Source organism: Humidesulfovibrio idahonensis (assembly GCF_054657715.1).
The window spans coordinates 1,030,950-1,143,179 of record NZ_BAAHYE010000003.1 but is presented as its reverse complement, the minus strand read 5'-3'; the positions used below and the strand labels follow the sequence as shown (position 1 = coordinate 1,143,179).

The following is a 112,230-nucleotide window of genomic DNA, read 5'->3' as shown; positions in this document are numbered from 1 at the left end:
GTCGGCCTTGCTGACGGAAAAGGTGAAGGTGGCCTCTGCGGCCAGGGCGGCCTGATAGCGCTGGTAGTCCTCCGCCGTGGCGGCCACGCCGGTGACCACGCCGCTGGCCGTGGCCATGGAGACGGAGGTGATGCGCACGCCCTCGGGCGCGCGGCGCGAGAGCGCGGCCAAGAGCTCCACCATGTCCAGCCGCTGGGAGGACTGGGCCTTGAGCTTGCCCAGCTCGAACTGCAGCCGCCCGTAGGGCGAGCGGCCAGGATCGCCCGCAAGGGCGCGGCGGTAGACCTCGTGCACGGCGTTCTCCAGCCGTCCGGTCTGCCTGTGCTCCTGCCACCAGCGCACGGCCTGCCCGGCCAGGAACAGCGCGCCCGCTATGGTTATGCCCAGCAGAATGCGGGCATAGCGGTGGTGTTCGGTTTCCGGCAGGCCCGGCGGCGGGCCATTGCTTTCTTGCGTCATCGGCATCCTTTTGGCGTCGCAGAGGCGCGCCGCGTTCAGATAGCATGGGCCGGGCCCGTGGTCCAGGCCGGGGCAAGCTGCGCAGAGCGGCGTGTCCCGACTACGCATTTTTGCCCGCGCCCTTGTGCCGAAAAATCAATGCTGCTACCTCTCGCCTGTGGGCCGCAGACCGGCCCGCGCGGGAGAGGCCATGAAGCCGCAGCTGCGCCAAAATCTCACGTTCCGGCTGACCTTCGTCGTGCTGCTGGCCCTTGTGCCCGCCGTGGTCGTGGCCATGCTGCAGCACAACGAGCTGCGCAAAAGCCTGCGCGCCGAGGCCGTGCAACAGCTGCACCTGCTCTCGGAGAACATGGCCGGCCAAGGCCGGGAGGACATCTCCGGCGCGCGCCAACTGCTCACCGGCCTGACCCGCCTGCCCCAGGTGCGCGGCATGGACGCGGCCGCGGCAATGCCCATCCTGCGCGACGTCATCCGCCAATCCCCCGTGTACACCGCCTGCACCCTGTATGACCTGGACGGCAACCCCGTGGCCTCGTCCTGGTCCGGCGGGGCGCACAGCAACGTGGCCGACAGGCTCTGGTTCCAGCAGACGCTGCAAAGCATGGCCTGCATCCAGGGCGAGCCGGTGGAAAGCCGTGTCACCAACGCCCCGGCCCTCATTCTGGCCTGTCCCGTCTTTGACGACACCGGCCGCGCCGTGGGCATCCTGGACCTCGCCTTCGACTACCGCTGGTTCGGCCAACTGGCCGGCGGTCCTTCCCTGCCGGCCGGAGCCGCGGCGGCCATCCTGGGCTCAGACGGCGTGGCGCAGGCCTGGTTTCCGGACACGGGCGAAAATAATGCAAAAGACATACCCGGCATCCGCGAGATTCTGCGCGGCGTGCTCCAGGGCCACGACGTCACCGAGGAGACCGGTCCGGACGGCGCCGTGGCCATCTGCTCCTACAGCGTGCTGACCCGCCAGCCTGGCCGTGAGCTGTTCGTCCGCGTCGGCATTCCCGTGGAGCAGGCCCTGGCCCCGGCGGAGAAAAACGTCCGGCGCAGCGTCGTCGGCCTGGCCGTGGCCGCGCTGCTTGGCCTGCTTGGGGCCATTCTTTCGGCCCGGGGCATCATCATCGGCCCGGCGCGCGAGATTCTGGAGGCCACCCGCCGCCTGGGCGCGGGCGACCTGTCCCACCGCATCAACAGCGACGCCTCCGGCGAACTGGCCGAGGTGGCGAAGGGCGTGGACCGCATGGCCGCCTCGCTGGAGACCTCCACCCTGGCCCTGCGCCAGGCGGAGCTCAAGGTGCGGCTCATTCTGGAGAACTCCCTCGAGGGCTACTTCGTGTCCTCCGCGGCGGGCCGCTTTCTGGAGGCCAACCCGGCCATGCTGCGCATGTTCGGGTACGAGAGCCTGGAGGAGCTGCAGGACGGGGTGACGGACATCGGCTCCCAGGTCTATGTGGACCCGGAGCTCCGGCCGCGCATCATGGCGCTTTTGCAGCGCGACGGGCGCGTGCGCAATGTGGAGATCGCCTCGCGCCGGCGCGACGGCTCCGTGTTTTGGTCCACGCTTTCCGCCTTGGCCCTGCGCGACGACGCGGGCCGGGTCGTGGGCCTGCAGGGCTTCGCCACGGACTTTACCGAGCGCAAGCGCGCGGAGCTGGAGCTGGCCCAGGCCAACGAGCGCTTTCTGCGCGTGCTGGACAACCAGACCGACGCCCTTGTGGTGACCGACGCGGAGACGGACCTCATTTTGTACGCCAACCGCGCCGCCCACGAACGCGCGGGCGAAGGGCTGGTGGGCAGCCGCTGCTGGGCCGCCATGCACGGGGGAGAGTCCCAGTGCCCGGGCTGCCCGCGCAGGCTGCTGCTGGACGAGAACGAGCACTCGGCCGGGGTCTTCACGCGGGAGGACCATGATCCGCGCACCAACACCTGGAGCCTGGTGCGCGTGCAGGCCCTGCGCTGGGTCGACGGCCACATGGCCCGTCTGGAGACCATCACCGACATCACGGACATCAAGCAGACCCAGGAGAAGCTGCGCGTCACCAGCGGACATTTGCAGAGCATTCTGGACAACGCCCCCCTGTTCATTTCCATCCGCGACCGGGACAGCCGCTTCGTGGTGGTCAGCAAGCGCATAGAGGAGCTGGGCGAGCGGCGCGGGGCCGCCGTGGGCCGGCTGGTTTCCGAGGTGTACGACAAGGACCTGGCCGCCACGGTGCTGCGCGAGGACCGGGAGATTCTGGAGTCCGGCGTGCCCCTCACCAAGATCGAGGACGCCGTGCTGCGCGACGGCCGCAAGGTGACGCTGCTCATCAGCAAATTCCCCCTGCGCGACGCAGAGGGCCGTCCGGACAAGATCTGCGCCATCGGCACGGACATAACCGAGCGCGTGCGCCTGGAGCGCGAGGTGCTGGCCGCCAAGGAGGCCGCGGAAAGCGCCAACCGCGCCAAAAGCGATTTTCTGGCCAAGATGAGCCATGAGATACGCACCCCGCTGAACGCCATCCTGGGCTTTTCCGAACTGGCGGAGATGGCCGACACGGCCGAGGAGCGCGGCCGCTGCCTGGCCTCGCTGCGGCAGTCGGGCCAGGGGCTTTTGAGCCTGTTGAACGACCTGCTCGATCTCTCTCGCGTGGAGGCCGGGCACCTGCGCCTGGAGCGAGAGCCCTTCAACCTGGGCGAACTGCTGCACGCCGTGCTGGAGCATCCGCAACTGGAGGCGGGCAGGCGCGGCCTGATGCTCGAGGCCCGCGTGAACCAGGGCGTGCCGCCGGTGCTGGTGGGCGACCCCGGCCGCCTGCGGCAGATTCTGGCCAACCTCGTGGCCAATGCGCTCAAGTTCACCCACGAGGGCGGCGTGGACATCTCCGTGGAGCTGGCGAACCTCGACGCCAAGGGCGGGGCCAAAACCGGGGCCAACGCCGGAGCGGACACCGGCCCCGGCGTGCGCCTGCTTTTCTCCGTGCGCGACACGGGCATCGGCATTCCCCTGGAGGTGCAGGGGCTGATGTTCGAGAACTTCACCCAGGCCGACAGCTCCACCTCGCGCAAGTACGGCGGCTCCGGGCTGGGGCTGGCCATTTGCCGCCAGCTGGCGCGGGGCATGGGCGGCGAGATATGGCTCGCCAGCACGCCGGGCCAGGGCAGCAGTTTTTATGTGAACCTGCCCTTTGCGCTGCCCGTGGAGGACGGCTCGGCCAGCTCGGCCAACCCGGCCAGCCCGGCCAGCTCGGCCAGTTCGGCCAACCCGGAGAGTCAGGAAGCGCCGCAGGGCGCGGAAGGCCCGGGCGTCTCGCCGGGGGCGGAGGACATTGATGCCCAGCCGGACGCGCGGCGCGTGACCGGCGCGGCCAGCGCCGCCTTGGCCGACAAAGCGCCTGGCGACTCATGGGGCGGCCCGTCAGGCAACGCGCCCGGCGACCCGTCCGGCAACGCGCCCGGCAACGCGCATGGCGACCTTTCCGGCGCTGCGGCGGGTGCTTCCCCTGGCGCTCCCGTACCTGGTATTCCCGCAACCGGCGCTTCTGCCGCGGGTGCGGGCGGTTCCGCCGGGGTGGACGCAACGCCGCCCCTGGCCGCCGCCGCGCCGCGCGCGCTGAAGGTGCTGCTGGCCGAGGACACCCCGGCCAACGTCATCATCGCCAAGAGCTTCCTCTCCCGGCTGGGGCACGAGGCGACCCACGCCGCCAACGGGCGCGAGGCCCTGGCCCTGTTGTCCCGGGAGCGTTTCGACCTGGTGCTGATGGATGTGGAGATGCCTGGCATGGACGGGCTGACGGCCACGCGGCTGCTGCGCGCGGGCGAGGCTGGCGAGCTGAACCGGGGCGTCACCGTTTTGGCCATGACCGCCCACGTATTGGAGAGCTTCCGCAAAGAGTGCGCCGAGGCGGGCATGAACGGCTTCTTGCCCAAGCCCGTCAGCTTCAAGACCATGGGCGAAACCCTGGCCGGGCTGGTTTTGCCCGTGGCGCAGGCCCCGGCCGCGCGGCAGGAGCCCGGCCCCGGTCTGGCGGACCTGGACAAGGCGGCGGAGATGCTGGGCGGCTATGAGGATTTGCTGGCCGAGGTGCTGGAGATGTTTTTGGCCGACCTGCCCGCCAAGCGCGCCGCCCTGGCCGAGGCCCTGGATCAGGGGGACATGCCGGGCCTGCGCATCGTGGCGCATTCCCTCAAGAGCACCTGCGCCAGCGTGGGCGCAACCGCCGCCAGCGAGGCCGCGCACGTGGTGGAGGACTTGGCCGCGGCCCGGCTGGACGCGGCGCGGTCGCCGGCAGCCAAGGGAGGGCGGCCTGCCGCTGCTTCCGCCGTTCCTTCCTCCGCACCTTTTGCCCCTGGCGCCCCTGGCGTTGCTGCTCCTGCCACCGCCGACCCGCCAGGCCGCCTGTCGGTCAGCCTGTCTCCGAGCACGGCCGACCGTTCCGCCGAGGAGCTGGCCCAGGCCGTGGCCAAGCTTTTCGCCGTGCTGGAGCAAAGCGAAAACGCCCTGCGCCAGGCCTGCACCCTGCGCTTCTGCTAGGCGCCGCGCGCGCAAGGATCCGTCCGTTTCGCGAAGCCGGTTCGCCCTCGTCTTGCCATAGTATCGTCCCATTCTCGCAATTGTGCCGAAGGACCGTCCGTTCCAAAGAGGGGAGGTCCGGCGGATTGCCGACAAAAAAAGGCCCCGCCGACGTCATGCGGACGCGGGCGGGGCCTTTGGCTTTCGCTTGTCTGGGCTTACGGCAGGGGCAGGTCCAGGGCGGGCACGTTCAGCTCGCCGGTGAAGGTCAGCTCCGCTGCGCCCTTCAGGAACACGCGGCCGCCCTCCAGGCTGGTGGTGAGCACCTCGCCGCCGGTGGTGGTGTTGGCCAGCTCGTCCTCGGCCAGACCCAGGGCGGAGAGCACCACCTGCACGGCGGAGACGCCGGTGCCGCAGGCGTAGGTCTCGGCCTCGACCCCGCGCTCGTAAGTGCGCACCTGGGTGCGGCGGCGGTCCAGCACCTGCACGAAGTTCACGTTGGTCCCGGCCGGGGCGAAATGCTCGTGGAAGCGCACGGCGCGGCCCACGCTGGCCACGTCCACATCGGCCGCCTTGTCCACCAAAATGACCGCGTGGGGCACGCCGGTGTTCACGAAATGCACCACGGTCTCCTTGCCCTGCACGCTCAGGTGCGCGTTCAGCGCCAAGCCCTTGGGCTCGGTGAGCTGCACCTTGACCAGCCCGGCCGCCGCGTCCACGGCGATGGCGATGGGACCGGCGTCGCTGCCGAGCACGTGGCGCTCGCCGCCAAGGCCCAGGGCATGGGCCAGGCGGCCCACGCAGCGGCTGGCGTTGCCGCACATCTCCGCGCGGGAGCCGTCGGCGTTGTAGAAGTGCCACACGTAGTCCGCGGCCACGCCAGGGGCGGGCAGCTCCAGAAAGAACAGGCCGTCGGCGCCGACGCCGAAGGCGCGCGGGCAGATCTTCTTGGCCCACTCGGCCATGAGTTCCTTGGGCAGGCGCAGCACGCGGTTGTCTATGGCCACAAAGTCGTTGCCGCAGCCTTGCAGCTTATAAAAGGGCACGCGTGCCCCGAACATGGTGCTCATTGATTTCGACTCCCTTTGGCGGATTTGGCAAGGCCCAATAGAAAGCATCGCAGGGTGGTTCGTCAAGGGCCAAGGGGGAGGGGAAGAGCGCGGAGGCCAGGGCCTTGGAGCTGGCCCGACACGAACGGGAGCGGAAATCTGGCCGGGCGGCGCGGCTTGCGCGCGGTCAACAATCAAGTTGCCGTGCAGTTTGGCTAGCGGGCGGGCAGGAATCAGAGGGCCGAGGAGACAACACGCGGCTTGCCGTCAGTGGCAGCGCGGACATGGCGGGCGCTCCACTGTCCGGCTGTCTGGCGCGCCCTGTGGCGTTGCCCCAGTCGGGCGCATCCGGAATGTCCGGTCCGGCGCAAGCCCCTCCGCAAGGGCGAGCCGTGCGGCCTGGCCATTGCGCTCCGGCGACGCCGAAAGCCTACGCCCCCGTCTCGAAGGCCGGGTGGTGGCCCACGTCGCCCTCGGGCTCCGCGCCGGCCAGCGGCATGCAGAGCACGAACTCCTGGGGCACGCCGGGGTAGCGCAAGGTCTTGGCCTGGCGGAAGCCCAGGCGCGTGTAGAAGGCCGGGTCGCCCACAAGGACGCAGCCCTGCGCCTCCAGCCCGCCCAGGGCGTCGAGCCCGGCCCGCACGAGCGCAGAGCCCACGCCGCGGCGCTGAAAGCCCGGCAGCACCGCCACCGGACCCAGCAAATACCAGCCTAGGTCCTGCCCGCCGATGCGCGCGCGGGAAAAAGCGATGTGCCCGACGATCTCGCCCGCGCCCTCGCACTCCGGCTCGCAGCCGGGGTCGCTGTCGGGCTCGGCCACCAGCGAAAGCGTCAGCGCCCCGTCCGCGCGCAGGGCGTCCACGATCAAGTGCTCGGTCTGGCGGCTGTACGGGTGGCCGGCAAAGGCGGCGATGTTGATGGCGCGGATGGCGGCGTAGTCGGCGGGCGTTTCGGGGCGGATCAGCATGGGGGGCTCCTTGCGTGATTTTCCCGCTAGCCGAGCCACTCGGCCAGGGTGGGAGGGTGCCGCAGCATGGTGGGCACGGGCGGCCACACCGGCGGTTTGGAAAGGTCCACGCCCTTCTGCATCACCGAAACCGGGCGGTCGCTGGAGACCACCACCACGATGAGCTCCGGGTGGGAGTGGGTGAAGCGCAGGGCGGAGTTGTAGCGCGCCCCGCGCGAGCGGTCCTCGCCGGGGAAGCTCGGGCCGTCCATGAGGCAGGCGAAGCCGCAGAGCTGATTGCGCGCGGCGGAAAGATGCAGGGCCCCGTCCACCTTGGCCAGGCCGGAGGCCAGGGAGAGCCGCTCCTCGGCGTCGAGGGGCATGGGCGTCTCTAGCCCGTGGCCGGAGAGGGTCAGAAGCGGCGTGTAGGGGTCGATGATGAGGGCGCAGCCGTATTTCTGCTCGCCCGCGGTGGCCACCAGGCGCGAGATGGTGGCGAAGAGCGTGCTGCGCTGGGCGCTGTCCAGGGGCCATTCCACCAGCGCCTCCTCCAGCGTCACCAGGTTCGGCCTGCGGTTGGAGGACTGGAACGCGCCGTCGGAAAAGCTGCACACCGGGCTGGCGTCGAGAAACAGCATGCCGTGGCGGCCGTTGAACAGCGCGCACAGGCTGCCCGCGGGCAGGTCGCCCTGGGCCATGCCGATGATGTGCTCGCCATCGGACACGAGCAGGCGCTGGGTGCGCTCCACGGCCTGCAGCATCTTGCGCACGTGTTTGCCGTTGTCCAGCCGGGGGCGCTCCGCCTTGGGCAGGCGGGCCAGATAGTGCAGCCGCGACAGGCGCGAGGGCTCCACAAAGGCCAGGTGCCCGCGGGCCCAGGCGCCTTCCTCCGGCGTTTTTGAAATTTGGATGATGGCCGAGAGGATGTTGTACACGCGCAGGCGGGTGTCCGGTCCCAGGGCGTGGGCGCGCTCGTCCACGATGCAGTCGTGCACGGCGTGGGGGGCCATTTCCTGCAGGGTGTTGGTCACGGTGTCCAGGGCCAGGATGTCCTCGCCGCCCAGGCAGGTGGCCAGCTGCCGCAGGGCCAGCTCCAGCCAGCGCCGCGTGGGCCCGGGCGAGCACAAATCCGGGTGCTGCTCGGTGAACCACATTTGATAGGCCACGCTGCGCGAGCGCCCGCCCAGGCTCACCAGCCCGGCCAGGCCCATGCGCCGCGCGTGGTGCTGGTCGAAAAAGGCCACCTGCTCCGGGTTCGGCAGCCCGGCCTTCCATTCGTCCGTGTCCTGGAAATATTCGCGCAGGCGCGGCTCGTGTCCGCGCAGCAGATTCTGCGGGTCCACCACGCGCAAGGGATCGTCCGGCGTTTTGGCATAGACCAGCGCCACGCGCGAGGGGCCGGAAAATTCGCACAGCCCCTGGCGCAACCCTTCCAGCACGGTGTGCAGGCTGAGCATGTGGTGACGGTCCAGGCTCATGTGCTCCTCGCGGCGGGGGCCGGTCTGATGTTATTCACCGGTAATGCTATACGTTGTGCCTGGGGAGCGCAATCAGAAACCCGGCGCGCGCGAAGCGGCGGGCAGGGGCCGGCGATGTTTCGCCGCGCGTGTTTCGTCCTTGGGCGCTGGGCGCGGGGGGGCGGGCCTGGTCTGTTCCGACGTGGCCTGTTCTGACGTGGTCTGTTTCGGCGCGGACGTTGGGCGCGGCGGTGGGTGTGGACTTGGCGGAATGCGGCGCCGGTTCAGCGCAAGAGCGGCCTGTCGCCCGGGCCGAAGCAGCGGCGGCGGATGATGAGCGTGAGGATGGTGCTGCCCAGGGCCGTGGCGCCCACGATCATGAGCATGACCACGATCTGGTAGCGGATGGCCTGGGTGGGGTCGTTGCCGCCCAGAATCTGGCCGGTCATCATGCCCGGCAGAGAGACGAGCCCCACGGCCATCATGGAGTTGAGGGAGGGGATCATGCCCGCGCGCACGGCCGTGCGCACCTCCTCCGCGCTGGCCTCGGCCGCGTCGGCCCCCAGGCAGAGCTTCATCTCCACCATGGCCGCGCGCGCCCGCAGGTCTGAAAAAAGCCTGTCCAGGGCCAGGGCGACCGAGTTCATGGAATTGCCCAGCACCATGCCGCCGATGGGCAGAAAATATTGCGGCTTCCACCAGGGCTCGGCGTGGATGATGGCCCCGGTGACCGTGACGGTGACCAGCAGGTATACCGCGGCCATGCTGAAATACATGGGCCAGGCGAAGGCCACGGCCGACTCCTTGACGCGGCCGCGCGCGGTGTGGGCGGCCGCCGCGGCCATGACGAGAAACAGCCCCAGCACCAGCCAGGGCGACTCCACGGCGAAGACCATGCCCAGCACCCAGCCCATGAGAAAGAGCTGGGCAAAGGTGCGCACGGTGCCGATGAGGATGTCGCGTCCGAGGCCCAGCTTGAGCGCCAGCGAGCAGCCCCCGGCCAGCAGGGCGAACACCAGCGCCAGCAACAGCCGCCAGGTTTCGATGTTGATTACGCCCCCATCCATGCGAGCCTCCCGCCTTCCAGCCGGTAGTGCGCGGGCGCAACCCGCGCCGGGACGAAATCCGCGTGGCTCACCAGGATCACCGTGCCGCCGCGCTCCAGGCAAAAGCTCTCGGCCGCGTCGAGCACGGCGCGGGCGCTCTCCTGGTCCAGGGCGCTCACGGGCTCGTCGAGGAGCAGGGCCTCGGGCCGGGTGAGCAGGGCGCGCGCCAGGCACAGGCGCTGCCGCTGCCCCACGGAAAGGGTCGCGGCCTCTTGCCCCAGGGGAACATCGCCCATGGCCAGGCTTTCCAGCAGGGCTTGCAGGGCCGCGTCGCCGGGCAGGGGCTCGCCTGCTGCGGCCTTGAAGGAAAAGGGCAGAAGCAGGTTGTCGCGCACGCTGCCCGCAACGACCGTGGGCGTCTGCTGCAGGTAGCTCACGCGGCGGCGCAGCACCGCGGGCGGCAGCTCCGCAACGGGACGGCCGTCCAGCAGCACTTGCCCGGCCTGGGGTTCCTCCAGACGGCAAAAGAGCCGGAGCAGCGTGCTCTTGCCCGCGCCGGAGGGTCCGGTGAGCAGCACGAAGGCGCCGCGCGGCACGGCAAGGTCCGCGTCGTCCAGGATGTTGCGGGGGGCGTCGGCCGGGGCGGACCCCGCCGCCGGGCGGGCATGGGCGAAGCGCACACGGGCCAGGGCTAGGTGCGGCGTTTGTGCGCTGGTTTGCCGGGGCACGGCGGGCCTACTTCTTGGAGTCCAGGAATTCGAGGAACTTCTTCACTTCCTCGTGGTCGGGGTTGAGGCGCAGGGCCTCGGCCAGATGCTCGCGGCATTTTTCGATGTCGCCCTTGTCGAAATAGGCGCGGGCCGCGTTGTAGTGCAGGTTCTCGTCCGTTGTGGAAAGGGTGAGGGCGCGTGTGTAGTATTCGATGGACTGGTCCACCATGCGGCTTTTGCGCAGGGAGATGCCGAACTCGTTGAACAGGTGCTTGTGCTCCGGGGCGAAGGCGGCCTCAAGCCCCACGATGCGCCCCAGGATGTCCTGGGCCTTGGTGGTTTCGCCGCGCTCCACGTAGGTGAGCCCCAGGCCGAAGTTGGCGCGCACGTTTTCCTCGTCCACGGCGAGGGCGCTTTCGTAGTCGAACTGCGCGCTGTAGAGCGCGCCGCGCTGGCGGCTTTCCTCCGCGCGGGAGACAGTGGCCGCAAGCTCCTGTATCTTCGGGTATACGGTCTTGAGGTACATTTCCGGCTCGGGGTTGTACCGGGCCAAAAAATCGTCGAGGGGGACCATGGTGGTGTTTCCCGCGGGCACCATGTTTTTGTTCAGGGCCTGCACGCCCACTTGGCCGTCGTCCTGCTGGGTGCAGAACCAGTACATCTTGCTGATGGTCTTGCGCTGGGTGGTGCCGGTGCCGACCTTCTCCACGGTCTGCGTGGAGAACAGTCCCTTGATTTTCTTGCCGCCGTCCGGCCGGTAGACCGGGGCGTGGGCGTCCTGGGCGTTGGTCTCTGTCATCAGTGCACCTGCTGCTATTGGCTCCGGGAATGGTTCATCGACCTCGAATCAGGCTACACGCTTCGAATCGGACTGGCAAGGGCCGGAGGAAAGCGCACCGGTCAAACCTGCGCGGAGTGTCGACAAATGCGCGCACTTGGGTTAGGGTCCAGGGCACTTTACAGGCAGTGCGCCGCAAGCCGTCGGGAGGCGTCATCCCGCCGGCGGGGCGGCCAGGGCCGCACCCGCGGCACGATCGTGAACGCGCAAGGAAGGACGGGAGCAGCATGGACAAGAAAGTGGGTGAGCGCATACGCGCTTTTCGGGAAAAGCAGAACTTGAGTCTTGCGGATTTGGCCGGGCGCACCGGTCTGGACGAGGGCTTCCTCGCCGCCGTGGAGACGAAAGACCTTTACCCCTCGCTTGGGCCGCTACTCAAAATCGCCCGCTCCCTTGGCGTGCGCCTGGGCACCTTCCTTGACGACCACGTGAGCCGCGACCCGCTTGTGGTGCGCCTCGGCGAGCGCAAGGAAGAATTCAGCATGCACCAGGACGGCGACAAACCCGCCAGCCACAATTATTATCCCCTGGGCAAGGGCAAGACCGACCGGCACATGGAGCCGTTCTTCATCGAGATGCACCCCGAGCCCGAGGAGGACAAGACCCTGTCCTTCCACGAGGGCGAGGAGTTCATCGTCGTGGTCTCCGGCTCGGTGCAGCTCATCTACGGACGCGAGACCACGGTCTACGGCCCCGGCGACAGCATCTACTACAACTCCGTGGTGCCCCACAACCTCTCCGCCGCGGGCGACGTCCCGGCCAGCATCTACGCGGTGCTCTACTTTCCGGAGTAAGCCTATGCCGCGAGAGAAAGCCATCCTCGAACGCACTCTGGGGCAGATTCTCGACGAAACCGTGGCCGCCTGGCCCGGCCGCGACGCCGTGGTCTACGTGGACCGCCACTTCCGCCTCACCTGGCGCGAGTTCTCCGACCTGGTGGACGAGGTGGCCATGGGCCTCATGGCCATGGGCGTGGAAAAGGGCGAGAAGGTCGGCATTTGGGCCAACAACGTGCCCTACTGGACCGTGCTCATGTTCGCCACGGCCAAGATAGGCGCCGTGCTTTTGACCGTGAACACCCACTACCGCAAGGCCGAGATAGAGTACCTGCTCAAGCAGTCGGACTGCGAGAACCTGGTCATTATCGACGGCTACCGCGACACCGACTACGTGGGCACCCTGTACGACATCGCCCCGGAGCTGAAGAACCAGGAGCGCGGGCATCTCAAGTGCGAGAAGTTCCCGTTCCTCAAGCGCATCATCTTCCTCGGCGCGGAAAAGCACCGCGGCATGTACTCCATGAGCGAGGTGCAGTCCCTTTCCGTCATGACCGCGCCCGAGGACTACGAGGCGCGCCAGAAAAACCTTTCCCCGCACGATGTTGTGAACATGCAGTACACCAGCGGCACCACGGGCTTTCCCAAGGGCGTGCAGCTCACCCACAACAACATCGGCAACAACGGCTACTGGATAGGCGAGCACCAGGGCTTCACCGAAAAGGACCGCCTGTGCCTGCCCGTGCCGCTGTTCCACTGCTTCGGCTGCGTGCTGGGCGTCATGGCCTGCGTCACCCACGGCACGGCCATGGTCCTCTTGGAGGACTTCGACCCCCTCATGGCCATGACGAGCATTGAGGAGGAGAAGTGCACGGCCATTTACGGCGTGCCCACCATGTTCATCGCCATGCTGGAGCACAAGCTCTTCAAGAAGTTCGACTTCACCAGCATGCGCACCGGCATCATGGCCGGGTCTCCTTGTCCCATCGAATTCATGAAGCGCGCCATAAACGAAATGTACATGCGCGAGATCACCATCTGCTACGGCCTGACCGAAGGCTCGCCGGTGATGACCCAGACCAGAAAGGGCGACAGCCTGCGGCAAATGACCGAGACCGTGGGCCGCGCCATGCCCGAGATCGAGGTGGTCATCCTCGACCCCGAGACCTACAAGGAAGCGCCGCGCGGCACGGTTGGCGAGATATGCTGCCGGGGCTACAACGTCATGAAGGGCTACTACAACAACCCCGAGGCCACGGCCAAAACCATCGACATGGACGGCTGGCTGCACTCCGGCGACCTGGGCACCATGGATGAGGACGGCTACGTCACCATCACCGGACGCCTGAAGGACATGATCATCCGCGGCGGCGAGAACGTCTACCCGCGCGAGATCGAGGAGTTCCTCTACCGCATGGACGGCATTCTGGACGTGCAGGTGGTGGGCGTGCCCAGCCGCAAGTACGGCGAGGAAGTGGGCGCCTTCGTCATTTTGAAGCCCGACGCTCAGCTGGAGCCCGAGGACGTGAAGGATTACTGCCGCGGGCAGATAGCCCGGTACAAGATTCCCAAGTACATCGCCTTTGTGGAGAGCTACCCCATGACGGCCAGCGGCAAGATTCAAAAATACAAGCTGCGCGAAATCGCCGCCAAGATGTTCCCCGAGGCCATGCAAGAGCCTCCCAAGGCCTAACAAGGAGCTTTGCCCATGCACATGGAACAGGCTTACAAAGAGATCGCCCCGCGCCTGCGCGGCCTGCGCGACGCCCTGGACATCACCATCGAGGACCTGGCCGCCCGGACCGGCGTTACCGCCGCGGACATCGCCACCTACGAATCCGGCGAGAGCGAGATTCCCGTCGGCTTCCTCATGAAGGTCGCCCAAACCTGCCACGTGGACCTGACCGTGCTCATCAGCGGCGTGGAGCCGCACCTGAAGGGCTTCTCCCTGGTGCGCCGGGGCGAGGGCCTTTCCGTCGAGCGCCGCAAGGACTACGACTACAAGTCCCTGGCCTACCGCTTCTCCGGCCGCAAGATGGAGCCCTTCCTCATCACCGTGCCGCCCAAGACCCCGGCGGAGATGACCCTTGTCTCCCACTCCGGCCAGGAGTTCATCCACGTGATGGAGGGCCGCCTGGAGCTGCGCCTGGGCGAGGAAGCCCTGGCCCTGGATCCCGGCGACAGCCTGTACTTCGACTCCCAAACCCCGCACGCGCTACGAGGCCTTGACGACAAGCACGCCATATTCCTCGATGTGATTTTGTAGCAGGGAGTGAGCCAGCACATGAAAACGACCACCTTCGATAAAATCCGGGTCAACCGCTACCGCGACTTCATGGCCCAGTTCAAGCTCGACGTGCCCGCCACGTTCAACTTCGCCTACGACTTCCTCGACGCCCGCGCGGCCGAGGACCCGGACCGCCTGGCGCTCATCCACGTGGACCAGGCCGGCCACCGGCGCGAGCTCAGCTACGGCTTCTTCCAAAAGGAGTCCATGAAGCTCGCCAACGCCTTGAGCGCCAAGGGCATCAAGAAGGGCGACCGCGTCATGCTCATCCTGTACCGCCGTATGGAGTACTGGGTGACCATGCTGGCGCTCTGCCGCATCGGCGCGCTGCCCATTCCCTCGCCCTCGCTGCTCACCTCGCACGACATCGAGTCGCGCGTGAACTACGCCCATGTCTCCTGCGTCATCTGCGAGGACTCCCTCACCGAGCGCGTGGAGGTGGCCCGGCCCAAGTGCCCGGGCCTGCATCTGCTCATCGACATCCCCTCCGAAAGCGGCCACCCCAAGGCCCCGGCCGGGTGGGAGAACTACGAGAACCTCGTGGCCTCCGGCGCGGCGGACTTTCCCCGCACGGCCGAGACCCCCGGCGGCGACGACCCCATGGTCATCTTCTTTTCCTCCGGCACCACGGGTATGCCCAAGATGGTGCTGCACTCCAACACCTATCCCCTGGGCCACGTGACCACCGGGGTGTACTGGCACGACCTGGAGCCCGGCGACATCCACCTCACCGTGTCCGACACGGGCTGGGGCAAGAGCGTGTGGGGCAAGTTCTACGGACAGTGGATAGCCGGGGCCGTGGTCTTCGTGTGGGACTTCCGCGGCAAGTTCGAGCCGCGCGAGCTGTTGCGCATCATGTCCGAGCACAAGATCACCACCTTCTGCGCGCCGCCCACCATCTACCGTTTCCTGGTGCGCGAGAACCTGCGCGAGTTCGACCTTTCGAGCATCCGCCACTGCACCACCGCGGGCGAGCTCTTGAACGACTCCGTGTTCCTGGCCTGGAAAAAGGCCCTTGGACTCGACATCTTCGAGGGCTACGGCCAGACCGAGACCGCCATGCAGCTGGGCACGCTGCCCTTCATGCCGCCCAAGCCCGGCTCCATCGGCAAGCCCATGCCCAACTGGGACATCGTGCTCTTGAACGATGAGGACCAGCCCTGCCCCCCGGGCGAGGAAGGCGAAATCTGCATCCGCCTCAAGGACGGCCACACCACCAAGGGCGTGCCCGGCCTGTTCTGCGGCTACCTGGACGAGCCCGAGCGCACCGCCAAGGTCGTGCGCGGCGGCTTCTACCACACGGGCGACAAGGCCTGGGTGGACGAGGACGGCTACTTCTGGTTCCTGGGCCGCACCGACGACCTCATCAAAAGCTCCGGCTACCGCATCGGACCCTTTGAGGTGGAGAGCGCGCTGGTTTCCCACCCGGCCGTGGTCGAGGCCGCGGTCACCGGCGTGCCCGACCCCGTGCGCGGCATGGCCGTCAAGGCCACCGTGGTGCTGGCCGCCGGCTATGACGCGGGCGACGAGCTGACCAAGGAGTTGCAGCGGCACGTGAAGGAGATCACCGCGCCCTACAAGTACCCGCGCATCATTGAGTACGTGGCCGAGCTGCCCAAAACCATCAGCGGCAAGATCAAGCGCGCCGAGATCCGCGCCCGCGACCAGGAGCGGATGGACATCTAGGCGCTTGGCGCGCACGGATTCGCCCTGGCGCGAACGGCGCTGGGAAGAAAGGGAAGAAAGAGAAGAGGGGGTTCGGGGGGAATGATTCCCCCCGAACCCCCTCATGGCACGCAAAAACGCCGGCCCGAACAGACGTTCGGACCGGCGTTTTTGCGTGCGGCGGCTGGGGCTCGGCGCGCTAGAGCGCGGAAAAGTGGGTCCACAGCGCGGAAATGGGCATGACCAGCACCAGGCTGGGCAACATGCTCAAGATGGGCACCTCAAGCAGGCTGCTTTGGCGCAGCCCGGCCCCGAGCATGATGATGCCGCCGCAGGCCGAGAAGTCGGCCAGCATTTCCGGTGTGGTCAGCGGCACCACGGCGCTGGCCGCCAGCAAAATGGCCGCTTGGACGAGGAATTGCGGCACGGCCAGCACCCCCACCACCGCGCCCACGCTGGAGGCGAAAAGCATGGCCGTGGGCAGGTCCAGCAGGGCCTTGATGAACAGCAGGGAGATGTCGCCGGTCATGCCCTCGCGCATGGCGCCCATGATGCCCAGGCCGCTGACGCAGAAGAGCACAGTGGCCACGGCGAACTGGTCGCGGAAGGCCTTGGCCGGCAAGTCCGAGGTTTGGGACTTGCGGCTGGGAAACAGCTCCGCCACCCAGCAGGAAAGGCGCATGACCCCGGTCTCGAAGCGCATGGCCTCGCCCAGCAGGGTGCCGAAAAGCAGGGAAATGATGACCGGGGGCAGGGCGTGGCCCTTGGCGGTCATGGAGACGCCGATGCCCAGGGTGATGCAGCTGAACACGTACATGAGCTTGTTGCGGAAGGCCGGAGTGATGGCCGAGCCGCTGAAGGTGCCGATGACCGAGCCGAGGATGATGCAGACGCTGTTGACGAGGGGTCCGAGCATTGATGTTCTCCGTTTGCTGAAGGCGGGGTAATACCCTTTTGCCCTTGCAACATCAATGCGGACCAGACAGGGCCAAGCGGGCCAGATAGGCCGGACAGGTCAGATCGGTTCAGACCGCTCAGATGGGCCAGATAGGCCAGATAGGTCAGATAGGTCAGATAGGCCAGATAGGTCAGATAGGTCAGATAGGCCAGACGGTTCAGGCAAGTCCGGCAGGCCATGCGGAGCCCAGCGGCGCAAGCGGTCGCAAGGGGCCAAGCGCGGGAGCGCAGCCGAGGAGAACGTCGTTGGCGTTTTTGTGAACGCCCGGCGCGGAGGCGTTACTGGCCCAGCAGGCGCACCTCGCGCTGGGGGAAGGGAATCTCGATGCCGCCTTTCTTGAAGGCGTCCCACACGGCGAGCAGCACGGCGCTGCGCACGTTGCCTATGCCCGCCTGCGGGTCGTCGATCCAGAAGCCCAGGGCGAGGTTGATGCTGGAGTCGGCGAACTCGGTCAGCTGCGCGCCCGGGGCCGGGTCGGCCAGCACGCGCGGCACGGTGAGGGCGGCCTGCTCCATGAGGCGCATGGCCTCGCGCGGGTCGCAGGCGTAAGACACGCCCACCTCGGCCCGCACCAGCAGGCGCGAGTTGTTGTAGCTTAAGTTGATGACCTCGTTGCCGATGAGGCTCTCGTTGGGAATGAGGTAGGCCTTGCCGTCCAGGGTCTCCACCGCGGCGTAGCGCGCGTTGATCTGGGCGATGCGCCCCTGCACCCCGCCGATTTCGATGACGTCGCCCGGCTTGAGGGACTTGTCCATGAGCAGGATGACGCCGGACACGAGGTTGGAGAAGATCTTTTGCAGGCCGAAGCCCACGCCCACGCCCACCGCGCCGCTGAACACCGTGAGGCTCGTCAGGTCTACGCCAACGGTGGAAAGGGTGATGGTGACGGCCACGGCATACAGCCCAAAGCGCGCGCCCTTGGCGAAAAGCACCCGCGCCGAGGGCGAAATGCCCTCCGCCGTGTGCAGATGGTCGTCCAAAATGCCGGAGAGCATGCGCGCGGCCTGGATGAGCACCACGAACAGCGCTATCCCCTTAAGCACCAGCAAGAGCGAGATGCGCGTGCGCCCCACGGACATGCTGAGGTCGTCCAAGAACTCAAGGGCCACGTCGAACACGCCCAGGGCGTGCAGCACCGCGAGCATCCACACCACAAAGGCCACCACGCGGCCCAGAAAGCGGCTCTTGATGAGCGCCCCGGCCACATGGGCCACCACCCAGGCCAGGGCCGCGGCGGTGGTGATGGAGAGCACCTGGTGCGGCAGGTGGAAATGCCGCGCCGTGGCGTCGGCGAAAAGCAGCAGCAGGCCGGAAACGCCGGCCCAGGCGCAGTGCCGCAGCTCGTTCAAAAGCGGCGCGATGAGCGCGTCGGCCTTCCAGCCCGTGTCCGGCTCAAGGTGCTTGCGCCCCAGGCCCAGGGCCCGGCACAGACCATAGGCCAAGAGGCAGAAGCCCAGGGCGATGAGCGCCTGCATGAGCGCGGCCCTGCTGGTCAGGTGGGTCTGCACCCAGTCCGCTATTCTGTCGGCCCACTCCGCCGGATCACCGGAAAAGACGATCTCCGCCATGGGTGCGCTCCTTGCGGCCTTGCCGCCGCCTCAACTCGCGGGCCAGGGCCCGTGTTTCGTCTGTGTGCCGCGCTGCCTTGCCAGGCCTGCGGGCCCCCTACCGGGTGAAGAACATCCAGGGCGAGCCGATGGCCAGGTCGGCCCAGGTGCCCAGGAACACGAAGGCGGCGATGACGCCGTTCAGGGTGAAGAAGGCCACGTTGATGCGCGAGAGGTCGTCCGCGCTGATGAGCTTGTGCTCCCACACGAGCACGCCGCCCACCAGCACCGAGACGCCCAGGGCCACGATGCCCTGTCCCGCGGCCAGTCCCACCATGGGAAAAATGAGCGCGGCGCAGGTGTGGGTCACGGCGGCGGTAAAAAGGGCCCGGGGCACGCCCTGGTACGCGGGCAGCGAGCTGAGCCCCTGGCTCTTGTCGAACTCCGCGTCCTGGCAGGCGTACAGGATGTCGAACCCGGCCACCCAGAGGGTGACGCCGCAGAACAGCAGCACCGCCGGGTAGCCCAGGTGCGAGGGCGAAACCGCCAGCCAGCCCGCCACGGGCGAAAGCCCCAGCACGCTGCCCAGCACAAAGTGGCACAAGGGGGTGAAGCGCTTGGTGTGGCTGTAGAACGCGCTCCACAACAGCGCCACGGGCGAAAGCAGCAGGCAGGTGCCGTTCATGGCCGCGCAGGCCGTGGTGAACACCAGGGCGCAGAAGAACAAAAAGCGTTTGGTGAAGTCCACCGAAAGCTCGCCCGTCACAAGCGGCCGGCCCTGGGTGCGCGGGTTCAGGCTGTCGATGTCCAGATCGGCCAGGCGGTTGTAAGCCATGGCGAAGGAGCGCACCGCGATCATGGCGATGGTCAGCGGCAGCAGGACGCGCCAGGAGGGGATGGACCAGCCCGGCCCCGGGCCCTGCGCCAAAAAGGCGCCGGTGAAGGCGAAGGGCAGGGCGAACACCGAGTGCTCGATCTTGATCATGCGGCACACGGCCACGGTGTCGCGGTACAAACTCATGGGACTTCCTTTAGTATTCGTTGACCAGCACGGCCCCGCCCAGGAGCAGGAGCACGCCCACCAGCCGCTGCCACGAGGCCTCGCGCACGGCGAAGCCGATGGCGCCGGTGTGGTCCAACAGCACGGAGGCGATGAGCTGCCCGGCGATGATCCAGGCCATGAGCCCGGTGGCTCCCAGCTTGAACGCCAGAATCACGGTCACCGCCACGAAAAACGCGCCCAGCGCGCCGCCGAACCAGCTCCACACCGGGGCGGAGCTCACCGCCGCCATGGTGGGCCAGGGCGTGCGCGTCACCAGGATGAAGGCGAGCAGGGCCACGGTGCCCACGCAAAAGCTCACCAGAGAGGCCATGATCGGGTCGCCCAGAAATTCGCGCAGCCGCGCGTTCACGCCCGCCTGAACCGGCATGAGCGCCCCGGCCACAAGGGCGGTGAGCATGATGAGTGGTCGCATGAAGACTCCTTGCGGGGCTTAGGGCCGGGCCGGGGCCTCGGCGGGTTTTTCGGCGGCCTTGCCTGCCGCGGGCTCCGGCTGGGCCTGCGCGGCGGCGGGCTGGGGGGCTTCGCCGCCAGCGTTTTGCGCGCCGTTCTGCGGACTGGCGGCGTCCTGGGGCTGCGCGCCCTGGTCCGCGGGCGGGGCCGCCTCGATGCCGGGCTCGTCCTTGGCCTCCATGACTTCCTTGAAGCCGTCGACGGCGACGCCGCGGCGCACCATGATGGAGTGGATGAGGCCCGAGCGGAAGGTGACGTAGCGTTGGTCGCCCACGGCGCTGAAGCGTATGGGGTTGGGCAGCACCGAGGCCAGGCGCGCGGCCTCCATGCTCGTAAGCGCGCTTGCGGGCTTGTGGAAATAGTGGCGCGAGGCCGCCTCGATGCCGAAGATGCCGTCGCCCCATTCGGCCACGTTGACGTAGAGTTCAAGAATGCGCCGCTTGGAGAGCGTGTGCTCCATGCGCCAGGTGAGGATGGCCTCCTTGACCTTGCGGGTGAGGCTTTTTTCCGGCGAGAGGAACAGGTTCTTGATGAGCTGCTGGCTGATGGTGCTGGCCCCGGCCGCGAAGTGCCCGGCCTTGAGGTTCTTTTCGAAGGCCTGCTCCATGGCCTCGTAGTCGAAGCCCTCATGGTGGTAGAACTTGTCGTCCTCGCCGATGAGTATGGCCTTGATGAGCAGGGGCGAAACCTGGCTTATGGGCACCCAGCGCTGGGTGATGGTCTTTTTGACGCCCTGTTCGGCCCACTGGGCCTCGCGCCATTCCATGAACGCCGTCTTGCCGGGGTTCTTTTTGGCCAGGGCGCCCACGTCCGGATACACGAAAAACGAGCCCATGTAGGCGATGAAGCCCAGGGTCGCAACGAGCAAGAGTTTCCAGATCAATCGGCGCACCGGTCCTCCACGGGATGGGTTTGGCTTCTGGGCCTCTTACGCCCAAACGCCCCCGGCGTCCATGCCCCGGAGCGCGGGGTTTTGCGGGCGCGCAGGCACAAAAATGCAGGCAAAACGCCCGGAACCTCCGTTGCGCTTTACATATTTGTGCACCGAGGCTAGAATCCCGCCAGTCTGAAACTCCGCCGGAGGCGCGGCCGCAAGCCGCCCGGCGCCAACACTTCCGTATCCCAGGAGGCAGCCCCATGGATACCCCGGTTTTTAATTGCCGCAACGCCGACGACGTGCTCAAGGCCGTCAAGGAATACGACATCAGCTTCGTGCAGTTCTGGTTCGTGGACATTCTGGGCACGCTGAAAAGCTTCCAGGTGACCCCCCGCGAGCTGGAGGCCGCCTTCGAGGAAGGCATGGGCTTCGACGGCTCGTCCATCTTGGGCTTCTGCCGCATCGACGAGTCCGACATGGTGGCCATGCCCGACCCCACCACCTTCCAGGTGGCCGCCTGGCGCCCCAGCGACCGCCCCGTGGCGCGCATGTTCTGCGACATCCACACCCCGGACGGCCAGCCCTACACCGCCGACTCCCGCTACTGCCTCAAGCGCGTGCTGCGCAAGTGCGCCGAGAAAGGCTACACCTATTACTGCGGCCCGGAGCTGGAGTTCTTTCTCTTCGCCAACGACCGCACCACCGAGCCCCTGGACCTGGGCGGCTACTTCGACGCGCCCCCGCTTGACCTCGGCAACAACATCCGCCGCGACATCATCTTCGCCCTGGAGAAGATGGGCATCGCCATCGAATACAGCCACCACGAGGTGGCCCCCAGCCAGCACGAAATCGACATGCGCTACGCCGAGGCCCTGAAAATGGCCGACATCACCATGACCTACCGCGTGGTGGTCAAGGAGGTCGCCCGCAAGCACGGCGCTTACGCCACCTTCATGCCCAAGCCCATCCACGGGCAGAACGGCTCGGGCATGCACGTGCACCAGTCGCTCTTCAAGAACGGCAAGAACCTCTTCTTCGACCCGGCCGACAAGTACCACCTGTCCCACGAGGGCAAGAGCTTCATCGCCGGCATTTTGAAGCACGCGCGCGAGTTCGCCTGCATCACCAACCAGTGGGTGAACAGCTACAAGCGTTTGGTGCCCGGCTACGAGGCCCCGGTCTACGTGGCCTGGGCGCGCAGAAACCGCTCCGCCCTGGTGCGCGTGCCCATGTACAAGCCCGGCAAGGAGGCCGCCACCCGCATGGAGCTGCGCTGCCCCGACCCGGCCGCCAACCCCTACCTCACCTTCGCCATCATGCTGGCCGCGGGCCTGAAGGGCATGGAGCACAGCTACCACCTGGCCGACCCGGTGGAAGCCGACATCTTCCACATGGACCAGCCCACCCTGGACAAGCACGGCATCACCTCCCTGCCCGGCAGCCTGTTCGAGGCCGCCGAGGAGATGAAGAAGAGCGAGCTTGTGCGCGAGACCCTGGGCGAACACATCTTCACCAAGCTCTACGAGAACAAGATCATGGAGTGGGACCGCTACCGCACCCAGGTCACGCAGTACGAGATCGACCGCTACCTGCCTGTGCTGTAGCGTATAGCGCAAGAGCAAAAGAACAGAGCGCCGCTGGCGACCGAGGGGGGCACCACGCCCCCCTTTTTTTGTCCCCGTGAGCGGTCTTTTGTCGCAAGCGCAACGCCTTAAAGAATCAGGGCGTTCCGCCCCGACGTCTCTTTCCACGCCACGACCAGTGGCTCCCCACTCCGCATACCCTGTCAACAGGGTGTTTTTGCCCTTTTACCGGCCAATCACGGGTGTATTTTGCTCACCGCATAAAGTCCGGGCTATAAGTCCATTGAAAGGCCAAAGCCGGTTGGCTATGGAAAGAAGCAGCGCGGACAGACGGATGCGGACCTGGGTGAGCGAGGACGGCAAACACGCCGCAGCCGGAATGGGCCTGGGGCCGCTGGGCACCAAGCCAGGCGGCGGCGAGGAACAGCCTTACGACGGGCATGGGAGATATCTCGGGAGCACAGGCTCAGGGGGCCTCTCGGGCGGCGGCGAAGTGCGCGGCAAGGTTTCGACGCCGCAAAAGCCGAAGTATCCGCCCCCGCCGCCAGCGCCGAGGCAGCCCCACCTGACGTACAGCCAGGCCACAGGGAAAATGACAAACGCTGAAGGGAAGTTGGCCGGGATGGGATACTCGGGCAAAGGGGAAGCGAAGAATCGGCCCGAGCGCGAGGACGAAAAAAATGTTGGCCCGATCCCGCAAGGGAACTTTAGGGTCGCGGAAATTGTCGATAATCCCAGTGATCCGCGTTGTCAGAAAATGGGGCCGCACATCCTGCGCCTGGAACCTGCCGACCCGGCCACGCGCGACAGGTTGGCCGCAATGGGCAGGGAAGGTTTCTACATTCATGGAGGTGGCGCGGATGCGTCCACAGGCTGCATCATCATGGGCCCGAAAGTCAGGGCGGGAATCGGCAAGGGCGAACTTCTGCAGGTTCTACGCTGACATGCTGTGCACGGCGTTTGGTGCTGCGGTCTTTGTGCTTGTCTTGTCGTTTAGCGCCGCGAGCCACGCGGAGATGTTTTCCTCGGCAGAGGAATTCCTTGCGCAGGACTGGAGGGGGGGCGATCGCTCCGGGCTGCACACTTCCGACCAAGCGGGGGACGCCACCTGGGCGTTGCAAATGGCGGTTGGCCCGCTGCCTGTCCCGGGGAAGTTTATGAAGGCCGAGACCACACCCTTTGCCCACATCCCACAAATCATGGGGCCTGGAAAGGAGTCGCCTCCGGCTTGGCCTCTGGCCGAAGGTTTTCCCGGCCGCTGCTATGTGTCCAGCCGGGGCGGCGACGCCACCGCGCTCTTGTTCATATGGGGCACGAACGACATGGCCCAGTGTCTTGCGGTGTTCAAGTCGAGGGAGATGCTTGCGCGGGGCGTGGACTGCGCTCCGAGTGATCATGTCCATGCGGGGCTTCGCACGCCGGAGGGATTGCGCCTGGGAATGACCCGCACCGAGGTTGAAGCCATGTTGGGCGCTCCCGACGGAGGCAATGCGGAACAGATCGGCTATGCGCGGCGCTTCAGGCTGCCGGCGACGAAACGCCTGCTGCGCGAATTGGGCAGAAAACACGAGCCGGGTGAGAATACCGTGCTGCGTTACCAACAGATCATGGTCTGGTTCCAGGGCGGGCGCGTCGCCGGGTTTGCTGTGGAACAGAACACACACTACAATTGACCATCGGACGAGTTGACGAAGGAAGGTGGATTCGTGTGGTCAGGTTGAGTGTCCGCAATCCTGGCGCTCTTTCTGTGCCTCGCCTCGCCCGGCTTCGCGCTGGCCGGGGACGCATCCTGCGACGTGGTTGATTTACGCGGTTTGAATTCCCCTCATAAAGGCGTGTCTCAGGGCCATCCTGAGATAAAAAAGGCCAGAACCAAGCAAGCGCTTGGCCCTGGCCCTTTTGCGTTGCGGGGCGTTTTTTTTGCGGCCTGGCCGCCTACACCGGCACGCCCCAGATTTCGCGGGCGTACTCGGCAATGGCCCGGTCGGACGAGAAGTAGCCCATGGCCGAGGTGTTCAGGATGGATTTTTCGAGCCAGAGCTCGCGGCTGCGGTAGAGCCGGGCGACCTCCTTCTGGGTGTTCACGTACGAGCGGAAGTCCGCCAGCACCATCCAGCGGTCGCCGTCGCGCAGCAGGCTGTCCACAATGGGTCGGAAGAGATCGGGCTGCAGCGGCGAGAAGTGCCCGGAGGCGATGAGGTCGAGCACGCGGTGCAGCGAGTCGTCCTTCTGGTAGAACTCCCAGGGATTGTAGCCGCGGGCCTTGAGCGCGCCCACTTCCGGCGTGGTCATGCCGAAGAGGAAGAAGTTTTCTTCGCCCACGCGCTGGCGTATCTCCACATTGGCCCCGTCCAGGGTGCCTATGGTCAGCGCGCCGTTGATGGCGAACTTCATGTTGCCCGTGCCGCTGGCCTCGGTGCCGGCAAGGGAGATCTGTTCGGAAAGCTCGGTGCCGGGGATGATCTTTTCCGCGTTGGAGACGCAGTAGTTGGGCAGAAAGGCCACGGTGAGCAGGCCCGCGCACTTGGACTCGCGGTCCACCGCCTCTGAAACAGCGTGGATGAGCCGGATGATGAGCTTGGCCATGCGGTAGCCGGGCGCGGCCTTGCCGCCGAAGATGACCGTGCGCGGCACGATGTCCCGTCCGATCTTGCCGGAGCGCAGGTCGTCGTACAGGCTCACCACATGAAGCACGTTCAGAAGCTGGCGCTTGTACTCGTGGATGCGCTTCACCTGCACGTCGAACATGCTGTCCGGGTCGAGTTTGACATCGACTTTATGCAGCACGTACTCGGCCAGGCGCTGCTTGTTCTTGTGCTTCACCCTGTCCCAGCGGGCGCGGAACTCGGAGTCGCCCGCAAAGGGCTTCAGCTCCGCAAGGCGCTCCAGCTTGGTGATGAAGCCCGCGCCGATGGCCTCGGCGATGAGCTCCGTGAGGCCGGGGTTGCACTGCCGCAGCCAGCGCCGCGGCGTGACGCCGTTGGTCTTGTTGTTGAAGCGCTCCGGGAACAGCTCGGCGAAGTCGCGGAAGGTGCTGGCCTTCAAAATCTCGGTGTGCAGGGCGGAAACGCCGTTCACCGAGTGCGAGCCCAAAACCGCGAGGTTGGCCATGCGCACGCGCTTGCCGAAGTCCTCGCCGATGAGCGAGAGCCGGGCCAGGCGGTCGTCGTCGCCGGGGTAGCGCTTGCGCACGTCCTCCAAAAAGCGGCGGTTGATCTCGAAGATGATCTGCATGTGCCGGGGCAGAATGCGCGTCATGAGGTCCACGGGCCAGTGCTCCAGGGCCTCTGGCATCACCGTGTGGTTGGTGTAGGCGAAGGTGCCCACGCAGATGGCCCAGGCCTTGTCCCAGGGCAGCAGGTGGTCGTCCAGCAGAATGCGCATGAGCTCCGGAATGGCGATGGCCGGATGCGTGTCGTTCAACTGCACGGCCACCAGGTCCGGCAGGTCCTCGAAGCCTTGGTGGTGCTTCAGGTGGCGGCGGGTGATGTCCTGGAAGGTGGCGGCCACGAAGAAGTACTGCTGCTTGAGCCGCAGCTCCTGGCCTTCCACGAAGTTGTCCGTGGGGTAGAGCACCTTGGAGATGTTCTCGCTCTTGGCCTTGTCCTCAATGGCGCGCAAGTAAGCGCCGGAGTTGAAGAACTCCAAGTCGAAGTCGCGGCTGCTCTTGGCGCTCCACAGGCGCATGTTGATGACGTTCTCGTTCTCGAAGCCGGGCACCATCATGTCATAGGCCATGGCCATGACTTTTTCGCCGCCGTCCCACACCGCGCGCAGGCGGTTCTGGTCGTCGGTGTAGGTGTGCACGCTGCCGCCGAACTGCACCGGGTACAGGTAGCCCGCGCGGTCGTATTCCCACGGGTTGCCGAACCGGAGCCAGTTGTCCGGCCGCTCCACCTGCCAGCCGTCCTGAATGCTTTGGTGGAAGATGCCGTACTCGTAGCGGATGCCGTAGCCGTAAGCCGGAATGTTCAGCGTGGCCAGGGAGTCCAGGTAGCAGGAGGCCAGGCGTCCCAGGCCGCCGTTGCCCAGGCCCGCGTCCCACTCCACCTCGGTGATCTCCTCATAGTCCTGGCCCATTTCGGAAAGGGCCGCGCGCACCTCATCCTCCATGCCGAGACAGAGGACGTTGTTCTTGAGCGAGCGCCCCACGAGGAATTCCAGGGAAAGATAATACACGCGCTTCACGCTGGCGTCGTAATAGCCGCGCTGGGTCTTGATCCAGTGCTCGGCCATGCGCTCGCGCACGGTGTAGGCCAGGGCCTTGTAATAGTCGTGCATGCCCGCGCGGGTGATGTCTTTGCCCAAAAAAGCGAACATGTGCTTGCGGATGTCCTCCTTCAGGTTCTCCACTGGCGAGCAGTGGGCGGGCGGCGCAATGGGCTGGCTTGCGTGGGTGGTTTGGTTCTGGGCCTGGCTGGCGGCCTTGGCCCGGGCGGCGGGCTTGCTCCCGGTCTTTTCCGAAGCGCGCTTTGGGGCGGCGGAGGTCTTCTTGGCGGGCATGAAATCCTCGGCTTTGTTGAAGGGCGGTCTTTTGAAGACGATACGTACTTTTTGCCCCGGTTCTTGAAAAATAGCAAGCGGGTAGGAATGAAGCGCAAGATTCCCGGCAGGGTGCTTGACGCGTGGCGGAAAGTGCGTATTTTTGTTGCATACCCCCCTAGGGTAATAACTGAGTCCGGAGGTATGAAATGAACGGCAAGCAACCCTCCCGCGCGTGGAACCCGTATTTGGCCGGAGCCCTGGCCGGGCTTCTGCTGGTGCTTTCGGTCTACGTCACGGGCAAGTATTTCGGCGCCTCCACAACCTACGTGCGCGCCGCGGGCTTCGTGGAGCGCGCGGTGGACGCGGACCGCGTGTCGCAGATGGCCTACTTCCTCAAGGAGGCGCCCGTCATCGACTGGCAGTGGATGTTCGTTGTGGGCATTGCCGTGGGCTCGCTGGCCGCGGCCCTTTTGAGCGGAACCTTCAGCATCCGGAGCGTGCCGGAGCGTTTTGCCGCGCGCTTCGGCCACAGGCCGGGGCTGCGGGCCGCGCTGGCCTTTGGCGGCGGCGCGGTGGCCATGTTCGGCGCGCGCCTGGCCGACGGCTGCCCCAGCGGGCACGGGCTTTCCGGGTCGCTGCAACTGGCGGCCAGCGGCCTTGTGGCGCTTGTCTGCTTCTTTGTGGGCGGGCTCATCATTGCGCGGCTGGTGTACGGCGCGCAGGGAGGAAAGTAGCCATGGAACTGCTGTTCGGCCTCATCACGGGCATAGGCTTCGGCGTTTTGTTGCAGCGGGCGGAGGTCATCCGCTTCGACCGCCAGATAGGCGCGCTGCTGTTCAAGGACATGACCATCGTGAAGTTCATGCTCACCACGATCCTCGTGGGCATGGTCGGCGTGTACGGGCTTGTGGACCTGGGGTTGGCCAAGCTCGCGCTCAAGCCGCTGGTGCTGGGCGGCAACGTGCTGGGCGGGCTTGTCTTCGGCGTGGGCTGGGCGCTTTTGGGCTACTGCCCGGGCACGGCCGGGGCCGCCCTGGGCGAGGGCCGCGTGGACGCCCTGGCGGGCATGGCGGGCATGCTGGTTGGCGCCGCGGCCTATGCCGAGGCCTACCCGGCCCTGAAGCAGAGCGTGCTGACCTGGGGCGACTACGGCAAGGTCACGCTGCCTGGCTTGCTGGGCCTGAACCACTGGCCGGTGATCCTCGTGTTCGCGGCGGCCGGCGTGCTGCTGCTGCGCTTCATCGAGCGCAAGGGGCTGTAGCTATTCGCCCAGCAGGCTCTGCACGCGGTTCACGTACTCGTGCAGAATGGCGGCGTTGTCCTCGCTGACCTCGACGAACTGGCCTCCGATGCTGATGCGCCCGTGCTGCTCGTCGATGCGGCGCAGCACCATCGGCGCCATGAAGGGCTTGCCGCAGCTGGCGCCCAGCTCGCAGCGCAGCAGAATGCGTTCGCCGGGCTTGGCCGTGCGCAGGGGGCTTTTGAGCGAGGAGCGGGTGGTGAAGCGGCAGCCCTCCGGGGCCAGGTCCACCACCATGACGTCGTGGTCGCCAAAGCTGCCGTGGATGTTGCCCGGCACCGAAACCTTGACGCGCTCGTTGCGGCGCAGCACCACGCGCTCCACCGTGTCGGGGTAGGAGAGGAACAGCAGCGGGGCCGGGTTGCTTATGCGGTTCAGCACCTCGGTGCGGAAGCCGAAAAGCGTGCCCCCGGCGTCGAGCTGGCCGATGGCGTTGGGGTTTTGCGTCAGTTTGGTCAGGGTGTCTTGCGGCAGCCGCGCCTGGACGATGAAATAGGTGTACGGGTCCAGGCCGACGATGCGGCCTTCGTAGCGCTGCTCCACGCAGAGCAGGCGCAAAAAGATGGGATTGCCCACCTTGAGTTTGAGATGGACGCCCGGCAAGCGCTCGATGTGGCGCTCTCCCCGGGACTCCTCAAGGGCGGCCTTGCCAATGCTTCTGGCCTGGCCGGCTTCCTGCTGTGCATCCATTTCCGGGGTCTCCTGCTGCGGCTGGTGTTCTTGGGCTGTATGGGAATCTGGCATGGCGTGCGCCTCCCCCTACGTAGTCATAGCCCAAGGCGTTGCCGCCATGCAAGAGAATGATAGCCGTTCCCCTAATTCGCCGCCAGGGCCGCCTTCATCTTGTCCAATAGCTCGCCGCGCACAAAAAGCCCGCCCCGGCCGCGGCCCAGGGCAACACCCGGCTTCACCGAGCCGTGGAAGTCCGAGCCGCCGCTCTCCAAAAGCCCCAGGCGTTGCGCCAGGCCGGAAACCAGCGCCGTGTATTTGTCCGAGTGCTCGGTGTAGTAGACCTCCACGCCGTCAAGCCCCTGCCCGGCCAGCTCCGCGAGCATGGCCTCTATCTGGCGCGGCTGCTGCGAGAGCAGGTACGGGTGGGCCAGCACGGCCAGCCCGCCGTCCGCGTGGATGGCCTCTATGGCCTCGGGAGGAGTGAGCTTGGCCTTGGGTACGTAGGCCAGCCCGCCGGCGCCCAGAAAGCGGCTGAAGGCCTCGTCGAAGCTGCGCACCACGCCCGCCTCAAGCATGGCCTGGGCCATGTGCGGTCGCCCCACCACGCCGGTGGCGTGCTTTTCCACGTCCTCGCGCCGCAGGTTTACGCCCACGCTGCGCAGCTTTTCCAGCATGGTCTCGTTGCGCTTGGCGCGCGCCTGCAAAACCCGCGTGAGCGCGCCGACAAGTTGTCCCGGCCGTTCGTCGATGAACAGGGCGAGCAGGTGCGTGGGCCGGCCGTTGTAGTCGAGGGAAAGCTCGCAGCCCGGCACCAGCTCCACGCCTTGTTTGGCCGCCTCGGCGCGGGCTTCGGGCAGGCCGTCGAAGGTGTCGTGGTCGGTGAGGGCGATGGCGGCCAGCCCGGCCTCCTTGGCCGCGCGCATAAGCTCCGCCGGGGTCAGGGTGCCGTCGGAAGCCGTGGAATGGGTGTGCAGGTCGATGCGCTGATGCATGCTGGGCCTCGTTCATGTATAGATGAAATGCGTATATTTCCGTCTTATCTATTAGCGCAACCAGTTGCCGCGTCAAGAGGAGAAGTGCGGCTTGTGCGCACGGGCGCGCTCGGGTATACAGGGGCCAGTTTTACGTTGATGGAGGTGGCGCATGGCCATGAACGAAGAATTGCTGAAGCTTTTGGCCTGTCCCCAGTGCCGCGGCTCCCTTGCGCTTTTGCCCGGCAAGGATGGACTTATGTGCCAGGCCTGCGCCGTTGTCTACCCCGTGCGCGAGGACATTCCGGTCATGCTTGTCGAAGAGGCCGTGGCCTTCGCCAAATGGAGCGGCAGCAAGCCGGAAGGGGCCTGATGCCCTTTGCCCTTGATAGGGCCGTGGATTTGCCGTAGGGAACCGCCAGTATTTCGGGGCGTAGCGCAGCTCGGTAGCGCGCCTGCTTTGGGAGCAGGATGTCGCATGTTCAAATCATGTCGCCCCGACCAGAAAGATTAGAGGCTTACGGATCGCACTCCGTGAGCCTTTTTCTTTGTCGGCCCCATGCGCTGGTGCGCGTGCATGCAGCAGAGGGTTCCCTTGCCGCCAGCCCGAGGGCAAAACTTTTCTTGACCTCATTGCCGTGGCGCGATAGGGGCTTGCGTCCGAACACGCAAGACGCCCATGTAGCTCAGTCGGTAGAGCACTTCCTTGGTAAGGAAGAGGTCAACGGTTCAATTCCGTTCATGGGCTCCAGCACTTCCTTCAATCCAAACCGCGCCCGCGGAGCCTTCCCGTCTTTCGGCGGTCCTCGTCGCCTTGCCTTTTCCCCTGCCGCTCAGTATATTCTCAGAAGTTGCGCCATCGCTTACCGTTGCCGCGCCGCGTTTTTTTGGCGCCGCCCCCACTCTCACCCGTGGCGCGCGCAGGACAACATGTCGTCATTTTCCAACAGTCTTCGCCGCCATGTTGAAGAATACCCGCTGCTGGCGTTCTGCCTGCTGTTTGCGCTGGCCCTGCCCGCGGCCGCGGCCCTGGCCGGCATCCAGGCCGCCCAATGGCGCGAGGAACATGCCCAGGCGGCCATAGCCGCCAAGGTGGCCGACCTTGGCGAGGGCACGCACGGCGTGGCGGAAAAGGTCTCCATGACCTTCCGCAACCTGCACGACCTCAGCAGCCTTATCGCCAGCGGCTCCAACCTGTCCGCGGCGCTGCGCGACCCTTCGCAGCGGCAGGCCGTGAACGCCCGCTTCCAAACCATCGCCCGCACCCTGCACCTGCACCGGGTTCTACTCATGGACAAAAGCGGCGTGTGCATCGCCTCCAACGAGTCGGACCCTTCGATAAATCTTCTCGGCGTCTCCCTTCTCGACAGGGAGTACGTGTACCGCGCCATGCAGGGCGAGAGCTTCGCCCAGCTCGTGGTGGGCAGGGTCTCCTCCGTGCCGGGCTTCCACTTTTCCACCCCGGTACTGCAGAGCGGCAGGGTGCTGGGCGTGCTGGCGCTGAAGATGAACCTGGAGACCTTGGGCCGGCAGGTGGCCATGTCCTCCGGCGTCATCGCCGACGCCATGGGCGTGGTGGTCATCGCCTCCAACCCCGACCGGCTGCTCATGGCCATGCCCGGGTCGCCGGTGCTGGCCTTTGACGAGGCCAAGAGCCTGCGGCGCTACAAGCGGCCCCGGCTGGCACCCCTGCGCATGGAGCGCGTGACGGTCTACGGGCAGGAGGCCTTTCGCCTCGACGGAGAGGAGACCCCCACCCTGGTGCGGGTGGAGCGCGTGCCGGACGAGAGCCTGACGGTTTACGGCTTTTCAAGCCTCAAGGCCGTGCTGGAAGAGACGGAGATGCTGTATACGCAGCGCCTGGGCTGGTATTTTCTGGCCACGTCGCTTTTTTTGGGCATTGTCGCCGGCGGCCTGGTGCACGTCATCCGCGACCGCAGCCAGCGCCGCGCCCTTGAGGCGCTGAACCAGGAGCTCGCCCGGCAGGCTCGGCGCGACCCGCTGACCCGCTGCTACAACCGGCGCTCCTTCGACGAGGTGCTGGAGCGCGAGGGACTGCGCTCCGCCCGCAGCGGCGAGCCCTTTGCCCTGGCCCTCATCGACCTGGACCGGTTCAAGGAGGTCAACGACACCTACGGCCACACCGTGGGCGATGCCGTGCTCGTCCAGGTGGCCGATGCGATCCGGGGGGAGCTGCGCCAAGTGGACAGCGTGGCCCGCATCGGCGGCGACGAGTTCGCCGCGCTTTTGCCCGGCGCCGACGCCCAGGCCGCCGCGGAGATCATGCGCCGCCTTGTGGAACGCTTTGAGGCCAGCCCCCTGCAAACGCCCATCGGCCCCTTCAGCCAAACCATCAGCGTGGGCATCAGCTCCTCCAAGGGCGACATGACCTCGCTGCAAATGACCGAGGCGGCCGACCGGGCCCTCTACGAATCCAAGCGCCTGGGCCGCAATCAGGTGGCCGTGCACCAGCCGTCCGAGGATTGAGGCGCGGAAAAGCCCGCAAGAGGCAAAAGCGCAGCAGGCAGGGCCCCAAAACGAAAGGCCGGCGGGGATCGCTCCCCGCCGGCCGTTTCTTGTCCGCGCCGCGCGGCTACTTCGGCGCCTGGGCCGGGTCTTCCGGCCGGGCGAAGGTGTAGTTGCCCTTGAAGAACTCGTCCACGTACCAGCCTATCTGCCCGTCGTCGGAGAGCATCATGTCCAGCAGGCGCACCGCGCCGAGCAGCCTGCCCACCATGTCGAGCTTCTGCTTCAGGTCGCTCTGCGTGTACTTCTTGATTTCGCCGCGCACCATGTCGCCCTTGATCTCGGTCTTGAAGCCCAGGCGCTTCAAGATCTGGGCGATGAGGTTGGCCCGCCGCGAGCGCCGGGCGATGTCGGCCGCGCCGCCCTTGAAGGAGAAGGCGATGTAGTTGTCGTTGATGGCCGGGCCGCAGAAGCTGTCCACCACGGCGAAGTGATAGCCCAGGCGCGTGTTGAAGTTGAGGTAATGGTCGCTCACCACGGCGTAGCTGGGGCCGCCCATGCTGCCGTCGGCGTTGGGGTCGGTCATCATGGACTCGGCCACGATGGTGGCGAAGCCCGTGAGGCTGACGCCCACACCGCCCAGCCAGCGCACGCCGGGGTCGGTCATGCCGTGGAGCAGGGCCTGGAAGGGCGCGCTCTTGATGTGCTCCAGCTCGACGACCTTCCTGGGCGCCGTGGGGGTGAGCCCGCCGCCCATGTCGACCACCAGGATGTTCAGCGGCAGGCCGGCGCGCAGGCGCACCGCGCCCTTGGCCTCCTCCATCTCGTCGCCGATGTCGAACATTTCGCGCATGCCCATCTCGTGGGCGAAGCGGATGACGTCGTGCAGGGAGCGGCAGCCCTCGGGGCTGAAGTTGAGCGCCTTGGGATCGGTCAGGGTCAGGGGGGCCATGCGCTTGAGGGCCTCTTGCGCGGCCTTGTACACCGGGCTGCCCTTCATGAGGTTCACGCAGGACTTCTCGTGGATGAGCTCCGGCACGATGCCGCGGTAGACCACGCGGCTGGTGGCGTCGAGGGTGATGTCCTCGCCCGGGGTGATGGCCGTGGTGGCGTTCTCCAGCCCCACCAGCGTGGGCACGCCGAACTCCCGCGCCACGGAGGCCATGTGCCCGGTGACGCTGCCCACCTCGGTGATGATGGCGCGGATGCGGTCCATGACCGGCACGTAGGTGGGCGAGGTTTGCCGGGCCACAAGGATGGCTCCCTGGGGCACGGCGGGCAGGTTGTGGTCGCTGGTGAGGATGTACGCCTGGCCCGCGGCGCTGCCGGGCGCGGCCATGTCGCCGCCGCGCAGAATGACCTCGTGCCCGGCCAGGGGCTCGGCCTCGGGTGTCAGGGTGCATTCGTTCTGGCCCGCGTGGGTTATGCCGAGGGGCCGGGCCTGCAAAATGAACAGCCGCCCGTGCTGGTCCTGGGCCCACTCGATGTCCAGGGGCTGGCCGTAGTGTTCCTCAAGCCGCACGCCATAGGCCGCCAGCTGGGTGATCTTGGCCTCGTCCAGGCAGGGGGCCTCTCGCTCGGCCGCGGGCACGTCCTCCTCGCAAATGCCGTCCTCGGCGCGCAGGCGCAGGCGCATGGGCTTCAGCGCCACCTCGTGCCGCAGAATGGCGGAGTCCTTGCGGCGCACGGAGTAGAAGTCCGTGTTGGCCGAGCCATCGACCACGCTGACGCCCAGGCCCCAGGCCGCGCTGATGAGGATGTCGTCGCTGTCCGGCGCGCTGCGCCCGCCCGCGCCGTGCGAGGCGCCGTTGGGGTCGCCCGTGTACATGACGCCGCTTGCGCGCGCGTCGATCATGGTCACGCACAACACGGCCATGACCACGTCGTCGTCGGAATAGCCCATGCTGCGGCGGTAATAGACCGCGCGCGGGCTGAAGGTGCTGGCCACCACTTCCTTCCAGGCCTTGCCCACGTTCTGGGCGCTCACGTTCAGCACGGTGGAGTGCTGCCCGGCGAAGGTGGCCTCGGAGTCCTCGCAGGTGGCGCTGGAGCGCACGGAGACGCGCACGTCCGGTCCGAAAAGCTGCGCCAGCTCGTCCATGAGCCGGGCCATGCCCTGGGAAAGCTCCTCGGGCAGCTCGGCGGCCATGATCATGGCCTGGATCTCCTCGCAGATGACCATGAGCTTTTCCGTGTCCTTCACGTCGATGCGCTTCATGCGCCGCTCGATGCGGTCGGCCAGGCCGCTGGTCTTGAGGAAATGCTGGCAGGCGTACGCGGAGACGGCAAAGCCCCGCGGCGTGGGCAGGCCCGCGCGGTTGGCCACCTCGCCCAGGTTCGCGGCCTTGCCGCCCACCTCGTCGGCCATCTCGGTGGAAAGGGCGCGCATGGGCAGAATGAGCTCGCCCTTCTTGATGCGCTTACGGTGCACCAGGTCCTTCAGCACCGTGACGCCGATGCGCTCCGTGGCGTCGAATAGGCCGGGATACTTGCCGTGGGAGAGGGCGTTCAGGTCCTCGGCCAGGTCGTACACCAGGCTGATGAGGTCCTCGGACAGGGCGAGCACTTCGTCCAGGGTGAAGGGCTTGTTCTCGTAGAGCAGGTGCTCGAACTCGGTCAGCAGCTCCAGGGAGCGGTTGTTCTTGATGAGCAGGCTTTTGAAATATTCGTACTTGCGCTTGACCGCGTCGTCGTCTCTGGATTGTCCCTCTTGCTTGCCGCTGCCGAGGAGCATGGACAGGAACTTGAGCATGTGTGTCGTCTCCTGTGCGTTGGGTCCTGTGCGTTTGGGGCCGTTGCATGGGCCTGTGCGTGCGGGCGAGCCCACACCGGCCATGGCCATGCGCACAGGGCGCTTGGCCGCGTCAAGGCGCCGGGCGAACAAGGGCCGCCGGGGAAATCCGCCAGCGTCACCGTACGAAAAGCGCGCCGTACTTGCAAGGCCGCGCCGCGGGCCGGCTGTGTTTTTCCGCCCCGCGCCGGGCCGGGCGGTCCCGGGGCGCGGCATTGCGGGCCGGGCCCAAACAGGCTATGGAACCGCCCAGCAAAGGAGACGATCCGGCCATGTACAAGAACAAGCGCATCCTGTGCACCATCAACGCCCGCGGCGGCAGCAAGGGCATCCCCGGCAAGAACATCCGCGACCTGGGCGGCCTGCCCCTCATCGCCTGGTCCATCCGCGAGGCCCGGCGCTCCGCCTACCTCGACCGGGTCATCGTCTCTTCCGACGACGAGGCCATCCTCGCCGTGGCCCGCTCCCACGGAGCCGAGACGCCCTTTGTGCGCCCGGCGGAGCTCGCGCGCGACACCACCCCCGGCGTGGACCCTGTGCTGCACGCGGTGGAGGCCCTGAAGCCGGAGCACTACGACTACATCGTGCTGCTCCAGCCCACCTCGCCCCTGCGCATGGTGGAGGACGTGGACGGCGCCATCGCCCGCTGCCTCGACAACGCCTGGCCCTGCCTCATCGGCGTCACCGAGGCCGCCACCAGCCCCTACTACACCTTCACCATGGGCGAAGACGGCCTCATGGCCCCGGTTCTGACGCAGGAGCGCTTCCACACCCGCAGGCAGGATCTGCCGCGCTGCCTGGAGCCCAACGGCGCGGTGTACGTGGCCGACTGCCAATGGCTGGCCAAGACCCGCAGCTACCTGACCCCGGAGACGCGCGGCTACGAGATGCCCCGCGAACGCTCCTGGGACATCGACGAACTGCTGGACTTTGAAATCTGCGAACTCATCCTCAAAAAGGCCGGACGCATTTAATGACCGAAGCGAGCAAGAACATCACCCCGGCGGCCGGGCTCAAGGCCGCCGTCATCGGACTGGGCGGCATGGGCCGGCGGCATGTGGCCGCACTGGACGCCCTGGGCATTCCCGTTGTCGGGCTGTGCGACGTGAACCGCAAGGCCGCGGAGGAGCTCGCCGCCGCGCGCCCGGGCCAGGCCGCCACGGTTTCCGACTGGCGCGACCTGCTCTCCCTGGGCGGGGTGGACCTGCTGTGCGTGGCCACCAACGGCCCCAGCCACCGCGACATCGTGCTGGCCGCGGCCGCGGCCAAGATTCCCTATGTGCTGTGCGAAAAGCCCATGAGCACCAGCGGCATAAGCGCGCGCGAGATGGCCGCCGCCTGCCAGACCTTCGGCACGCGCCTGGCCGTGAACCTGTGCCGCCGCTTTTTGACCCGTTGCCTGTATTTCCGCCAGGCCATGCAGGGCGGGCTGGTGGGTAGGCCCCGGCGCTTTTGGGCCATTGTGGGCGGCGGCGGCGTGGGCTGCGTGGGCCTGCACTATTTCGACTACGCTGGCTGGCTCTTCGACGCCCGGCCCGTTTGGGTCAGCGCGGAGCTGACGCAGAACCCGGCGCCCAACGTGCGCGGCCCGCAGTTCTTCGATCCGGGCGGACAGGTGAGCGTGGGCTTCGAGTGCGCCGACGGCTGGCGCTTCGTGGGCGACTTCGAACTTTCCGAGGACGTGCCCAGGGCCTCGCGCTGCATCGTGGTCGGCACCGAGGGCGTGGCCGAAACAGACGACTGCACCCCGCCGCCCGCGGGCGCGGCCAGCGCCACGGCCCGTCCGCAGGACCAGCGCCACGTGGTCAAGACGCGCCTGGTGCAGCCGGAGCCCGCTCCCCTGGACCACGGCCCGGCGCTCGACATCGTGCAGGCCACGGCCGACTGCCTGGCCGACCTGGTGGGCGCGCACGCGCACGACACGGTCCACGCGGGCATAGAGTCCGTGGACGTGGTCATGGCCGCGCACCTTTCGTCGCAGAACGGCGGCGCGCGGGTCTCCCTGCCCCTCACCGGTGCAGGTTTGCAGCTCGACGTGCCCATCACCTAGCCCGGCCGGAAGAGCGCCGCGAACACAGCAAAAGGAACGTCCGCATGACCGCATCCGCGACCGCCCAGGAAAAGCCCGTGCGCATCGGCCTCATCGGCGCCGGGAACATTGCCCGGCAGCACCTGCTCGCCATGGCCCGCCTGGCGGACGTGGAGGCCGTGGGGCTCACCTCGCGCACCCGCGCCAAGGCCCTGGCCCTGGCCGAGGAGTTCGCCGTGCCCCTGGTGGCCGGTTCCCCGCGCGAGCTGGTGGAGCAGGCCCGGCCGGACGCCCTCATGGTCCTTGTGCCGCCCCAGACCATGGCCGCCATGACCCTTTCCTGCCTGGACCTCGGGCTGCCGCTGTTTTTGGAAAAGCCCGTGGGCCTCAGCGTGGCCGAGGCCGAGGACGTGGCCCGCGCGGCGGCGGAAAAGGGCGCGCGCACCATGGTGGGCTTCAATCGCAGGCATTATTCCGTGTTCCGCCAGGGCGTGGAGAAGATCCGCGAGCGCGGGCGGCTCTTGGCCGTGCTGGTGGAGGGCAACGAGCGCATGAACGTGGTGCGCGGCGCCAACCGCTTTTCCGAGGACGTCATCCGGGCCTGGCTCTTCGCCAACGCCACGCACACCATCGACCTGTTGCGCCACTTCGGCGGCGAGCCCGCGCAGGTGCTCTCGCTGTGCTCCAGCCTGCGCGAGCCCCTGGGCGACCAGTTCGCGGCCTGCCTGCGCTTTGCGGGCGGTGCGCTGGGCTCGTACACGGCCAACTGGCATTCGCCGGGCGGCTGGGGCGTGGTGCTCAAGGGCGAGGGCGTCACCGTGGAGTTCAAGCCCCTGGAGACCGGGCGCGTGACCTATGCCGACGGCACCGCGCTGACCCTGGAGCCGGACGCCGCGGATCAGGGCGTGAAGCCGGGCTTTGTGGCCCAGCTTGCGGCTTTTGCCCGGCTGGTGCGCACGGGCCGTTTGGACGAGCCCTGCCAGGACCTCGCCGGAGCGCTGTTGACCATGCGCCTGGCCGCCCGCCTGGCCGAAGAACCAGTACCTCTGAAGTAACAGCTCGACTTTTCTGCGGATGTTCCCCCCGTGTCTGTTGACAGCCCTCCCTCTCAAGCCTATCTGTCAATATAGCGAGAAAGATCAGGTCCTTTGCTGACCGTGCAATCCGCCCGGCCGCGGGTTTTCCATGGGAGAGCCTCCATGTTCGAATCCAGCCGTCCACGTCCGCGCATTCTGGTGGCCGACGACGAATCCATCATCGCCATGCAGATTGGCGAACTGCTCGAATCCGAAGGCTTCGAACTGGCCGGGGTGGCCGGCACGGCCTGGCAGGCCGTGGACATGGCCCGCAGTCTCCGGCCGGACCTTGTGCTCATGGACATCGTCATGCCCGGCGGCGGCCCGCCCGCGGGCAACGACGGCAATGGCGGCGGGCACCATGACGGCCTGGACGACCCGGTGGACGGCATAGACGCCTGCGCCACCATCCAGCGCGACCTGCACATTCCCGTGGTGCTGCTCTCGGCCCACGGCGAGGAGCACGTGCTGCGCCGGGCCCGGCGCGCCCTGCCCAGCGCCTATCTGCTCAAGCCCTGCCAGAACACCCAGATCCGCGCGGCCATCGAGGTGGCCCTGGCCCTGCGCGCCCATTCGGACCCGGCCGCGCCCTTCCGCCTGCGCGAGGCGCACCACCGCATCAAGAACAGCTTTTCGCTGCTGCACAGCATGCTGCGCTTTCAGGAGATACAAACCACGGACCCCGCGGCGCGCCATTCCCTGGCCGACGCCGGCGCCCGCGTGCTGGCCCTCTCCAAGGCCCACGAGGCCATGGGCAGCGGCTCGCCGGAGGCGCCCGTGGACGCCAAGGCCCATGTGGAGCTGCTGGCGCGCACGTTGTTCGAGGCCCAGGCCCCGCCGCCGCCGCAGGCCGCCCTGGCCTTGGCGCTCAGCGTCGAGGCGCTGGGGCTTTTGCCCGCCCAGGTGGTGCCCTGCGCCATCTTCTTGGCCGAGGGCCTGACCAACGCCATCAAGCACGCCTTTCCGGACGGCCGCAAGGGCGTCATCACCGTGGCCCTGCGCGAGGAGGACGGCGTGGCCGAACTCAGCGTGGCCGACAACGGCGTGGGCTTCGGCGGCGACCCGCAGGAGCTGGGGCGCGGCTCCTTTGGCTTGCAGTGCTTGCAGGCCGCTGCGGAACAGCTGGAGGGGCAAGTGGGAATCGGCGAGGAAGAAGGCGGCGGCGCGCGCGTCTGGGTGCGCTTTCCCTTGATCGAAAGCTACCAGAGCCGGTCGGCGTAGACCGAGGGCAGCCCTTTTTCGATGATGTCCGCCGCGGTTTTGGCGATGTCGTAGGGCACGAAGCGCACTTCTATCTTGTCCGGCGTGCCCGGCTTTTCCGCAGTCCAGTCGGTTTGCGGCTCCCAAACGATGTATTTGGCCTTGTTGTTGCCGTCGCGCGGCTGGCCCACGGCCCCGGCGTTGATGATGTGGCGCGCCGAGCGGTCCAGGGCGAGCACGCCCTTGCCCAGGGCCTTGCGCTCTATCTTGGCGCGTTCGCCTTCGCCCCTGTCGATGAGGCTGATGCGCTCCAGTTCGTGGGTGTGCCCGGCGAAGCACAGGCGGTTCGGGTACAGGGCGAAGGCCTCGCGCAGGCCGTCGTCGTCCAGCTCGTAGAGGTACTTGGACACGAGGCCGGGCGGGCAGCCGTGCACAAAGAGCGCGCCCTCCGCCTCCAGGGTGCGGGGCAGGGTGCGGAAGTACATCAGGGCGTCGTCGGACAACAGCGCGCGCGTGCGGTCCAGGGCCTTGCGCGCCTGCGGGTTGAACCAGCCCCGCGCCTGGGCCTCCAGCAGGCCGTGCTCGTGGTTGCCCAAAACCGACTCCACGCCTCGCTCGCGCAGGAGCTTCACGCAGGCGTCGGGCTGGGGGCCGTAGCCCACCATGTCGCCCAGGTTCAGCACCCGCGTGATGTTCCGGGCGTCCAGGTCCGCCAGCACGGCGTTGAGGGCTTCCAGATTGCCGTGGACGTCGGAGAGGACGGCGATGGGGGCGGGCTGATTCATGGCCCAAGGCTACATCAGCCCGCGCGCATCCGCAAGCCAGCCTTGCGCCGGGGGATGTTTTGCGGCACAAGGACAAGTGAGGCCGAGGCCTCGCGCCCGCCGGCCGGCCCAGGGCGCAATGTTCGCGCCAACCGGAAAAAGCGCCCATGGCCAAGCTCAAAACCCTGCTGCTGCACCCGGACCCGCTGGTCCGCCGCGACCTGCGCCAGGCGCTCTCGGGCGCGGGGTTTCTTTCGGTGCTGGGCGAGGCCGTCACGGCCTTCGAGGCCATGGAGCTCATCGAGGCCATTCCCTACGGCGCGCTGTTTTTGGCCCTCGATCTGCCGGGCGGGGTCTCCGGCCTGGAGCTGGCGCAAATGCTCTCCGGCCGGAAGAACAAGCCCGCCCTCGTGTTCCTGGCCGCGGGCGAGGCGCAGGCCTATGCCGCCTTTGAGCTCGGCGCCACGGACTACCTGCTCTGGCCCGCCTCGGAAGACCGCATCCAAAAGACCCTGGCCAAGCTTTCGGAGTTCAAGTCGCGCTTCCGCGAGGTGCCCATGCCCGAGAAGTGGGACGAGACCCAGCCCCAGGCCGTGCCGGACTGGTCCGAGAACTGGGCCGACGGGGATGAGAAGACCGTTTCGCTGCCCCTTGAGGACGACGAGCAGGACCATTTCCTCTCCGCCCTCAAACAGGCCTGGGACACCAACCAGGCGCGCACCCCGGAGATAGAGAAGCTGGCCGTGAGCCAGGACGGCCGCATGTTCCTGGTGCCCTACGGCCAGATCGTGTTCGTGGAGGCCTACGAGGACTATTCGTATGTGCACACGGCGCAGCAAAAATACCTCACCAGCTACCGCGTGAAGTACCTGGAGGAGCGCCTGGCCCCGCACCGCTTCTTCCGCGTGCACCGCAAGTACCTGGTGAACCTGGACATGGTGACGGAGATCGCGTCGCTTCCCGGCAGCAACTTCATGCTGCGCACGGCCGGCCGCACGCGCATCGAGCTGCCCATCAGCCGCAGGCGCATAGCGAGCCTCAAGCAGGTGCTGGGCTTCTAGCCGGGGCGAGGGGCGTGCGCTGCGGCGCGGACATTGTCCGTTCACCGCCTCCCCGTCGCCGTCCGTCGAATGAAACAGCCCGCGAGGCGCGAGCCGGTGTTATAGCCGGGCCATGCGGGACCGGGGCGAGAAGCGGGGACATGGCCCCGCCGCCCGAGGAGGACAGATCATGGAACCAAGCGGAACCCTGGACAGCCTCGCGCAGGAGCTGCGCGTCTTCCGGCCCCTGCCCCAGCTGGTCATTGCGGCCAATGTGAACCCCCAGGAGCTGGAGGGCTTTCGCCGTCAGGCCGCGCACGACCCCCTGGGCTACTGGGAGGAGGCCGCCGACGAGCTGGACTGGTACAAGAAGTGGGACCAGGTGCTCGACGAGTCGAACGCGCCCTTCTACCGCTGGTTTCCGGGCGCGCGCTGCAACATCGTCTACAACTGCCTGGACCGCCACATCGAGACGGCCAACAAGAACAAGCTGGCCCTCATCTGGGAGGGCGAACCGGGCGACAGCCGCAAGTTCACCTATTATGAGCTGTACCGCGAGGTGAACCGCTTCGCCGGAGCCTTGCGCACCCTTGGCGTGCAAAAGGGCGACCGCGTTGTCATCTACATGCCGCCCCTGCCCGAGGCCGTCATCGCCATGCTCGCCACGGCGCGCATCGGCGCGGTGCACGCCCTGGTGTTCGCCGGGTTCTCGGCCAAGGCCCTGCGCGCGCGCATCAAGGACGTGAACGCCAAGCTCGTGGTCACGGCGGACGGCTTCTACCGCAACGGGCAGATCATCAAGCTCAAGCCCATTGTGGACGAGGCCCTTGTGGGTGCCTGCGCCGACTGTGTCGATTCCGTCGTGGTGGTGCACCGCGCCAAGGTGGACACCGACATGCAGGAAGGGCGCGACTTCTGGTTCGACGACGTGGTGCGGCGCGAAAGGCCGGACTCGCCCGCCGAGGTCATGGACGCCAATGATCCGCTCTTTTTGCTGCACACCAGCGGCACCACGGGCGCGCCCAAGGTCGTGTCCCACTGCCACGGCGGCTACATGGTCGGCGTGCACCGCACCTTGAACCACGTGTTCGACATCAAGCCCACGGATATTTTCTGGTGCACGGCGGACCTGGGATGGGTGACCGGCCACAGCGCCGTGGTCTACGGCCCGCTTTTGGCCGGCACCACCACGCTGATCTACGAGGGCCACCCGAACTACCCTCAGGCCGACCGCATGTGGCACATCGTCTCCAAATACGGCGTGACCATCTTCTACACCGCGCCCACGCTCATCCGCATGCTCATGCGCTTCGGTCCGCAGTACCCGCGCATGCACGACCTCTCCACCCTGCGCCTGCTGGGCACCGTGGGCGAGCCCATCGGCCCGGAGACCTGGCTGTGGTTCTACCGGCACATCGGCCGCGGGGAGTGCCCGCTGCTCGACACCTGGTGGCAGACCGAGACCGGCATGTTCATGATCTCGCCCCTGCCCATCTCGCTTCTCAAGCCCGGCAGCGTGACCAAGCCCCTGCCCGGCGTGGAGGTGGACGTGGTGGACCGCGAGGGCAAGCCCGTGCCCCAGGGCAAGGGCGGACTGCTCGTCGTCACCCGGCCCTGGCCGGCCATGATGACCGGCATCGACGGGCCGGACGGCGAGGAAAAGTACCGGCAGTCCTTTGCGCGCTTCCCCGGCAAGTATTTGGCCGGCGACGTGGCCAAGCGCGACGAGGACGGCTTTCTCTGGATTCAGGGCCGCGCCGACGACGTGCTGAATATCGCCGGGCACCGCCTGGGCACGGCGGAACTGGAGAACGCCTTCCGCGTGCACCCGGCCGTGGCCGAGGCCGCGGTCATCGGCGTGCCGGACAAGATCAAGGGCGAGGCCGCCAAGGCCTTCATCATTCTCAACGAGGGCTTCAGCGGCTCGGACGAGCTGATGGTGGAGCTGCAAAAGCACATGCGCAAGGAGCTTGGCCCGGTGGCGGCCATCAAGAGCGTGGAGTTCCGCGAGACCCTGCCACGCACCAAGAGCGGCAAGATTCTGCGCCGCCTGCTCAAGGCCGAGGAGACGGGCGAGGCCCCCGGCGACCTCTCCATGCTGGACGAAACGGAGTAGGGCGCGCAGGACCTTCCCCTGGCGCGGTTCCCGGGCTTGGCGCCAGGCGTGGCGTTCCGCCTGCCGTGCCGCCTTCTTTCTTTCGCCGCTATCCGAACAGGGCTGTTTGCAGACGCGCCCGTGCTTGCCGGACCCGGCCGTCTGCCAGCGAAAAGCCCCGGCCGAGCGTCTGCTCGACCGGGGCTTTTCGCCGTTGCGGGGGTCCGGGGGGGATCATCCCACCCGGCCAGGGGGGCGCGGGGGGACGGAGTCCCGCCGCATTGCTTTTTTACTTCTCCACCAGGGTGGTGCGGCCGTCCTCCACGTAGAAGAGCAGGTGGAACTTGTCCTTCAATGCGTTGACGAGGGTTTCCACCGTGTGGGCGCCCATGTCCACGATGCGCACGTAAGCGTTGCGGTAGGCGGGGTTGGTGTGGTCGTTGGCGGTGAACACGGAGCCGATGCGCACGCCCTCGGCGCGCAGGAAGTCGAGCAGGGCGGAGAGCGGGCCGGGCTTGGCCTCCAGGCGGCAGGCTATCTGCGGTCCGCCGCGCTGCACGCCGGCTGCGGTGCACAAGAAGCGCAGCACGTCGGCCACGGTGATGATGCCCACGATGCGCCCGGCCTCGTCGGCCACGGGCAGGCCGCCGAACTTGTGGCGCATGAGGATGTTGGCCACCATGTCCATGGGGGTGATGGGCGAGACTGTGGAGGGTTCGGGGGTCATGATGTCGGCCGCGCGCAGGCTGGCCAGGGTGCCGCCGGTGACGGAATCGCCGGGGAGGTACTTGGAGGGCATGGCGTCGCGGATGTCGCGGTCGGACACGATGCCGGCCAGCCTGCCCTGTTCATCGATGACGGGGAACTGGCGGACCTTCTTTGTGCGCATGATTTCCGCGGCGTCCACAACGGTGGTCTTGAGGCCCAGCGTGATGACATTGCTGGTCATCCAATCGCGTACGAGCATAGGCGGCAGCCTCCAGGGGGTTGATCTGTGTCTCTGGTGAATACCAGTATGGTCGGAAATGTCAAAGCCTTGCGCATGGGGAGGTTCAGCGCGGCGTTGCGGCCTCGGCGTCTTTCTGGTGCCAGGCCCAGGCCGTGGCGATGATCGCCTCGATGTCGGTGTAGCGCGGGGTCCAGCCCAGAACGGCGCGGGCGCGGGCGGCGTCTCCCACCAGGCGGGTGGAGTCTCCGGCGCGGCGCGGCACGACCTGCACCGGAATGGGCTGGCCTGTGACGGCGCGCGCGGCCTGGATGACCTCCAGCACGGAGTGGCCTTGGCCGCCGCCGAGGTTGAGGGCCCCGGAGGCCCCGCCGGACTTGAGGTGCGCCAGGGCCAGGATGTGCGCGTCGGCCAGGTCGAGGACGTGGACGTAGTCGCGTATGGCCGTGCCGTCGGGCGTGGGGTAGTCGTCGCCGAAGATTTCTATCTGCCCGCGCAGGCCGAGCGCCGTTTGCAGCACCAGGGGAATGAGGTGTGTCTCGGGCTGGTGCCGCTCGCCCACCTCGGCTTCGGGGTCGGCCCCGGCGGCGTTGAAATAGCGCAGGGCCATGTATTTGAGCCCGGTGGCGCGGGCCATGTCCTCCAGAATCTCCTCGATCATGCGCTTGGACCGGGCGTAGGGCGAAAGCGGTCCCAGGGGGTGGTCCTCGGTCAAGAGCCCCTCGAAGGGCGGGCCGTACACGGCGCAGGTGGAGGAGAAGACGAGGGAATTGACCATGTGGCGGCGCATGGAGGTGAGCAGGGACACGGCGCCGCTGACGTTGTTCTGGTAGTAGAAGAGCGGGTCGCGGACGCTTTCGCCCACCTGGCTGGCGGCGGCGAAGTGGACCACGGCGTCGATGGTGCGGCTGGAAAAGATGCTGTCGAGGATGACCGGGTCGCGCACGTCGCCCTGCACGAAGTCGCAGAAGCGGGCGAAGTCGCGGTGGCCGGTGGAGAGGTTGTCCAGCACGACGACCGCGTGCCCGGCCGCAACGAGGCGTTTGACCGTCTGCGCGCCAATGTACCCGGCACCGCCGGTAACGAGTATTTGTCCCATTGCGGAAAGATAGCAGGAAGCGCGCCGCCCGGCAAGGCGCCAGGAGCGCGGGCGAAAAAAAGGGGCGCCCCGAAGGACGCCCCGAATAAGCGGAACTTGAGCTGGTCGATTACATGCCGGCGCCGGAAGCGGCCTTCTGCATCTTGACTTCGACCTTCTCGGTGAGGCCGGCATAGTACTTGCGCAGGATGACCAGGCACTCCTCGCGACCGAAGTGATCGGGCACGTCGCCGCCCTCGGACAGCATCTTGCGGAGCTTGGTGCCGGAGAGGATGACGCGGTCTTCCTTGCCGTGAGGGCAGGTGCGCATGGAGGCCATGCCGTCGCACTTCACGCAGTAGAAGGTCCAGTCGATCTTCAGGGGCTTGGTCTGCAGGTCTTTGCCAGCGTTGCCGGAGCAAGGAATCTTCTCGAAGATTTCCTGAGCTTCGAACATGCCGTAGAAGTCGCCCACGCCAGCGTGGTCACGGCCGACGATGAGCTTGTTCATGCCGTAGTTCTGGCGGAACAGGGCGTGCAGCAGGGCCTCGCGGGGACCGGCGTAACGCATGTCGAGGGGGTAACCGGCCTGGATCACGTTCTTCTTCACGAAGTAGTGCTCGACCAGGGTGTTGATGGCGTCAACGCGGACTTCGGCCGGGATGTCGCCGGGCTTCAGAGCGCCAACCAGGGAGTGGATGACAACGCCGTCGCAGATTTCAACGGCGATTTTGCACAGGTACTCGTGAGAGCGGTGCATGGGGTTGCGCAGCTGCAGAGCGGCAACGTCGCCCCAGCCGCGCTCGTCCATCTCGGCGCGGAGCTGAGCGGGGCTCTTGTAAACGCCGGGGAACTTCTCGGGGAAGCCGCCCTCGGAGAGGACCTTCACCGGACCGGCGAGGCAGAACTGCTTGCGGGCGAGAACCATCTGGACGCCCGGGTGATCTTTAATGGCGGTGCCCATGAAGTCGGTCTGGCTGTCGGCGCCTTCGCCCTTGTAGACCTTCTCGCACTCCCAGGTGCGCTCGGCTTCGGAAAGCTCGAACTTCTCGGTGACCTTCATGGTGGCCATGACGGTGCCGTTGCGCTCCAGGGTGATTTCGTCGCCGGCCTTAACGGAGGCGTCTTCGGTGGCGAGCATGACCGGGATGGGCCAGAAGGTGCCGTCGGTCAGGGTCATCTTTTCGCAAACGCTCTTCCAGTCGGCCTTGCCCATGAAGCCGGTCAGCGGGCTGAAGCCGCCGATGCCCATCATGATCAGATCGCCCTTCTCCTGGGAGGAGATTTCGATCTTCTTCAGGCCAGCGGCCTTCTTGATTTCAGCGGCGAGCGCAGCGCCTTCGAGCAGCATGCAGACGAGGCCTTTACCGCCATGAGGGGGAACGAGTTTCGATGCCATCTCTGTTTCTCCTAAAAATAATACCGGGTTTATGTGCTACTACCTCTGCCGAAAACCATGGCTCCAGCGGGAAGCGCCTGTGCGCAGACCCGGAGCTCTAGGGGTCGCCGTCCCTGGTCAGACCCGTATTTGGGATGACCGCAGGGCAGAAAGCGGAATAACCGCAGCCCTTGGACAAATTGAGCAGACGTACTATGCGCTGATTGTGAAAGTTGTGTCAAGAGCATTTTCGTAAACCAGTGCATAAGCGGAGGACAAAGTGGCGGAATAGCATGTTTTCCTGTAACATGTGATAGTTGCGGAACCGCCGGAATCGGAAAAAGGGCTTGCGCAAACTGGATGACCTGGAGTATGCACCCGGAAGCTACGGCATAAAAAGACGGCTTGCGAAGCAATCGCGAAGAAGCCAGGTCCAGTTTCGCGGGAAAATCCCGGCGGCATCCGGATTTTTCGTTGAAATTGGTAGAACTTGTCTAGAGTGTTTGGGCAGGTGGAGGAGCGGGGCAAGAGCCTTGTTCAAAAATTCACTTTCGTCTTGACACCCTCGAAGAGGCTGGGTAATCGTGAGTTTTCACAAGTCCGTGCCTGTGTAAGAGCACGTAGTTGGCTGTGGATCGTGTCGGTAACTGCTTTAATTTAAACCTGTTAGGAGGAAGTGTTATGCCGACCTTTGTCAATCCGGAAAAATGCGACGGCTGCAAGGGTGGCGAGAAGACCGCCTGCATGTACATTTGCCCGAACGACCTCATGATCCTGGATCCCGAGGCTATGAAAGCCTACAACCAGGAGCCTGACGCTTGTTGGGAATGTTACTCTTGCGTGAAAATCTGCCCCCAGGGCGCCATCGAAGCCCGCCCCTACGCCGACTTCGCTCCGATGGGCGGCACGTCCATCCCCATGCGTTCGGCTGAAGACATCATGTGGACCGTCAAGTTCCGCAGCGGTGCCGTGAAGCGCTTCAAGTTCCCCATTCGCACCACTCCTGAAGGCTCCATCGATTGCTTCGGTGGCAAGCCCGAAGGCGCCAACCTCGACGACGAACTGCTGTTCACGGAGACCGGCGCTCTGGCCACCCCCGAGAACGCCATCATGAAGAAGTTCGAAATCACCGAGGCCGACAAGAGCCAGTGCTGGCTCGACGCCGTCTGCGACTAACTTTAGCAGCGGTCACGCTTGCTTTGAGTTGCGAAGGCTTGAATTCAATCAACTCTAGAGAGAGCATACGGAGGTAGCTATGCCTCAGATTCCCGCTAAAGAAGTTGTCAAAGGCGTCCCCCTGGCTGAGCCGACCATCGTTGAGAAGCATGTCGACATCCTGATGGTTGGCGGCGGCATGGGCAACTGCGGCGCCGCCTACGAGGCGTGCCGTTGGGCCGACAAGATCGGTGGCATCTCCATCATGTTGCTGGACAAGGCCTCCCTCGAGCGTTCCGGCGCCGTGGCCCAGGGCCTTTCCGCCATCAACACCTACGTTGGCAAAGAGCAGAAGTCGGACGACTACGTCCGCATGGTCCGCACCGACCTCATGGGTCTGGTCCGCGAAGACCTGATCTTCGACCTCGGCCGCCACGTTGACGACTCCGTCCACCTGTTTGAAGAATGGGGCCTGCCCGTCTGGATCAAAAAAGACGGCCACAACCTCGACGGCGCCCAGGCCAAGGCCGCTGGCCTTTCCCTGCGCAACGGCGACGCCCCCGTGCGTTCCGGCCGCTGGCAGATCATGATCAACGGTGAGTCCTACAAGGTCATCGTTGCTGAAGCCGCCAAAAAAGCCCTGGGTGACGACCGTTACCTGGAGCGCATCTTCATCGTGAAGCTGCTCCTGGATGCCAACACCCCGAACCGCATCGCCGGTGCCGTGGGCTTCAGCACCCGTGAAAACAAAGTGTACGTCTTCACCTGCAATGCTTGCCTCGTGGCTTGCGGCGGCGCGGTCAACGTGTTCCGTCCCCGCTCCACTGGTGAGGGCATGGGCCGCGCCTGGTACCCGGTTTGGAACGCTGGTTCCACCTACACCATGTGCGCTCAGGTTGGCGCCGAAATGACCATGATGGAAAACCGCTTCGTGCCCGCCCGCTTCAAGGACGGTTACGGCCCGGTCGGCGCTTGGTTCCTGCTGTTCAAGGCCAAGGCCACGAACTACAAGGGCGAAGACTACTGCGCCACCAACCGCGCCATGCTGAAGCCTTACGAGGATCGCGGCTACGCCAAGGGTCACATCATCCCGACCTGCCTGCGTAACCACATGATGCTGCGTGAAATGCGTGAAGGCCGTGGTCCCATCTTCATGGACACCAAGACCGCGCTGACCACCACCATCAATGGCGACTTCAAGAGCCCCCTCTGGAAGCACCTTGAGAGCGAAGCCTGGGAAGACTTCCTCGACATGTGCGTCGGCATGGCCAACCTGTGGGCCTGCACCAACTGCGCTCCTGAAGAGCGTGGCTCCGAGATCATGCCCACCGAGCCGTACCTGCTCGGTTCGCACTCCGGTTGCTGCGGCATCTGGGTTTCCGGTCCGGACGAGGCCTGGGTTCCCGAGGAGTACAAAGTCCGCGCCGACAACGGCAAGGTCTACAACCGCATGACCACCGTCATGGGCCTCTGGACCTGCGCTGACGGCGTTGGCGCCTCCGGCCACAAGTTCTCCTCCGGCTCCCACGCTGAAGGCCGCATCTGCGGCAAGCAGATGGTCCGTTGGGTTCAGGATCACAAGGACTTCAAGCCCACCTTGGCTGTGAAGGCCGCTGATCTCGCCAAAGAGATCTACCAGCCCATGTACACCTTCGAGAAGTTCAAGGGTGCCTCCACCGCTCCCGAGATCAACCCGAACTACATCACCCCCAAGAACTTCATGATGCGCCTCATCAAGTGCACCGACGAGTACGGCGGAGGCTGCGCCACCCTGTACATGACCTCCGGTGCTCTGCTGAAGACCGCCTTCTGGCTCATGGGCATGATGGAAGAAGACAGCAAGAAGCTGGCCGCCCGCGACCTGCACGAGCTGATGCGCTGCTGGGAGCAGTTCCACCGTCTGTGGACCGTGCGCCTGCACCTCCAGCACATCGAGTTCCGTGAAGAGACCCGTTACCCCGGCTTCTACTATCGTGGCGACGCGATGGGCCTGGATGACAGCAAGTGGAAGTGCTTCGTGAACTCGAAGTACGACCCGGCCAAGAAAGAGATCAAGATCTTCAAGAAGCCTTACATCCAGATCATTCCCGACGCTCAGTAGGGACATGAGTTGACATCGGCGGCTGCGGGGCGTTTGCCTCGCAGCCGCCACACTTCCCAGACGGGGAAGTGGTCTGAACCCGTGCTGGAACAGGTGTGTTGCAGTCCGGGTTCGGGCCATTTTCACGGCTGGGTCATTTCCGCCCACGCAGGGGTATTTTGCAGCGTGACTCCACCCCGGAGCCGCTCTTGAACCCTGCCCTGCGCGGGCACGGGGAAATCCCACGCCGAGGCAAGAGCCCATCGGCCCGGACCGGACAGAAAAACCGGTCTGGCACACTACAGAGGGAGGACAGCGAATGTCGAACAACAGTATTCTCGTCGTCGGCGGCGGATTTGCCGGGATCACCGCCGCCCTCGAAGCCGCGGAAGTCGGCCACGAGGTCTACATCGTCGAGACGAATCCATATCTCGGCGGCCGGGTGGCGCAGCTCAACCAGTATTTCCCGAAACTCTGCCCGCCCTCCTGCGGTCTGGAAATCCAGTTCCAGCGCATCAAAAACAACCCCAAGGTGAAGTTCTTCACCATGGCCGAAGTGGCTGCCGTCACCGGCGGTCCGGGCGCTTTTGACGTCAAGATCAAAATCCGCCCCCGCTATGTGAACGCCAACTGCACCATGTGCGGCGACTGCGAAAAGGCCGCCACCACCAGCGTTCCCAGCGAGTTCGACCTGGGCATCGCCGACCGCAAGACCGCCTACCGCACCCATATCTTCGCCTTCCCGCAGCGCTATGTGGTGGACGCGGCCAACTGCGCCCCCGGCGAGATGGACAAGATCGCGGCCGCCTGCCCTTATGGCGCGGTCAACCCGGCCGACGCCGAGAAGACCGTCGACCTGCAGGTCGGCTCCATTGTGTGGGCCACCGGCTGGAAGCCCTACGACATGGCCAAGCTGACCAACCTGGGCGGCGGCGCCTTGAAGAACGTGGTTTCGAACATGCAGTTCGAGCGCCTGGCGGCCCCCAACGGCCCCACCGGCGGCAAGATCCTGCGTCCGTCCGACGGCCGTGAGCCCAAGCGCATCGCCTTCGTGCAGTGCGCCGGCAGCCGCGACGAGAACCACCTGAACTACTGTTCCTACATCTGCTGCATGGCCTCGCTCAAGCACGTCACCTACATCCGCGAAAAGAATCCGGATGCCCAGGTGACCGTGTTCTACATCGACCTGCGCACCCCGGGCCGTTACGACAACTTCATGCAGAAGGTTGCCGCCGACGACAAGCTGCGCCTGGTCAAGGGCAAGGTGGCCAAGATTACCGAATGCGAATGCCAGAGCCCCATCGTCACTGTTGAAGACGCGGTCACCGGGATCAAGGGCGAGGAAAAGTTCGACCTCGTCGTCCTGGCCACCGGCATGCAGCCCAGCTGCGCGGGTTCCAAGCTTCCTGTTCAGGTTCCTGTGGACGAAGACGGCTTCATCACCGGCGGCGCCGACAAGGGCGTGTTCGCCGCTGGCTGCGCCAAACTGCCCCTGGACGTGATGAAGACCGCCCAGACCGGCACCGGCGCCGCCCTGAAAGCCATTCAAAACGTGGTGGGGAGGTAGCCCATGGCTGAAAAGCTTGGAGTTTATATCTGTGCTGGTTGCGACATCGGCAAGTCCCTCAATGTGGACGAGCTGGTGGATTACGCGAAAAAAAGCAAGCTGGCGAACATCACCCCCGTGGTGAAGTCGTCCGCCGTTCTGTGCAGCCCCGAAGGCAAGGCCGAGATTGAGGCCGACATTGCCGCCAACGGGCTGGACGGCGTGGTGCTTTGCGCCTGCTCGCCCCGCGTCAAGTGGGACATCTTCCAGTTCGGTGCGGTTCAGGTCGAGCGCGTCAACCTGCGCGAACAGTGCGTGTGGAGCTTCAAGGAGGACGCCAACGTCCCCGGCCAGCTGCCCGTCATCGCTAAAGACTACGTCCGCATGGGCATGATGAAGCTCTCCAAGAGCCGCATCCCCGCCCCCGAGACGCCCGAAACCTTCAAGACCATCCTGGTGCTCGGCGGTGGCTTCACCGGCCTCAACGCCGCCCTGGAAGCCGCCAAGATCGGCAAGGACGTTGTCCTGGTGGAAAAGGCTCCCGCCCTCGGCGGCAAGGCGGCCACCATGTACAAGTCCTTCCCGCTCTCCGCGCCCTATACGCAGACGGAAGACACCGGCATCGCGGCCCTCATCGAGGCCGTGAACGCCAACCCGAAAGTCAAGGTGCTCGTGAGCGCCGAGCTGACGTCCCTTGAGGGCGCGCCCGGCCAGTACACCGCCACCGTGAACGCGGGCGGCGAGCAGAAGTTCGAGATCGGCGCCGTGGTTCTGGCCACGGGCTGGGTCCCGGGCGACAAGGGCTTCCTGGCCCCCATGGGCTACGGCAGCATCAAGAACGTGGTCACCGCGGCCGAGTTCGAAGCCATGGTCAAAGCGGGCGAGATCAAGCGCCCCTCTGACGGCAAGGCTCCCGGCGTGGTCGCCTTCCTGACCGACGTAAGCCTGTGCACCAAGGCCGCCGCGGCCGAGGAACCCTGCGCCGAAGGCGATGCCCCGGCCGAGGCGCCTGCCGAAGCTCCCGCCGAAGGCGAGGCCGAGGCTCCCGCGTATCCCTCGAAGGAAAGCGCCAAGCACCTGGCCTACAGCTCCGAGCTCACCAGCCTGGTGGCGCTCAAACAGGCCGGCTACGTGCGCGAGAAGCTCTCCGGCGCCATGGCCATGGTGCTGTACGACCACATGATGGTGCCGGGCATCAACGAGCGCTACTACAAGGTCGCGCAGGACGATGCGGGCATCATGCTCTCCAAGGCCACCATCACCGCCGTGACGGCGGACGCCGATGGCGGCGTCATCGTGAAGGCCAAGGACACGCTCCTTGGCGCGGATGTCGAGATCAAGGCCGACCTCGTGGTTCTGCCCACGGCCGTGGTGCCCACCACCGCGCACGAGGCCACCATGAACTTCACCTACCGCCAGGGCCTGGGCTTCCCCGACCTGGACCTGTTCGACGGGTTCGCGGACTCGAACTACATCTGCTTCCCCTACGAAACCCGCCGCACCGGCGTCTACGCCGCAGGCTGCGTGCGTCAGCCCATGACCATGGCCACCGCGCGTGAAGACGCCGCGGGCGCCGTGCTCAAGGCCGTGCAGTGCATCAGCTCCGCCAACCACGGCGTGGCCGTGCACCCGCGCTCCGGCGACATGAGCTACCCCATCTTCAACTTCCAGCGTTGCACCCAGTGCAAGCGCTGCACCGAGGAATGCCCCTTCGGCGCGCTGGACGATGACGAAAAGGGAACGCCGAAGCCGAATCCGACGCGTTGCCGCCGCTGCGGCACCTGCATGGGCGCCTGCCCGGAGCGCGTCATCAGCTTCGACAACTACAACATCGACCAGATCGGCTCGACCATCAAAGAAGTGTACGTGCCGGACGACATGGTCGCCGGCGGACCTCGCGTCATCGTGCTCTGCTGCGAGAACGACGCCTACCCGGCGCTGGATATGGCCGGCTTCCGCGGCAAGAGCTGGAGCCCGTTCGTGCGCTTCATCCCCGTGCGCTGCCTCGGCTCCGTCAACGCCATCTGGGTTGCGGACGCCATCAGCAAGGGCGTGGACGGCGTGATCATGCTGGGCTGCAAATACGGCCCGGACTACCAGTGCCACTTCGTCAAGGGCTCCGAGCTGTGCAGCCGCCGCAAGACCAACATCGCCGAGTCGCTGGGTCGTCTCGGAGTCGAGGCCGAGCGCGTGGAGCAGTACGAAGTCTCCATCGACGAGTACGACAAGGTGCCTGGGATCATCGACCGCTTCATGACCGAAGTCATCACCAAGTTCGGGCCCAACCCGTTCAAGGGCTACTAGGAGGTTTGGAACCATGTCGAATACCGTCAGGGTTCAACCGGACCTGAAATTCGTTCAGGAACTGCAGCAGGTGGGCGGCGAGTCGCTCAAAAAGTGCTACCAGTGCGCTACCTGCAGTGTTGCGTGCCCGCTTTCCCCGGCCGACGCCCCCTATCCCCGCAAGGAGATGGTCTGGGCCCAGTGGGGACTCAAGGACCGCCTGCTCAACGACATCGACATCTGGCTGTGCCACAATTGCGGCACGTGCTCTGATTTGTGCCCGCGTGGCGCCAAGCCCGGCGATTTGCTCGCCGCGCTGCGCAACATGGCCTACCGCAACCTGGCCAAGCCGAGCATCATCGGAACCTGGATGAGCAGCTCCAAGTACCTGCCCATCCTGTTCCTCATCCCGGCCATCCTGTATGGCTTCATCTGGTCGGTCATGGCCGGCAAGCTGGGCACCGCGTTCCCGCTCTTCGTGGCTGAAGGCCACGAGCTCAAGGTCGCGGCCGAGGGCGCCATCATCTACGGCGGCCTCTTCCCCGGCGACTACACCATCGACCCGATCTTCGGCGCGGTGTTCGCCTTCATGGCGTTCTGCTTCGCCGGAGGCATCGCGAACATGCTCAAGAGCTTCCAGAGCATGCCGCGCACCTTCATCGTCGGCCGCGGCCCGGAGCCCAGCTTCCTGGCCTGCCTCATCGACACGCTCAAGAGCGAAGTGGCCCAGCATAGCCGCTTCAAGAACTGCGGCCAGGAAGAAAAAGACGTGCAGCGCTTCACCGGGCACCTCTTCGTCTTCTACGCCTTCATCGCGCTCATGATCGTCACCGGCGTCGTGGCCTTCGGCCACTGGTTCGGCGCATGGTTCCTGGTGCACATCATGGGCATCGAGGGCGGCATCGCCGGGCTTATCGCCTGGGCCGGCCACACCCCCATGCCTTTGTGGAGCCCCGTGAAGCTGCTGGCCAACGCCGGCGCCGTGGCTCTCGTGTACGGCCTGACGAAGCTCACCAGCCGCCGCACCTCGCTCGACGCCGCCAAGAGCACGTCCAGCTGGTACGACTGGTACCTCATCACGGTCATCTGGGGCATCGCCCTCACCGGCATCGGCAGTGAGATCTTCCGTCTCATCGGCCAGCCCATGCTCGGCTACCCCACGTACTACCTGCACCTGATCTGTGTGTTCATGCTGCTCGCCTACCTGCCCTGGTCCAAGCTTGGGCACGTGGTCTACCGTACTGTGGCCCTGGCCTACGCACGCAAGATCGGCCGCCTGCCCATGGGCGAGCTGAACTAACGGCGCTGGTAAGCGATACAACTGAACGATAGGTTTTCCCGACCATTAAGGAGGAACTCCAATGGCTGAAGCTAAAGTTTTCCCGATCAATACGTTCGTGTCGTGCCTCAAAGGCGCGCAGGCCGCCGATGGCAGCCTCATTGAAATGCTTTCGTTCCTGACCCAGGGCGAAGTGGACGCCGAGTTCGCGCCCATCGCCGCCGCCCTTTCCAAGGCCTGGATCTACGAGCAGGAGCCCCAGCTCGCCAAAGCCGCCGCGGGCGACATTGCCGCCCTGGGCGAAAAGGTCGCCATCAAGCCCCTGCCCGACGCCGTTTTGGCTCAGGCCCAGGGCATTCTGACCAAGATGGCCGAACTGCGCGCCGCCAACGCCACCCTCTCCGCCCAGGTGGAGAAGCTGACCAAGGAAGCCGCGGACAAGGGCGACGAAGTGAAGGCCCTCAAGGCCAAGCTGAAGCCCCCTGGAAGAGCAGGCCAACTCCGGCGACGCCAAGCTGCAGGTGTCCAACTCCAAGATGGACGAGCACATCAAGAAGCTTGAGCAGCTCATGGAAGAAGTGGCCAAGGTCAAGGCCCAGGGTGTGGTCGTGGCCGGTGTGGCCGGTGGCGCTGCCGCTGGCGACGCCTCTGCCCCGGCCGCTGGCGGCGACGCCTCCGGCGCTCCCGCCGTGGGCGGCGAGCCTGAGGCCGACTTCGGCCTGGGCTCCAACCCCTTCGCCGACGCCAACTGGTAAGTCGACGGACCGAGCAAGAACAAAGCCCCTGGCTGCGCAAGCAGTCAGGGGCTTTTTCGTTGGAGTGGGGCAGATGAGGGCTGCTGTTCGGCTGGGGGCAATCCTGCCTCAAAGGGTATGGTCCGCCGTTCCGGCTGTGCCGTCTCCCTTTTGATTGCAAGACGGTCTGTCAGGCCTGGGCGTGTCGGCCTTGAGCGCAAGCCGCTTCGCAGGGCGATGCCGCCACCGGTGCGCGCAAACAAGCCCCTGGCAAGGTCATGCTTCGCCGTAGGCGGTCTCTACCCCTTAACCTTGGCCATGGCGCGCTTGAAGCCCTCGGCTGAGCGGCGGATGACGTCCTCGCCCACGCAGAAGGCCAGGCGGAAGTGCCCGGGGCAGCCGAAGCCCTTGCCCGGCACGGCCAGGATGCGCTCCTCCACCAGCAGGTTCACAAAGGCCACATCGTCGCCGCCGGGGGCCTGCGGGAAGAAGTAGAACGCGCCGCGCGGCAGGGGGTAGTTGTACCCGGCCGCGTCCAGCACCTCGCGCATGGCGTCGCGGCGCTGCGCGTAGATGCCCGCGTCCACCTGCGAGCCCAAAACCTTCAGCAGCAGCTTCTGCGCCATGGCGGGCGCGTTGACGAAGCCCAGGATGCGGTTGGCCAAGACGATGCCGCCCACAAGCTCGTCCTTGCCGGGCATGGCCGGGTTCACCAGGGCGTAGCCCACGCGCGCGCCGGGCAGCGACAGATTCTTGGAGAAGGAGCTGACCACCACCGTGTACGGGTAGAGCGGCAAAAGCGAGGGCACGTCGATGCCGTCAAAGGCCAGGAAGCGGTAGGGCTCGTCGGCCAGCAGGAATATGGGCCGCGTGCGGCCCGCGTTCTTGCGCGTCAGCATGGCCGCCAGCTCGATCAGCGTCTCCTTGGGGTACACGACGCCGGTGGGGTTATTGGGCGAGTTGATGAGCAAAATGCGCGTCTTGTCGGTGATGGCGGCCTCCAAAGCGGCCACGTCCAGGTCGAAGGTGCCGGCCTTGGCCGGGGCGCTCTTGAGCACGCCGCCGTGGTTCTCCACGTAGAAGCCGTATTCGACGAAATACGGCGCCGGGCAGAGCAGCTCGTCGCCGGGTTCGATGACCGCGCGGAAAAAGGTGTTGATGGCCCCTGCCGCGCCGCAGGTGATGACCAGACAGTCCGGTGTGACGCTGACGCCCTGCTCCTTGGACACGTGCTTGGCCAGGGCCTCGCGCACGGCGGGGTAGCCGAAGTTGGGCATGTAGCCGAAGGCGAAGGGCTGGGCGGCTTCCTCGGCCATGTCGTGCAGCCCTTGGCACACGCAGGAGGGCGGCGGCAGGTCGGGGTTGCCCAGGCTGAAGTCGCACACCTGGTCCTCGCCGTACTTCTTCTTCAGCTCGATGCCCGCCTCGAACATGCGGCGGATCCAGGACGAGCGTTCCATGTAGCTTTTGACCTGACTGGAGAGAATCTGCATGGGGACTCCTTCACGTATCGGCGCGCGGATTTGTGGGCGCTGCCGTGGATGTATGGCGCAGAGTAGCCAATGCGCGGCGCATTGCCAAGGCCCTTGCATGGGGCCCAGGAGCGTTATGGGCAGTGCGGAAGCGTCTTGAGTGCTCTCCGCCGCGCAGAAGGGCAGCGGGGCGTTGAGGCCACAGGGGACCGCCCGCATTGGACCGCTCGCATTGGACCGTCCGCAGCGGACCGCTTGCAGCAGACCACCCGCAGTGAAAAGGCTCGCAGTGGCTGCCCTGTGCTTGAGCCTTTGACGCGGGTTAACAGCGTTCCTGGCGAAACTGGCCTGCAACGGGGGCGGGGCGTGCGGTTCCTGGGCGCCGTTTCCGACAAACAAGCCTGCGACAGCGCTTGGGGGCCGTGAATCGGCAGCGATAACGCCTGGAGGGTGGCCGCTCGGAGCGCTGCCCGGCGTGCGGCTGGGCCGTGGCTTCAGGCAGGCCAGCGGGTCTGGAGCTGGCGGGGTATACGGTCCTGACGCGCTACTTGCCGCTCTTGGGCGGCATGCGGCAGGATTCGCTACAGCAGGTGCCGTAGAGGAAGCCGTTGTATGCGTGGAGGATGCGCTCCTCGCGGTTGCGGCGCTCGGGCGTCAGGGGGATGCGCGGCGTCTTGGCGTCTTTGGCCAGGGCCTGCTCCCAGGTGGGGATGGCCCGCACGCCTGTGTCCACGCAGTCGCCGGTCGCGGTATCCAGAATGCTCGCGCCGATGGAGTCCGAGGCGATGGCGATGGGCACCGGGCCGCCAGGGAAGAGCCGCGCGCAGCTCACGGTTTCGCGTTCGAAGCTGCCCACGTCGCCGGCGCAGAAAATGACCAGCACAACCGGCGCGCCCGCGTCGTCGTAGGCCACCAGGTCGATGTGCCGCCCGGTCTCCTCGCCGTCGATCTTGAAGATGAGCGGCACCTTGGCCCTGAGCCCGCGCAAGGGGTAGCCCTTCTCCTCCACAAGATATTTCGCCAGGGCCTGGCGGAACTCCTCGTAGGTGGTCTCCTCAATGCTTTTGCCGGTCAGATAATCGGTGAGCATGCCGCCAAGGCTGACTTCGTGCATGATGGCCTCCGCTGCGGGCGTTGACATTGTCGTGGCGAATGGCGAAAGTGCAGCAATGAAAATGAATTTAAACAATAACTTGCACCTATTGCAGCACGCAGTCCATCTATGGGGACAGAACCTGTCCAGGCTGCCAGGCGCGAATCTATTACGGCATCGGCTGGCTGGACCTGTTCAAGTGGTCAGCCCTTGCTGCTGCGCTGTTCACCCTGCTTTTCATCGAAATCACCGAGTATTTCGCTCTCCGCGGCCTCAATAAATATGCTTGGTTCATTTTTGGTATTCCATTTTTCCTCGCCGCTGTCATCATTGCGCGGCTGACGCGAAAGCGCGTGCAGTTTCTGCACTACCCGAGAATCTGAACGCAAAAGGCCCGCCGAAGCGGGCCTTTTCTTTGGTCGGTCGTCGCGCGTCTAGGGCAGCAGCTGCTTGCCCGCGGTGACGGCGTAGTCGAAGAGCCCGCCGGGCACCATGCCGAAGAGCAGCACCACGGCCGCCAGCAGGCCCGCGCCGCAGAGGCTGAAGGGGCTGTTGTCGGGCACGGGGGCGTTCTCGCCCGCCTCGTGGGTGTAGGCGTGGCGCACCAGGCTCAAGTAGTAGAAGATGGCTATGGCGCTGTTCAAAACCAGGGTGATGACCAGCCAGTTGTAGCCGTGGTCCCAGGCGCTGGCGATGAGGAAGAACTTGCCCATGAAGCCCATGGTGGGCGGCAGGCCGACCAGGGCGAAGGCGCCCACGCCCAGGGCGAAGGCCAATCCGGGGGAGCGCTTGTACAGGCCGTTCAGGTCGTCGAGCTGCAGGTTGCGGCCATCGGAGGCGATGCGGCTGATGACCCAGAAGCAGAGCAGGTTCATGGCCACGTAGGCCAGGGCGTAAAAGGCCGCGGCGGAAAGGCCCATGGCCGTGCCGGAAACCAGTCCGACCATAATGTAGCCCGCGTGGGCCACGGAGGAGAAGCCGAGCATGCGCTTCAGGTCCTTCTGGGCCAGGGCGCACAGGTTGCCGAAGGTCATGGACAGCGCGCCGAGCAGCGCCAGCAGCGTGGTGATCTCCAGACCGGGCTTGAGCAGCGCGGCCAGGCGGATGAGCACCACCACCGCGCCCAGCTTGGGCAGGGTGGCCACGAAGCCGGCGGTCTCGTTGCTTGCGCCCTGGTACACGTCCGGGCACCAGAAGTGGAAAGGGAACAGCGCCAGCTTGTAGAACATGCCGCCCATGAAGAGCGAGAGGCCCACAACGGCCATGGGCTGTCCGGCCCAGGTCCAGTTGGCCTTGGAAAGCTGGGCGATGTAGCTGGTGTGCTGGCTGGCCAGAATGTACGAGAAGCCGTACAGGGCGACGGCCGTGGCCACGGCGCCGAAGAGGATGTACTTGATGCCCGCCTCTGCCGCGCCCTTGTCGTTGTTGCGCAGGGGGATGACCGCGTAGAGGCTGTACGAGCTGATCTCCAGCGCGATGTAGATGGTGATGAGCTCCACGGCCGAGGACAGGATCATCAGGCCCCAGGCGGAAATGGCCAGGAACATGAAGTAGTCCGGGCGCTTCCTCTCCGCAAGGGAGGGCTGGCGGGCCGCGTTCAGAATGGCCACGTAGAAGCCCGCGGCAATGGCCAGCTTGAAGAACTGCGAGAGCGCGTCAAGCTTGTAGGCTCCGCCGAAGATGAGGCCTTCCGCCCCCCAGGAGACGATGTTGACGAAGATGCCGAACCCCGCGAAATACGGAAGCCAACGCTCCGCAGGCGGCGTTTCGGACCCGTCTCCCAGGCTCTGGCAGAACAGGGCCACAATCAGCAGAAGCTGATACAGTTCAGGGACAATCTGGATGGGATTGAACTCCACGGCGACCACTCCCTAGTTGTTGACCGGTTCGGCGGGCATTTCCACAGCGGCGACGGCAGGGGGCGCGGGCGTGGCCGCAACCTGCTGGGTCGTGGTGCGCGCCGTAAGGTCGTTCACCAGCTTCTCGACGGACGGATCGACAAGGTTGAATATCAGCTTCGGCGCAAGGCCGATGTAGAACACGAACACGGCCGGGATGAGCAGGTACGCCCACTCGCGGGTGTTCAGGTCGCGCCAGGTCTTGGCGGTGCTGGGCCGGCCCCAGGCCATCTTGAGGCTCACGCGGAACATGTACGCCGCGCCCAGAAGCGCGCCGGGCACGATGAGCGCGCCGATGTAGTAGCTCTTCTGGAACGCGCCGGTGAACACGAGCATTTCGCCCACGAACCCGTTGGTGCCCGGGAAGCCGAAGCTCGCCAGAGCATACAGGCCCCAGAAGCCCATGAAGGCCGGCAGATACTTGCCCAGGCCCATGTTGTCGCTAATGGCGCGGCTGTGGCTGCGCTCATACACCGTGCCGATCATCATGAACAGCGCGCCGGTGATGATGCCGTGGTTGAGCATCTGGAAGAGCGCGCCTTCGACCCCGCGCAGGTTGAACAGGAATATGCCCAGCGTCACGAAGCCCATGTGGCCCACGGACGAGTAGGCGACCAGTTTCTTGATGTCCTCCTGTCCGAGGGCGATGGCCCCGCCGTACAGGATGGAGGCGATGGACACGGCGATCATGAGCGGCGCGAAGTATACGCTGGCGTCGGGCGTCAGCGGCAGGCAGAAGCGCAGAAAGCCGTATGTGCCCATCTTGAGCAGCACTGCGGCCAGGATGACCGAGCCGGCGCTGGGCGCCTGCACGTGGGCCGCGGGCAGCCAGGTGTGGAAGGGGAACATGGGCACCTTGATGGCGAAGGCCAGGGCCATGGCCAAAAATGCCCAGTACTGGAAGTTGAAGCTGAAGTTCGTGTGCATCAGCTCAGGAATCGAGAAGGTGCCGCCGGTGATGCGGAAGGCCACGATGGCGGCCAATAAAAGCGTGCTGCCCGCCAGGGTGTACAGGAAGAACTTCAGCGAGGCGTAGCGGCGCTGGTCGCCGCCCCATACCGCGATCAAGAGGTACATGGGGATGAGCATGGCCTCCCAGAACACATAGAAGAGCACCAGGTCCAGCGCGGCGAAAACGCCCACGCAGGCCGCGGTCATGAACAGCAGGCAGAAGTGGAATTCCTTCACGCGCTTGCTGATGTAGGTCCAGGAGCACATGACGCACAGCGGCAGTATGGCCAGTGTCAGCAGCACCATGAGGTAGCTGATGCCGTCGATGCCGAGGGCGTATTCCAGTCCCCACTGGGGCACCCAGTGCGCCTTTTCCACGAACTGGAATTCGGCGTTGTGCTGGAAGGTCAGCAGGGGGAGTCCCAGGATCAGCTCCAGGATGCTTGCGCCAAAGGTGTAGGCGCGCGCAACCTGCGGGCTTTTGATGAGGAACAGCCCCGCTGCGGCCAGAAGCGGGAACACGATGAGGCTTGTTAAAACCGGGTATCCGAAGTCCAAGGCTCGCTCTCCGTCTCGTTGCGGGGTTTAGGCAAGATACCAGACCAGGGCGAAGATGCCCAAGGCGAGCGCCGCCGCAAGGCCCAGGTAGTCCTGAAGCCTGCCGCTTTGCACCTTGGCGCCGAGAACGCCCACGTTCTGCACCGTATACGCCGAGCCATCCACCACGGTGTCGATTCCCTTGGTGTCGAACCAGACAGTACCCCGCGCGATGGAGAGCAGACCGCCCAGACCCACGACCCGGTAGGCCTCGGTCCAGCGGTCGTCAATCCACGCCAGGGGCTTGGAGACCAGGGCGAGCACGCCCCGGCCGATGAGCCTGTAGAAGAAGTCGAAGTCCAGGTTGGTCTTGGCGTGCGGGGTGATGATGTCCCGCGTGATGTAGAAGGCCAGCCCGGAGAAGCCGAGGAGCAGCAGCGCCTGCAGCACGTGCCAGGTGGTCCAGGGGTGGTACATCTCTTCCATCTCAAAGGGCAGGTAGCGGTACAGCATGTCCGGGTACAGGCCCTGGGCTATGCAGAGCGCCGCGCCCATGGCCATGCCGATGTACATGTTGATGGGAATGGGCTTGAGCACCATGGTGTTGTTCGCCGGCTTGGCCCAGAAGGCGAAGTACGGCAGCTTTATGCCCACGGAGAGGAAGGTGCCCACGGCGGCCACCTCCATGCCGATGGCCAGCCAGGTCCGGTGGGCCTCGGCCGCGCCGGTGATGGTCATGGTCTTGCTGATGAAGCCGTTGAAGAGCGGCATGCCCGAGATGCTGAGCGCCGCCACCATGTACAGCACCATGACCCAGGGCAGCCGGTGCACCAGGCCGCCCAGCTGGTCGAGCTTGGTGGTGCCCGCGGCGTAGAGCAGGCAGCCCGTGCCCATGAAGAGCAGGCCCTTGTACAGGATGTGCGCGTAGGCGTGGGCCACCGCGCCGTTCATGGTCATTGCGGTGCCGATGCCGATGCCGGCCACCATGTAGCCCACCTGCGAGACGATGTGGTAGGACAGGATGCGCCGGGCGTTGTTCTCAATGCACGCGTAGAGCACGCCGTACACGCACATCACCGTTCCGGCTATGGCCAAGAACTCCACGCCGTAGAACCCGCGGAGCAGCACATACACGGCCGTCTTGGTGGTGAAGGCGCACATGAACACCGAGCCGGTGACCGTGCCTTCGGGGTAGGCGTCGGGCAGCCAGGCGTGCAGGGGCACAACCGCCGCGTTGACGCAGAAGCCGAGCAGGATCATCCAGTCGTAGACCATCATCTGCGCGGGATCCACATGGTCGAAGGCGAAGCTGCCCACGGCCTTGTAGCGCATGAGCAGGCCCGCCAGCAAAAAGAGCCCGCCGATGGTGTGGTACAGGAAGTAGCGGAAGCCCGCCTTGGTGCTGCGCTCGTTTCTGGCCAGCCAGATGAGGAAGGTCGAGCCGATGCTCATGAGCTCCCAGAAGATGAACAGCGTCAACAGATCGCCCGCGAAGGTGCAGCCGAAGGCGCCGCCCACGTACACGCAGGCCATGATGTGCTGGAGCTTGTCCTCCACGTGCAGGGCGTAGACCATGCCGATGAGGCTCATGACCGCGAACACCTGCGCGAAGATGAGCGAAAGCTTGTCCACGCGGCCAAGCAGCAGGCTCTGGCCCAGGTAGCTCACCTGCCCGTACGAGCCCGGCTCAATGGTCATGACGCTCCATATGGCCACCAGCGGCGGCACGAGGAGCAGCCATTTCCAGCCCTTGCCGGGCAAAAACGGCAAAATGAGCGCCAGGGCGTAAAAGCCCAGGGTTGGGTGGACGAAACCGCTAGCTGTTGCGATCATAGTAGTCATCTCCCCGGCTGATCATGGGCTGAACGATCTTTTTCATGATGATGACCATGGCCAGGCCGCCGATGAGGCCGAACACGGCCCAGAAGCCCGGATAAATGTCGAACACGTACTCCGCCTCGTGCGGGCGGACGAACACGTTCGCCACCACCAGTCCCGCCAGACCCAGGAAGAACAGCACGGCGATGACGCCCGTCCTGGTCCTGAGCCAATTAAGCAGCATTCCGAACAAGCTCATACTCGGCCCCCCTAGAACTTGCCAAACACGCGGACGAAATCCATGAACAGGGCCGGGTACAGGCCCAGCACCACCGAAATGAGGCCCGTGGTGCACAAGGGAATCACCATGGTCAGCGGCGCTTCCTTGTAGTGCTCATAGTGCGGGTCCGGTCCCGGCGGCCTGAAAAAGGCCCGGTAGATGATGGGCACGAAGTACCCCGCGTTGAGCGCCGTGGAGAGCATGAAGGCCGCGAAGATGACGATTTGCCCGGCCTGCAGCGCGCCGTTGACGATGTACCATTTGCTGACAAAGCCGCACACCGGCGGCATGCCGATCATGGACAGGGAGCCGATGGCGAAGGCGCCGAAGGTCCAGGGCATTTTGCGGCCCAGGCCGTCCATGAGGCTGATCTTCTTCAGGTGCGTGGCCACGTAGATGGCGCCGGCCGCGAAGAAGAGGGTGATCTTGGAGAAGGCGTGGTGCGCGATGTGGGCCATGCCGCCCTGCACCGCCATGGGCGTCAGCATGGCCACGCCCGCCACCACGTACGAGAGCTGCGCCACGGTGGAGTATGCCAGCCGGGCCTTGAGGTCGTCTTTGGTCAGGGCGATGAGGCTGGCCGCCGTGAGGGTGAAGGCCGCCACCATGGCCGTGGGAATGCCCAGGTTCAGCTGGTCCATGACCGTGACGCCGAAGCCGGAGAGGATGATGCGGCAGACGCAGAACACGCCCGCCTTGACCACGGCCACCGCGTGCAAAAGGGCGGAGACCGGCGTGGGCGCGACCATGGCCGAGGGCAGCCAGTTGTGGAAGGGCATGAGCGCGGCCTTGCCGATGCCCGCGATGTACAGCACGTAGGTGATGGTGACGGCCAGCGGGTGCGCGGCCACCACGTCCGGCGGGAACATGCCGGTGACCACGTCGCCCAGGTGGAAGTCCAGGGTGCCCAAAAGCACGTAGGTCATGACCATGGCGGGCAGGAGGAAGAGCTTGCTGGTGCCCATCAGGTACACGATGTATTTGCGCGCGCCGGTGAAGGCCTCGTCGTCCTGGTGGTGGGCCACCAGCGGGTACGTGAACACGGTGATGACTTCGTAGAAAAGGTAGAGCGTGAACACGTTGGCGGAGAGGGCCACGCCCTCGGCCCCGAAGATGGCCACGGCGAAGCACACGTAGTAGCGCGTCTGGGCGTGTTCATCCAGGCTGCGCATGTAGCCGATGTTGTAGCTTGTGGCGAACATCCACAAAAAGCTCGCCACCAGGCCGAAGATGAGCGAGAGCCCGTCGGCGCTGAAGGTCACCGTGATGCCGGGCATGATGTCGAAAAGTGTGTATTTCCAGATGTTGCCGGCAAGCACCTGGGGCGCCAGGGAAAGAACCGAGGCGAAGGTGAGCCCGCCGCCGATGAAGCTTGCGGCCTCGCGGCGGTTGATGTTGCCCCGGTTGAGCCAGATGAACAGCGGCGCCACCAGGGTGACGGCCACCGGCAGAAGCACGCGGGCGCTTTCGATGATCCCTGTCATGGCTTATCCCTTCAGAGTCGAGATGACGCTGGTTTTGGTGGTGCCGAAACGTCTGGCGATGACCACGATGATGGAGAGCACCAGTGTGGCCTCGGCCGCGGCCAGTCCCATGACGAAGAGCGTGCCCAGCTGGCCCAGCATGGCGTTGGCCGGGGTGAGCTGCGCCGCCGCGACGATGGACAGCCCCGCGCCGTTCAGCATCAGCTCCACGCTGATGAGCATGCCCACCAGGGTTTTGCGCTGCGAGATGCCGAACAGCCCCGCCAGAAGCAGGATCAGGGCCACGAGTTGGTAGAGCGTCAGCGGACTCATTTGCCGTTCCTCCTCTCCCACGCCAGGAGCACGGCCCCGGCCATGGAAACCAAAAGCACAACCGAGATCAGCTCGAAGGCCAGCCCGTAGGGGCCCAGCAGGCCCAGGCCCAGCTTCTCGATGGTCACCTCCACGGGAACGCCCGTGGTGGCCAGGGGGCGCGTGAGCACCAGCCAGGACAATACGCCGCCCACCGTGGTGACGGCCAAAAGAGCCAGCAGGTTTTGGCGCAGGGGCGCGCTGCCGGCTTCCTCGCCGCCCGCGTCCGCGCGGGTGAGCATGATGGCGAAGAAGATGAGCACGCAGATGGCGCCCACGTAAATGAGGATCTGCATCAGCGCCATGAAGGGGCTGTTGAGCAGCATGTACATGCCCGCAACGCCCAGCAGCGTGGCGATGAGCCCGACCATGGCCCGCACCAGGCTTTTGGCGCTCACGGCCAGTATGCTGCCGCTCAGGATGATGAGCGTGTAGATGCCGAAGGCTATCTTGGCCATTTGTTCCATAGCTTAAGCCTCGCTCGTCTCTGCGGCGGGGGCCGCAGGCTCTGCTTTGGTGGCGCGCGCGTCCGACTCGCGGAGCTTCAGCACCAGGTCGAACTGGAAGTCGTTGCGGGAGTAACCCGCCATGTAGACGTTCTTCGAGAACCGCAGCGCTCCGGCCGGGCAGTTCTCCATGCAGGTGCCGCACAGGCTGCACAGGGTGTAGTCGTACAGAAACTGTTCCGGGTCCTTGGGGGTCTTGTCCTTGGTTTTTTCGCCGCTGGCCTTGGCCTCGGCCAGGGCCTTCTCTTCCTCGGGCGTGGGCTTGGGGGCCTTCTTCTTCACCACGGTGAGGCAGTGCGAAGGGCAGGCCAGGGCGCACATGCCGCAGGAGATGCAGCGCGGCTTGAAGGGGTCCTTCATGCCGCCCACCAGCTCAAGGTGGCCCTTGTAGGTGTCGAGGTTGGACACGGCCTTCCACGGGTAGCGCACGGTCCGCTGGGGCTCCAGGAAGTATTTCCCGGTCACCTTGAGGCCGACCATGAGGCTCCAGAGGTCGGAGACGGTTTTGAAAGCTTCCTTGATGGCGTTCATAGGCTTCCCTTACTTAACGACGGCGTACTGGGCCAACTTCACGAAGAAGGCGGTGAGCATCAGGTTGGCCACGGCCAGGGGCATGAGCCACTTCCAGTTGATGTTCAAAAGCTGGTCGAAGCGCACGCGCGGGTAGGTCCAGCGGAAGAACACCAGAAGCAGCATGAGCAGCGACACCTTGAGCACGAACCACACCGGTCCGGGCAGCACCGGGCCGTGCCAGCCGCCCAGAAAGAGCACCGTTGCCACGGAGCAGACCACGACCATGTTGGCGTATTCCGCCAGGAAGAACAGGCCGAAGCCCATGCCGGAGTATTCCGTGTGGAAGCCGGCGGTGAGCTCGCTTTCGGCCTCGGGCAGGTCGAAGGGGGCGCGGTTGGTCTCGCCCAGGGCGCTTACTATGTAGATGAGGAACGCCAGCGGCTGGGTCATGATGTTCCAGTTCCAGGGCCAGGTGCCCTGTTCCTTGACCACCGTGGCCAAGTCCAGGCTGCCGGAGACGAAGGCCACGGCCAGCACCGCGAGCAGCAGGGGGATCTCATAGGCCACGGACTGCGCCACCGCGCGGGCCGCGCCGAGCAGGCCGTATTTGTTGTTGGAGGCCCAGCCGCCCAAAAGCAGCGAGAGCACCGCCAGGCCGGAGAAGGCCAAAATCAGCAGCAGGCCGAGGTTGATGTCCAGGGTGTACAGGCCATCGCCCAGGGGCAGGGGCAGAAAGAGCAGCAAAACCGGCAGGAACGACAGCACCGGCGCCAGCCAGAAGAGGATGGGGTCGGCGTTGTCGGGCATGAAGAGCTGCTTGCCCACCAGCTTGAGGGCGTCGGCCAGGGGCTGCAAAAGGCCGTAGGGGCCGACCTCGTAAGGGCCGGGCCGGCGCTGCACGTGGCCGGCCACTTTGCGCTCCACCCAGACCATCACCAGACCGATGAGGCCGACGCTTAAGGCCACGGCCACCAGGCCGATGAGGATGCGAATGAGTTCAGCGGGCATCGCGTTCTCCTACCTGTCGATTTCCGGGATGATGAGGTCGAGGCTGCCAAGGATGGCGACCGCGTCGGCCAGGATGGTCCCGCGCGAGACCTCGGCGAAGAGGCTCAGGTTGCTGAAGCCCGGCGCGCGCAGCTTGGTGCGGTACAGGTTCTTGCCGCCGTCGGAGACCACATGCACGCCGATCTTGCCGCGCCCGCCCTCGACCGCGAAATAGGCCTCGCCCTTGGGAACCTTCCAGCTGGGCTTGGGCGCGCCCTTCACCAGGGTGTCGCCCTCGGGCATCATCTCCACGCACTGCTCGATGATGCGCAGGCTCTGCTCGATCTCGATCATGCGCACGTCGTAGCGGCCGCGCGCGTCCATGAGCGGGGAGGTGGGGACCTCGAAGTCCAGCTTGGGGTACACGGAGTAGGGTTCGGCGCGGCGCACGTCGAAGTTGATGCCGGAGCCTCTGGCCACCGGGCCGGTGGCGCCGTAGCGGCGGCACTGCTCGGGCTCGATGACGCCGATGCCCTCGATGCGCTTGCGCAGAATGATGTTGTCGGAGACGAGGTCCTTGTACATGGGCAGCCGCGAACGCATCCAGGGGATGAAGGCCTTGATGCGCGAGAGGCAGTCCTCGTTCAGGTCCTGGGCCACGCCGCCGATGCGGAAGTAGCTGTAGGTAAGGCGCGAGCCCGTGGGCACCTGCAGAATATCCAGGATTTTTTCACGGTCGTCGAAGGCGTACATGATGGGCGTGAAGGCGCCGAGGTCGAGCAGATACGCGCCCCACCACAGCAGGTGCGAGGCGATGCGGTTCAGCTCGCAGGTGATGGTGCGCGCATATTCGGCGCGCTCCGGCACCTCGATGCCCGCCAGTTTTTCCACCGCGCCCACAAAGGCCCAGTTCCAGGCCAGGGCGTGGCCGTAGTCCACGCGGCCCATGTTCGGAATGAACTGCGCGGCGGTCTTCACCTCGGCCATCTTCTCGTGCATGCGGTGCAGGTAGCCCAGCACCGGGTCGGCGCGCAGCACGTACTCGCCGTCCAGCTCCACAATGACCCGGAGCACGCCGTGGGTGGACGGATGCTGCGGGCCAAGGTTCAGGATGAGCGAGCCTTCCTGCGCGGTTTGGGCGAAATTCTCGGTGTAGAAGTCGCCGGCGACCTGTCCCATATCTGCGTAGCGTGTCATAGGCGCGGTCCTGTTGTTAAGCCGTGGCGGCCGTGCCGCCGGACTCTTGGCTCACGGCCGGGGCGTCGGGCGTCATGAAGGTGAACGACGGGTTTTGGTAGAGCACCTCGCCCGCCTCCAGGAATTCGCGCATCTTGACGCGCGACTTGGGGTCCTTGCGCAGGGGGAAGCACTCGGCCATGTCCGGGTCGAGCAAGAGCGGAATCAGGTTCGGGTGGCCGTCGAAGATGACGCCGTGGAAGTCGCGGGTCTCGCGCTCATGCCACAGGGCGCCGTCGAACACGGCGGCGATGGACGGCACGTGCGGGGCGTCGTGCGGGGCCACAACCCGCAGGGTGGCGCGGCCGGGCTGGTCGAAGTGGGCGAAATGATAGGTGACGACATAGCCCTCGAAACAGTCCAGGGCGGCTATGTCCTCCAGGTGCCAGTCCGCGGCGAGCAGACGCTCGGCGGCCTTCACCAGCGAGGCGGCGGGCAGAAACGCCTGCCAGGTCTGGCCGGTCTTGGCGTAGTCGCAGGCGGCCAGGTAGTCGAGGGGAATTCCCTTGAGCAGCGCGTCCAACGAATTCATCACATGCCCTCCTCAAAGGGCCCGTCCACGGGCGGATTGGGCCAGAAGCGCTTGCCGGTGATCTTTTCCTGCAGCTTGAACAGGCCCTCCAGCAGGCCCTCGGGCCGGGGCGGGCAGCCGGGCACGTACACGTCGACGGGGATCAGGTTGTCCACGCCCTCCACGATGCCGTACTGGTCCTTGAACTTGAAGGGGCCGCCGGAAATGGCGCAGTTGCCCAGGGCCATGACCCAGCGCGGGGCGGGCATCTGCTCGTACAAGCGCACAACGGCCGGGGCCATCTTCTTGGTCACGGTGCCGGCCACGATCATGAGGTCGCTTTGCCGGGGCGAGGGACGGAACACCTCCGCGCCGAAGCGGGCGATGTCCCACCGCGCCATGCCCACGGCCATCATCTCAATGGCGCAGCAGGCCAGGCCGAAGGTCATGGGCCACAGCGACATGGAGCGGCAGATGTCCATGATCTGCTGCGCCGGTCCGATGTTCAGCAGCGGGTCGGCGACGATGATGTCGGGTTTCTGCGCTATGATATTTTGCGCGGCCATGTGAACACCCCTTTCGCCCAGAAATAGATAATGGCAAGAGCCAACACAGCGAGGAAAATGAACATTTCAAGGAAGGGCAGCCAGCCTTCCGTGGTGCGGTACACCGAGGCCACGGGGAACAGATAGAGCACGTCCACGTCGAAGGCCAAAAACAGCAGGGCGTAGACGTAATAGTTTATGCCGAAGTTGGTCCAGGCGCCGCCGTAGGGGCGCATGCCGCATTCGTAGGGCATGCCCATGTCGCCGCCGCGGGCGCGGGGGGCGACCAGATAAGACAAAACGAGCGGACCGCCCGCAAACAGCAACCCGCCCACCAGGAACAGGATGATGGCCAGATGAAGCCAACTGAAAACCATAGCCCTCCCCCCTCACGGAAGAATTCGACCCGAAAATTCGAGCCCTTGCCCGACCTTTTGAGAATGATGCCTTCTTTTGCCTTGACTTGTCGAAGACGTCAACCCCTCACGGGGAAATTCGCGTCTTCTCCTCTATTTTTCGGCCCGGAATCACCTACATAATTGTGCAGGATTGTTAGTGATAAAGAATGCTAGTTTATTTTTTCACAAGATATTAGGCCCTTGCATCGACCTCTCGGTGAAATCCTCGGCTTTGCGCAACCAACCGCCATCGTTCCCTTTCTGGTAGACTTCGCACAAACGCATTTGAACGTGACACGTCTTGCCAAACAGGATGCGCAGCGTACCTGATTCCATTTGTTTTGCATAGCACAACTGAAAATTTCATATGCATTTAGTGTGTTAATTCAAACTAATTCATACCCGGACAGGGGCCTCTTGTGCCTTGCGGCGTTTCGGCATATTGAGCGAACCACGGAGCCAACAACCAGATGTACGGAACACGCATGACGCAGAACGCAACGAGCCACGCCGCACCCACGCAGGCGCGGCTTGCGCTGGGACAGTAGGCGGCGCGCCATGTGCGGCATCTGCGGACACGTCCGCGCCGGCGGCCTGCGCGCGGGCGATCCGGAACATCTGGAAGGCGTGCTTGAGCGCGTGCGGCACCGCGGCCCCAACCAGACCGGCCGCTGGCAGGGCGAAAAGCTGGCCCTGGGCCATGCGCGCCTGTCCATCCTCGACCTTGACCCGCGCGCGGGCCAGCCCATGCACGACGAGAAGACGGGCAACGTCATCGTCTTCAACGGCGAGGTCTACAACTTCCGCGCCCTCAAGGCCGGGCTGGAGGCTCAGGGCGAGCGCTTCCGCACCACGGGCGACACCGAGGTTCTGCTGGCGCTCTACCGCAAGCACGGGCAAGACTGCCTCAAGCTCTTGCGCGGCATGTACGCCTTCGCCATCTGGGACGCCGCCCGGCAGGAGCTGTTCCTGGCCCGCGACGCCGTGGGCAAGAAGCCCCTCGTCTATTTCGAAGGCCCGAGCGGCCTTGTCTTCGCCTCGGAAATCCGCGCCCTGCGCGCCCACCCGGACTGTCCCACGGCCCTGGACCCGGAGGCCCTCGACCTTTACCTGAGCCTGGGCTACGTGCCCTCGCCCAAGACCATCCTGGCCGGCGTGCGCAAGCTGCCGCCTGGCTGCTGCGCCACCTATTCCTGCCGCAGCGCCTCGCCCCGGCTGGAGGTGCGCCGCCACTGGGAAATGGACTTCCGGCACAAGATCGACATCTCCGAGGCCGAGGCCCTGGACCTGGCCTGGGACGAGCTCAGGCAGAGCGTGCGCCTGCGCCTGGAGTCCGACGTGCCCCTGGGTCTGCTGCTTTCCGGCGGGGTGGATTCGAGCCTCGTGGCCGCGGTTTTGGCCGAGCTGTGCCCCGGAAAGGTGGAGGCCTTCTGCATCGGCTTTGACGAGAAGAAGTACAACGAGCTGCCCCACGCCCAGGAGGTGGCCCGGCACCTGGGCCTGACCCTGCACCACGAAATCATGCCGCCCACCAGCCTGAACATGCTGCCCGAGGTGGTGGAGCGCTACGGCGAGCCCTTTGCCGACGACTCCGCGCTGCCCGCCCTGGCCCTTTCGCAAATGGCGCGCAAGCACATCACCGTGGCCCTCGGCGGCGACGGCGGCGACGAGCTCTGCTGCGGCTACCCCACCTACCGCCACGCGCGCATGGCCAGCGCCATCAACGCCATCGCCACACTGCGCCCGCCCGGCGGCGAAACCCTGCGCCGCCTCGCCGCCTCGTCCGGCTCCCTGGCCGCGTTCTGGCGCACCTTCGCCTCCGCCAACATCTGGCCGGAGACCAAGCCCCTGCTGCGGACCGAGGCGCGTCTCCGGCCCGTCAAGAACCGGCTGTACACGCCGCAGGGCGCCCAGCTTGTGGCCCGCGCCCACGCCGACTGGTTTCTGCCCTGGCTGGAACGCGCCTACCAGCGCGCCGGCAACCCCGTGGAGCGCATCCAGTTCATGGACAACAGCAACAGCCTGCCGGACATTTTGCTGGTGAAGATGGACATAGCGAGCATGGCCCACGCCCTGGAGGTGCGCTCGCCCCTGCTGGACCAGAAGCTCATCGAGCTCTTCGCCAGCTTCCCCGTGCGGCTCAAGGTGCGCGGCCGCGAAACGAAATATCTGCTCAAGAAGATGGCCGAGACCCGCGTGCCGCCCGCCGTGCTCTACCGACGCAAGCAGGGCTTCGACCTGCCCGTGCGCGAGTGGATGGCCGGGCCCATGCGCGGCTTCGTGCGCGAGGCGCTGAATCAGGCCACGCCCATGCTCAAGGACCACCTGAACCTCGACGCCGCGCTCTCCCTGGCCGAGGAGCACGCCCACGGCAAGAACCACAAGAACATGCTCTGGCGGCTTGTGGTGCTGGCCCTGTGGAGCCGCTGCAAGTAGCAAGGCGCGTCGGTTCTTGGGTCTGAAGAATGGCCGGGCGTTGGCTCTTTTTTTGTGGGCTTGGGCCCAGAGCAAGAGAACCAGGGGCGCCGCCTCTGGAACCCCGCCAAAGGGCCTGAGGCCCTCTGGACTCCCCATGAAAACGAAGGGCTCCCCCCGCGCAAAACCGCCGGGAGGAGCCCTTCGTTTTGGGACTGCCGGGCGGAGGCATGGATCTCCGCCTTGAGGTGTGTTGGGCGGGACGTGAGCCGGAGAGCTGGCTGCGTGGTTAAGGCCGAGGGGAGAGGAACCGGCAGGCGGGGCTGGCCTGGCGCGTTGAGAGGACTGCCGGGAGACACCGTTATAGGAGTGAGCCGGGCGGGCGTTTCGTGTGCCCTGCGCCATCCGCAATGCAAAAGGCCTGGGCCGAGTCTTGCTCGGCCCAGGCCTTTTGCATTGCCACGAGGGGGCCCGGGGGGAATCATTCCCCCCGGAAAACCCTCTTTGTCTTGTTCTTACAGCTTGCAGGCCGTGCGCAGGTCGGCGGCGGCGTCGGTCTTTTCCCAGGTGAACTCGGGCAGCTCGCGGCCGAAGTGGCCGTAGTTGGTGGTGAGCTTGTAGATGGGGCGGCGCAGGTCGAGGCGCTTCAGGATGTAGAAGGGGCGCAGGTCGAACACTTCGCGCACGGCCTTGGTCAGCACGTCGTCGGCGACTTTGCCGGTGCCGTGGGTGGTGCACACCACGGAAACGGGCTCAGCCACGCCGATGGCGTAGGCGATCTGGACTTCGGCCACTTCGCCGAGGCCGGCGGCCACGATGTTCTTGGCCACATAGCGCGCCATGTACGCGCCGGAGCGGTCCACCTTGGAGGGGTCCTTGCCGGAGAACGCGCCGCCGCCGTGGGCGCCGGCTCCGCCGTAGGTGTCCTGAATGATCTTGCGGCCGGTGAGGCCGCAGTCGCCCACGGGGCCGCCGATGACGAAGCGGCCGGTGGGGTTGACGTAGATCTTCAGCTTGTCGTCGATGAGGTTCTGGGGAAGCGTGTGGAAGATGACTTCCTTTTTGATGGCTTCCACGAGGTCGCCGTGCTCGATGCTTTCATCGTGCTGGGCGGAGCAGACCACGTTGTCGATGCGGATGGGCTTGCCGTTTTCGTACTCGATGGCGACCTGGGTCTTGCCGTCGGGACGGAGGAACTTCAGGATGCCCTGCTTGCGCACGAAGGTGAGGCGCTGGGAAAGCTGGTGCGCGTAGTAGATGGGCGCGGGCATGAGGGTCGGGGTCTGATTGCAGGCGAAGCCGAACATCATGCCCTGGTCGCCAGCGCCCTGGTCTTCGGGATTGGAGCGGTCAACGCCCTGGGCGATGTCCGCGCTCTGCTTGTCGATGGCGGACATGACCGCGCAGGTGGCGTAGTCGTAGCCCATCTCGGAACTATTGTAGCCGATTTCCTTCACGGTCTCGCGCACGATGGTGGGCAGGTCGGCGTATGCCTTGGTGGTGATCTCACCGGCGATGAACGCCATGCCGGTGGTGACCAGCGTTTCGCAGGCGACGCGTGAATTGGGGTCCGGACCGATGAGGGCGTCGAGGACCGCGTCGGAAATGGCGTCCGCCACTTTGTCCGGGTGGCCTTCGGTAACGGACTCGGATGTGAACATGTAACGGCTTTTGGGCGAAATCATGCAGAATCCTCCAGTATATCAGGTAAGCATTTGGTTTAGTGGGCCGCCTCGGGCCTGTTGGCGGCATCCACACGAATGACCCTGGGCTTGTGCGCGGCTATTTCGTCCGGCTCAAGCTCAAGGAATGTCACCAGAATGACTCTCTGACCGGGCTTGCCCTTGTGGGCTGCGGCGCCGTTCAGACAGATCTCTCCCGGCTTGCCGGGGATGGCGTAGGTGGTCAGCCTTTCCCCGTTGTCCAGGTTCAGCACATCAATCTGCTCGTAGGGCAGGATGCCAACCGCGTCGAGCAGGGCCGTGTCCACGGAAATGCTGCCCTCGTACTCCAGATTCAGCGAAGTGAGGGTAGCGCCGTGGATTTTGGCGCTCAAAAACGTGCGTCTGGGCATGGCCTTTTACACCTCCAGCAGCTTATTGTCTATAAGGCGGACTTTACCGACGAACACGGCGACGGCGAGGAGCGTTCCGGCGGTGACGCTGGCCGCGGGAGCCAATGACTGCGGGTGCACGAAGGACGCGTAGTCGATGCGCGCTCCGGGCAGCTTATCGGCCAAGTGCTCGCGGAAGATAAGGCCCAGGGCCTCGGGGTCGCGCTCGCCCGCGCGCATGCGCTCCTCCACGAGCAGAATGCCCTCGTGGATGGCCGGGGCCTTGCGGCGCTCCTCCGGGGTCAGGTAGACGTTGCGCGAGCTTAAGGCCAGGCCGTCGGACTCGCGGAAGATGGGCCTGCCCACCAGCTCCACGTCCAGGTCCAGGTCGCGCGCCATGCGGCGCAGAATGGCCAGCTGCTGCCAGTCCTTCTCGCCGAACACGGCCACGTCGGGCCGCACCAGGTTCAGAAGCTTTAGAACCACGGTGCACACGCCGCGGAAGTGAATGGGCCGCGAGGCGCCGCAAAGCAGCTTGCCCATCTCCGGCACTTCGACCCAGGTGGCGTGGTCCGGGTGGTACATGGCCCCGGGCTCGGGCGCGAAAACGGCGGCCGCGCCGTGTTCCTCGGCAATGGCGAGGTCGTGGGGCAGGTCGCGCGGGTAGCTGTCCAGGTCTTCGTTCGGGCCGAACTGGGTCGGGTTCACGAAGACGCTGACCACGAGGCGGTCGGCGCGCAGGCGCGCGTGGTCCATAAGCGACATGTGCCCGGCGTGCAGAAAGCCCATGGTGGGCACCAGGGCGATGGTGAGGCCCTGTTTGCGCCATTCGCGGCATTGTTGGCGTAAGCCTGTGGGGGTGGTGATGAGGTCCATGCGGGGTTCCCGAAGGGTCGTTTTTCGGTAGGGAGACATGGCACGAATGCCACGGGCTGTCCATAGATATTTCCACCGCCCGGTCATGGGCCTTGTGCTGGACCTCCCGGCAGGTTAGATACCCTGCATGCGACCCGCCGCCGACATCTTCTCGGACATCCTGGCCGACAAAAGCGTTACGCTGACCCGGCAGGACCTGATCGACCTGGAACACAGTCTGAAGGACGCCATCCGCTCCTTTTTGCCCTTCACCTCCTACAGCCTCTACTTCCCGCGCGAGGGCGACCGCGCCCCGGAGCTGCGCTTCGACGCGGGCAGCCGCGAGCTCATGCTGCCCCTGGCGCTGGGCGGGCAGAGCCTGGGCGTGTTCGTGGCGCGCGGGGTCAAGATCAAGGCGCCCAAGGCCATGCCGCCGCTCATGCAGGCCATGGCCTCCCGCGTGCTTGAGGAGATGCTGCTCTACAAGCGCTCGGTGACGGACGCCCTCACCGGCCTTTCCTCCCGCGACCACTTCCACAAGGTGCTCACGCAGGAGATCGCGCTCATCCGCCACTGCCTGGACGCCACCACCGGCGGCCGCACCGACCCGGAAGTGCAGTGCTTCAGCGCGTCGCTGGGCGTCATCCTGCTCGACCTCGACTCGTTCCAGTGGATAAACGAGCGCTACGGCTACCTCTTGGGCGACCAGATGGTGGCCGAGGTGGGCAAGACCATCGCCGCGGCCTGCCCGCGCCATGTCACCAGCGCGCGCATTCACAACGACACCTTCGCCATCCTGGTGCCCGACGCCAGCCCCAAGGGCGCGTTCCAATTGGCGGAGCAGGTGCGCCAGGCCATCGGCGCGCTGAGCTTTCAGGACGAGATCACCGGCGACCGCATCGGCGTGTCCGCGTCCCTCGGCTACTCCAATTATCCTCAGTGCCTGCGCGGCCCCCAGCTGGAGCGCACCCCGCCGGAGCAGGCGCGCATCCTTCTGCGCGCGGCGCAAAAGGCCGTGGGCACCAGCAAGGACCACGGCCGCAACCGCGTGTTCGGTTTTCAGGACATTTTGCGCAACGGCGGCCGCATCCTCGAGGTGCTGCCCATGCAGCGCCTTTCGGTCACCCTGGGCCGCGGCGTGGGCGCGCAGGAAGGCCTGCGCTTCCTCGTGTGGTCGCCCAAGTTCCAGGAGCGCACCATCGAGGCCCGGCTCTCCGGCGACGAACGCCTGGTGGGCCGCAGTCCCGCGCTCTACAAGGGCGAGATCGTGCTCACCGAGGTCCAGGGCGACATCGCCTTCGCCGAGGTGCTGCACGCGGGCGACCCCGCCTGGGCCCCGGAGCCCGGCGACCGCCTGACGCTCATCCAGGAGCGCGACAGCCTCTTCGCGGCCGAGACGGCCGAGGGCGCAAGCGGCCAGGCCCAGGCCCAGCGCGACATGCTCACCGGGCTGTATGGCTACCGCGACTTTTTGTCGTTCTTCGGCCGGGTGCGCCAGCGGGCGGAGAGCTTCACCGTGGTGCTGACCCGCGTGGTGCTGCCCGGAGGCGAAAACCAGACCGTGGAGCGGCGCGGCGCAACGGTGAAAAGCCTGGACGCCGCCGTGGCCCAGGTGGCGGCCCTGGCCGAGAAGTGCCTCATGGGCGGCGGCTGCGACGCCCCCGCCCTGCCCGGGCAAAAGCCCGCGCGCGCCGCTGGCGGCCGCTTCGGCCTGGGCGGGCTGGTGCACTTTCTGCCCGGCGAGTCCGGCCCGGACGCCCTGGCCAAGGCGCAGGCCCTGTGCGCCCAGGCGGCGGCGGAGCACGGCCTGGAGCTGGCCGTGGGCCTGTTCGCCTACCCCTTCCTCAATTTCGCCAAGGCCGACACCCTGGAGTGCGTGCGCAAGGCCCTGGAGCACGCCCTGCTTTTGCCCGCGCCGCGCGTGGCCCTGTTCGACTCCATCTCCTTGAACGTCTCGGCCGACAGGCTCTTTGTGGAGGGCGACCTCTACGCCGCGGTGGAGGAGTTCAAGCTCTCGCTCCTGGCCGATCCCGGCAACATGCTGGCGCGCAACTCCCTGGGCATCTGCTACGCCCAGTTGGGCAAGGCCGACCTGGCCCGGCGGGAGTTCGAGCTGGTCGTGGCGGCCGAGCCGGAAAACGTCATGGCCCACTACAACCTGGGCTGGGCCTGCCAGCGCCTGGACGAAAACCAGCTGGCCCGGCAGGCCTATGAGCGCTGCCTGGCCCTCGACCCCGCGCATTGCTTCAGCCTGCTGCGCCTGGGCTCCCTGGCCGAGGCCGCGGGCGACCTGGCCGCTGCCGGAGCCTTGTACGAGAAGGCCCTGGCCACGCCCGGCGGCGAGGCCTCGGCCCTGCGGCCCCTGGCCCGCGTGGCCCTGGCGGCGGGCAACGGCGACCGCGCCCGCGAGCTGCTGCACCTGGCCATTTCCGCCAACCACAACGACGCCTACGCCATGGGCATGCTCGCCAAGCTGTACCTCGAGGTCGGCGAGGACCCGCAGATCGCCGAGGTGCTTTCGCGTCAGGCCGCGGCGCTGATGCCCGAGCGCCAGGAGTTCTGGGACGTCCTCATCCAGTCCCTCACCCTGCAGGGCCGCCTGGACGAGGCCCGCAAGGTCGAGGCGCGGGGCCGCTACTAGCCAACGCATAAGGAGCCGCAATGTCCCTTTCCACCGGAATCGTCGGCGTGCCGTTCACCACGCAGCTCTTGTCCTTCGCCGTGCTGGCGCAGTTCATCGCCATCATGGCCGTGATCTGGCGGGGGCTTTTCGGGCTGCCGCAGCTTTCCTCGCGCCGTCCGCGCTGGCCGTTCATTCCGCTGGTGCTGGGCACGGGCGCGGGCGTCTGGTACGCCTTCATCCAAAGCGATCTTGTGTTCGGCGCGGCCCAGGGGCTGGCGCTGTTCATCGGCTTCTGCCTCATCAACAGCACGCGCGGCCTGCCGCCCCCGGCGCAAGCCGCCCGCCAGCCGCGCACCGACAAGCGCGACAAGCGCGCGGCCCGGCGCGGCGCCGGTCCGAACGAGAAAGACGAGATGGGCGAGAAGTCAGATGCGAAAACAGCCGCGCAGTCCGATGGAAAATAGCGCCGGGGGATTCAAGCCCCTGCTCAAGGGACTGGCCATGCTGGCCGTGTTCGGGGGGCTGGTGCTGGTGGCCAGGCAGCTTGGCCTGGAGCAGCACCTGGCCGACCGCCAGTGGTTCATGGAGCATGTGCAGGGCCAGGGCGTGGCCGGGGTGCTGTTTTTTCTGGGCATTACCGCCCTGGTGACGGGCATGGGCGTGCCCCGGCAACTGCCTGCTTTTCTGGGCGGCTACGCCTTCGGCTGGTTCTGGGGCACCCTGCTGGGCATTCTGGGCACGGCCCTTGGCTGCGCCATGGACTTCGCCCTGGCGCGCACACTGGGACGCGAGGTCGTGCTGTCGCGCTTCGGCAAGCGCGTGGCCAAGCTCGACGCCTTTTTGCGCGCCGATCCCTTCCGCACCTCGCTGGCCATCCGGCTGTTCCCCCTGGGACACAACCTGCTCACCAGCGTGGCCGCCGGAGTCACCAGCATTCCCGCCGCCCCGTTCCTTTTGGGCTCGGCCCTGGGCTACCTGCCGCACACGCTGGTCTTCGCCATCTTCGGCGCCGGCTTCAACGCCGAAACCACCGAGGCCAAGGCCCTGCTCATTGGTCTTTCCGTGGTGCTGCTGGCCGCTTCGGGCTGGCTGGGCGTTTCCGTGTATCGGGCCTACAAGCGCAAGGGCGCAGTGCCCGTGCTGGAGGACGGGGACGAGAACGCAGACGATGACGGCGACGAGGATGGCAACGGCGGCAAGGCCGCCAAGAATTAAATCCGCCTACTTGCAGCCGGGCGGCGGCAAGAGAAAGGGCCGGTACAGGTCGTCCGGGTGCACGGCCAGCTTGAGCGCAGGCGCGGCCCGCTTCCACAGCAGCCACACGCCCCAGCCGATGAGCGCGCCGACGAGCCACCCCGCCAGTATGTCCGTTGGGTAGTGCTTGCCCAAATAGAGCCGCGACCAGCCCACGACAAGGGGCAGCGCCCACGCCCCGCGCCTGAGCCGCGGCCAGAACAGCATGGCCAGAACCACCAGGGACGCGGAGTTGGCCGCATGGGCCGAGGGGAAGGACGTGTCCTTTTCGCGGTCCGGAGCGTAGTCCGCCGGCCGGCGCACCCACTGGCCCGACTCCTCGTAATAGGTGCCCGCCACGGAATGCTGGGGCCGCAGGCGGGACACGCTGTGCTTCACCGCGTTGCAGGTCAGGTCGGAGGCGCCCATTGCCAGCACGAGCATGATGAAATATATTGCCTGCCCCTTGCCGCGCAGGGCCGAGCGCCACACAAGAAGCCCGGACAACAGGACGAAAAGCAGCGTGCGCCGCGAGAACAAGGGCAAAAGCGTATCCAAAACCGGCGAGCGCCAGTCTTGATTGAGCAGGACTTGCAGGCTGGCGTCCACGGGCAACGTTGGGAACATGAGGGGGGCCTCCTGATAGAGGGTGCCGAAAGGAATCCCGCCCGGCTGTCTGGATATGCCAAAGGGCAGGCGACTTGTCAAAGTCAGTAAATTCGTTCAAGACTGCCGCCAGAAAACGTTTCCTCGGAGCCGCCATGCCGTCCGGGTCAAGAATCGCCATAACCATGCCGCGCCTGGGCCTCTACGGAGGGGCCGAGGGCTTCGGCTGGCGTCTCGCCAGGGAGCTTGCCGCCACGGGCCACCAGGTGGACTACCTGTGCGCCCGGGCCGAGGGCCCCACCCCCGAAGGCGTGAAGCTGATAGAGCTGGGGCGGCCGCCCCTCGGCCGGGCGATCAAGAACGTCTGGTTCGCCTGGACCGTGGAAAAGCACCTGCGCGCCGCCAAGTACGACCTCGTCATCGGCCTGGCGCGCACCTGGCACCAGGACATTCTGCGCGTGGGCGGCGGCCCCCAGGACATCTTCCAGCGCCTCACCCTGGCGGCCTACGGCTGCCCCTCGGCCCGCCTGTTCAAGCACCTGCGCCGCATCTTCTCCCCCTCGGCCGCGGTCATCCGCTGGATGGAGGCGCGGCAGTTCAACACCCCGAGCAACCCGGCCCAACGCATCGTCTGCGTGTCGCACCTGGTGCGCGACTGGCTCCTTGAGGCCCACCCGACGCTCAACCCCGCCCAGGTCAGCGTGGTGTACAACCGGCCCGACCTGAACCGCTTCGCCCCCCTGGCGCCGGAGCGCCGGGCGGAGCTGCGCGCCAGCTTCGGCATCGCCGAGTCCGAGGTGGTCATCTGCACCGCGGGCACCAATTTCGCGCTCAAGGGCGTGTCCACGCTCATCAAGGCCCTGAGCCTGCTGCCGCCGAACTTCCGCCTGGCCATTGCGGGCAAGCGCAACCCCGACGCCTGGCTGGATCTGGCCCGGTCATACGGAGTGGAGCAGCGCACCGCCTTTGTGGGCAAGGTGGACGACATGCCCACCTTCTACGGCGTGGCCGATGTGTTCGCGCTGCCCACGTATTACGACGCCTGCTCCAACGCCGTGCTGGAGGCCCTGGCCTGCGGCCTGCCCGCCATAACCAGCAGCCGCAACGGCAGCGCCAAGTTCGTGCCGGAGCGCTTCATCCTGCGCGACCCCGGCGACGCCGCGACCCTGGCCATGCTCCTCCGCGAGGCCTCGGAGATAAAGGACCACGCGCCTTTTGTGTGGCCGGAGGATCAGCCCTGCGGCCTGGCGCCCTACATCCAGATGGTGGACGAAATGCTGGCCCAAAAACGGAGCCGCCCATGACCCTGGACCTGCTGTTCCTCACGCCTTCGGGCGAGACCCTGCCCAGCGTGCGCTTCCGCGTGCTGCCCTTTGTGGAGCTGGGTCTGCGCCAGGGGCTCGTGGTCGACTGGCGGCGCGCCCCCAAGGCCATCCACCAGCGCCTGCTCTTTCTGCTCAGCCTGCCCGCGGCGCGGGTCATCGTCATTCAGCAAAAGCTCTTCGCCCCGTGGGAACTCAATCTCATCCGCCGGCGCTGCCAAAAGCTGGTGTACGACGTGGACGACGCCTTGTGGGCCCTGCACCCGGCCGAGCTCGACCGGCCCGGCAGCGCGGACAAGGCCGCCAAGATCAAGGCCCGCTTCGCCAGCACCTGCGGGGCCGTGGATTTGGTCATCGCCGGCAACGACTATTTGGCGGAGCATGCGCGCGCCTACCAGCAGAACATTTTCGTGCTGCCCACGCTGCTCGACACCGACAAGTACACGCCGCCCCCGCCGGACGCTTCGGGTATCGGGCCCTTCCGCGTGGGTTGGATGGGCACGTCGGGCAACCTCTTCTTTTTGCCGGAGGTGCTGCGCCAGCTGGCCCCGCACCGGCATCGGCTGGAGATCCGCGTGGTCTCGGACGCGCCCTACAGCGGCGAGCTGCACGACATGGTGCGCTTCGAGCGCTGGAGCGCGGAGCTGGAGGCCGACCAGCTGCGCGGCTTCGAGGTGGGGCTGATGCCCCTGACCGACGACGAGTACACGCGCGGCAAGTGCGGCTTCAAGATTCTGCAGTACATGGCCGTGGGCGCGGTGCCCGTTGCCTCGGCCGTGGGCTTCAACACGCAGATCCTCACCCATGGGCACGACGGCATGCTGGTGCGCGAGCCGGCCGACTGGGCCGCGCACATTCTGCGCCTGGCCGACGACCGCGACCTGCTGGAACGCATGTCCGCCAACGCACGCTTCACAGTGGTGCAGCGCTTCGGCCTGCACAACATGGCCCCCAAGCTGTGGGAGGCCCTGGGACTGCTGCCGAAATAGCCGCCGCGCTTCTGCCTTTTCCAGCACAAAGCCCCGGTCGAGCGTCTGCTTGACCGGGGCTTTGTGCTGGCCCGAGGGGGCTCGGGGGGCATCATGCCCCCCCCGAAAAATCTTCGCCTTCTCTTTCTTCTCCCTTTCCCTGACCCGCTCCTACTCCACCTTGCCGCCCACGCGCAGTGCGGCGCGGATGCGCGAGAACTCGGCCTCCATGCCCGCCAGCCGCTTCAGGGCGGCGGTTTCCGCGCCGCTGCGGACAATGACGTGGCGCACGGCCCCGTTCTCGAACACCAGACGGCGGTGGGCGGAGAGCGCGAGCACGGGGTCGTGGGTGGCCATGACCACGATCTTTTCGCTCTTGAGCAGCAGCGCCAGGGCCTGGCCCTTGTCCACGCCCGCGTTTTCTATCTCGTCGATGAGCAGCACGGGCGAGGTGGAGAGCAGGGCCGTGTCCGCGATCATGAGCGCGCGCGACTGCCCGCCGGAAAGCTGGGTGAGCTGCACCTGCGCGGCGAAGCTTTCCCCGGCCAGCTCGTTGGCGGCGCTGAGCACGCGGCGGGCGGCGGCTTCGGGGTCGGGCGCGCCCCGGCTTTCGGCGTGGGCGGTGAGGAAATCCAGCACGCCCATGTCGAGCACGAAGTTCATGTTCTGGGTGATCTGCGCCACGAGGCGGCCCTGGAGCTCGAAGCGCTCGTCGTCGGTGGGGGCGCGGCCGTCGAGGAACAGGCGGCGCAGGCTCGGGGTGTCGCCGTCGGCCAGGGATTCGATGTCGGACAAGAGGCGGCTTTTGCCGGAGCCCGTGGGGCCGAGCAGGGCGGTTATCTCGCCCACGCGGAAGACGAGGGCGGTGTTCTCCGGCGCGCCGGACTTGCTGCGGCCGTTGGCGAGGCTCAGCTCGCGCAGGCGGATTTCGCCGTCGCCCAGCGCCGTGTCGCCAAGCGTTCCGCCGTCAAACGTCCCGCCGCCACGGGGCCCGCCGTCGAGCGTCGCGTTGTTCTGCGCTACGCCGCCACGGGGCCCGCCGCCACGCGCCGCGTCGCCACGCGCCGCGTCGCCGGGCGCCGCGTCGCCACGGAAAACATCGCCCTGCGCCGCATGGCCAAGGGGAACGCCACCGGAAACCTCGTCGGGGAAACGGTCAGGACGCGGCATCGGCGTCCTCCGCTGCTGCGGCCATGCCGCGGGCGAACACGGCCTTTTTCACGTTGCCCTTCTGGTAGCGCGCGCCGATGCGCATTTCGCTCAGGCAATAGGAGCACACGGCGGCGGGCATGGCGAAGCGCAGCTTGCGTTCGGTGAGGCTTTCGGCCTCCGGCGCGAGGGCCAGCATGCGCGCAAGGTCCTGGCAACCCTGGCCCGTGAGGCCGTTGACGTGGCGGATGACGGCGCGGCCGTTCATTTGGCGGATGCGGTGGCGGTACACCTCGCGCTCCGCCTGGGAGACGAGGTCGCCCTTGGTGACGCAGACCACGTCGGCCAGGCGCAGCATGGGGCCGATCTTCTCCGGCGCGTCGATGCCCATGAGGTTGTCGATGACGCACAGGGCCAGCAAGCCCCGGATGTGCGGCGAGCAGCGGTTGCACAGTCCGGCGGTCTCGATGACGCAGCAGGCCGCGCCCTCGCCCTCGGCCCAGGCAAAGGCCTCCTCCAGGTTGGTGGCGTAGAAGTGGTCCGGGCAGAGCCCGCCGGAAAGCGCCACGGACACGGGGATTCCCGCCGCCTCGTAGGCGCTGGCGTCGCGGCTTTTCAGGCAGTCGAACTTGATGACCGCGCAGGGCGTGCCCGCGGCCAGCAGGTGGCGGCAGGCGTGCACGATGATGGACGTTTTGCCGCAGGAAGGCGGCCCGGCAACGGTCACGAGCCGCATGCGTCCGCCTTGTTGTCGGCCTGTCCGCTCGGTGAGGGGGCCGCCTTGCCGCCTGTTTGCTCAGCGTCCGAAAGGGCCGCCATGTGCGCGCGGTGCAGGGTGCGGAACTCCAGGTTCAGCTTGTCGCGCAGGGCGTTGATGTCGTTGGCCTTGATGAAGTCCCAGCCGACCCATTTGAGGCTGGCCTCGGGCGGCAGGGGCGAGCGCGCGGCGTCGAGGGCCAGGGGCGCGAACCAGGCCGCGCTGGGAATGGCGGCAAAGCCCGTGGTCAGGGCGGACAAAAGCGGAGCCAAGCGCTTGTGCTCCGACTTTTTGGCCAGGAAATAGAGGGGGCTTGCGGCCGCGCCGTCCTCCGGCCAGATGACGCGCACGGAGTCCGGCTGTTTGGTGCTGCAGGCGAAGAACGCGGGCATGATGAAGATGGCCCCGGGCTCGCCGTTCTTGGCCCCGGCGGCCTTGGTCATGGTGCTGGAGTGCATGAAGCCCCGGCAGCTCTCGGCAAGGCGCTTGATGCCCTCCAGGCCGAAGTCCTTGTACACGCTCAAGAGCACGGCGTCGGCCATGTCGTCGCCGTCGCCGCACATGGTGATGCGCCCGCTGTAGCGCGGCTCCAGAAGCTCGGCCCAGGTGCGCGGCGGGGGCACCTTGCCCAGGCGCGCCGTGTCGACCACGAAGAGATAGGGCGTGACGCCGTAGATGGTGCGCGCGCCGTCGGGATCAACGAGTCCGGCCTTCTCGTGCAGGGGGCTGACGCTTCGCGGCCGCGCGGCCTCGAACACTCCGGCGAAGCGCTCCACAAAGCCGCGCTTCCAGAAGTCGCCGAAGCCGATGGAGGCGATGACGCCGGGCAGGGCGTCCGGGGCGCTCTCGAAGCAGAGCGGGTCGTAGGGGTCGATGGAGGTGCAGCCCATGGGCACGTGCATGGCCAGCGGCGGCAGGCCGCGCGCGGTCATGTCCGCGCTCACGCGGTCCACGGCGTCCTTCATCACCAGTTTGACCGGACAGGGGGCGTAGAGCAGCAGGTCCAGCTCGCGCGCGGGCGGCAGCGAGGGTTCGGCGCCCTCGCGGGCGATGTCGGACATGAACGAGAGCAATTGGGTCATGGGTTTTCATCCCCGGCGCGAGAGTAGCTGCCCAAGCGCCAGAGGAGACGTTACAGGCCCGGGCCGGGGTCCGTCAAATGCGGCGGCGCGGGGGCGGCTGCGGCCAGGTCCGGACCGGCGGGTTCCGCGGCGGCGCGGGCGTGTTGCAACGCTGCCCGCGGCTGCTGGCGTGGTTGCAGAGAGTTTGAGACGGCCGCGGCGGATAGGCGGTGCCGTCCTGTTGCGCCTTCCCGCTGCGCCAGAGGGCCGCTGTCGTCAGGGAGAGTGCAGCCGCAGGGACTGTCTCGCGTGGGCGCAGGGCACGCGGGGAGCGGGTCCTAGACGCCGAGCATGCCCTTGAGCACGTCCCACACGCGGTCCGGGGAGATGTCCTTCATGCAGTTGTGGTGGCCCAGCGGGCAGGCCTTGTGCCCGTGCAGGCCGCAGGGGCGGCAGTCGAGGTTCGTTTCCAGCACGCGGGAGTTGGGCCCGCGCGGAAAGAAGCCCAGCCCCCGCACCGTGGGGCCGAAACAGGCGGCCAGAGGCACGCCCTGGGCCCAGGCCAGGTGCATGGGGCCGGAGTCGTTGGTCAGGCAGGCGTCGAGCCGCCCCAGGCAGGCGGCCAGGGCAGGAATGGTCAGCATGTTCGCCAGATTCACCAGACGCCCCGTGGCGGCCTGTGTGGTCGGCGCGTCTTGCGCGGTTTGGGCGATATGCGCGGCCAGGGCTTCCTCGCCCGGTCCGGCAAAGAGCAGCACCACGGCCCCGGCGGCCAGGGCGCGGCGCGCCACCTCGGCGAAGTGCTCCTTGGGCCAGCACTTGGTGGGCCAGGTGGAGCCGGGGTGTATGCCGAGAACCGGCCCTGCGGGCAGGCCGGAGAAGATCTGCTCCGCGCGGTCCTTGGCCTCGGCCGGCAGGTCCAGGCGCGGCAGCGGGGCCGGGTGGGCCTTGTCCGCAAAGATGCCCAGCGGCCCGCCCAACTGGAAGAGGCGCTCGACCTCTTCCAGCTCGTCGAAGCGGCGGTCCACCAGATGCGTGTAGGCCAGCCAGTTGTACCAGGGCGCATTGAAGCCGATGCGCACGGGCGCGCCCACGCACCGGGCCATGTATGCGCTGCGCAGGCTGGTGTGCGGCGAAATCCAGAGGTCGAAGCCCTCCAGCGCCAGCTGCCTGCCCATGTGCCGCGCGGCGAAGAGCCCACTCTGCGCGCCGCGCTTGGCAAAGGGCCGCACGCTGGTCAGCTCGCGCTGGGCGCTGAACAAGCCCTCCAGCCCGGCGCGCACGAAAAGATGGATCTCGGCCTTGGGGTGGCGCGCCTTGAGCACCTGGATAAAGGGCAGGGTGAGCACCGCGTCGCCCAGAAAGGCGGTTTGCCACAGGCCGATCTTGCGGTAGTCGGTGTTCGCCAGATCCATCAGCGCTGTTCCTTTGCCTGGCCGCATGCGGCGGGTTCGGCCTTCGGCCCGGGGGCCTTGGACGTCTTGCCCTTGCGCCCAGGCTGCGATACACAGGGAGAAGAGGCTCGGGCCACTGCCCTGGAGGATGTCATGAAGTACATCATGTTTGAGGATTTTTCCGGCGCGCCAATGCCCATCATTTTTCCCAAGCGCATTGATTTCGGCGAGATGCGGGAGCAGATTCCCTACACCAAGGTGCTTGCCGCCGGGTATGTGCACATGACCGGCACGGGCTTCGCCTGCCATGGCGAGTCCAAGAGCCTGGAAGTACAGGCCAGACCCGAAGATGCGGCCATCATCGCCGCCAAGCTCACAAATCCTGATTTGTAGCGGGCGCGCCCGCCGGAAAGGCGAAAGGCCGGGAAGGGGCGAACCCTCCCGGCCTTTTGCCGTTTTTAATCGTACTTGACGGCGCTGAACTTCATGAGGCTGTCCCAGGAGTGGATGGCCTCGATGTAGCGGATGGTGCCGGTCTTGCCGCGCATGACCAGGGAGCTGGTCTCCGCGCCGTAGCCCAGGTAGCGCACGCCCTTCAGGAAGGTGCCGCCGGAGATGCCCGTGGCGGCGAAGAACACGTCGTCGCTCTTGACCAGGTCGCCCACGGTGAGCACGCGGCGCACGTCGACCCCGGCCTGGGCCAGCAGATTCTTCTCGTCCTGCTTCTGCGGGTCGAGCTTGCAGAACATCTCTCCGCCCATGATGCGGATGGCGCAGGCGGCCAGAACGCCCTCGGGCGTGCCGCCGGTGCCCATCATCACGTCCACCTCGTTGCGCGGGTCGATGGCCATGAGCGCCCCGGCCACGTCGCCGTCGGTGTGCAGCTGAATGCGCGCGCCGGCCTCGCGGATGTCGGCGATGAGCTTCTTGTGGCGCGGCTTGTCGAGCACGAAGACCACCAGGTCGTCCACGTCCTTGCCCAGGGCCTTGGCGATGCGCTTGAGGTTCGTGGGCACGGGCGCCTCGATGTCGACCACGTTCTTGGCCTGGGAGGGCACCACGAGCTTCTGCATGTAGTAGCTCGGGCCCGGGTCGTACATGGCGCCGGCCGGAGCCACGCCGACGACGGAAATTGCGTTGGGGCGGCCATAGGCCAAAAGGCTGGTGCCTTCGACCGGGTCCACGGCCACGTCGACCGCGAGGGGACCGCCGCCGCCGACTTTCTCGCCGTTGTGCAGCATGGGGGCGTTGTCTTTTTCGCCCTCGCCGATGATGACCGTGCCGCTGATGGCCAGGGAGTTGAAGCTGAGGCGCATGGCCTCGACGGCCGCGCCGTCGCCGGCGTTCTTGTCGCCTTTGCCCAGCCAGCGCGCGCTGGCCAGCGCCGCCGCCTCGGTGACGCGCACCAGGTCCAGGGCCAAATTCCTTTGTGGAGCTTCCATGCCTGCTCTCCTTACAGCACGCCGCAATGGGGCGTGCCTGGTTCGTCGAATTTCTTGTGGGCGGATGCTAACAGAGCACGCGGCATGTCCGCAAGAGTCCCATGGTGACGGTTCCGCAACATCAATCGGAAAAAACAAGAGATTCACAAAAAAAAGGGCGGTCTTGCGGACCGCCCCGGGGCTTGCGTTTTTTTAAATGCTGATCTTGGCGCCCAGCACGGCCGCAAACTTGGCGATCCAGTCCGGGTGGGCGGGCCAGGCCGGCGCGGTGACGAGATTGCCGTCCACCACGGCCTTGTCGATGGGAATCTGCGCGTACTTGCCGCCCGCGCAGACCACGTCCGGCCCGCAGGCCGGGTAGGCCGAGGCCGTGCGGCCCTTGAGCACGCCCGCGGTGACCAGGACCAGCGGACCGTGGCAGATGGCCGCGATGGGCTTTTTCGCCTTGTCGAATTCCTGCACGATCTGGATGACGCGCTTGTTCAGGCGGATGTACTCCGGCGCGCGGCCGCCGGGAATGACCAGGCCCACGTAGTCCTTGGTGTCCACCTTGTCGAAATCTTTGTTCAGGCTGAAGTTGTGCCCGCGCTTTTCGCTGTAGGTCTGGTCGCCCTCGAAGTCGTGGATGGCCGTGCGCACCACGTCGCCGGCCTTTTTGTCCGGGCACGCGGCCTCGACCTGATAGCCCAGCATGAGCAGGGCCTGGAAGGGCACCATGACCTCGTAGTCCTCAACGTAGTCGCCCACCAGGAACAGGATTTTCTTCGCGGCGCTCTTGGCCGGGGCTTTCTTCGCCGGAGCCTTTTTCGCCGTGGCCTTGGCCGCCGTGGTCTTCTTCGCAGTCGCCATGGGGATGCCTCCTTGGGGGTTTCGCCCCCGGCGGCTGTTCCGCCGGGGGCGTTGTGCGCGGACTTTGGCGGCGCCGGGCCTTACCCGAAGTAGCGCTCGCGGACCTTGCGCGCCACGGTGGGCGCGGTGAAACCGTACTTCTCGGCCAGCTTCCCGGCCGGGGCGCTCTCGCCGAAGTGGTCCAGGCCGATGGCCAGGCCGTCCAGGCCGACATAGCGGTACCAGCCCTCGGGGCGGCCGGCCTCGATGGCCACACGCTTGCGCACGGCCAAGGGCAGCACGGACTCCTTGTACTCCGGCTTCTGCGCCTCGAACAGGGCCACGGAGGGCATGCTCACGATGCGGATCTTGCGGCTGGGCGCTTCCGCCTGGAGCAGGGCCGCGGCCTCAAGGGCCAGGGAGACCTCGGACCCGGAGGCCATGAGGATGAGCTCAGGGGTGCCTGTGCAGTCCTTCAGCACATAGCCGCCCTTTTTGACGCCCTCGGCCACGGCCGGGTACTCCTTGGGGTCGAGCACGGGCAGGCCCTGGCGGGTGAGGAAGAGGCAGGATGGCATGTGGTTCTGGCGCAGGGCCATTTCCAGGCACAGGGCCGTTTCCGTGGCGTCGGCCGGGCGCAGGTCCAGCAGGTCGGGGATGAGCCGCAGGCTGGCCACATGCTCTATGGGCTGGTGCGTGGGGCCGTCTTCGCCCACGTGGAACGAGTCGTGGGTGAACACGTACAGCACGGGCAGCTTCTGCAGGGCCGACATGCGGATGGCGTTGCGGCAGTAGTCAGAGAAGGTGAGGAACGTGGCGCCGAAGGGAATGACGCCGCCGTGCAGGGCCATGCCGTTCAAAATGGCGGCCATGGGGAACTCGCGCACGCCGAAGGACATGTTGCGGCCGGTGGGATTGTCCAGGCCGTAGATGCCCACGGCGTCGCGGAACTTGGCGGTCTGGTTCGAGGGATCGAGGTCCGCGCTGCCGCCCATGAGGGTGGGCAGGGCGTCTTTCAGCACGTTCAGGCACGCGCCCCAGGCCTGCCGGGTGGCGATCTTCTTGCCGGGCTCGAATTCGGGCATGGGCAGCACGAGTTCGGCGCGGCCGGTGTTCATGGCCTTCCAGAACGCCAAAAACTCGGCGTCGGCCTTTTTGAGCTTGCGGCCCAGGGCCTCCTGCCAGGCTTTGGAGCGCTTCTTGAGTTCGGGGAAACGGGCCTGGAAATGGGCCTTGGCCGCGGCGGGCACCTCGAAGCAGGCGCTCTGGTTCAGGCACATGCCGGTCTTGGTGGCGGCGATCTCCTCGGCGGGCAGGGGCTCGCCGTGGGTGCCGAAGTCGCCCTCGCGCGTGGCCGCGCCCTTGGCCATCACCGTGTGGCCGATGATGAGGCTGGGCTTTTTCTTCTGGGCCTGGGCCTTCTTTATGGCCGCGCGGATCTGGTCGCGGTCGTGGCCGTCGACCTGCTGCACGTGCCAGCCCATGGCGGCGAAGATCTTGGCGTAGTCGGCCTTGTCCACGCGGGACACGGGGCCGGCCAGCTGCACCTTGTTGGAGTCGTAGTAGGCGGTGAGCTTGCCCAGGCCCCACAGCCCGGCCAGGCTGGCCGCGCCCATGACCACGGGCTCCTGCATGTCGCCGTCGCTCGCCAGCACGTAGGTGTTGTGGTCCACCACGTTCTTGCCCAGCTTGGCGCGCAGAAAGCTCTCGGCCACGGCCATGCCCACGGCCATGGCGAAGCCCTGGCCCAGGGGGCCGGTGGTGGCCTCCACGCCCGGGGTCACGTCGTGCTCCGGGTGGCCCGGGGTGCGGCTGCCCAACTGACGGAAGCCCGCCAGGTCGTCGGCGTCGATGAAGCCCGCCAGGTGCAGCAGGCCGTACAACAGGGCCGACTCATGCCCGGCGGAGAGCACGAAGCGGTCGCGGTTGAACCAGGTGGCCCGGTCGGGATCGAAGTTCAGAAACTCGGAGTACAGGACGCTGGCGAAGTCCGCGGAGCTCATGGCTCCGCCGGGATGGCCGGAGTTGGCCGCGCGCGAGGCGTCCATGATGATGCCGCGCAGGGTGTTCACCACAAGCTGGTCGGGGGCGATGCTTTGTGCCATGTGTCTCGGTCCTTACGTATGGTTGGACGGACGTGTCCGTCAGGGTTTGGCGGAAGTTGCGGGGTCGAACTGGCTGATGCGGCGCAGGTGGCGGCCGCCTTCGAAATGCGTGGCCAAAAAGGTGCGGGCGATGTCTTGGGCGAGGCCCTGGCCGATGACCCGCTCGCCCAGGCAGAGCACGTTGGCGTTGTTGTGGGCGCGCGCCATGCGGGCCATGAACTCGCAGGTGCACATGGCCGCGCGGATGCCCGCGTAGCGGTTGGCGGCCATGCTCATGCCCAGGCCGGTGCCGCAGACCAGGATGCCCAGGATCTGGCCGTTCTGGCCGTCCTCGCCCGCGTCCAAAAGGCGCTGGCATAGCTTGCCCGCGAACACGGGGTAGTCGCAGCTGCCGGTGCAGTCCGGTCCAAGGTCTTCGATCTGGCAATCGGCCGCGCGCAGGGCCTGGACAAGGGCGCCCTTGAGGGCGAACCCGCCGTGGTCGGAAGCGATGAGTATGGTTCTGGGCATGGGGATGACCTCCTCCTCAGCGCCGGCCCGCGGGCCGGGGTTCATTGGCCGCTTGCTCGCGCCGGAGCCGAGCGATCTCAAACTTCAGCATCTCGATCTGCCGCAGGCACAGGTCGCGCTCCGGGCCGGGCGCGGATTCCAGCCGGGCCAGCAGGGCGGTTTCCTCGCGCAGGCGGGTTTCCAGCTGGCGCACCTCGTGCAGCTTGGCCTGGCGCGAAAGCAGCCGGCTCATCTCACGCGCCCAGACCTTGAGGCCCAGGGCGAAGGTGCCGAAAAAGCCCGGCTTCGGGGCCGCGTCAGGAGCGGGGGCCGGGTTTTCCATTGTCGTTCTCGCGCTCGTCATTGTTTCCTCCGCCGGTGATGACATCAACGGCCGCGGCGGGGGCGGCCTTCTGCTCCAAAGACATGAAGCTTGCGCCCGCGGGCAGCACAAGGGCCAGGGACTTGGTCTGCCAGGGCTCCTGCCGGGGCTGCAAAGAGCGCACGCGGAACACGGCGCTGTCGCCCTTGGGCAGGGTCAGGGTCAGGGTCTTGGCCGGACCGATGGGGTCGCCGTCCTCCTCCGGGTAGCCGGAGAACGTGATGCTCCACTCGCGCGGGCCGGAAACGGGCTGGCCGTCGCGCTCCACCTGGGCGCGGAAGTGCTGGGAGAGCAGGCCCTCCATGCGCTCCGGCCTTCCGTACTGGTCGAGCACCAGCAGGCGCACCGGGCCCTGCTTGTAGGTGAAGGCGAAGCCGCCGCCGGGAATGGCGCGGATGTTGTCCGGCGTATCGGGAATCAGCGTGCCGAAGTGCCCGGAGAGCACCAGGGCCAGGTCGCGCAGGGCGAAGGGAAAGGGCAGGCCCAAAAGCTGCGCCCCGATGACCGGGTCGCTGTGGGCGTAGGCCCGCGATTTGTCGGGGTAATAGGCCAGCAGTCCGGCGTTGTCCTCGCGCATCAGGGCCAGCATGGTGCCCAGGCCCGCGCGCACGTCCAGGCGCAGGGGCCGGGCGTATTCGCCAAAGAGCTGCACGTCGGTGCGGTTGGAGCGCGAGGGCGTGGAATAGAGCAGGCTGGCGCGCACGGCCAGGCCGTGGCCCTCGGGCTCCGGCGTCACAAAGCGGGCGCGGAAGGCCTCCATGTCCTCGCGGGGGAGGTCATAGCGCGGAATGTCGAGCCTGGGCGCGCAGGCGGTCAGAATCAACAGCGCCGCAAGGCCAAGCCCCCGGCGCAGCTGGAACAGGGTGCGGTTCATTTGCTTCCAAGCTTCTTCTTGATGCGTTCCGGTTCGTCGTGCTTGTACTTGAGCGCGTTCTGATAGGCCTTCTTGGCCTTGTCCGCGCGGCCCAGCTGCTTGGCGATGTCGCCGTAGTGCTCCCACATGGTGGGGTCGTCCTTGGACAGGGCCACGGCCCGCTGGATCTGCTTCCAGGCCTCTTCCGTCTTGCCCAGGCGGAAGTACGCCCAGGCCAGGGAATCGACGATGTAGCCGTTCTCGGGCTTCAGCTTGTCGGCCTTTTTGATGAGCGTGAGGGCGCGCTCCATGTCGCGGCCTTCCTCGACCATGGAGTAGCCGATGTAGTTGAGGGCGTCGGCGTGGTCCGGGTTTTTGGCCACAATGCGCTTCATGAGGGCCACGGCGGCCTTGCGGTCGCCGGCGCGGTCCACCAGGGCGCCGTACTGGTACAAAAGGTCCTCGTCGTCGGGGCGGTCCTTGAGGGCTGTTTCGAGCACGCTCTTGGCCTCGTCCAGGCGCTTCTTCTCAATGAGGTACCCGGCCTCGAGCAGCGGAAAGCGCGACTGCCCGGGGAAGAGCTTCTTGCCCTGGTTCATCAGCTCCACGGCTTCGTGCTCGCGGCCCAGGGTGTACAGAAGCTGGATGCGGAACTGCAGGGCCTGGCTGTAGTGCGGGTCGCTCTCCGGCACCAGGTCGAGGAACTGCAGCGCCTTCTGCGGATTGTTCTCGCCGTCCTGGGCGATGACGGCCTTGTAGAAGAAGTATTCGCCCGGCACCGGGGGCTGGGTGGCCAGCACGTCGAGCAGGGTGCTCGCCTGGGCGGAGTAGTTCTCGTTCAGGAACAGGAGCGAGGCGGCCAGGATGAAGGGCTTGCTGCCGGAGCTGGCCAGGGCCGTGTCCAGCGCCTTGTCCGGATTGTTCAGCTTGAGGTACAGGCCCACCACGCGCAGGCGGATGTCCTCGCGGCCCTCGCCGCCGCCGTTTTCGATGCGCTGGCGGATGTCCTCGCTGCTTTGGCCCAGCTCCAAAATCTGCATGTAGGTGGACACGGCCGCGGCGTAGTCCTTGTTCATTTCTTGCTGAAAGGCCAGCTCGACCCAGGCCTCGAGGTAGTCCGGGTTTTCCTTCACCAGCTGCTGCAGGGCCTTGATGGCCACGGTGCGGTGGTTCAGGCGCGCCTCGGCGCGGGCCATCTGGAACCGGGCCTCGGGCGAGCGGTCCTTGGCGGGAATGCGGCGCAGGGTCTCCAGGGCCTTTTCGGGCTGGTCCGTGTCCACGTAGATCTGGCCCAGGCGCTCGCGCAGGGCGGTGTTCTCCTGCTTGGCGAGGTAGGCGACGAGGATCTTGGCCGCCTCGGGGAGGTTGTTCTCCAAAAGATAGGCGTTGGCGAGGGAGGCGTTCAGGTTGTAATCGTCCGGGTACTGGGCCAGCCCCTGGGCCAAAATGGCCCGCGCCTCGCCCGCCTGTTCCGGGTTCCAGTAGAGAAAGGCCTTGTCCATGTAGAGCGAGGGCGCGCTCTGCTTGGCGATGACGCGGTCCAGCGCCTCGGCCGCGAGCCGCTGGTACTCCAGGGTGCGGGCAAAGGCCTCCGGCGACATGCGCGCCACCGACGCCGTGCGCGCCATTTGCTGCAGCAGGGCCTGATACTCCAGATAGTCGAAGGTGACCCCGGATTCGGCGCTGATGGGGCGGGGCTGCTGCGGAGCGCTTTGCAGGGGCGCGCAGGCCGCGCAGCACGCAAGAGCCAGGGCCAGGGCAGGGACGCGCAGGCGGCGGCCAAAGGAAATGTGGAGGGGCATGGAGGTCCTCATGTGTTGGACGTGGCGGCTTGGGCGAGCTCCTGCTCGAAAAGCCGCGTGTATTCCTGGGCCAGGGACAATCCCTCGTCGATGAGCGCGGGGCCGTAGCGGCGGCCCTGCTCGGTGCGGAAGCTCTTTTTCAGGGTGGCGGCGCGCTTGGGCCCTTCCGGGAAGGCGCGGGCGATGTCCTCGAAGGTCCATTCGTCGCAGTCGCACAATTCCCACACCGTGGCGGCGAAGATGTCCGGCCCGAAGCGGAAGCAGTCCGCGTCGTGCAGCACCCCGGCCAGCAGGCGCGCCGTTTCCGGCCCGTTCATCACCAGGGGCAGGGCGGTTTCGTGCAGGGCCACGGCCTGGGCGATCCAGACGATCTCCTCCGGGTCCAGGTGGTAGCTGCGCAGCACCCGCATGCAGAGGTCGGCGCCTTTTTCCGCGTGGTTGTCCTCAAAGCGCATGCAGTCGTGCAGCAGGCCGGCCATTTCGGCCAGCAGGGCCAGCCGGCGGCGCGCCTCCGGATCAAGGCCGGTGGGCTCGGCCAGCACCAGGGCGGCGGCGTCTATGGCCACGCGCTTGCCGTGCTCCACGCCAAGGCCGCAGGGCTCGTTCAAAAAGCCCAGGGCGTCGCCCTGCAGGCGCTGCATCAGCGGATGCTCGAAAAACAAGGTCGACGCGTGGCCGAGCTCTTCCGCGCAATCAAGCGCGAAGGCGCTTTGCGGTCGTCCCGCGGCCAGTTCCCTGGCGCGGCGCTTCAGGTCGATGATGCGCGGGTCCATGCCATCCCCCGTCCTAGTCGTTGCCCTCAATCCAGTCGGGCGAAAAATCCTTCACCGTGGCGGAAAGGTGCTCTTTGAGCTTCTCCAGAAGCCGGGCCTCGATCTGGCGCACGCGCTCACGCGTGACGCCGAAGCGGTCGCCGATCTCGCGCAGGGTCACCGGGCTGTCGGAGAGCAGGCGCTCGTTCAAAATGGCCTGCTCCTTGTCCGAGAGGGTGGGCACGATGACCTTGAGGTTGTCGAGCAACAGGCCGGAAATCTGGTTCGAGCTCAGGATCTCCTCGATGCCGGGGCCAAGGGCCGGCAAGAAGTCGAGCCGCGTATTCTCGGAGTCTTCGCCGATGCTGATGTCGAGGCTCATGTCCTGGCGCGAAAGGCGCTGGTCCATCTGCTCGATCTCGGCCTCGGAGACGTTCAGGCTCTCGGAAAGGGCGCTGGTGGTGGGGTCAAAGCCCATGTTCGACAGACGCTGGCGTTCTTTGTTCAAATTATAGAACAGCTTGCGCTGGGTCTGCGTGGTGCCTATCTTGACCATGCGCCAGTTGTCCATGATGAACTTGAGGATGTAGGCCTTGATCCAGAACGCGGCGTAGTAGCTGAACTTGATGCCCTTGTCCGGGTCGAACTTGCGCACGGCCTTCATCAGGCCGACGTTGCCCTCCTGGATGAGGTCCTGCACGTTCTGCATCCAGCGGCGCTGGAAATCCATGGCGATTTTGACCACCAGGCGCAGGTGCGAGGAAACGAGGCGGAAGGCCGCCTCCTGGTCGCCGCCGTCGCGCACGCGCTGGGCAAGTTCAAACTCCTCCTCGGGCGCGAGGAGTGGAAAGCGTGCAATCTCACGCAGATAGTGGTGCAGGGAGTCGCGCGTAGAGGCTTCGCCGCGCCTGCGGGGCACGGGCGCGGGGAGAAAGGGCTTTTTCCCCGCCACAGCCGGGGGCGCAGCGGGCTTGCTCTCTACCGGGAGATCGTTGTTCTTTTCCGATTTCATTCCGAATCTGGCCGACCTGGCGGTTCGGCCCGGCAGGGCAAGGGGCCCCCGGTTCCGGGTCGTGGGTTGCGCAAATCGGGAGCGTATAGTTTTTGTTTGTCCTTTTCAACGTTTTTCAGTACACCCGGATTCCCGGCCCGGCTTGGGCTCCGCGCCCGCCCCCGCCTCCCTGGACGGCCTCTCGCTGGCCTGCCCGCGGACCGCCAGGCCCCACCGCTGACGGAGATATCCCATGTCCGACTTTCGCTCGCTTCTCACCGACGGCCGCATCCACTTTTTCGACGGCGGCTTCGGCGCGCTCTTGCAGTCGCGCGGGCTGCCTCCCGGCGTCTCGCCGGAGGTCTACGGCCTCAAAAATCCCGAGCCCGTGGCCGCCATCCACGCGGAATACGTCGCAGCCGGGGCCGAGGTCATCACCACCAACACCTTCGGCGGCACGCGCTTCAAGCTCGACATGGGCCAGGACGTGCGCGCCCTGAACCGGCATCTGGCCAGAACGGCCAAGCAGGCCGTGGACGGCCGGGCCTTTGTGGCCGGCAGCGTGGGCCCCACCGGGCATTTCATCGCGCCCCTGGGCGACGTGGGCTTCCGCGACATGGTGGCCGCCTTCAAGGAGCAGATCGAGGGCCTGGTGGAGGGCGGCGCCGACCTCATCCAGATCGAGACCCAGTTCGACCTGGCCGAGGTGAAGGCCGCGGTCATGGCCGCGCGCGAGGTGTGCGACCTGCCCGTGTCCGTGTCCATGACCTTCGAGGGCGCGCAGTCGCTCACCGGCACGCCGCCGCTCACCTTCATAGACACCATGCAGAACCTGGGCGTCGATCTCATCGGCACCAACTGCTCCGCCGGGCCGGAGCAGATCGTCGACATCGTGCGGGCCATGCTGCCCCGGCTCTCCACGCCGCTTTTGGTGCAGCCCAACGCCGGGCTGCCCGTGCTGGACGAGGAGGGCCGCACCGTGTTCCGCCTCGGGCCGGACGACTTTGCCCGCCAGTGCCGCGTGTTCGCCGAAATGGGCGCCAAGCTGCTGGGCGGCTGCTGCGGCACCACGCCCGCGCACATAACCGCCCTGCGCGCCGCCGTGGGCGACATGCCCTACGCCAAGCCCACCCCGCCCGACGCCTCGCCCCTGGTGCTCACCTGCCGCTCGGCCTCGGTGGCCTTCGGCTGGGAGAACCCGCTGCAGATCATCGGCGAGCGCATCAACCCCACGGGCAAGAAGGTGCTGGCCGAGGAGCTGGCGCAGAACGGCCACCAGGAGGCCCTGCGCCTGGCCACGGAGCAGATCGCCCAGGGCGCGGCCATTCTGGACGTCAACGTGGGCGCGCCCATGGTGGACGAGAAGCTGGTGCTGCCCTCCCTGGCCCAGGCCCTGGCCGGCCGCTTCGAGCTGCCGCTCTCCCTCGACACCTCGGACATCGCCGCCATGGAGAACGCTCTGTGGACCCAACCGGGGTCGCCGCTGGTCAATTCCATCAGCGGCGAGCCGGGCCGCATGGAGCAGCTTGGCCCCCTGTGCAAGAAGTTCGGCGCGCCGTTCATCCTTTTGCCCCTTGAGGGCCGCAAGCTGCCCTACACGGCGGCGGAGCGCATCGCGGTCATCGAGCGGCTGCTCAAGCAGGCCGACGACCTGGGCATTGCGCGCCGGCTCATCATGGTCGACGCCCTCGTGCTCACGGTTTCGAGCAAGCCCGAGGCCGCGCGCCACTGCCTGGACACCGTGCGCTACTGCCGCGACGTGCTGGGCCTGCCCACCACCATGGGCCTGTCCAATGTCTCCTTCGGGCTGCCCGCGCGCGAGCTTTTGAACTCCACCTTTCTGGCGCTCAGCATGGGCGCCGGGCTTTCCTCGTGCATCGCCAACCCGGCCAGCACCCGCCTGCGCGAGGCCGCGGCCTCGGCCGAGGTGCTGCTCGCGCGGGACGCCAACGCCGGGCGCTACATCGGCTCCTACGCCAACTGGACTCCGGGCGTGGGCGGCGGCCAAGCCGCAGCCGCGGGCGGCGCGCCCGGCGGAGGCAAGGCCGCCACTCCGGGCGAGGCCGTGATTCTGGGCGACAAGGCTGGCCTGCTGGCCATGATCGAAACCGCCCTGGAAGGCGGGGCCGATCCCTTCGCCCTGGTGGACGGGGAGCTCATTCCGGCCATTCTTGAGGTGGGCAACAAGTACGAGCGCAAGGAATACTTCTTGCCCCAGCTGCTGCGCAGCGCCGAGGCCATGCAGGCCGGGTTCGGCCGGCTGGAGCCCCTGCTTCTGGCCAGCGGCCGGGCGGAGAAGAAGACGCCCATCGTCATGGCCACGGTGGAGGGCGACATCCACGACATCGGCAAGAACATCGTCTGCCTGATGCTCAAGAATCACGGCTTCGAGGTCTTCGACCTGGGCAAGGACGTGCCCGCCGCGAAGATCGTGGACGAGGCCGTGCGCGTGGGCGCAAAGGTCATCGGGCTCTCGGCCCTCATGACCACCACCATGGTGCGCATGGAGGACACGGTGCGTCTGGTGCGGGAGCGCGGGCTCGGCATCAAGGTGATGATCGGCGGGGCCGTGGTCACCGAGGCCTTTGCCCAGTCCATCGGCGCGGACGGCTTCTCCCGCGACGCCGTGGCCGCCGTGAAGCTGGCGGGCGAGCTGTCCGGGCGCGTTGCGGCGCATTAGCCCCGCGACCCCGGTTTGGCGCGCGGGGAGCGGGAGCCGCCGCGACCTTTGCGTCCCGGTCCGGTTTCTGCTACACCGCCCGCAGGCGGCAGGAGACGCATCCCCTCCGCGCCGCTTTTGAGGAGAGATATTGATGAAGCACGCGCTGAAATTGCTGCCGGCCCTGGGCCTTGCGCTCTGCCTCGGCTTTTTGTCCGCCTGTTCCGGCGGTTCGCAGCCCGCGGGCGGGGCGCCCGCCAAGCTGGAGACCCTGGACATGGGCGCCGTGGAAAAACACTTTGCCGCCAACAAGGGCAAGGTGACCTTCGTCATGTTCTGGGCCACCTGGTGCCCGGCCTGCAAGACCGAGCTGCCCGTGCTGGAGCAGTTGCGCGCCAAGTACAAGGCCGACAAGCTGGACATCATGGCCATCAGCGTGGACGACACGCCCGAGGCCATGGGCACCTTTCTGAAGGGCCGCCCCACCACCCTCGACGTGTACCTCTCCAAAGCCGACGTCGGCTCGGAGTTCGGCGTCAAGAGCATTCCCGCCCTGTATATTTTGGACAAGGAGGGCCAGGTGGCCTTCAACAGCTCGGGCGTGTACCCCTTCGACATGCTGGACACGGTCATCAGCCAGCTGGTGAAGAGCTAGCCGTGGCCATGCAGCTGCGCAAGGCGCGCATCACCGACGTGAAGGGCGTGCACCGGCTCATCATGAACACCAGCGCCGACGACGGGCTGGTGCTGCCGCGCTCTTACAACCAGCTTTACAGCCACCTGCGCGACTTCTTCGTCATTGTGGACGAGAAGGACGACGAGACGATTCTGGGCTGCTGCGCCCTGGCCATCTGCTGGGAGAACCTCGCCGAGGTGCGCTCCCTGGTGGTGGCCAGCTCGGCGCGGGGTCTGGGCCTGGGCCGCAGGCTCGTGGAGGCCTGCCTCTCCGATTCCGTGACCCTGGGCATTTACCGCGTGTTCGCCCTGACCAACACGCCGGACTTCTTCCGGCACATGGGCTTCACGGAATGTTCCAAAGACAGCCTGCCGCAAAAGGTGTGGAGCGACTGCCTCAACTGCCCGCGCTTCCCCGACTGCGACGAAATAGCCCTGCATATGGAGCTTTGAGGAAAAGAAATGGCCGATATCCTGAAGACCGTCATCGACTCCGAGACGCTGCACAAGCGCGTGGCCGAGCTTGGCGCGGAGATCACCAAATGCTACCAGGGCAAGCCCCTTGTGGCCGTGTGCGTGCTCAAGGGCGGGTTCGTGTTCTTCGCCGACCTGGTCCGGCACATCAAGAACGACGCGCTCGAACTGGACTTCGTGCGCATGGCCAGCTACGGCAACGGCACCAGCCGCGGCCGCCAGACCATCTTCAGCAAGGACATGGAGGTGGACGTTTCCGGCAAGCATGTGCTCCTGGTGGAGGACATCGTCGACACCGGACACTCCGTGGAGTTTTTGCTCGAAGTGCTGGAAAAGCGCGGGGCCGAAAGCATCCGCGTCTGCGCCGTCATCGACAAGCACGAACGCCGTGAAGTCTCCCTCACGGTTGACTTTGCCGGATTCCCCATTCAAAAGGGTTTCATTGTGGGATACGGCATGGATTACGCGGAAAAGTATCGCGAACTTGACGCCGTTTACGAACTCGTCCCCGAATAGGGACGCCTACGCAAGAGAAAAGCCATGATCGTCGCCTGCCCAGAGTGCCAGAGCAAGTACAATCTGCCTGAAGAAAAGATCGCGCCCACCGGCTCCAAGGTGCGCTGCGCGCGGTGTAAACATGTGTTCAACGTCATGCCTCCGGGCAAGGACTTCGACAAGGAGCTGGCCGACCTGACCGCCTCCGAGCCCGCGCCCAAGCCGGCCGCCCCGTCGGCCCCCGCACCCGAGGCCGCTCCCAAGAAGATGCCCTGGGACGACGACGAACCCGCCGCCGTTCCCGGTGCGCCCGAAGCCGCGTCCAAGAAGATGCCCTGGGACGACGACGAGCCCGCCGCCGGCCCGGCCGACGACGACGACATTCCCGGCGGCAAGCCCGCGGCCAAGAGCCCCTTTGACGACGACGAACCCGCCGCGCCCGCAGCGCCCGGCCATTTCGACGACGACGGCGGCGCCTTCAGCTCCTCCCTGGACGCCGAAACCGCCAAGCCCGCAAAGTCCGGCGAAGACGATTTCCTGAACTCCCTGGGCGGCGGGACATCCCTCGACGCGCCCAAGCCCGCGGCCAAGAGCGGCAAGAAGAAATGGATCATCCTGGGCGCGGTCATCGCCGTGCTGGCCCTGGCAGGGGCGGGCCTGTTCATCTTCAAGCCCTGGACCAAGATGAACATTCCCTTCTTAAGCTCCATGTCGGGCAAGAAGGACACGGCGGAGAGCGCCGACAAGGTCAAGGACATCGCCCTGCGCAATGTCCGCCAGTACTACATCCCCAATGAAAAGGCCGGGAACATCTTCGTGGTCGAGGGCAAGGCGGTGAACAACTTCGCCACGCCCAAGGAGCGCATCAAGGTCGAGATTTCGCTCTTTGACGAAAAGGGCCACGTGCTGGTGTCCAAGCAGCTTCTGTGCGGCAACACCCTCTCCCAGTTCCAGCTCCAGGTGCAGAGCGAGGAGGAGATCAACGCCAGCCTCGGCTCCGAGGTCGGCATCCTCACCAGCAACACCTTCCTCAAGACCGGCATGGACACGCCCTTCATGGCCGTGTTCTTCAAACCGCCAGACTCGGTCAAGGAATTCGGGGTCAAGGTCATCGACGCCCTGGATCCGAAGTAGAACGGCACATCATCCGCTGACGGCATGCGCCGGGGCAGGGCGCTCAAACCCTCCCCGGCGTTTTTTTATCCTCAAAAGCCCAACCGCAAAGGGGCAGCATGAGCCGAAATCCGTACACTATCGCCCTGGTCCAAACCGGCTGCCGCGAAAGCGCGGAGGAAAACATGGCCGCGCACCTGGATTTGGCCGAGCGCGCCGCCTCCCTCGGGGCGGACGTCATCTGCCTGCAGGAGCTCTTCCTCGGCCCGTACTTCTGCCAGCAGGAGGACGCCCGGCTCTTCGACCTGGCCGAGCCTATCCCCGGCCCGACCACCGCGGCCTTCGCCAAGCTGGCCCAAAAGACCGGCACGGCCATCGTGGTCTCGCTGTTCGAGAAGCGCGCGCCGGGGCTGTACCACAACACCGCCGTGGTGCTGGGGCGCGAGGGCGGCATCCTCGGCACCTACCGCAAGATGCACATCCCCGACGACCCGGCCTTCTACGAGAAGTTCTACTTCACCCCCGGCGACCTGGGCTTTTTGGCTGTGGACACCCACGTGGGGCGCATCGGCGTGTGCGTGTGCTGGGACCAGTGGTACCCGGAGGCCGCGCGGCTCACGGCGCTCAAAGGAGCGGAGGTCATCTTCTACCCCACGGCCATAGGCTGGCACCCGCAGGAGAAGGACCTGCTGGGCGACGAGCAGCGCGGGGCCTGGCAACTGGTGCAGCGCGGCCACGCCGTGGCCAACGGCTGCTACATCGCCGCGGCCAACCGCATCGGCCTGGAGCGGCCCCTGGCCGACAGCCACAACGCGGCGGGCGCGGGCATAGAATTCTGGGGCACCAGCTTCGTGGCCGGGCCCATGGGCGACCTGGTGGCCCAGGCCCCCACGGACGAGGAGACCATCCTGCTGGCCCAGGTGGACCCCTGCCGCCTGGAGGACGTGCGCCGGGGCTGGCCGTTTCTGCGCGACCGCCGCATCGACGCCTACGGGAGCATCACCAAGCGCTTTGACGATTAAGGCCGCGCGGGCAAAGCCCGCAGCGCCGCCCCTTCACCGCCCGGAAACCGACAGTCAAGGAGCTCCGAATGGCCTTTCTCAAGCTGCTCGTGTCCTTTGCCCCGTGGATCTCGTTTCTGATCATCGCGCAGGGTTCGCTGTTCCGGCTGAAGGCCGGACTCATCGTGGCCGCGCTGCTCACCGTGGTCATGGCGGTTTTGCGGCTGCACCGGGGCATCATCATGTGGGTGGGCATCGTGTTCTTCATCTTCGCCACCATTGCGGTGGTCGGGCTTGAGAACATGTGGACCGCGCGCTACATGGGCGTGCTGGCCAACGGCGCTTTGGCCCTCGGCACCTGGATCACCCTGGCCATGGGCAAGCCCTTCACCCTCGAGTACGCCCGCGACCACACCGACCCCTCGCGCTGGAACGACCCCCTGTTCATCCGCACCAATTACTTCATGACCAGCGTCTGGGGCGTGGCCTTCAGCATCGGCACGACGTTGGCCTGGCTCAAGACCCTGCCCACCGGGCAGCCGGAATGGCTCATCGAGACCGCGAACTACACCGTGCTCGTCTCGTGCATGGCTTTTTCCTGCTGGTACCCGGAGGTGGTGAAGCGCAGGGCCATGGCCGCACGGACCCAGGCCGAGTAGCAAACTCTAGCGCGCGGCCGCCGCCGTGGCGGCCCTGGGCTTGAGCAGCAGGGCCAGCAGCCCGGCCGCAAGGGGGCACAGCGCCAGCAGGGTTATGGCGTAGTCCACGCCGGCCCGTTCGATGAGCACGCCCACCGCCCCGACCCCCAGCCCGCCAATGCCGATGCCGAAGCCCAGCGTGAGGCCGGAGGCCATGGCCGCGTTGCGGCTGATGAGCTCCTGCGCCAGGGCCACCGTGACCGAGAACGAGGCCAGCAGGGCCGCGCCCGCGCAGCACAGCAGCACGATGGCGGCAGGACCCTGCGCGTGCTGGAACAAGAGGAACAGCGGCGTGCTTGCGGCCAGCGAGCCCACGATGACGGCCTTGCGCCCGAACCTGTCGGAAAGGCGTCCGCCGAGCATGCCGCCCATGGCGCCGGAAAAAAGCATGAGGAACAACAGCCGGCTGCTGTGCGTCAGGCTGATGTCCTTGGTTTGCAGAAACAGGGGCAGAAAGGCGATGAGCCCGAAGTACGCCAGCGACCGCAGCGACACGATGAACACCACCTTGGTCAGCTCGGCCCAGGCCGCGCGCAGGGCGGGCAGCAGCGGCTCACGCGCCTTGGCTTCGGTTTTGCGCACGCTGGGCGCCACAAGCCACAGCAGCAGCGCCACCACGATGCCCGGCAGCATGAACACGGGGGTTATCTCCAGCCCCTGGCTCTTGACCACGGGCACCATGATGAGCGGCGTGAGCGCCCAGCCGACATTGCCCGCTGCGGAGAAGAGCGACAGGTGCCAGCCCTTGTTGCGGCCGCTCAGCGCGCCGACCATGGCCGCCGCCTGGGGGTGGAAGGCCGCGGTGCCGAACCCGGACAAGAGCGCCAGGCCCATGAGCATGGGGTAGCTTCCCGTGATGCCCAGAAAGCCCAGCATCACGGCCATCCACAAGGTGCCCACGTAGACCATCCAGCGCTGTCCGCGCCTGTCAGCCAGGTAGCCGAACACGGGCTGCAGCAGCGACGACGTGGTGGTGAAGGCCGAGACCAGAAACGCCCCCTTGCCCACGCCCATGCCCGCCGCCACAAAGAACGGCAGCAGGGTCTGGATGAAGTTCATGTACCAGTCGTTGAACATGTGGGCGAGGGAAAGGGCCGCGATGCGCCCCTGACGCGCTGTTTCCTCAGACATGGGAATCCTCCCGGCCTGCCGCGTCATCCGCCGGCGTGGCCGCTGTTTCGTCAGACGCGTCGTCTGCCGTATCCTTTGTGGCTCGCTGCTCCCGCTGCATCTGGGCCTGCTGCCGCGCCCCCACGGCGCTGAGGAAACGCAGCACGGCCCGCTGCTCGTCCGGGGTAAAGCCGGCCAGCAGCGCCAGTTTTTCGTCCCTGGCCGTGGCGTGGCATTTTGTGTGCTCGTCGAACACGCGCGCGCCGGAGTCCGTGAGACGGAAGTGCAGCTCCTTGTTGTTGCCCGGCATGCGGTGGCTTTCCGCCAGGCCCTTGGCCAGCAGCCGCTTGGCGATTTTGCTGATGGCCCCGCGCGTCATGCCCATCCGCGTGGCGATGCGCGTGACGTTGGCGCCCGGCAAGGCCCCGATCCAGTGGATGCAGTGGGTCTCGGCCAGGTTGAGGCCCTCGGGCACTTCGCCCTGGGCGTGGCGCAGAATGATCGAGCGTTCCTGAATGCGCGTGAGCGCGTCGACGATGTCGGGCGCGATGTCATCCGTGATGTCGGGCGGGATGTCGGCCGTTTTGTCTGGCGTCGATTTGGGCGAAGTGTCCATGCCGTCTCCTGGGTGCGCTTCTTTGTTTCCGTGGCAACAAAACGGGGCTACCTCGATTTTGTTTCCGTGTAAACAAAAAAATGCAGGGCGGCCAGGGGGCGTGGGATGCTTGAACGCAAGCGCTTGGTGAGGGGGGTGACTATGTCGGTCAGCGTGTCCGTATCGAGCTTGAGCTTGCCGTTTTCGGCGGCAATGACCGCGCCTTCAACAGCGGTGTTCTTCTCCGTGCGGACATCGACGGAATTCGTTCCGATGATGCTGGTCTGCCGGTTCACCCAAGAAGAGGAAGACGAACCAGAGCCGTAGCCCAAGCTGCCGGAGTTGCGGTTTGGAGGCCACTGGCTGTAATGAGGGGCTTTGGGCCGCCCCATAAAGGCTCAGCGATCGCGATTGAGTGGAAAAGGACAACGATCAGAAATCAATGCCAGCGTTAGCTCATGGCATCTGCAGATCAATTCAGGACATGCCAAGCACTCAGTTCTTTCACTGTATTGTTCAAATAGTCGTCAATTTCATCTGATTTTGTCCTATACTCGCGAAGTTCCAATGGTTTATCCAGAATCTCACGATAGACTATTGCTTGTAGTGCTTGTATCCGCTGTTTTGCATTCGGAAAATCAATCGCATATTGCTGTGTGAATTGAGGCACCCACAAGTCATCAGGGAGCTTCCCATTCGTAATTTTGATAGCATGAAACCCAGAACGCGACATATCATAGCCTGCAATCTCAGCATAATTCGCATCTCCTAGTTTTGCCTTTCTGTATTTTCCTGGTAACAGGTCATCAAGCGCACGAGCTTGTGGATTGCTTTTCCAAGCAGCCCATTTTTCCATCTTTTTCTCCGCAAACGGGATGATACACTTCCATTTTACTGTCTGTGAATCATCTGTGTAAAAATATCCGATATAGAGAGGATAGCGATACGCTGTTATATCAATGCTAGCATCATTAGCCAATTGTGCAAAATAGTAAGCCTCTCTGGGTTTAATTGCGACATATATCGTCCATACATTATTAGTGCCCTCGCTTCGCGAAAGTTGAGGACTTGCAAACATCCACAAACAAACGATAGCAGCACACGCTAGTGCTTTGAATTTCATAGAACTATCCCTACCTCGCCAGCGTTAGCTCATGGCATCTGCAGATCAATTCAGAACATGCCAAGCACTCAGTTCTTTCACTGTATTGTTCAGATAGTCGTCAATTTCATCTGATTTTGTTCTATACTCGCGAAGTTCCAATGGTTTATCCAGAATCTCACGATAGACTATTGCTTGTAGTGCTTGTATCCGCTGTTTTGCATTCGGAAAATCAATCGCATATTGCTGTGTGAATTGAGGCACCCATGAGTCATCAGGGAGCTTTCCATTCGTAATTTTGATAGCATGAAACCCAGAACTCGACATATCATAGCTAGCAATATCAGCGTAATCCGGATCTCCTAGCTTTGCCTTTCTGTATCTTCCTGGTATCCAGTCATCAAATGCGCGAGCTTGTGGATTGCTTTTCCAAGCAGCCCATTTCTCCATCTCTTTCTCCGCAAGTGGGATGATACACTTCCATTTGACGGTTAGTGAATCATCTGTGTAAAAATACCCGACATAGAGAGGGTAGCGATACACGGTTATATCAGTGCTAGTATCATTAGCCCATTGCACAAAATTGTAAGACTCTCTAGGTTGAATTGCGACATATATCGTCCATACATTATTAGTGCCCTCGCTTCGCGAAATTTGAGGACTTGCAAACATCCACAAACAAACAATAACAACACACGCTAGTGCTTTGCATTTCACAGAACTATCCCTACCTGTTCTAGTTGATGCTTTAGGTCAATTTCAAATTGTCGCGCCTGGGCTTCAAAGATTTGCGCAAAATATGCCCCTGGGCATTCTTTGCCGAGACTATACACAAGAGTATTCGCCAGGAGCAAGGCCCCTGAATTATTGCTGTATCCATCTATGTGTGTATTGGCGATTCTGCCGCGCTGCAACTTGTGTCACGCAGCAGCGGGAAGTGGCCCTTTGGCGGTGACGCCGGAAGAGCGGCGTTGCGCAGGACGCAACCTAGCGCGTTGTCCGCCGCGCCCACATATCCCACAGCGCGGCTTCGAGGCGTTTGGCGAAGTGCGGCGCGTCGAACAGGGCCGAGGCCAGCACGCGCGCGCGCAGGTTCTGGCGCAACGCCGCCAGCGCGGGCAGGTCCGCGGCCAAGGCCACGGCCTTGCGCTGGTACTCGGCCTCGCTCCAGGCGATCCACTCCGGCAGCCCCGCCGCAGTGAGCAGGCTGGCTCCCTGCCGGCCCAGCAACCCCTTGCCCGCCAGGGTCAGCGTGGGCACGCCCATCCACAGCGCCTCGCAGGTGGTGGTGCCGCCGGGGTAGGGGAAGGTGTCGAGGATGATGTCGATCTCGTTGTGCGCGGCGAGGTATTCCGCACGGGGCACGCCGGTGAGAAGCCGCACGCGCGCCGGGTCCACGCCGCGCCGCGCCAGACCTGCAAGCAGGGTTTCGGACGCGGCGGCGTCGCCCAGCTGGCGGCACTGCACGCGCAGCCGTGACGCGGGCAGCGCGCTGAGCGCCCCGGCCCACAGATCAAGCACCGGCTGCCCGATCTTGGCCAGGTTCTGGAACGAGCCGAAGGTGACGAAGCCGTTCTCCAGCGCTGGCAGCGGCCCCACGGCGATGTCCTCGCGCGGGGCGGTGAAGCACAGCCGCGTTTCCGGCAGGGCGAGCACGGTTTCCGTGAACCATTGCCGGTGCGTTTCCGGCACGCCCGTGTCGTCCGCCAGCAGAAAGTCCATCTCCGCGAGCCCGGTGGACGCGAAGTAGCCCAGCCAGCTGGCCTGCACCGGCGCCGGCTTGCGGGCGAAAAGCTCCAGGCGGTTCTGGGCCGTGTGGCCGGAGAGGTCCACCAGCACATGCACGCCGTCGGCGTGGATCAGCTCCGCCGCCGCATCGTCGCCAAGCCCGGCCAAAGACTTCCAGGCGGCGAAGCGCGGCCGGATGCGCTCCGTAAGGGCGTCGCCGTCGTTGGCGGTGGGGTAGGCGTACAACTCGACGCGCGCGTGGTCCATGCAGCCCAGCACCGCCTCCAGAAAGTGCCCCACCGGGTGGGAGCGCAAGTCGCCGGAAACGAAGCCCACGCGCAGCCGTTGCGGGGCCGCGTCGCAGCGCCAAAAGCCGTAGCGCGCCCCGGCCCGAGCGGCCGCATCCGCGCCGTAGCGCTTGGCCTCGGCCAGATATTCCGCCGGGGCGCAGTGCTCCGCGTGGCTCAAGACGAAGAGCAGGTTGCTGCGCGCGGCGGCAAGCCCCGGCCGCAGGGCCAGGGCCTGGCGGTAGCAGTCCTCGGCCTCGCGCAGGCGGCCCAGGGTGTGCAGCGTGTTGCCGAGGTTGCTCAGGGTCTCCGGGTCTGCCGGGCGGATGTTTAGGGAGGCGCGGAAGCTCTCCTCGGATTCCTTGAGGCGGCCCAGCTGGTGCAGGGCGTTGCCCAGGTTGTTCAGGGCCTCGGCGTAGCCGGGCCGGAGCGCCAGCGCCCGCCGGAAGCAGGGCTCGGCCTCGGCCGCGCGATTCAGGGCGTTCAGGGCCATGCCCAGGTTGTTGTGCGCCTGGGCCGCGTGCGGATTCAGCTCCAGGGCGCGGCGGCAGCAGGCCTCGGCTTCCTGCGGGCGTCCCAGGGCGTTCAACGCTGCGCCGAGGTTGGCGTGGATGTGCGCGCTGCCGGGGGCGAGCGCCAGGGCGCGGCGGAAGCAGACCTCGGCCTCGGCCGTGCGCTCCAGGGCGTGCAGGGTGTTGCCCAGGTTGCTGTGGGCGTCGGCGTAATCGGGATCGAGAACCAGGGCGCGGCGGTAGCCGGCCTCGGCCTCGGGCAGGCGGCCCAGGGCCTGCATGGCAATGGCCAGATTGGCCTGGACCTGCGCGTCGTTGGGCAGCAGGGCGGCGGCGCGGGCGTTGGCCTCCAGGGCTTCGGCCGGGCGGGACAGGGCGAGCAGCACTGCGCCCAGGGCCTTCCAGCAGAAGCCGTGGTCCGGGTGCGCGGCGGTGAGGGCGCGGGCGCAGGCCTCGGCCTCGGCGTGGCGGCCCTGGTTGAACAGCTCGGCCAGGGCCATGAGCGCGGCGGGTGCGGGCGCGCCTGCGCGAACAGGCGTGGACGCGGCCTGGGATGTGGCGCCGCGTGCGGTTTCCGGTTTGGTGCCGCGCGCTGGCTTGGGCGCGTGCTTGCGGGCCTTGGCGGGGCGGTTCTTTTTCGGCATGTGCGGGCACCCGTTTGCTGGAGTGGGAGACGCCGCGCATCATGCTGTGTTTTTTGACGATGGGCAAGGCGCGAGGCGGGCGCGAGACCACCGTCGGCCAGACGAATGGCGGCCAGACGGGCGCTAGCCAGCCGGGGGCGGCTCGGCGCAGGGCCACGGCCAGCGTCCCGCGCCGCGCGCGGCTCGGAACAATGCCGCGCTGCGGGCGGAACGCCTCTCCGGTGTCGTGCCGGGTTCGCCCCCCGTGCCAAGGTCGGCCCCGGCGCAGGGCCGAAGCCGCCGTCCGGCGCAGCGTGGCGATTGTCCGCTTCAGGGGGCGGCGGGCGCTTTTCCCGCGCCGTGCCGGCCGCCGTGCTTTGGCTAGCGCGTGCCCTTGGCCAGGCCGGCGCCCAGGAAGTCGCGCAGGGCGTTCAGGGCCTCGTCGCACACGGCCAGCACCTTGACCTTGCGGTCCAGCGAAAGGTCAAGGGAGCGCACGTTGGTGTTCAGGCGCGAAAGGCGCACCACCTCGGCCGTGGTCGTGTGGAATTCCTCGTAGGCGGCCAGGGCCTGGGCTCCGGCCGCGCCCAGCGCGCCAAGATCGGCGCGGACCTGCGTGTCGGCCGCGGCCATGCGCTTTTCCAGCTCGTCCATGCGCGCGTCGGTTTTCTCCGTGATGTGCGGCGCGTGCAGGGCCTGGATGCGCAGGGCCTCGGTCAGGGCCCGCGAGGCCAGCAGCGCCGGTTGCGCGCTCTTGCCGCCCTTGGCTCCCGCGTCGAGGACGGGCTTGAGCGCCAGCTCCATCTTGGCCAGGGCTTCGGCGGCCGGGCCAAAGGACAGGGCAAAGGCCTTGAGGTTGGTGTTCTGCACGGCCAGGGCCAGCACCTCCTCGTCCGCCTTGCGGTACTCGGCAAAGGCGTCCTCGAAGCGGCGCAGCAAAGCTGCCTCCTCGGCGTTGCCCGCAGGCAGCGCCTTGTAGGCCGCGAGCCCCGCCGCGACCTGCTCCGCCGCAGCCTGGGCGCGCTTGGCGTTGTCCTTTGAGGCTGCGTCGGTCTCGGCCATCACCGCGCTTTTTTCCGCGTCCGCCGCGGCGTAAAGGTCCGCACGCATGCGGGCGACGATTTGCGCCTTCTGGCTGCCGCGCACAAAGGCGCTCTCCAGGTGCTCGCCGCGGCCCAGAAACCACAGCGCCAGTCCGGAAAGCACGATCATGAACACGGCCAGGGCCAAGGTCAGGCCGGGGGAAAAACGGTTCTTCATGTCCGCGAGGTTCATGCGATCTCCCTGGTTTGCGGCCTTGGGCATCCGTCCTGGCCGCGGCGTTGTTTCAGATGTTCGGCGTTTCCGGCGCGTCGGCTTCCTCCAGCCGGTAGCCTATGCCGGTCTCGGTGCGCAGAAAGCGCGGCCGGGCCGGGTCGGGCTCGATCTTGTGCCGCAGCTGGTGCACGTAGATGCGTGGATAGTGGGACTGGTCGTCGCGGGCGCTGCCCCAGACCTCCTTCAAAAGCTGCCGGTGGGTCACGACCTTGCCCGCGTGCCGCACGAGATAGGCCAACAGCTTGAACTCGATGGGCGTGAGGTGCGCCTCGGCGCCGTTCAGGCGCACGCGCCGCGCGGCCAGGTCGACGCTGAGCGCGCCGACGCGGAACACCGGCTCCGGCTTGTCCTGCCCGGCGCTTGCGGTGTGGCGCAGGGCAACGCGCATGCGCGCGGCCAGCTCGCCCACGCTGAAGGGCTTGATGAGGTAGTCGTCGGCCCCGGCGTCCAGGGCGTCGATCTTGTCCTGCTCTTTGCCGCGGGCCGAGAGCACCAGAATGGGCGTGGCGGTCCACTGCCGCACGCGCCGGATGACGTCGAGCCCGTCCATGCCCGGCAGCCCCAGGTCCAGCAGAATGACATCCGGCTGGTGCGAGGCCGCCATGCCGAGACCTTCCTCGCCGCTCTCCGCCTCAAGAAAGCGGAAGCCCTGGCTCTCCAGAAAGGCGCGCAGAAAGCAGCGGATGGGGGCCTCGTCCTCGATGACCAGCACCAGCGCCTTGTCCGTGGTCACAGGGGTTCCTCCTTTGCCGCCGCATCGCGCCGGTTTTCGTCCGTGCCCGGGTCCGTGGCCTCGCGCCGGGCCTCGTTGAGGGCCGCGGCCTGCCTGCGGCCGTCCGGCACGGGCAGGGTGACGTGGAACACGGCCCCGCCCCCGGCGCGGTTCTCGGCCCAGATGCGCCCGCCATGGACCTGGGCGATGGCCCGGCAAATGGCCAGCCCGATGCCGTAGCCCTTGCGTGCGGAGCCCGCCTGCCCCTGATAAAACAGATCAAAGACCTTTTCCAGCTCATCCTCGGAAAGCCCCGGTCCCCGGTCGGCCACGGAGAACGCCACCTCGCGGCCGTGCGCATGGGCCTCGATGCTGATGGGCGTGGCCTCCGGCGCGTACTTCACGGCGTTTTCCAGCAGGTTCAAGAAGAGCTGCTCCATGAGCACGCCGTCCAGGTCGAGCATGGGCAGGTCGCCGGGCATGTCCATGTCCACGCCGCGGCCGGCCAGGCGCTTTTCCAGCAGGTTCAGGGCCGCGCCCAGGGGCTCCTCCAGGGATTGCAGCTCCAGGTCGGGCTTGAGCGTGCCGGATTCGAGCTTGGTCATGCGCAGGAGGTTGCCGATGAGCCGCGACAGGCGCTCGGCCTCGTCGAAGATATTGGCCGCCAGCGAGCGGCGCAGGTCCGTCTCCAGCCTGTCGCCCACCTGCACGAGGCTGTCGGCCGAGCCCATGATGGCCGCCAGCGGGGTTTGCAGGTCGTGCGTCACCGAGGACAAAAGCGAGGTCTTGAGCCGCTCGGTCTCGGCCTCCATCTGCGCGTGCAGGCTCTCGGTCTCCAGGCGCTCCACCTCCAGGGCCAGGGCCACCTGCCGCGCCAGGGTCTCGATCATGTGCATCTGCTCCG

Annotated in this window: 101 protein-coding genes and 2 tRNA genes (2 of these 103 running past the window's edge); 41 read left to right on the top strand and 62 right to left on the bottom strand. The window is 66.2% G+C overall.

Translation table 11 applies throughout. The annotated features are described in order from the left end of the window. Positions 1-459 carry the 5' portion of a hypothetical protein gene (locus tag ACYQ4W_RS11485; RefSeq protein ID WP_459856665.1) on the bottom strand. Its footprint begins 81 nt before the window's first position, so the window shows 459 of its 540 coding nt (coding positions 1-459); the start codon lies at positions 457-459; the stop codon falls past the left edge of the window. Positions 460-649: 190 nt separating this feature from the next. Between ACYQ4W_RS11485 and ACYQ4W_RS11480 the strand changes: the two genes are divergently transcribed. After that, positions 650-4,966 (top strand): PAS domain S-box protein, encoded by a 4,317-nt coding sequence (locus ACYQ4W_RS11480; RefSeq protein ID WP_459856663.1) that lies wholly within the window; start codon positions 650-652, stop codon positions 4,964-4,966. Between the two features lie 197 nt (positions 4,967-5,163). Here the strand turns inward: ACYQ4W_RS11480 and dapF are convergent, their stop codons facing one another. The 6 genes from dapF to ACYQ4W_RS11450 all read right to left on the bottom strand — a co-directional run bounded on the left by dapF (position 5,164) and on the right by ACYQ4W_RS11450 (position 10,952). Beyond that, positions 5,164-6,015: a diaminopimelate epimerase gene (dapF, locus tag ACYQ4W_RS11475; RefSeq protein ID WP_459856660.1), complete on the bottom strand. Its 852-nt coding sequence runs from the start codon at positions 6,013-6,015 to the stop codon at positions 5,164-5,166. A gap of 409 nt (positions 6,016-6,424) precedes the next feature. Next, complete coding sequence (locus ACYQ4W_RS11470; protein ID WP_459856657.1) at positions 6,425-6,961, bottom strand: GNAT family N-acetyltransferase; 537 nt, start codon at positions 6,959-6,961, stop codon at positions 6,425-6,427. 26 nt (positions 6,962-6,987) lie between these two features. Continuing rightward, positions 6,988-8,418 carry a DNA integrity scanning protein DisA nucleotide-binding domain protein gene (locus ACYQ4W_RS11465; RefSeq protein WP_459856654.1) on the bottom strand — a complete coding sequence of 477 codons (1,431 nt, stop codon included), beginning with the start codon at positions 8,416-8,418 and terminating at the stop codon, positions 6,988-6,990. A 263-nt stretch (positions 8,419-8,681) separates the two neighbouring features. Continuing rightward, complete coding sequence (locus ACYQ4W_RS11460) at positions 8,682-9,464, bottom strand: ABC transporter permease (RefSeq protein ID WP_459856651.1); 783 nt, start codon at positions 9,462-9,464, stop codon at positions 8,682-8,684. Then, the gene (locus ACYQ4W_RS11455; protein WP_459856648.1) at positions 9,449-10,171 is read right to left on the bottom strand and encodes an ABC transporter ATP-binding protein; all 723 of its coding nucleotides are present in this window, start codon (positions 10,169-10,171) and stop codon (positions 9,449-9,451) included. The genes ACYQ4W_RS11460 and ACYQ4W_RS11455 overlap by 16 nt, the downstream gene beginning before the upstream one ends. Before the next feature lie 7 nt (positions 10,172-10,178). Continuing rightward, positions 10,179-10,952, bottom strand: coding sequence for a tetratricopeptide repeat protein (locus ACYQ4W_RS11450; RefSeq protein ID WP_459856645.1), 774 nt, complete (start codon positions 10,950-10,952; stop codon positions 10,179-10,181). A 266-nt stretch (positions 10,953-11,218) separates the two neighbouring features. Between ACYQ4W_RS11450 and ACYQ4W_RS11445 the strand changes: the two genes are divergently transcribed. From ACYQ4W_RS11445 to ACYQ4W_RS11430, 4 genes are read left to right on the top strand one after another with little or no spacing between them, the layout of a single operon-like run. Continuing rightward, the gene (locus tag ACYQ4W_RS11445) at positions 11,219-11,785 is read left to right on the top strand and encodes a helix-turn-helix domain-containing protein (protein ID WP_459856642.1); all 567 of its coding nucleotides are present in this window, start codon (positions 11,219-11,221) and stop codon (positions 11,783-11,785) included. A 4-nt stretch (positions 11,786-11,789) separates the two neighbouring features. Further along, entirely contained in the window at positions 11,790-13,460 is a 1,671-nt protein-coding gene (locus ACYQ4W_RS11440) for an AMP-binding protein (protein WP_459856639.1), read from the top strand. 15 nt (positions 13,461-13,475) lie between these two features. Further along, complete coding sequence (locus ACYQ4W_RS11435; protein WP_459856636.1) at positions 13,476-14,033, top strand: helix-turn-helix domain-containing protein; 558 nt, start codon at positions 13,476-13,478, stop codon at positions 14,031-14,033. Positions 14,034-14,051: 18 nt separating this feature from the next. After that, on the top strand, positions 14,052-15,740 hold the full coding sequence (locus ACYQ4W_RS11430; protein WP_459856633.1) for an AMP-binding protein: 1,689 nt from the start codon (positions 14,052-14,054) through the stop codon (positions 15,738-15,740). 178 nt (positions 15,741-15,918) lie between these two features. Here the strand turns inward: ACYQ4W_RS11430 and ACYQ4W_RS11425 are convergent, their stop codons facing one another. The 5 genes from ACYQ4W_RS11425 to mtgA form a co-directional block, all read right to left on the bottom strand. Then, complete coding sequence (locus ACYQ4W_RS11425) at positions 15,919-16,635, bottom strand: DUF554 domain-containing protein (protein ID WP_459856630.1); 717 nt, start codon at positions 16,633-16,635, stop codon at positions 15,919-15,921. Positions 16,636-16,955: 320 nt separating this feature from the next. After that, on the bottom strand, positions 16,956-18,245 hold the full coding sequence (locus ACYQ4W_RS11420; protein ID WP_459856627.1) for a mechanosensitive ion channel family protein: 1,290 nt from the start codon (positions 18,243-18,245) through the stop codon (positions 16,956-16,958). A 97-nt stretch (positions 18,246-18,342) separates the two neighbouring features. Next, entirely contained in the window at positions 18,343-19,245 is a 903-nt protein-coding gene (locus ACYQ4W_RS11415) for a UbiA-like polyprenyltransferase (RefSeq protein ID WP_459856624.1), read from the bottom strand. 10 nt (positions 19,246-19,255) lie between these two features. Beyond that, positions 19,256-19,699: a DMT family transporter gene (locus tag ACYQ4W_RS11410; RefSeq protein ID WP_459856622.1), complete on the bottom strand. Its 444-nt coding sequence runs from the start codon at positions 19,697-19,699 to the stop codon at positions 19,256-19,258. Positions 19,700-19,717: 18 nt separating this feature from the next. Continuing rightward, a complete protein-coding gene (gene mtgA / locus ACYQ4W_RS11405) occupies positions 19,718-20,629 on the bottom strand; it encodes a monofunctional biosynthetic peptidoglycan transglycosylase (RefSeq protein WP_459856619.1) in 912 nt (303 codons plus the stop codon). Positions 20,630-20,874: 245 nt separating this feature from the next. Between mtgA and ACYQ4W_RS11400 the strand changes: the two genes are divergently transcribed. The 3 genes from ACYQ4W_RS11400 (at position 20,875) to ACYQ4W_RS11390 (ending at position 23,870) form a co-directional block, all read left to right on the top strand. After that, a complete protein-coding gene (locus tag ACYQ4W_RS11400) occupies positions 20,875-22,218 on the top strand; it encodes a glutamine synthetase family protein (RefSeq protein ID WP_459856616.1) in 1,344 nt (447 codons plus the stop codon). A gap of 325 nt (positions 22,219-22,543) precedes the next feature. After that, complete coding sequence (locus tag ACYQ4W_RS11395) at positions 22,544-23,140, top strand: tlde1 domain-containing protein (protein WP_459856614.1); 597 nt, start codon at positions 22,544-22,546, stop codon at positions 23,138-23,140. 214 nt (positions 23,141-23,354) lie between these two features. Further along, the gene (locus tag ACYQ4W_RS11390; RefSeq protein WP_459856611.1) at positions 23,355-23,870 is read left to right on the top strand and encodes a hypothetical protein; all 516 of its coding nucleotides are present in this window, start codon (positions 23,355-23,357) and stop codon (positions 23,868-23,870) included. 262 nt (positions 23,871-24,132) lie between these two features. Here the strand turns inward: ACYQ4W_RS11390 and ACYQ4W_RS11385 are convergent, their stop codons facing one another. After that, positions 24,133-26,700: a glycogen/starch/alpha-glucan phosphorylase gene (locus tag ACYQ4W_RS11385; protein ID WP_459856609.1), complete on the bottom strand. Its 2,568-nt coding sequence runs from the start codon at positions 26,698-26,700 to the stop codon at positions 24,133-24,135. Positions 26,701-26,888: 188 nt separating this feature from the next. Here ACYQ4W_RS11385 and ACYQ4W_RS11380 point away from each other — a divergent pair, with 188 nt between their 5' ends. After that, the gene (locus tag ACYQ4W_RS11380) at positions 26,889-27,416 is read left to right on the top strand and encodes a YeeE/YedE thiosulfate transporter family protein (protein ID WP_459856606.1); all 528 of its coding nucleotides are present in this window, start codon (positions 26,889-26,891) and stop codon (positions 27,414-27,416) included. Positions 27,417-27,418: 2 nt separating this feature from the next. Then, a complete protein-coding gene (locus ACYQ4W_RS11375; protein ID WP_459856603.1) occupies positions 27,419-27,943 on the top strand; it encodes a YeeE/YedE thiosulfate transporter family protein in 525 nt (174 codons plus the stop codon). Here ACYQ4W_RS11375 and ACYQ4W_RS11370 read toward each other — a convergent pair whose 3' ends face one another. Together ACYQ4W_RS11370 and ACYQ4W_RS11365 are read right to left on the bottom strand one after the other, a co-directional pair. After that, the gene (locus tag ACYQ4W_RS11370; protein WP_459856600.1) at positions 27,944-28,726 is read right to left on the bottom strand and encodes a PilZ domain-containing protein; all 783 of its coding nucleotides are present in this window, start codon (positions 28,724-28,726) and stop codon (positions 27,944-27,946) included. A gap of 71 nt (positions 28,727-28,797) precedes the next feature. Next, positions 28,798-29,646 (bottom strand): PHP domain-containing protein, encoded by an 849-nt coding sequence (locus ACYQ4W_RS11365; RefSeq protein WP_459856597.1) that lies wholly within the window; start codon positions 29,644-29,646, stop codon positions 28,798-28,800. Between the two features lie 151 nt (positions 29,647-29,797). Here ACYQ4W_RS11365 and ACYQ4W_RS11360 point away from each other — a divergent pair, with 151 nt between their 5' ends. The 4 genes from ACYQ4W_RS11360 to ACYQ4W_RS11345 all read left to right on the top strand — a co-directional run bounded on the left by ACYQ4W_RS11360 (position 29,798) and on the right by ACYQ4W_RS11345 (position 32,112). Beyond that, entirely contained in the window at positions 29,798-29,998 is a 201-nt protein-coding gene (locus tag ACYQ4W_RS11360) for a Trm112 family protein (protein ID WP_459856594.1), read from the top strand. A 54-nt stretch (positions 29,999-30,052) separates the two neighbouring features. Next, positions 30,053-30,129 (top strand) — tRNA-Pro (locus ACYQ4W_RS11355). A gap of 171 nt (positions 30,130-30,300) precedes the next feature. Next, a tRNA-Thr gene (locus tag ACYQ4W_RS11350) sits at positions 30,301-30,376 on the top strand. Positions 30,377-30,555: 179 nt separating this feature from the next. Next, a complete protein-coding gene (locus tag ACYQ4W_RS11345; protein WP_459856591.1) occupies positions 30,556-32,112 on the top strand; it encodes a sensor domain-containing diguanylate cyclase in 1,557 nt (518 codons plus the stop codon). A gap of 106 nt (positions 32,113-32,218) precedes the next feature. Here the strand turns inward: ACYQ4W_RS11345 and ACYQ4W_RS11340 are convergent, their stop codons facing one another. Then, positions 32,219-34,843, bottom strand: a complete 2,625-nt coding sequence (locus ACYQ4W_RS11340; RefSeq protein WP_459856588.1) for a PEP/pyruvate-binding domain-containing protein — start codon at positions 34,841-34,843, stop codon at positions 32,219-32,221. A gap of 311 nt (positions 34,844-35,154) precedes the next feature. On the opposite strand from ACYQ4W_RS11340, the gene ACYQ4W_RS11335 reads away from it, so the two are divergent. The 4 genes from ACYQ4W_RS11335 to ACYQ4W_RS11320 all read left to right on the top strand — a co-directional run bounded on the left by ACYQ4W_RS11335 (position 35,155) and on the right by ACYQ4W_RS11320 (position 39,208). Continuing rightward, a complete protein-coding gene (locus ACYQ4W_RS11335; protein WP_459856585.1) occupies positions 35,155-35,856 on the top strand; it encodes an acylneuraminate cytidylyltransferase family protein in 702 nt (233 codons plus the stop codon). After that, positions 35,856-36,932, top strand: a complete 1,077-nt coding sequence (locus tag ACYQ4W_RS11330) for a Gfo/Idh/MocA family protein (RefSeq protein WP_459856582.1) — start codon at positions 35,856-35,858, stop codon at positions 36,930-36,932. Before ACYQ4W_RS11335 ends, ACYQ4W_RS11330 begins: the two co-directional genes overlap by 1 nt. A gap of 44 nt (positions 36,933-36,976) precedes the next feature. Beyond that, positions 36,977-37,966, top strand: a complete 990-nt coding sequence (locus ACYQ4W_RS11325) for a Gfo/Idh/MocA family protein (protein WP_459856579.1) — start codon at positions 36,977-36,979, stop codon at positions 37,964-37,966. Positions 37,967-38,110: 144 nt separating this feature from the next. After that, the gene (locus tag ACYQ4W_RS11320; protein ID WP_459856576.1) at positions 38,111-39,208 is read left to right on the top strand and encodes a response regulator; all 1,098 of its coding nucleotides are present in this window, start codon (positions 38,111-38,113) and stop codon (positions 39,206-39,208) included. On the opposite strand, the gene ACYQ4W_RS11315 is transcribed toward ACYQ4W_RS11320, so the two are convergent. Beyond that, positions 39,187-39,972 (bottom strand): metallophosphoesterase family protein, encoded by a 786-nt coding sequence (locus tag ACYQ4W_RS11315; protein ID WP_459856574.1) that lies wholly within the window; start codon positions 39,970-39,972, stop codon positions 39,187-39,189. The genes ACYQ4W_RS11320 and ACYQ4W_RS11315 overlap by 22 nt on opposite strands. A gap of 146 nt (positions 39,973-40,118) precedes the next feature. Here ACYQ4W_RS11315 and ACYQ4W_RS11310 point away from each other — a divergent pair, with 146 nt between their 5' ends. Together ACYQ4W_RS11310 and acs are read left to right on the top strand one after the other, a co-directional pair. Then, positions 40,119-41,012, top strand: a complete 894-nt coding sequence (locus tag ACYQ4W_RS11310) for a LytR/AlgR family response regulator transcription factor (RefSeq protein ID WP_459856571.1) — start codon at positions 40,119-40,121, stop codon at positions 41,010-41,012. A 169-nt stretch (positions 41,013-41,181) separates the two neighbouring features. Continuing rightward, complete coding sequence (gene acs / locus ACYQ4W_RS11305) at positions 41,182-43,107, top strand: acetate--CoA ligase (RefSeq protein ID WP_459856568.1); 1,926 nt, start codon at positions 41,182-41,184, stop codon at positions 43,105-43,107. Between the two features lie 268 nt (positions 43,108-43,375). On the opposite strand, the gene ACYQ4W_RS11300 is transcribed toward acs, so the two are convergent. The 3 genes from ACYQ4W_RS11300 to sat form a co-directional block, all read right to left on the bottom strand. Beyond that, a complete protein-coding gene (locus ACYQ4W_RS11300; protein WP_459856566.1) occupies positions 43,376-44,053 on the bottom strand; it encodes a CBS domain-containing protein in 678 nt (225 codons plus the stop codon). An 85-nt stretch (positions 44,054-44,138) separates the two neighbouring features. Beyond that, entirely contained in the window at positions 44,139-45,131 is a 993-nt protein-coding gene (galE, locus tag ACYQ4W_RS11295) for a UDP-glucose 4-epimerase GalE (RefSeq protein WP_459856563.1), read from the bottom strand. Positions 45,132-45,240: 109 nt separating this feature from the next. Continuing rightward, positions 45,241-46,509, bottom strand: coding sequence for a sulfate adenylyltransferase (gene sat, locus ACYQ4W_RS11290; protein WP_459856561.1), 1,269 nt, complete (start codon positions 46,507-46,509; stop codon positions 45,241-45,243). A gap of 660 nt (positions 46,510-47,169) precedes the next feature. On the opposite strand from sat, the gene aprB reads away from it, so the two are divergent. From aprB to ACYQ4W_RS11255, 7 genes are all read left to right on the top strand, one after another. Then, positions 47,170-47,664: an adenylyl-sulfate reductase subunit beta gene (gene aprB / locus ACYQ4W_RS11285; protein WP_459856558.1), complete on the top strand. Its 495-nt coding sequence runs from the start codon at positions 47,170-47,172 to the stop codon at positions 47,662-47,664. Positions 47,665-47,743: 79 nt separating this feature from the next. Next, positions 47,744-49,744, top strand: a complete 2,001-nt coding sequence (aprA, locus tag ACYQ4W_RS11280) for an adenylyl-sulfate reductase subunit alpha (RefSeq protein ID WP_459856555.1) — start codon at positions 47,744-47,746, stop codon at positions 49,742-49,744. A gap of 298 nt (positions 49,745-50,042) precedes the next feature. Then, entirely contained in the window at positions 50,043-51,290 is a 1,248-nt protein-coding gene (locus tag ACYQ4W_RS11275; RefSeq protein ID WP_459856552.1) for a CoB--CoM heterodisulfide reductase iron-sulfur subunit A family protein, read from the top strand. Positions 51,291-51,293: 3 nt separating this feature from the next. Continuing rightward, positions 51,294-53,573 (top strand): hydrogenase iron-sulfur subunit, encoded by a 2,280-nt coding sequence (locus ACYQ4W_RS11270; RefSeq protein ID WP_459856549.1) that lies wholly within the window; start codon positions 51,294-51,296, stop codon positions 53,571-53,573. Positions 53,574-53,586: 13 nt separating this feature from the next. Then, complete coding sequence (gene qmoC, locus ACYQ4W_RS11265) at positions 53,587-54,852, top strand: quinone-interacting membrane-bound oxidoreductase complex subunit QmoC (RefSeq protein WP_459856546.1); 1,266 nt, start codon at positions 53,587-53,589, stop codon at positions 54,850-54,852. Between the two features lie 61 nt (positions 54,853-54,913). Then, on the top strand, positions 54,914-55,393 hold the full coding sequence (locus tag ACYQ4W_RS11260) for a hypothetical protein (RefSeq protein WP_459856543.1): 480 nt from the start codon (positions 54,914-54,916) through the stop codon (positions 55,391-55,393). Continuing rightward, positions 55,368-55,586: a hypothetical protein gene (locus tag ACYQ4W_RS11255; protein WP_459856540.1), complete on the top strand. Its 219-nt coding sequence runs from the start codon at positions 55,368-55,370 to the stop codon at positions 55,584-55,586. Before ACYQ4W_RS11260 ends, ACYQ4W_RS11255 begins: the two co-directional genes overlap by 26 nt. A gap of 278 nt (positions 55,587-55,864) precedes the next feature. Here ACYQ4W_RS11255 and ACYQ4W_RS11250 read toward each other — a convergent pair whose 3' ends face one another. The 16 genes from ACYQ4W_RS11250 to ACYQ4W_RS11175 all read right to left on the bottom strand — a co-directional run bounded on the left by ACYQ4W_RS11250 (position 55,865) and on the right by ACYQ4W_RS11175 (position 70,124). Next, positions 55,865-57,058 (bottom strand): pyridoxal phosphate-dependent aminotransferase, encoded by a 1,194-nt coding sequence (locus ACYQ4W_RS11250; protein WP_459856538.1) that lies wholly within the window; start codon positions 57,056-57,058, stop codon positions 55,865-55,867. A 523-nt stretch (positions 57,059-57,581) separates the two neighbouring features. Next, the gene (locus tag ACYQ4W_RS11245; RefSeq protein ID WP_459856535.1) at positions 57,582-58,151 is read right to left on the bottom strand and encodes a type I restriction enzyme HsdR N-terminal domain-containing protein; all 570 of its coding nucleotides are present in this window, start codon (positions 58,149-58,151) and stop codon (positions 57,582-57,584) included. 182 nt (positions 58,152-58,333) lie between these two features. Next, positions 58,334-58,498 carry a hypothetical protein gene (locus ACYQ4W_RS11240; RefSeq protein WP_459856532.1) on the bottom strand — a complete coding sequence of 55 codons (165 nt, stop codon included), beginning with the start codon at positions 58,496-58,498 and terminating at the stop codon, positions 58,334-58,336. A gap of 66 nt (positions 58,499-58,564) precedes the next feature. After that, on the bottom strand, positions 58,565-59,989 hold the full coding sequence (locus ACYQ4W_RS11235; RefSeq protein ID WP_459856529.1) for an NADH-quinone oxidoreductase subunit N: 1,425 nt from the start codon (positions 59,987-59,989) through the stop codon (positions 58,565-58,567). A gap of 12 nt (positions 59,990-60,001) precedes the next feature. Further along, positions 60,002-61,537, bottom strand: a complete 1,536-nt coding sequence (locus ACYQ4W_RS11230; protein ID WP_459856526.1) for a complex I subunit 4 family protein — start codon at positions 61,535-61,537, stop codon at positions 60,002-60,004. Between the two features lie 27 nt (positions 61,538-61,564). Further along, the gene (locus ACYQ4W_RS11225; RefSeq protein WP_459856523.1) at positions 61,565-63,349 is read right to left on the bottom strand and encodes a Na(+)/H(+) antiporter subunit D; all 1,785 of its coding nucleotides are present in this window, start codon (positions 63,347-63,349) and stop codon (positions 61,565-61,567) included. Next, on the bottom strand, positions 63,333-63,593 hold the full coding sequence (locus ACYQ4W_RS11220) for a PIN domain-containing protein (protein ID WP_459856521.1): 261 nt from the start codon (positions 63,591-63,593) through the stop codon (positions 63,333-63,335). The genes ACYQ4W_RS11225 and ACYQ4W_RS11220 overlap by 17 nt, the downstream gene beginning before the upstream one ends. Positions 63,594-63,604: 11 nt before the next feature. Then, positions 63,605-65,098 carry a monovalent cation/H+ antiporter subunit D family protein gene (locus tag ACYQ4W_RS11215; RefSeq protein ID WP_459856518.1) on the bottom strand — a complete coding sequence of 498 codons (1,494 nt, stop codon included), beginning with the start codon at positions 65,096-65,098 and terminating at the stop codon, positions 63,605-63,607. A gap of 3 nt (positions 65,099-65,101) precedes the next feature. Further along, on the bottom strand, positions 65,102-65,410 hold the full coding sequence (nuoK, locus tag ACYQ4W_RS11210) for an NADH-quinone oxidoreductase subunit NuoK (RefSeq protein ID WP_459856515.1): 309 nt from the start codon (positions 65,408-65,410) through the stop codon (positions 65,102-65,104). Further along, a complete protein-coding gene (locus tag ACYQ4W_RS11205) occupies positions 65,407-65,916 on the bottom strand; it encodes an NADH-quinone oxidoreductase subunit J family protein (protein WP_459856512.1) in 510 nt (169 codons plus the stop codon). The genes nuoK and ACYQ4W_RS11205 overlap by 4 nt, the downstream gene beginning before the upstream one ends. Positions 65,917-65,919: 3 nt before the next feature. Next, positions 65,920-66,486, bottom strand: coding sequence for a 4Fe-4S binding protein (locus ACYQ4W_RS11200; protein ID WP_459856510.1), 567 nt, complete (start codon positions 66,484-66,486; stop codon positions 65,920-65,922). Between the two features lie 9 nt (positions 66,487-66,495). Continuing rightward, complete coding sequence (gene nuoH / locus ACYQ4W_RS11195) at positions 66,496-67,476, bottom strand: NADH-quinone oxidoreductase subunit NuoH (protein WP_459856507.1); 981 nt, start codon at positions 67,474-67,476, stop codon at positions 66,496-66,498. A gap of 9 nt (positions 67,477-67,485) precedes the next feature. Next, positions 67,486-68,652, bottom strand: coding sequence for an NADH-quinone oxidoreductase subunit D (locus ACYQ4W_RS11190; RefSeq protein ID WP_459856504.1), 1,167 nt, complete (start codon positions 68,650-68,652; stop codon positions 67,486-67,488). A gap of 16 nt (positions 68,653-68,668) precedes the next feature. Next, positions 68,669-69,223 carry an NADH-quinone oxidoreductase subunit C gene (locus tag ACYQ4W_RS11185; RefSeq protein ID WP_459856501.1) on the bottom strand — a complete coding sequence of 185 codons (555 nt, stop codon included), beginning with the start codon at positions 69,221-69,223 and terminating at the stop codon, positions 68,669-68,671. Then, positions 69,223-69,768 carry an NADH-quinone oxidoreductase subunit B gene (locus ACYQ4W_RS11180; RefSeq protein ID WP_459856498.1) on the bottom strand — a complete coding sequence of 182 codons (546 nt, stop codon included), beginning with the start codon at positions 69,766-69,768 and terminating at the stop codon, positions 69,223-69,225. The genes ACYQ4W_RS11185 and ACYQ4W_RS11180 overlap by 1 nt, the downstream gene beginning before the upstream one ends. Further along, positions 69,747-70,124, bottom strand: coding sequence for an NADH-quinone oxidoreductase subunit A (locus ACYQ4W_RS11175; protein ID WP_459856495.1), 378 nt, complete (start codon positions 70,122-70,124; stop codon positions 69,747-69,749). The genes ACYQ4W_RS11180 and ACYQ4W_RS11175 overlap by 22 nt, the downstream gene beginning before the upstream one ends. Before the next feature lie 579 nt (positions 70,125-70,703). On the opposite strand from ACYQ4W_RS11175, the gene asnB reads away from it, so the two are divergent. After that, complete coding sequence (gene asnB / locus ACYQ4W_RS11170; protein ID WP_459856493.1) at positions 70,704-72,581, top strand: asparagine synthase (glutamine-hydrolyzing); 1,878 nt, start codon at positions 70,704-70,706, stop codon at positions 72,579-72,581. 494 nt (positions 72,582-73,075) lie between these two features. Here asnB and metK read toward each other — a convergent pair whose 3' ends face one another. The 3 genes from metK to panC are packed head-to-tail and all read right to left on the bottom strand — an operon-like array spanning position 73,076 to position 75,489. Next, positions 73,076-74,245 carry a methionine adenosyltransferase gene (gene metK, locus ACYQ4W_RS11165; RefSeq protein WP_459856490.1) on the bottom strand — a complete coding sequence of 390 codons (1,170 nt, stop codon included), beginning with the start codon at positions 74,243-74,245 and terminating at the stop codon, positions 73,076-73,078. A 35-nt stretch (positions 74,246-74,280) separates the two neighbouring features. Then, positions 74,281-74,634, bottom strand: a complete 354-nt coding sequence (panD, locus tag ACYQ4W_RS11160; RefSeq protein ID WP_459856488.1) for an aspartate 1-decarboxylase — start codon at positions 74,632-74,634, stop codon at positions 74,281-74,283. Between the two features lie 6 nt (positions 74,635-74,640). Next, on the bottom strand, positions 74,641-75,489 hold the full coding sequence (panC, locus tag ACYQ4W_RS11155; protein WP_459856485.1) for a pantoate--beta-alanine ligase: 849 nt from the start codon (positions 75,487-75,489) through the stop codon (positions 74,641-74,643). Positions 75,490-75,616: 127 nt separating this feature from the next. Between panC and ACYQ4W_RS11150 the strand changes: the two genes are divergently transcribed. The 3 genes from ACYQ4W_RS11150 to ACYQ4W_RS11140 are packed head-to-tail and all read left to right on the top strand — an operon-like array spanning position 75,617 to position 79,306. Then, a complete protein-coding gene (locus ACYQ4W_RS11150) occupies positions 75,617-78,109 on the top strand; it encodes a diguanylate cyclase domain-containing protein (protein ID WP_459856482.1) in 2,493 nt (830 codons plus the stop codon). A 20-nt stretch (positions 78,110-78,129) separates the two neighbouring features. After that, positions 78,130-78,555: a hypothetical protein gene (locus tag ACYQ4W_RS11145; protein ID WP_459856480.1), complete on the top strand. Its 426-nt coding sequence runs from the start codon at positions 78,130-78,132 to the stop codon at positions 78,553-78,555. After that, positions 78,545-79,306, top strand: a complete 762-nt coding sequence (locus ACYQ4W_RS11140; protein WP_459856477.1) for a TVP38/TMEM64 family protein — start codon at positions 78,545-78,547, stop codon at positions 79,304-79,306. Before ACYQ4W_RS11145 ends, ACYQ4W_RS11140 begins: the two co-directional genes overlap by 11 nt. Positions 79,307-79,312: 6 nt before the next feature. Here the strand turns inward: ACYQ4W_RS11140 and ACYQ4W_RS11135 are convergent, their stop codons facing one another. After that, positions 79,313-79,951 (bottom strand): phosphatase PAP2 family protein, encoded by a 639-nt coding sequence (locus ACYQ4W_RS11135; RefSeq protein WP_459856474.1) that lies wholly within the window; start codon positions 79,949-79,951, stop codon positions 79,313-79,315. A gap of 134 nt (positions 79,952-80,085) precedes the next feature. On the opposite strand from ACYQ4W_RS11135, the gene ACYQ4W_RS11130 reads away from it, so the two are divergent. Further along, positions 80,086-81,234 carry a glycosyltransferase family 4 protein gene (locus ACYQ4W_RS11130; protein ID WP_459856471.1) on the top strand — a complete coding sequence of 383 codons (1,149 nt, stop codon included), beginning with the start codon at positions 80,086-80,088 and terminating at the stop codon, positions 81,232-81,234. Beyond that, a complete protein-coding gene (locus ACYQ4W_RS11125; protein ID WP_459856468.1) occupies positions 81,231-82,241 on the top strand; it encodes a glycosyltransferase family 4 protein in 1,011 nt (336 codons plus the stop codon). Before ACYQ4W_RS11130 ends, ACYQ4W_RS11125 begins: the two co-directional genes overlap by 4 nt. Before the next feature lie 150 nt (positions 82,242-82,391). Here ACYQ4W_RS11125 and ACYQ4W_RS11120 read toward each other — a convergent pair whose 3' ends face one another. The 4 genes from ACYQ4W_RS11120 to ACYQ4W_RS11105 form a co-directional block, all read right to left on the bottom strand. Next, the gene (locus ACYQ4W_RS11120; RefSeq protein WP_459856465.1) at positions 82,392-83,390 is read right to left on the bottom strand and encodes an ATP-binding cassette domain-containing protein; all 999 of its coding nucleotides are present in this window, start codon (positions 83,388-83,390) and stop codon (positions 82,392-82,394) included. Continuing rightward, on the bottom strand, positions 83,377-84,105 hold the full coding sequence (locus ACYQ4W_RS11115; RefSeq protein ID WP_459856462.1) for a GTP-binding protein: 729 nt from the start codon (positions 84,103-84,105) through the stop codon (positions 83,377-83,379). Before ACYQ4W_RS11115 ends, ACYQ4W_RS11120 begins: the two co-directional genes overlap by 14 nt. Further along, a complete protein-coding gene (locus tag ACYQ4W_RS11110; protein WP_459856460.1) occupies positions 84,093-85,208 on the bottom strand; it encodes an ABC transporter substrate-binding protein in 1,116 nt (371 codons plus the stop codon). Before ACYQ4W_RS11110 ends, ACYQ4W_RS11115 begins: the two co-directional genes overlap by 13 nt. A gap of 317 nt (positions 85,209-85,525) precedes the next feature. Then, entirely contained in the window at positions 85,526-86,602 is a 1,077-nt protein-coding gene (locus ACYQ4W_RS11105; RefSeq protein ID WP_459856458.1) for a glycosyltransferase family 9 protein, read from the bottom strand. 132 nt (positions 86,603-86,734) lie between these two features. Here ACYQ4W_RS11105 and ACYQ4W_RS11100 point away from each other — a divergent pair, with 132 nt between their 5' ends. After that, on the top strand, positions 86,735-86,974 hold the full coding sequence (locus ACYQ4W_RS11100; protein WP_459856455.1) for a hypothetical protein: 240 nt from the start codon (positions 86,735-86,737) through the stop codon (positions 86,972-86,974). A gap of 65 nt (positions 86,975-87,039) precedes the next feature. Here ACYQ4W_RS11100 and glpX read toward each other — a convergent pair whose 3' ends face one another. The 9 genes from glpX to ACYQ4W_RS11055 all read right to left on the bottom strand — a co-directional run bounded on the left by glpX (position 87,040) and on the right by ACYQ4W_RS11055 (position 96,246). Then, a complete protein-coding gene (gene glpX, locus ACYQ4W_RS11095; protein WP_459856453.1) occupies positions 87,040-88,023 on the bottom strand; it encodes a class II fructose-bisphosphatase in 984 nt (327 codons plus the stop codon). Between the two features lie 192 nt (positions 88,024-88,215). After that, entirely contained in the window at positions 88,216-88,872 is a 657-nt protein-coding gene (locus tag ACYQ4W_RS11090) for a DJ-1/PfpI family protein (protein WP_459856451.1), read from the bottom strand. Positions 88,873-88,952: 80 nt separating this feature from the next. Further along, complete coding sequence (tkt, locus tag ACYQ4W_RS11085; protein ID WP_459856448.1) at positions 88,953-90,956, bottom strand: transketolase; 2,004 nt, start codon at positions 90,954-90,956, stop codon at positions 88,953-88,955. A gap of 39 nt (positions 90,957-90,995) precedes the next feature. After that, entirely contained in the window at positions 90,996-91,466 is a 471-nt protein-coding gene (rpiB, locus tag ACYQ4W_RS11080) for a ribose 5-phosphate isomerase B (RefSeq protein ID WP_459856446.1), read from the bottom strand. A gap of 16 nt (positions 91,467-91,482) precedes the next feature. Next, positions 91,483-91,788, bottom strand: coding sequence for a hypothetical protein (locus ACYQ4W_RS11075; protein ID WP_459856443.1), 306 nt, complete (start codon positions 91,786-91,788; stop codon positions 91,483-91,485). Then, entirely contained in the window at positions 91,763-92,701 is a 939-nt protein-coding gene (locus ACYQ4W_RS11070; protein ID WP_459856441.1) for a hypothetical protein, read from the bottom strand. The genes ACYQ4W_RS11075 and ACYQ4W_RS11070 overlap by 26 nt, the downstream gene beginning before the upstream one ends. Beyond that, a complete protein-coding gene (locus tag ACYQ4W_RS11065; RefSeq protein ID WP_459856438.1) occupies positions 92,698-94,482 on the bottom strand; it encodes a tetratricopeptide repeat protein in 1,785 nt (594 codons plus the stop codon). Before ACYQ4W_RS11065 ends, ACYQ4W_RS11070 begins: the two co-directional genes overlap by 4 nt. Positions 94,483-94,490: 8 nt before the next feature. Beyond that, on the bottom strand, positions 94,491-95,255 hold the full coding sequence (locus ACYQ4W_RS11060) for an HD domain-containing protein (RefSeq protein ID WP_459856436.1): 765 nt from the start codon (positions 95,253-95,255) through the stop codon (positions 94,491-94,493). Positions 95,256-95,268: 13 nt separating this feature from the next. Next, the gene (locus ACYQ4W_RS11055) at positions 95,269-96,246 is read right to left on the bottom strand and encodes a sigma-70 family RNA polymerase sigma factor (protein WP_459856434.1); all 978 of its coding nucleotides are present in this window, start codon (positions 96,244-96,246) and stop codon (positions 95,269-95,271) included. Positions 96,247-96,478: 232 nt separating this feature from the next. Between ACYQ4W_RS11055 and ACYQ4W_RS11050 the strand changes: the two genes are divergently transcribed. The 7 genes from ACYQ4W_RS11050 to ACYQ4W_RS11020 all read left to right on the top strand — a co-directional run bounded on the left by ACYQ4W_RS11050 (position 96,479) and on the right by ACYQ4W_RS11020 (position 103,301). Continuing rightward, a complete protein-coding gene (locus tag ACYQ4W_RS11050) occupies positions 96,479-98,905 on the top strand; it encodes a homocysteine S-methyltransferase family protein (protein ID WP_459856431.1) in 2,427 nt (808 codons plus the stop codon). 133 nt (positions 98,906-99,038) lie between these two features. Continuing rightward, the gene (locus tag ACYQ4W_RS11045; RefSeq protein ID WP_459856428.1) at positions 99,039-99,539 is read left to right on the top strand and encodes a TlpA family protein disulfide reductase; all 501 of its coding nucleotides are present in this window, start codon (positions 99,039-99,041) and stop codon (positions 99,537-99,539) included. 8 nt (positions 99,540-99,547) lie between these two features. Then, positions 99,548-100,012 carry an N-acetyltransferase gene (locus ACYQ4W_RS11040; RefSeq protein ID WP_459858538.1) on the top strand — a complete coding sequence of 155 codons (465 nt, stop codon included), beginning with the start codon at positions 99,548-99,550 and terminating at the stop codon, positions 100,010-100,012. A gap of 9 nt (positions 100,013-100,021) precedes the next feature. Further along, entirely contained in the window at positions 100,022-100,549 is a 528-nt protein-coding gene (gene hpt, locus ACYQ4W_RS11035; RefSeq protein WP_459856425.1) for a hypoxanthine phosphoribosyltransferase, read from the top strand. A gap of 24 nt (positions 100,550-100,573) precedes the next feature. Next, positions 100,574-101,662, top strand: a complete 1,089-nt coding sequence (locus ACYQ4W_RS11030) for a DUF3426 domain-containing protein (RefSeq protein ID WP_459856422.1) — start codon at positions 100,574-100,576, stop codon at positions 101,660-101,662. Between the two features lie 98 nt (positions 101,663-101,760). Then, the gene (locus ACYQ4W_RS11025; protein WP_459856420.1) at positions 101,761-102,663 is read left to right on the top strand and encodes a carbon-nitrogen hydrolase; all 903 of its coding nucleotides are present in this window, start codon (positions 101,761-101,763) and stop codon (positions 102,661-102,663) included. A 68-nt stretch (positions 102,664-102,731) separates the two neighbouring features. Next, the gene (locus ACYQ4W_RS11020) at positions 102,732-103,301 is read left to right on the top strand and encodes a hypothetical protein (protein WP_459856417.1); all 570 of its coding nucleotides are present in this window, start codon (positions 102,732-102,734) and stop codon (positions 103,299-103,301) included. A 6-nt stretch (positions 103,302-103,307) separates the two neighbouring features. On the opposite strand, the gene ACYQ4W_RS11015 is transcribed toward ACYQ4W_RS11020, so the two are convergent. The 9 genes from ACYQ4W_RS11015 to ACYQ4W_RS10975 all read right to left on the bottom strand — a co-directional run. After that, positions 103,308-104,471, bottom strand: a complete 1,164-nt coding sequence (locus ACYQ4W_RS11015) for an MFS transporter (RefSeq protein ID WP_459856416.1) — start codon at positions 104,469-104,471, stop codon at positions 103,308-103,310. Beyond that, a complete protein-coding gene (locus ACYQ4W_RS11010) occupies positions 104,464-105,066 on the bottom strand; it encodes a MarR family winged helix-turn-helix transcriptional regulator (protein WP_459856413.1) in 603 nt (200 codons plus the stop codon). Before ACYQ4W_RS11010 ends, ACYQ4W_RS11015 begins: the two co-directional genes overlap by 8 nt. 47 nt (positions 105,067-105,113) lie before the next feature. Beyond that, complete coding sequence (locus ACYQ4W_RS11005) at positions 105,114-105,437, bottom strand: hypothetical protein (RefSeq protein WP_459856411.1); 324 nt, start codon at positions 105,435-105,437, stop codon at positions 105,114-105,116. 80 nt (positions 105,438-105,517) lie between these two features. Then, positions 105,518-106,168 carry a hypothetical protein gene (locus ACYQ4W_RS11000; protein WP_459856409.1) on the bottom strand — a complete coding sequence of 217 codons (651 nt, stop codon included), beginning with the start codon at positions 106,166-106,168 and terminating at the stop codon, positions 105,518-105,520. Positions 106,169-106,213: 45 nt separating this feature from the next. Beyond that, complete coding sequence (locus ACYQ4W_RS10995) at positions 106,214-106,864, bottom strand: hypothetical protein (protein ID WP_459856406.1); 651 nt, start codon at positions 106,862-106,864, stop codon at positions 106,214-106,216. A gap of 270 nt (positions 106,865-107,134) precedes the next feature. Next, positions 107,135-109,318: an O-linked N-acetylglucosamine transferase, SPINDLY family protein gene (locus ACYQ4W_RS10990; protein WP_459856403.1), complete on the bottom strand. Its 2,184-nt coding sequence runs from the start codon at positions 109,316-109,318 to the stop codon at positions 107,135-107,137. A gap of 360 nt (positions 109,319-109,678) precedes the next feature. Then, entirely contained in the window at positions 109,679-110,572 is an 894-nt protein-coding gene (locus tag ACYQ4W_RS10985) for an MCP four helix bundle domain-containing protein (protein ID WP_459856400.1), read from the bottom strand. Between the two features lie 52 nt (positions 110,573-110,624). After that, a complete protein-coding gene (locus ACYQ4W_RS10980; RefSeq protein ID WP_459856398.1) occupies positions 110,625-111,347 on the bottom strand; it encodes a response regulator in 723 nt (240 codons plus the stop codon). Beyond that, positions 111,344-112,230: the 3' end of a DUF4118 domain-containing protein gene (locus ACYQ4W_RS10975; RefSeq protein ID WP_459856396.1), read on the bottom strand. 1,912 nt of this gene lie beyond the right edge of the window; the window shows 887 of its 2,799 coding nt (coding positions 1,913-2,799); the start codon falls outside the window, past its right edge; its stop codon occupies positions 111,344-111,346. Before ACYQ4W_RS10975 ends, ACYQ4W_RS10980 begins: the two co-directional genes overlap by 4 nt.

Bases quoted from the DNA above. Each gene is read 5' to 3' on its own strand.
- ACYQ4W_RS11250 (WP_459856538.1), bottom strand. From the start codon at position 57,058: ATGCAGATTCTCTCCAGTCAGGTCAAAAGCTACATGGAACGCTCGTCC.
- ACYQ4W_RS11180 (WP_459856498.1), bottom strand. From the start codon at position 69,768: ATGGCCGCGCAAAATATCATAGCGCAGAAACCCGACATCATCGTCGCC.
- ACYQ4W_RS11105 (WP_459856458.1), bottom strand. From the start codon at position 86,602: ATGGATCTGGCGAACACCGACTACCGCAAGATCGGCCTGTGGCAAACC.
- sat (WP_459856561.1), bottom strand. From the start codon at position 46,509: ATGGCATCGAAACTCGTTCCCCCTCATGGCGGTAAAGGCCTCGTCTGC.
- ACYQ4W_RS11270 (WP_459856549.1), top strand. From the start codon at position 51,294: ATGGCTGAAAAGCTTGGAGTTTATATCTGTGCTGGTTGCGACATCGGC.
- ACYQ4W_RS11275 (WP_459856552.1), top strand. From the start codon at position 50,043: ATGTCGAACAACAGTATTCTCGTCGTCGGCGGCGGATTTGCCGGGATC.
- ACYQ4W_RS11115 (WP_459856462.1), bottom strand. From the start codon at position 84,105: ATGCGGCTCGTGACCGTTGCCGGGCCGCCTTCCTGCGGCAAAACGTCC.
- ACYQ4W_RS11130 (WP_459856471.1), top strand. From the start codon at position 80,086: ATGCCGTCCGGGTCAAGAATCGCCATAACCATGCCGCGCCTGGGCCTC.
- ACYQ4W_RS11385 (WP_459856609.1), bottom strand. From the start codon at position 26,700: ATGCCCGCCAAGAAGACCTCCGCCGCCCCAAAGCGCGCTTCGGAAAAG.
- ACYQ4W_RS11110 (WP_459856460.1), bottom strand. From the start codon at position 85,208: ATGACCCAATTGCTCTCGTTCATGTCCGACATCGCCCGCGAGGGCGCC.
- ACYQ4W_RS11005 (WP_459856411.1), bottom strand. From the start codon at position 105,437: ATGGGGCGGCCCAAAGCCCCTCATTACAGCCAGTGGCCTCCAAACCGC.
- ACYQ4W_RS11345 (WP_459856591.1), top strand. From the start codon at position 30,556: ATGTCGTCATTTTCCAACAGTCTTCGCCGCCATGTTGAAGAATACCCG.
- metK (WP_459856490.1), bottom strand. From the start codon at position 74,245: ATGATTTCGCCCAAAAGCCGTTACATGTTCACATCCGAGTCCGTTACC.
- ACYQ4W_RS11300 (WP_459856566.1), bottom strand. From the start codon at position 44,053: ATGCTCGTACGCGATTGGATGACCAGCAATGTCATCACGCTGGGCCTC.
- ACYQ4W_RS11360 (WP_459856594.1), top strand. From the start codon at position 29,798: ATGGCCATGAACGAAGAATTGCTGAAGCTTTTGGCCTGTCCCCAGTGC.
- ACYQ4W_RS11310 (WP_459856571.1), top strand. From the start codon at position 40,119: ATGGCCAAGCTCAAAACCCTGCTGCTGCACCCGGACCCGCTGGTCCGC.
- ACYQ4W_RS11070 (WP_459856441.1), bottom strand. From the start codon at position 92,701: ATGAACCGCACCCTGTTCCAGCTGCGCCGGGGGCTTGGCCTTGCGGCG.
- ACYQ4W_RS11145 (WP_459856480.1), top strand. From the start codon at position 78,130: ATGTCCCTTTCCACCGGAATCGTCGGCGTGCCGTTCACCACGCAGCTC.
- ACYQ4W_RS11315 (WP_459856574.1), bottom strand. From the start codon at position 39,972: ATGAATCAGCCCGCCCCCATCGCCGTCCTCTCCGACGTCCACGGCAAT.
- ACYQ4W_RS11015 (WP_459856416.1), bottom strand. From the start codon at position 104,471: ATGTCTGAGGAAACAGCGCGTCAGGGGCGCATCGCGGCCCTTTCCCTC.
- qmoC (WP_459856546.1), top strand. From the start codon at position 53,587: ATGTCGAATACCGTCAGGGTTCAACCGGACCTGAAATTCGTTCAGGAA.
- ACYQ4W_RS11335 (WP_459856585.1), top strand. From the start codon at position 35,155: ATGTACAAGAACAAGCGCATCCTGTGCACCATCAACGCCCGCGGCGGC.
- aprB (WP_459856558.1), top strand. From the start codon at position 47,170: ATGCCGACCTTTGTCAATCCGGAAAAATGCGACGGCTGCAAGGGTGGC.
- ACYQ4W_RS11410 (WP_459856622.1), bottom strand. From the start codon at position 19,699: ATGCGACCACTCATCATGCTCACCGCCCTTGTGGCCGGGGCGCTCATG.
- ACYQ4W_RS11125 (WP_459856468.1), top strand. From the start codon at position 81,231: ATGACCCTGGACCTGCTGTTCCTCACGCCTTCGGGCGAGACCCTGCCC.
- ACYQ4W_RS11055 (WP_459856434.1), bottom strand. From the start codon at position 96,246: ATGAAATCGGAAAAGAACAACGATCTCCCGGTAGAGAGCAAGCCCGCT.
- ACYQ4W_RS11245 (WP_459856535.1), bottom strand. From the start codon at position 58,151: ATGCACGAAGTCAGCCTTGGCGGCATGCTCACCGATTATCTGACCGGC.
- acs (WP_459856568.1), top strand. From the start codon at position 41,182: ATGGAACCAAGCGGAACCCTGGACAGCCTCGCGCAGGAGCTGCGCGTC.
- ACYQ4W_RS11140 (WP_459856477.1), top strand. From the start codon at position 78,545: ATGGAAAATAGCGCCGGGGGATTCAAGCCCCTGCTCAAGGGACTGGCC.
- ACYQ4W_RS11450 (WP_459856645.1), bottom strand. From the start codon at position 10,952: ATGACAGAGACCAACGCCCAGGACGCCCACGCCCCGGTCTACCGGCCG.
- galE (WP_459856563.1), bottom strand. From the start codon at position 45,131: ATGGGACAAATACTCGTTACCGGCGGTGCCGGGTACATTGGCGCGCAG.
- ACYQ4W_RS11480 (WP_459856663.1), top strand. From the start codon at position 650: ATGAAGCCGCAGCTGCGCCAAAATCTCACGTTCCGGCTGACCTTCGTC.
- hpt (WP_459856425.1), top strand. From the start codon at position 100,022: ATGGCCGATATCCTGAAGACCGTCATCGACTCCGAGACGCTGCACAAG.
- ACYQ4W_RS11445 (WP_459856642.1), top strand. From the start codon at position 11,219: ATGGACAAGAAAGTGGGTGAGCGCATACGCGCTTTTCGGGAAAAGCAG.
- ACYQ4W_RS11470 (WP_459856657.1), bottom strand. From the start codon at position 6,961: ATGCTGATCCGCCCCGAAACGCCCGCCGACTACGCCGCCATCCGCGCC.
- aprA (WP_459856555.1), top strand. From the start codon at position 47,744: ATGCCTCAGATTCCCGCTAAAGAAGTTGTCAAAGGCGTCCCCCTGGCT.
- ACYQ4W_RS11045 (WP_459856428.1), top strand. From the start codon at position 99,039: ATGAAGCACGCGCTGAAATTGCTGCCGGCCCTGGGCCTTGCGCTCTGC.
- ACYQ4W_RS11220 (WP_459856521.1), bottom strand. From the start codon at position 63,593: ATGAGCTTGTTCGGAATGCTGCTTAATTGGCTCAGGACCAGGACGGGC.
- ACYQ4W_RS11460 (WP_459856651.1), bottom strand. From the start codon at position 9,464: ATGGATGGGGGCGTAATCAACATCGAAACCTGGCGGCTGTTGCTGGCG.
- ACYQ4W_RS11440 (WP_459856639.1), top strand. From the start codon at position 11,790: ATGCCGCGAGAGAAAGCCATCCTCGAACGCACTCTGGGGCAGATTCTC.
- ACYQ4W_RS11420 (WP_459856627.1), bottom strand. From the start codon at position 18,245: ATGGCGGAGATCGTCTTTTCCGGTGATCCGGCGGAGTGGGCCGACAGA.
- ACYQ4W_RS11100 (WP_459856455.1), top strand. From the start codon at position 86,735: ATGAAGTACATCATGTTTGAGGATTTTTCCGGCGCGCCAATGCCCATC.
- ACYQ4W_RS11225 (WP_459856523.1), bottom strand. From the start codon at position 63,349: ATGATCGCAACAGCTAGCGGTTTCGTCCACCCAACCCTGGGCTTTTAC.
- ACYQ4W_RS11320 (WP_459856576.1), top strand. From the start codon at position 38,111: ATGTTCGAATCCAGCCGTCCACGTCCGCGCATTCTGGTGGCCGACGAC.
- ACYQ4W_RS11435 (WP_459856636.1), top strand. From the start codon at position 13,476: ATGCACATGGAACAGGCTTACAAAGAGATCGCCCCGCGCCTGCGCGGC.
- ACYQ4W_RS11380 (WP_459856606.1), top strand. From the start codon at position 26,889: ATGAACGGCAAGCAACCCTCCCGCGCGTGGAACCCGTATTTGGCCGGA.
- ACYQ4W_RS11000 (WP_459856409.1), bottom strand. From the start codon at position 106,168: ATGAAATTCAAAGCACTAGCGTGTGCTGCTATCGTTTGTTTGTGGATG.
- panC (WP_459856485.1), bottom strand. From the start codon at position 75,489: ATGGACCTCATCACCACCCCCACAGGCTTACGCCAACAATGCCGCGAA.
- ACYQ4W_RS11040 (WP_459858538.1), top strand. From the start codon at position 99,548: ATGCAGCTGCGCAAGGCGCGCATCACCGACGTGAAGGGCGTGCACCGG.
- ACYQ4W_RS11060 (WP_459856436.1), bottom strand. From the start codon at position 95,255: ATGGACCCGCGCATCATCGACCTGAAGCGCCGCGCCAGGGAACTGGCC.
- ACYQ4W_RS11430 (WP_459856633.1), top strand. From the start codon at position 14,052: ATGAAAACGACCACCTTCGATAAAATCCGGGTCAACCGCTACCGCGAC.
- ACYQ4W_RS11010 (WP_459856413.1), bottom strand. From the start codon at position 105,066: ATGGACACTTCGCCCAAATCGACGCCAGACAAAACGGCCGACATCCCG.
- ACYQ4W_RS11075 (WP_459856443.1), bottom strand. From the start codon at position 91,788: ATGGAAAACCCGGCCCCCGCTCCTGACGCGGCCCCGAAGCCGGGCTTT.
- ACYQ4W_RS11390 (WP_459856611.1), top strand. From the start codon at position 23,355: ATGAAGGCCGAGACCACACCCTTTGCCCACATCCCACAAATCATGGGG.
- ACYQ4W_RS11200 (WP_459856510.1), bottom strand. From the start codon at position 66,486: ATGAACGCCATCAAGGAAGCTTTCAAAACCGTCTCCGACCTCTGGAGC.
- ACYQ4W_RS11030 (WP_459856422.1), top strand. From the start codon at position 100,574: ATGATCGTCGCCTGCCCAGAGTGCCAGAGCAAGTACAATCTGCCTGAA.
- asnB (WP_459856493.1), top strand. From the start codon at position 70,704: ATGTGCGGCATCTGCGGACACGTCCGCGCCGGCGGCCTGCGCGCGGGC.
- glpX (WP_459856453.1), bottom strand. From the start codon at position 88,023: ATGGAAGCTCCACAAAGGAATTTGGCCCTGGACCTGGTGCGCGTCACC.
- ACYQ4W_RS11175 (WP_459856495.1), bottom strand. From the start codon at position 70,124: ATGGTTTTCAGTTGGCTTCATCTGGCCATCATCCTGTTCCTGGTGGGC.
- ACYQ4W_RS11375 (WP_459856603.1), top strand. From the start codon at position 27,419: ATGGAACTGCTGTTCGGCCTCATCACGGGCATAGGCTTCGGCGTTTTG.
- ACYQ4W_RS10985 (WP_459856400.1), bottom strand. From the start codon at position 110,572: ATGAACCTCGCGGACATGAAGAACCGTTTTTCCCCCGGCCTGACCTTG.
- ACYQ4W_RS11020 (WP_459856417.1), top strand. From the start codon at position 102,732: ATGGCCTTTCTCAAGCTGCTCGTGTCCTTTGCCCCGTGGATCTCGTTT.
- nuoK (WP_459856515.1), bottom strand. From the start codon at position 65,410: ATGAGTCCGCTGACGCTCTACCAACTCGTGGCCCTGATCCTGCTTCTG.
- ACYQ4W_RS11090 (WP_459856451.1), bottom strand. From the start codon at position 88,872: ATGGCGACTGCGAAGAAGACCACGGCGGCCAAGGCCACGGCGAAAAAG.
- ACYQ4W_RS11365 (WP_459856597.1), bottom strand. From the start codon at position 29,646: ATGCATCAGCGCATCGACCTGCACACCCATTCCACGGCTTCCGACGGC.
- ACYQ4W_RS11185 (WP_459856501.1), bottom strand. From the start codon at position 69,223: ATGAATTCGTTGGACGCGCTGCTCAAGGGAATTCCCCTCGACTACCTG.
- ACYQ4W_RS11135 (WP_459856474.1), bottom strand. From the start codon at position 79,951: ATGTTCCCAACGTTGCCCGTGGACGCCAGCCTGCAAGTCCTGCTCAAT.
- ACYQ4W_RS10990 (WP_459856403.1), bottom strand. From the start codon at position 109,318: ATGCCGAAAAAGAACCGCCCCGCCAAGGCCCGCAAGCACGCGCCCAAG.
- ACYQ4W_RS11205 (WP_459856512.1), bottom strand. From the start codon at position 65,916: ATGGAACAAATGGCCAAGATAGCCTTCGGCATCTACACGCTCATCATC.
- ACYQ4W_RS11120 (WP_459856465.1), bottom strand. From the start codon at position 83,390: ATGCCGCGTCCTGACCGTTTCCCCGACGAGGTTTCCGGTGGCGTTCCC.
- ACYQ4W_RS11260 (WP_459856543.1), top strand. From the start codon at position 54,914: ATGGCTGAAGCTAAAGTTTTCCCGATCAATACGTTCGTGTCGTGCCTC.
- nuoH (WP_459856507.1), bottom strand. From the start codon at position 67,476: ATGCCCGCTGAACTCATTCGCATCCTCATCGGCCTGGTGGCCGTGGCC.
- tkt (WP_459856448.1), bottom strand. From the start codon at position 90,956: ATGGCACAAAGCATCGCCCCCGACCAGCTTGTGGTGAACACCCTGCGC.
- ACYQ4W_RS11370 (WP_459856600.1), bottom strand. From the start codon at position 28,726: ATGCCAGATTCCCATACAGCCCAAGAACACCAGCCGCAGCAGGAGACC.
- ACYQ4W_RS11025 (WP_459856420.1), top strand. From the start codon at position 101,761: ATGAGCCGAAATCCGTACACTATCGCCCTGGTCCAAACCGGCTGCCGC.
- ACYQ4W_RS11050 (WP_459856431.1), top strand. From the start codon at position 96,479: ATGTCCGACTTTCGCTCGCTTCTCACCGACGGCCGCATCCACTTTTTC.
- ACYQ4W_RS11150 (WP_459856482.1), top strand. From the start codon at position 75,617: ATGCGACCCGCCGCCGACATCTTCTCGGACATCCTGGCCGACAAAAGC.
- ACYQ4W_RS11465 (WP_459856654.1), bottom strand. From the start codon at position 8,418: ATGAGCCTGGACCGTCACCACATGCTCAGCCTGCACACCGTGCTGGAA.
- ACYQ4W_RS11065 (WP_459856438.1), bottom strand. From the start codon at position 94,482: ATGCCCCTCCACATTTCCTTTGGCCGCCGCCTGCGCGTCCCTGCCCTG.
- rpiB (WP_459856446.1), bottom strand. From the start codon at position 91,466: ATGCCCAGAACCATACTCATCGCTTCCGACCACGGCGGGTTCGCCCTC.
- ACYQ4W_RS11415 (WP_459856624.1), bottom strand. From the start codon at position 19,245: ATGAGTTTGTACCGCGACACCGTGGCCGTGTGCCGCATGATCAAGATC.
- ACYQ4W_RS11215 (WP_459856518.1), bottom strand. From the start codon at position 65,098: ATGACAGGGATCATCGAAAGCGCCCGCGTGCTTCTGCCGGTGGCCGTC.
- ACYQ4W_RS11255 (WP_459856540.1), top strand. From the start codon at position 55,368: ATGGACGAGCACATCAAGAAGCTTGAGCAGCTCATGGAAGAAGTGGCC.
- ACYQ4W_RS11330 (WP_459856582.1), top strand. From the start codon at position 35,856: ATGACCGAAGCGAGCAAGAACATCACCCCGGCGGCCGGGCTCAAGGCC.
- ACYQ4W_RS11340 (WP_459856588.1), bottom strand. From the start codon at position 34,843: ATGCTCAAGTTCCTGTCCATGCTCCTCGGCAGCGGCAAGCAAGAGGGA.
- ACYQ4W_RS11425 (WP_459856630.1), bottom strand. From the start codon at position 16,635: ATGCTCGGACCCCTCGTCAACAGCGTCTGCATCATCCTCGGCTCGGTC.
- ACYQ4W_RS11400 (WP_459856616.1), top strand. From the start codon at position 20,875: ATGGATACCCCGGTTTTTAATTGCCGCAACGCCGACGACGTGCTCAAG.
- panD (WP_459856488.1), bottom strand. From the start codon at position 74,634: ATGCCCAGACGCACGTTTTTGAGCGCCAAAATCCACGGCGCTACCCTC.
- ACYQ4W_RS11190 (WP_459856504.1), bottom strand. From the start codon at position 68,652: ATGACACGCTACGCAGATATGGGACAGGTCGCCGGCGACTTCTACACC.
- ACYQ4W_RS11325 (WP_459856579.1), top strand. From the start codon at position 36,977: ATGACCGCATCCGCGACCGCCCAGGAAAAGCCCGTGCGCATCGGCCTC.
- dapF (WP_459856660.1), bottom strand. From the start codon at position 6,015: ATGAGCACCATGTTCGGGGCACGCGTGCCCTTTTATAAGCTGCAAGGC.